Source organism: Streptomyces sporangiiformans (assembly GCF_005768555.2).
Classification (GTDB): domain Bacteria; phylum Actinomycetota; class Actinomycetes; order Streptomycetales; family Streptomycetaceae; genus Streptomyces; species Streptomyces sporangiiformans.
On record NZ_VCHX02000320.1, the window covers coordinates 1 to 115,343 of the forward strand.

Here is a 115,343-nt window from a genome sequence, read left to right on the forward strand (position 1 = left end):
CGGGGCACCGGCGTCGGTGCCCCGGCCCCCGTCGGCTCCGCGGCCTCAGGCCAGCGGCTTCGGCAGCGGCCGGGGATGCGCGGCGCCGGCGCGGCGCAGGGCACCCCACAGCCCCGCCGCGACAACCGCGGCAGCAGCGCCGAGCAGGCCCACCGCACCCGCGAGACCGCCGACCGCCGACTCCAGGGCGAGCAGCACCAGCGGGCAGACGAACGCACCGCCGAAGAAGGCCGACGTCCAAAGCCCCGTACCGCGGCCGCGGTCCTCGAACGCCAGGCGGGACATGGCACTGGTGAGGAGGGCGGGCAGCAACATGCCCGTGCCCAGGCAGTTGACCACCGCGCCGACGACCAGCAGGGGGACGCTGCCGGCGAGGAACATCACCCCGAAACCGGCGCCACAGATCGCGAAGACCGCGGGCAGCGCCACGTCCGGGGAGCGCTTCAGCCGGGCGAACACGAGTGCTCCGGCCACGGTGGCGGCACTCGCGATCGCCGTGGCCAGACCGATTACGCCGGGGTTCTCCACACCGAGGTCGTCGAGCAGGTACGCCATCTCCACCGGGACCGTGTAGAAGACCATCGCTCCGAAGAAGGTGAGGGCGCAGATCCCCGCCATCGGCCGCCAGGGGAACGGACGACGGGCCACGGCCACGGCCGGGGCCTCCTGGGTGGCCGCGCGGGCCGCCGGGTTGGGCAGAGCGGCGGCCATCAGCGGGGCGATCAGCAGGCTCACGGCGTAGATCCAGAAGGGCGCGCGCCAGCCGGCCGCGCCGACGGCGCCGCCGACCACGAAGAAGGCGGTGGCCGACGCGGAGGTGCACACGGCCTGCAGCGCCAGGTACTTCACCCGCTGCCGGCCGCTGTAGTAGTCGCCGATCAGTGTGGTGCAGCAGGTCATGATGGCGGCCTCGGCGACACCGACCAGGGCGCGGCTGCCGATGATCGCGCCCAGCGAGTCCAGCCAGAGCGGCGCCGTTCCGAACATGGCATACAGGACGGTAGCCACGATCAGCAGGCGCTTGCGGCCGAGCCGGTCCACGATCACCCCGGCGAACGGGGCCAGCAGTGCCAGCGACAGCGCCGGAACGGTCAGTGCGAGGGGCACCAGCGCCTTGGCCCCCGGAGTCGAGGCGAAGTGGTCCTGCATCCTCGGCAGCACCGGGGCGATCAGCACCGCCCCCAGGACCGGCAGACAGCTGCCCGCCATCAGCAAGGTCAGGCGCAGCAGATGCGCCGGGCCCGAGACGGCGACGGGTGACGGAGCGGGGTCGTCGACCGCGGTGGGAGACGGCGGCGGAACGGAACCGGGCATGGCGACTCCAGGGGACGGTGTACGGGAGCGGGCATGCCTTTCACGGGCGCCGACGGCGCACGGCATGCTGAGGACGGCCGCACGTTTGGCGGCTGATCCGACAGCGGCGTGCGGGTAGGGACGACTATGAGTGGTTCGGGGTCTTGTCGCCATCCTCTGCACGATCCGAATTCCGTATCCGGCCCATCCACACGGTGGATGGCCAGGCGGCTCTCCCAAGCCGAGGTTCAGTGACGGCTCGACGAGTCGTTTGAAATTTCAACCGCGAGCCGGTTAGGCTTGCGATCATGACCACGTCGCCACGTTGGCTCAACAGCGAGGAGCAGCGGGCCTGGCTGGCCTACATCGACTTCTCCACGCTGCTGGCCGACCATCTCAACCGGCAGCTCCGCCGGGACGCGGGGGTGACGCACTCGGACTACAGCCTGCTTGCCCACCTGTCCGCGGCCCCCGACCGCACACTGACCATGTCCGAGCTGGCCGAGCGCCTGAAAATCACGCGCAGTCGGCTCACTCATGCCGTGACCCGCCTCCAGCAGGCCGGTTACGTCGGCCGCCGCGACGACCCCGGCAACCGCCGCATTCAGCTCGCCGTCCTCACCGCGCGGGGGCAGACCCTTCTGGACCGGGCGGCCCCCGGCCACGTCGAGGCTGTACGCCGCGCCGTCTTCGACGCGCTCACCCCGGAGCAGGTGCGTCAGTTCGCGGAGATCGGCGAGAGGATCAACGGCGCACTTCAACGCATGGACGCCGGGGGCGACGTCCAGGAGGCACTACCTTGGCGCCGACGGTAGGGCGGCGTTCGCACGCGCTCCACCCCCTGCGCGAGGCTCGCCGAGATCGACGCCGCCACACGCGACGTCCCGATCCCGAAACCGGGCAGAGCGGCGACCCTGACGCCGCCATTGTCACGCTCCCCTTCCCTTGGCCGTCCTCCGTCGCCGTTCGTGGTCCTTCCCCGTGGCCGGGGGACGGGTTCAGCAATGCTGTCAACCGACGTCGAAGAGATTCGGCAGTCGGAGGAGGTAACGGGTGCGGTCGTGGCGTTTGATCCGCTCGAGCTCGGGGGCCCGGTACAGCGGGGTGACGGTGCAGCGTTCCGCGGCCGAACCGATCCGGTCCAGCAGGGCGTTGACGGCCTGCCGGGCCGAGGTGTTGGCGCCTTCCATGGTGGCCAGATCGATGGGCACGGCCACATAGTCGCCGGACAGGAAGAGGTTGGGGATCTTCGTGGCCGATCGCGGACGGTGGTGGAAGGTCCCTGTCGGATGGATGAGCAACTGCTCCTCGTTGACCGGGTTCGGAGTGCCGAGGCCGTCGACGGCCGGATCGAGGAACCAGGAGTGGAGCACGGAGTCCTTCAGGACCGTACGGCCGCTGTCGTTGAGCGCCGCCTTCAACTGCGCCCACACCTCGCGGGCGACTTCGGCGCGGGTGCACTGCTGGGCGGTCTTGCCGTACAGGATGCCCGGCTGGTCCCACTCGGAGACGTCCACGGAAAGACAGTCCGCGACAGTCCCGTCGCCGAAGTCGACAGGGAAGTCGTGGCCCGGCCAGTGCTGGGCCTGGGCGATCGCGGTCAGCGACCAGGGGGAGTCGATCAGGTCGAGATGGCCGTGCAGTATCGGCGTCCGTTCGGTCAGATAGAACTGGATGCCGGTCATCCAGTCCGTCTCCAGCCGGTCGCACTCGGCCAGTTGGGGATCGGCGGCGCGCACGGCGGAGTTCCAGGTGCGGCGGGCGTGCTCGACCGGCATGGCCGAGATGTAGTGGTCGGCGGTGACAGTCCGGCGGGCACCACCCGGGTCCTCCACGACGGCCCCGGCGATCCGGCCCGCGTCCAGGGTCAGGTCCCGTACGGTCCAGCCGATGCGGAACTCGACCCCGAGTGACTTCAGATATGTCACCCAGGGGTCGATCCAGGCCTCGTTGGTGGGCGCGTTGAGGATCCGGTCCAGCGATCCGTCCGCGCCCCGCCCGAGGAGGTTGAAGGCGAAGGCCTCCAGCAGGGTGGCGACGGTACGGGTGCTGGCCTCTTCCGCCTTGGTGGCCACGATGTTGCGGGTGATGCCGACGGCGAGGATCCGCTGGTAGTCGTACGACATCCGTCCGGCCCGTACGAACTCCCACCACGGCATCTGCTCCCAGGCCTCGTCGCGGCGTTCGTCGCAGCTGGTGAGGAAGACCAGGAAGCGGTTGGCGAAGTAGAGGGCCTCGTGGAGGGGGAGGTTGAAGGCGGTGTCCAGGACCGAGGTGAGGGCGCGGCGGATCTCGTCGGGGGTGAGTTCGGCAGGAGTGTTGCCGGGCCAGGGAAGCGGGATCCGGATGTCCTCGCGGCCCCCCGACCGGGCGAACAGCATCTCCTTGGGGGCGACGAGGTTGTCGTGGACACCGTTGGGGTTGCCGGGGAAGGGGATGCGCCGCATGGTGTCGGGCAGGTTGTGGTAGATGCCGGGGATGAAGCGGAAGCCGTGCTCCCCGGGCAGGGGCCCGCGGCCGCCCGTGCCGGTGCCCGGTACGTCCATGCTGCGGGCCTTGCCGCCCAGCGCCTTGCGTTCGTAGACCGTGACCCGGAAGCCGCGTTCGGCGAGTTCGTGGGCTGCCGTGAGCCCGGCGACGCCCCCGCCCAGGACGGCCACGGTCTGTGGGGCGGCGCCGTTCCGGGCCGCGGCCCGTTGGGAGGTCGCGAGGGCGACCCCGCCGCCGGCGGCCGCGGCCGAACCCAGGAACCCTCTGCGTGTGGTGCCGCCCATCGCTACCCCTTACCGTAGGTAACCACCGGCGCACGAGGATATGGGCGACGCACCGATCCCGGAAGACGACCAACGGAGCTTGGGCCTCTTTGGCTTGATGCCGCATCACCTCGGCGCACCCGACGGCGTGCGGCCAAGGCGTTCCAGATCCCACTGCGGCCAGCCGCATGCCGAAAGGCGGGGAAGTGTTGAGGTAGCGAATTTCATCCTGGAGCGGAGCAGCGACAGCGGACTCCGGTACGTGCTGGTCGAGACGATCACGCAGTCACGTGCAGGCGTACCTGCCAACAGGTGTCTGAGTCGGCAAAGGGCGCCGGAGGGGCAATTACTGTTTCAGGCGCCCGACTTGATGGTTCTAGAAGAAGCCCAGCTTCTTCGGCGAGTAGCTCACCAGCAGATTCTTCGTCTCCAAGCGGATGTGTTGGCCCGCCCAGTGCTACGGCGAGGTGGGCAGGTGCGGGGTGCGGAGCACGAGCAGGGTGATCTCGCTGGGGGCGAAGACGCGGAACGGCGGGCCCCAGAAGCCGGTGCCGCGGCTGGTGTAGAGGAGGGTGCGGGTGCCGTGGTGGCTAAGGCCGGCGAGGGCGGGCTGGTCGATGCGGACCAGGTGGTGGAAGGGCCAGATCTGGCCGCCGTGGGTGTGGCCGGAGAGTTGGAGGTCGATGCCGTCGGCTGCCGCCCGGTCGACGAACTTGGGCTGGTGTGCCAAGAGCAGGACGGGTAGGTCGGGGTCGGCGCCGTCCAAGGCTCCGGCGAGGTGGGCGCGGTGGCCTGCCAGGCCGGAGGACTCGGCGGTGACGTCATCCACGCCGGCGACCACGAGGGTGTCGCCTCCGCGTTCGAGCAGCAGATGACGGTTGCGCAGCGGCTCCCAGCCCAACTCGCCCATCAGGTCGACCCAGCCCTGGGCCTCGCTGTAGTACTCGTGGTTGCCGGTGACGTATACACGGGCCCGGGTGGCCCGCACGGTACCGAGTGGGACGGCCTGGGCGCGGCGGCGTTCGGCCGTGCCGTCCGCGATGTCGCCGGTGTGGCAGACCAGGTCGGCTTCCAGAGTGTTCACCGTCTCGCATACCCGCGCCGACCAGCGAGTGCGATCGAGCGGGCCGTAGTGGGTGTCGGTGATGAGGACGACGCGGATGCCGTCCAACCCGGCACCCAGCCGTGGGAGTTGCACGTCGAGTCGGCGCACGCGCGGCACGCGGCGGGCTTCGGCGTACCCCCAGGCGAGTAGTACGGCGGTTATGCCAAGGACGGCATAAGTGACGATTCGGGCCCGGTCCTGACTCTCGTCGACGCCGGCCACGGTCAGGGCGAGCCGCAATGGGACGCCGAGCAGAATGGACCAGGTGAACAGAACCCAGCTGGTGCCCAGCAGGGTGTCACCGACGATCGCCGCCCGGTCCTGCTGGCGCCGGCCGTGGCCGCGCACCATCGCGAGCGGCATACCAACGAGGCCGAGGGCGAACAGGGCCGTGCCGACCAGCGTGACGGGCATCGGCCAGTGCTGGCCGGTGTGCAGGAGCACCCAGCAGGGCACTGCCCACAGCAGGACGGGGGCGATCAGGGGGATGTAGCGCATCAGGTGGTGCAGTCGGCTCTGCCGCGGAGCTTGCGCTTCCCTGTCGGCGGGTCGGGTGTTGCTGGTGTCGGTCACGCTTCCCCTCCCTGACCAGGCTGCCGTCTCGCGCACTGTATCCGGTCGCCTCGGGCCGGCCGGACCGGCGTTCATGGGCGCGGCCCCTTGGAGCGAAGGGTTCTCTGCGGGATGGCAAGACTCCGCCGCAGACACCTCCCTTGGCATGAGCCGCGATCAGGGCGCTACTGCCCCGGCTTGGTATCGCCGCCAGTGGAGCGCGCGCCGGCGGGGGCCGGCGTCGGGAAAAACCGCATCGCCCGTGGGGTGGTCCGCGCGCTGGAGAGCCAGGTCGTCAACACCGCGCGGTACATGGGCCGGCCCGACCGAAGCCTGGCTCGTCCGAAGCAGCGCACCAGGCGACCCGCTGCGCCTGGGCCGCGCGCAAGCGCCACCGGCGGCGGCACCGCGTTACGGGATGGCCCTCGGGCTGGTGAGCGTCGCCCGACCCCGCGCTCCGTCGTCGTATGAGCGCTGACGTTGTCGCGTGACCCGGGCGGGCTCGGCCTTCCGCCGAGCCCGCCACGCCGGCTCCATACCGGAGCCGGACTCGTGTCACGCCGTCAGCGCTGCAGTGTCAGCAGACCCGGACGGTAGGGCAGGAGGCCGTAGTCACCGCCGGAGTTGGGGCTGCGCCCCTGGTAGAGCAACTGCAGCTTGCAGGGATCGACGGTCATGGTCTGATCGGCGCTGGTGCGGATCAGTTCGCCATGGCTGATGTCGTTGGTCCAGGTGGCGCCACTGTTGGCCTTGCCGGCGAAGGGATTGCCCTCGGTCGCGGCCTGGGGTGTCCATGAGCCGTTCAGACTGGTGGCCGTGAACGAGCGGAAGTAGCGGCCCTGCGAGCCGATCGCCTCGACGATCATGAGGTAGCGGTTCTGGCCCTGTAGCTTGTAGACCTGCGGGGCTTCGAACAGGTTGTTCGTCGTATCGCTCATGATCGTCGTGTACGACGAGCCGAAGCTGCCCGGGAAGTTCCCGATCGGCATACTGGCCCGGTAGATCTTGCCGTTGTCACCGGCGAAGAACAGGTACATGTTCGTCCCGTCACCGATGAGCGTCTGGTCGATGGGTCCTGTTCCGGAGTCGGGGATGCTTCCGGAGAAGAGCACCTGCGGGGATGACCAGCCATTCGGGTTGGTGGGGTCGCTCGACGTCCGGTAGGAGAAGGCGGTCCCGCCCCACTGGTAGGCGAGCACCCAGATGTTCTTCGGCGCGAAGTAGAAGAGCGTGGGCGCGACGGTGGAAGCTGACATCGTGTTCTGGCTGGCCGAGGCCATCTCCGACCAATTGGTGAACAGGCCGAAGTTCATCGAACCCCAACTCGTCCCCGTGTCGTGCGTCGTCGCATAGACGAGTTGCCTGCCGTTGTAGGGGACGACGGTGAAGTCCTTGAGCGAGACCCACCCCGGCTTGGGCTGTGCCAGCGCGCCCGTTGATGTCCAGCGGTATGTCGACGGAAGATCGCACGGGCCGGGATTGTCGCCGCCGACCTTGACGAGCTGCCACTGCTGGTTGGTGCCGCCCCAGTCGTCGTACTGGACGATGTTCGCGTTGTCGGCGGTGGAGGCGCCTTGTACTTCGAGGGCCTTGTTGCTGTGGCGCGAGATGAACCTCACGTAGCCATCCGAGCTGTCGGCCAGCCGCCACTGCTGGTTGGTGCCGTTCAGGTCGGCCCACTGGACGATCGAGCCGCCGTTCGCGGTGGACCAGTTGTGGACGTCCAGCACCTTGCCCGAGTGGCGGGACTTGATGCGGTAGTAGCCGCCCCCGGAATCGACGAACTGCCACTGCTGCTGGTTCTGATCGTTCCTGGTCCACTGGGTGATGCGGGCGCCGTCGTTGGTCGCCATGTTGTAGACATCCAGGGCCTTGCCGCTGTTGCGGTTGACCAGCACATACGAGGCGTTGGGGTCTACGGTCGCCGCGTCGGCGGGCTGGGCACCGAGGAAGGTGGCCACGAGCAGCAAGGGCGCAAGGACGGCGAGAAAGCGTCTCAGACGGACCGAGGACGGGTGGCGAAACCACATCAGAGAACCTCCTTTGGGGGCGGGGGTGAGGTGACCCCGATGAACCGCGGGGCGGAAGTGCCGGGGGAGGGCAGGGACAATCTCGAAACGTTTCGAAGAATTTCCGGATGCTTTGACGCCACAAGCTAGGAATGCGGGGCCCTTTGGTCAAGGTCTGTCGCCGATCTGTCCACAAACAGCGCCTCCCCTTTGGGTTTGACAGGCTGTCGCGCCGATGGGAAACACTCCGGAGTTTGCGATACGGCTCGCCAGTCCAAGGCGTCCGCGCGGAGGAGAGAAGTCGAGCAAGCGGCGTCCGCACACTCGTCCCGGCGCCGGCCCCGGCCCCGGCCCTACGGCATCCGCCGACGGCGGCGCCGGGGGTTCGCCGTCCGGCTCGCCGGGGTTCCGGAAATTTTCGGGCGAGGAACGGAAATTTTCTTCTGCGGGGAGTATTGACGATCCATCGTCAATACCTCAATCATCCCTGTCTGAGAAAGCGCGCATAGTTCGAGATATCGAACCGCGTCGGCCCTGAGCAACTGTGCTGCACGGCAGATCCACGCACAGCTGCACCGCAGATCCGCGCACCAAAGCACCTGCGCCACCCCGTTTCGTTCCGGTGAGGTTCGCACCAGCGCATCCTGGCTCTTCGCGCAGTTGGAGAGGTACGCGACGCCGCGTGGCGGTCCCCCGGCTGAGCCGCGATGGAGTACCCCCATGCCTGTGTCGAAACACCGCCGCCGCCCGCCGCCCGCCGCCCGCCGCCCNCGCCCGCCGCCCGCCGCCCGCCGCCCGCCGTACGTCACCCGGCGGCCGACCGGGTGCCGTCCGTGCCGGTTGAGATCGTCCCGGTCCCTTGACCGCGGTGTCCGGTGATTCCGTGCTGCCCGGGTTCCGGCCCGCCCCGTCCGTCTGCCGAGTGGGAGCGGACGACGCATCCCCCTGCGCTTCAGTCCTTCCGTGATTTCTACCTTGGAGGCACAGTCATGGGCTCGTATGCCCTTTCCAGACCCGTTGTCCGCCGGAAGATCCGCGGCCTGCTGTTGACTCTGGTCGTCGGCGTCCTCGGTGCGGTCGCCGCACTGGTCGCGCCGCCGACCGCACACGCCGCCGAGACCACGCTCGGCGCCGCGGCGGCGCAGAGCGGCCGCTACTTCGGCACCGCCATCGCCTCGGGCAGGCTGGGCGACTCGGCGTACACGACGATCGCCAGACGTGAGTTCAACTCGGTGACGGCCGAGAACGAGATGAAGATCGACGCCACCGAACCGCAGCGGGGCCAGTTCAACTTCACCGCCGGTGACCGCGTCTACAACTGGGCGGTGCAGAACGGCAAGCAGGTGCGCGGCCACACCCTGGCCTGGCACTCCCAGCAGCCCGGCTGGATGCAGAACCTCAGCGGCAGCACGCTGCGCCAGGCGATGATCGACCACATCAACGGCGTGATGGCTCACTACAAGGGCAAGATCGCCCAGTGGGACGTCGTGAACGAGGCCTTCGCCGACGGAACTTCGGGAGCCCGGCGCGACTCCAACCTGCAACGCACCGGCAACGACTGGATCGAGGTCGCCTTCCGCACCGCGCGCGCCGCCGACCCGGCCGCCAAGCTCTGCTACAACGACTACAACGTCGAGGACTGGACCTGGGCCAAGACCCAGGCCATGTACGCCATGGTCCGAGACTTCAAGCAGCGCGGCGTGCCGATCGACTGCGTCGGCTTCCAGTCGCACTTCAACAGCGGCAGCCCCTACAACAGCAACTTCCGCACCACCCTGCAGAACTTCGCCGCCCTCGGCGTCGACGTGGCCATCACCGAACTCGACATCCAGGGCGCCCCGGCCACGACCTACGCCAACGTGACCAACGACTGCCTGGCCGTCCCGCGCTGCCTCGGCATCACCGTCTGGGGTGTGCGCGACACCGACTCCTGGCGACCGGAGCACACGCCGCTGCTGTTCAACGGCGACGGCAGCAAGAAGCCCGCCTACACCGCCGTCCTCAACGCACTCAACGGCGGCTCCTCTACGCCCCCTTCGGATTCCGGACCGATCAAGGGCGTCGGTTCGGGCCGCTGCCTTGACGTGCCCGGCAGCAGTACCACCGACGGCACCCAGCTCCACCTGTGGGACTGCCACAACGGTACCAATCAGCAGTGGACGTACACCGCCGCCGGCGAGCTCAGGGTCTACGGCAACAAGTGCCTGGACGCCGCCGGCACCGGCAACGGCACCAAAGTCCAGATCTACAGCTGCTGGGGCGGGGACAACCAGAAATGGCGCCTCAACTCCGACGGATCCATCGTCGGCGTCCAGTCCGGCCTCTGCCTCGACGCCGTCGCAGGCGGCACCGCCAACGGCACCCTGATCCAGCTCTACTCCTGCTCGAACGGCAGCAACCAACGCTGGACCCGCACCTGAGGGGACCTGCCACAAACGAAAGGGTGAATCGATGAAGACCTACGGTGCGGTTTCTCCCGCCCCTCCACGATTACATCGCTGGTGGTCCCGGGTCGCCGCGGTGGTGGCGGCGACCCTCGCGATCGGCATGCTCGCCGCGGTGAATCCGGCGCCCGCCGAGGCAGCGACGGTGGACACCAATGCCTGGTATGTCCTGGTCAATCGCAACAGCGGCAAGGCGCTGGACGTCTCTGGCGCGTCCACCGCCGACGGCGCGCGGGTCAGCCAGTGGACGCGCAACGACGGAGTCAACCAGCAGTGGCAGTTCGTGGACTCCGGCGGCGGCTTCTACCGCCTCAAGGCCCGGCATTCGGGCAAGGTTCTCGACGTGGCCGGCGCCTCGAGCGCAGACGGTGCCGCGATCCAGCAGTGGGCCGACCACAACGGGGCCAACCAGCAGTTCCGCCTGGCCGACTCCGACGCGGGCCACGTCCGGCTGATCAACCGCACCAGCAGCAAGGCGGTGGAGGTGCAGGGCGCCTCCACCGCCGACGGAGGCAACGTCGTCCAGTACACCGACTGGGGCGGCGCCAACCAGCAATGGCAGATGATCAAGCTGTCGTCCGGTGGCGGTGGCGGATGCGGCAGCCCCCCGACTCTGGCGAGCGGTACGCACACGATTCAGAGCGGCGGTAAGAGCCGCAGCTTCATCCTCAGGGTTCCCGCCAACTACGACAACAACCACCGCTACCGGCTGATCTTCGCGTTCCACTGGCGGGGCGGAACCGCCGGCGACGTCGCCTCGGGCGGCACGAGCGGGAACGCCTGGTCCTACTACGGCCAACAGGAACAGTCGAACAACGGCGCGATCCTCGTCGCCCCCCAGGGCCTCGGCAACGGCTGGGCCAATTCGGGCGGTGAGGACATCACCTTCGTCGACGACATGATCCGGCGCATCGAGGGCAGCCTCTGTGTCAACCCGGCACAGCGTTTCGCCACGGGATTCAGCTGGGGCGGCGGTATGAGCTACGCACTCGCGTGCAGCCGGGCGAACGCCTTCAGGGCCGTCGCGGTCATCTCCGGCGCCCAGATCAGCGGGTGCAGCGGCGGCACCCAGCCCATCGCCTACTTCGGAATCCACGGCATCAGCGACTCCGTCCTCAACATCGGGCAAGGGCGGTCCCTGCGCGACAGATTCGTCAGCAACAACGGCTGCACCCCCCAGAGCCCGCGCGAGCCCGTGCCGGGCAGCCGAACGCACATCACCACCGCCTACTCGGGCTGCCGTGCCGGATACCCGGTCCAATGGGCCGCGTTCGACGGAGGCCACATGCCCGGTCCGGTCGACGGCTCCCCCGGCGAAAGCGGCGTCGCCACCTGGACCAAAGCAGAGATCTGGAGGTTCTTCGCACAGTTCCAGTGACACGCCCGCACCACGGAGTGGAGCCAGGATGATCCTGGCTCCACTCCGTCGACGTCTGCCAACGCAGCGGTGTCCGGTTCTCGCCAGTCCGCGGTAAATGCCTGGACTGAGAACCTCCCCTGACGGGAAACTTCCGACTTCCCAACCTCCGGGAGTGTGATGGGGACAACAGATACGCGAGGGCCGACGCCGGGCAGGAGCGCGGTCGTTCTGGCACTGCGCCGCTACGGCCGGGAACTGCTGCGACTACGACGGCTGGCCCTGCCCGCGCTGCTGCTGCCGGCCGTGGGCAACATCGGCATCCGCTACGTCGCTCCCCTGCTGATCGCCAAACTGGCAGGGCAGGCCGCCGACGACGGCGGTCTCACCCTCAGCTCGGCGCTGCCGTACGTGCTGGGCTTCGGCGTGACGCTGCTGCTCGCCGAGGCCGTGTGGCGGGTCGGGCAGCACTGCCTGAACCGCGTGGACGCCCTCGGCATGGAACACCTGTATGTGAGCGGCATGGACGAACTCCTCGCCAAGGACGCGGCATTCTTCCACGACAACTTCGCCGGCTCTCTGACCAAACGGGTGCTGAGCTTCGGCAAGCGCTTCGAGGACTTCGTCGACACGGTGACGTACCGGATCGTGGGCAGTCTCGTCCCCCTGGTGTTCGGTGCCGTGGTGCTGTGGAGCTACGAACCGATGCTCGTCGCCGGCCTTCTTGTGATGATCGCGCTGACCGTGGTAGCCGCGACACCTCTGATCCGTCGCCGGCAGAGGCTCGTCAACGACCGTGAGGCGGCGATCGCCCGGGTCTCCGGCCACGTCGCCGACAGCCTCATGAACATGGAGACCATTCGGGCGTTCGCGGCCGAGGGGCGGGAGGCCGACGAACACCGCAGCCGTGTCGCGGACTCCCGGCGCCTGACGCTGAGGTCGTGGGACTACGGCAATCTGCGCGTCGACACCCTGATCGCCCCCATGTCCGTGCTGACCAACGTGCTGGGCCTGTTGGTCGCCATCGCCTTCGGTGGCCCGGGCCAGGGAGTGGAGGAGGTCGTCGTCGCTTTCACCTACTACTCCAACGCGACCCAGATCATGTTCGAGTTCAACCAGATCTACCGGCGTCTGGAAAGCTCGATGACCGAGGCCGCGCAGTTCACGGAGCTGCTGCTGGATCCGCCCACCGTGCTCGACCCGACGGAACCCGAACCGCTCACACCGCGGGACACAGGCATCCGCTTCGAGGCGGTGACCTTCGCCCACGCGGGTGCGAAGCCGATTTTCCAGGGACTCGACCTGGACGTGCCGGCAGGCGCGCGGATCGGTCTGGTCGGCAGGTCCGGCGGCGGCAAGACCACACTCACCCGGCTCCTGCTGCGGATGTCGGACATCGACGACGGACGCGTCCTGATCGGTGGGCAGGACATCAGCCGGCTGCGTCAGACCGACCTGCGCTCACTGATCGCCTACGTCCCGCAGGAACCCGCCATGTTCCACCGCAGCCTGCGGGACAACATCGCCTTCGCCCGGCCCGGCGCCGCCGACGAGGAGATCCACGCGGCGGCCGCGGCCGCGCACGTCACGGAGTTCGCCGACCAACTCCCCGACGGCTTCGGCACTCTGGTGGGGGAGCGGGGAGTCAAACTCTCGGGCGGCCAGCGCCAGCGCGTGGCCCTCGCCAGGGCCATCCTGCGCGACGCCCCGATCCTGCTGCTCGACGAGGCGACCAGCGCGCTGGACTCGGAGAGCGAGCTCCTCGTTCAGGACGCCCTGTGGCGGTTGATGGACGGACGTACGGCCCTTGTGGTCGCCCACCGTCTGAGCACCGTCGCCGGCATGGACCGTCTCGTCGTCCTCGACCGCGGAAGCGTCGTCGAGCAGGGCACCCACGAGGAGCTGCTCGCGGCGAACGGTGCCTACGCCAAGCTGTGGCAGCACCAGTCGGGCGGCTTCCTCGGCGAGAGCACCGAGTCGGCCCCCGGACGCCCGGTCCCAGGAGCCGGTTCCAGCGGGCTGCCCGGACCGGCCGACCCAGCGCCGGACGGGGACCGCAGGACGTCGTCGCACGCTCGTACGAGCACCGGGTCCACGTGACCGAGTCGGTTTCCGGACATCCTCGACCGCAGGCCGCGTCACGCTGATACGTCCGTCGCATGCGGCAAACCGCGAAACGCCGAGGGCCCGGTCCGGGTATCCCGCCGCGGCCAGCCCCGGCCCACCTGTGCGAGGGCCAGGGCAAGGCCGGGCTCGTGGGCCGCCGGGTGCGCCACGGCCAGGCCTGGACGAGAGCGGCCGCCTCCTCGGCCGCGTGCAGGACGCGGTCGGGGCTTCGGCGTCGAAGATGTGCCGGCCCACTTGCTTCGCATCGCGGATACGCCTGGGGCCGTCGGCGCGGCGTAGCGCTCCAACTGGCCCGTGGCTGGTCCGGGAGCCGCGCAGATTCGCGGCGAATGGTGCTGGAAAGTTCCCGAGTGATCGCGGATAGTGACTGCGGGTCTGGGTTGCCTGGAGGGGCGAAGCTCCTCCAGGCAACCGCTTGAGGTTCTAGAAGAACCCAAGCTTCTTCGGGCTGTATGAACAAAGAATGTTCTTCGTCTGCTGGTAGTGGTCCAGCATCATCTTGTGGGTCTCGCGGCCTATGCCTGAGCCCTTGTAGCCGCCGAACGCCGCGTGCGCCGGGTAGGCGTGGTAGCAGTTCGTCCAGACGCGGCCTGCCTGGATCGAACGGCCCGCGCGGTAGGCCGTGTTGATGTCCCGCGTCCACACGCCGGCCCCGAGACCGTACAGCGTGTCGTTGGCGATCTTTATGGCGTCGTCGAAGTCGTTGAACGACGTCACCGACACGACCGGCCCGAAGATCTCCTCCTGGAAGATCCGCATGCGGTTGTCGCCTTCGAAGATCGTCGGCTGGACGTAGTAGCCGCCTTTCAACTCGCCGCCGTGCTCGATGCGTTCACCGCCGGTGAGGACCTTGGCGCCCTCCTGCCGGCCGATGTCCAGGTAGGAGAGGATCTTCTCCAGCTGGTCGTTGGAGGCCTGCGCGCCGATCATCGTGTCCGTGTCGAGCGGGTTGCCGGTCTTGATCTGCTCGGTGCGGGCGACCGCCGCCTCCATGAACTCGCTGTAGTGGCCGCGCTGGACGAGCGCCCGGGAAGGACAGGTGCACACCTCGCCCTGGTTCAACGCGAACATCGTGAAGCCCTCGAGCGCCTTGTCGCGGAAGTCGTCGTTCGCCGCCCAGACGTCCTCGAAGAAGATGTTGGGCGACTTGCCGCCGAGTTCGAGCGTCACCGGAGTGATGTTCTCCGAGGCGTACTGCATGATCAGCCGCCCGGTCGTGGTCTCGCCGGTGAAGGCTACCTTCGCCACGCGCGGACTGGACGCGAGCGGCTTGCCCGCCTCGACTCCGAAACCGTTGACGACGTTCACGACGCCCGCCGGCAGCAGATCCGCTATCAGGCTCAACCAGTAGTGAATGGACGCCGGGGTCTGCTCCGCGGGCTTGAGGACCACCGCGTTTCCCGCGGCCAGCGCCGGCGCGAGCTTCCACGTTGCCATCAGGATCGGGAAGTTCCACGGGATGATCTGCGCGACCACCCCGAGCGGCTCGTGGAAGTGGTAGGCCACCGTGTCGTCGTCCACCTCGCCGAGCGAGCCCTCCTGAGCGCGGATCGCCCCCGCGAAGTAGCGGAAGTGGTCGATGGCGAGTGGGATGTCGGCGGCGAGCGTCTCGCGGACCGGCTTGCCGTTCTCCCAGCTCTCGGCGACCGCGAGCTTCTCCAGATTCGCCTCCATCCGGTCGGCGATCTTGAGGAGGACGTCGGCACGGGCGGTCACCGAGGTGCGGCCCCACGCGGGAGCGGCGGCGTGTGCCGCGTCCAGCGCGCGCTCCACGTCCTCGGCGGTGCCCCGCGCGACCTCGGTGAACGGCTGCCCGTTCACCGGACTCGGGTTCTCGAAGTACTGCCCCCGCGCGGGCGGCACGTACTCCCCGCCGATGAAGTGGTCGTAACGCGCCTCGTAGGAGACGATCGCGTCTTCAGTGCCGGGCGCTGCGTAACGGGTCATGCGGCTCTGCCTCCCAGAGAAGCGCTGCCCGCCGTTGGGCAGCTCTGCGCGCGACGGTAGGCACCGGGAGGTTGCATGTACGTTGCGCGCCGGTGTGCCTGCTGGTGTGCCGGCGCTGGTCCGGGTGGCCAGTTCCGGTGCGAGGCGAGGCGCTGCCCGTCCGGATGCGCGCAAGCGTGCTCGAAACGTCAGCCCGGCGCCCGCGCGTGAAGTGCCGACTGCTCGTTCTCCAGCTCCTCCAGGCGTGCTCGTACGGTTGCCGTCGGCCGCGCCGCAGCGAGCGCCCGCCAGACGTCGAGGTCGTCCTCGCCCCACGGCGCGTGGGCCCAGTCCGCAAGCAGGTCCGGGTCGCGTCGGGCGACGAGCGCCGCGCGCAGCCCGTCGGCGAGCCTTCTGCGCAACCGCGCCACCGCCGGTGCCTGCGAACCGGGCAGCAGCGGACCCGCGTACGCCCTCACGGCCGCCGTGACCGCACCGGTGCCGAGCCTTCGCTCCACGACCGCGACGTCGGACTCGACCGGAACCGCCAGCCGATACGGCCGTGAGCCGAGCACCCCAGCACCGAGGAGACGCCGCAACCGGGCCAGTTCCGCGCGCAACGTCACCGGCGTCACCGACTCGTCCTCGTACAGCGCGCACAGCAGCTCGTCTCCGGTCAGCCCCTCCGGGTGCCTGGACAGGAGCACCAGGATCTCGCTGTGCCTGCGGCTCAGACGCAGCTTGCGGCCGCCCGCCAGGAGCAGTGCCTCGTCACGGCCCAGCGCCGTCAGTTCGAGCGCGTCGGTGGTGACCGGGGCCGGTGTGAGCAGCGCCAGCTGGGACTCCGCCGCACGTGCCACCGCCTGCACGAAACCCAGACTGTGCGGATGCGCGAGCCCGTCGCCGCCGGTGATGTCGACCGCGCCGAGCAGCCGTCCGGTGCGCGGATCGTGCACGGGAGCCGCCGCGCACGTCCATGGCTGCACGCGCCGGAAGAAGTGCTCGGCCGCGAAGACCTGCACCGGTCGATCGAGCGCCACGGCCGTACCCGGAGCATTCGTGCCGACCGCCGACTCCGCCCAGCGCGCCCCCGGCACGAAGTTCATCACGTCCGCCTTCTGCCGGGTCCCCGCGTGGCCCTCGACCCACAGCAGCCTGCCCTGCGCGTCGCACACCGCCAGGAGATGCTCGCCATCCGCCGCGAACGTGCCCATGAGTTCGCGGAACAGCGGCATCACCTGGGCCAGCGGGTGCTCAGCGCGGTACGAGCCGAGGTCACCGTCGGTGAGCTCCACGCACGCCGTGCCGTCCGGTCCGACGCCGGCCCGTGCAGATCGCCGCCACGACTCGGCCACCACGGAACGCACCGGCCGCGGCACCGTGCCCGCCTCCGTGAACGTCTCGTGGGCGGCGCGCAGCACCCGCACCCGCTGTGCGGGATCGGCCCCCGGCTCCAGGGCCACCCATGGATCGGTCAACTCGGCCTCCCCGGAATGCGATGCGGCTTTGGACATCGTCACCCCGGTGGCGAGTGCGGACAAGCTTCGTGACCGCGCTCCTGGCAGGGCCCTCCCCACGGCCCCGCCGGACCTGACCGACGGGGCCCGCCCGTCACGCGGAGCCGACGAGCCTCATGTAGCGCGTCCAGTCCCAGTTCGGCCCCGGATCGGTGTGATCCGAGCCCGGCACCTCGTAGTGCGCGATGATGTGCGCACGGTCCTTCGGGATGCCGTATCTGGTACAGATCGCCGCGGTGAGCTTCGCCGACTGCGCGTACATGGCGTCGGTGAAGTACGCGGGCTGATCCACCCACCCCTCGTGCTCGATGCCGATGCTGCGTGTGTTGTAGTCCCAGTTGCCCGCGTGCCAGGCGACGTCCCGCTCCCGCACCATCTGCGTGACATGTCCGTCGGCCGACCGCACGACATAGTGAGCGGACACCTGCTTCTTCGGGTTCTGGAAGATGCGCAGGGTGTTCGCGTAGGTCGCCTGCGTCATGTGGATGATCAGGAAGTCGACGGGATGGCTCGTCGGACGGTTGGACGCCGTGTAGTTGGCGGTGTGCGCGGGAGCCCACTCGGCAAGCGGGTAGTCGAACGCCTGGGTTTTCGCGTCGGCCCGTGTGCTGGGCAGTAACACGGTGGAGAGCGTGGCGAGGGCCGTGCTCTGCAGCAGGCGACGTCTGCTCGGGAGCGACTTGGGCACATAGCGGGTTCGGTTCAAGGAAGGAACTGCCTTTCGACGGGAGTCTGATGAGGGGTGGGACGAGCTCCGGGTGATACCGCCGCACGCAGTGGCCGCGTAGCCGGCGGTCGAGTACCTGAGCACGCCGCAGGGCGTGTTGTGGTCGGCGCGCAGAGCAAGGATGGGGAGCAAGGGACGAAACAGACCCGGAGCATGGAGGCGCGTAGACCATAGGACGCAGAACCGGGATGTGGCTTCGAGGTTCAGCGCCCCAGCGTCGTCGCCGTTTCACGCAACCGTGCGTGCAGCCCGCGATGTGTCTCGCGCTTGGGCAGCCACTCCTTACGGAGCTTGGCCACACACGTGTAGTTGGTGTCGCAGACGTTGGCGAGCGGCGACTCGACGGCCTGGGTCGCGAACTGGTAGGCGTCCAGCTCGCTGAACCCGTAGTCCCGCACCAGCCACCGCACCAGGTCGAGCTGGGATATTCGGAACGCGTCCTCCAGAGGACGAGCCGAACCGGTCGAGATGATGTGCGTGTCGGACTCGATGCGGGGCCAGGGCGTGGAGATCCCCTTGAGGAGCTCGACGATCACCACGGTGTTCATCGCACACTCGACGGCGACACCACAGGTCTCGCCCTCGCCCTGCCGCGCGTGCCCGTCACCGAGGCTGAGCAGCGCGCCGTCTACATTCACTCCGAGATAGCAGGTGACACCGGCCCGCATCTCCGGCGTGTCCATGTTCCCACCGTGCGCGTCGGGCACCAGTGCGGAGCGCACCTCCAGGTTGGCGGGCGCCACCCCGACGGTGCCGTGCATCGGATCCATGGGCAGCTCGACCTCGATGTCACTTTCCCGGGCACTGAACAACGCTGTCCGCCTGTCCCGGTCGAGCTGCCAGATCCACACGGTCTCCGGCAACGGCGGCTGCAGCGTGGCCGTGGTGTGCGTGGAGGTGAGCGCCCCGAACAGCGGGACCGTCGTCGACGCCGCCCAGTCGCGCGCCGGTTCGATCGACACAAAGTGCACCGCGACCGTGTCGCCCGGCTCCGCGCCCTCCACATGGAACGGGCCCGTCTGCGGATTGAGGAAGGGGAACTCACACACCTCGGACACCAAGTCCTTCTCGGACCGAACCCGACCCGCGAAGCAGTCCTCCGTATACAGTTCGAGGACGGTGCCCGGCATGATCCGAGCCACCGGCGGTGCGCCGCCGAACGTCCATGCGTACTCGCCCGGTTCCGGGCGCACGGTCAGGATCCGCGGGTCGCTCACGGCTGCACTGCTCCGTTCTGCCGAAGGCTGACGGCTACTGCGGTGGGGGCCATCGCCGTGACGTCCTGGAGCAGGACTTGGCGCCGGCCGACGGCCCCATGCCGCAGTCCCTGCATTGTCTTCCCCGACATATGAATCCCCCGAATTCCCCGACTCTTGAACACACTGGTCCTTGGCGCGCCGCCGTCGGTCGGATGGCGGTGTCTCGCGTGAATTACGGTACGGCGCCAGCCGGTTGGGGAGGAAGAATGCCGCCCTGCTCAGTGGACAACGTCGGAACTGTGGACAACTCAGTCACCCGTAAGGGGGAGTGAGGGGCCGTACGGTCGCCGCCACCGCGTGCTGGGTGAAGGGAGGCCCGCGGCCTACGCTCCGCTTGCCACCGCAGCCGGATCATCGAGCACCGCCCGCACCACGGAGTGTGCCGCGCCCAGCAGCGGTCCTTCGGGGCCGAGCCGGGATACGGTCACCGGGCATGCGGGGCCTGCCGAGCGCCTTGCCAACTCCCGCTCCAGCGACGGCAGCAGCCAGGGCGCGAGCTCGGACAGCGCCCCGCCCAGCACCACGGCCTCAGGGTCCAGCAGATTGACCGCGCCGGTCAGCGCGATGCCCAGCGCGGTCCCGGCGCCGCGCAGGGCGCGCCGTACGTCCTTGTCGTCCTGCGCGGCGCGTTCCGCCAGTAGTCCGACCCGGTCCGAGCCCGGCTCCAGACCAGCCGCACGCAGAACGGCCTCCTCGCCCGCGTACTGCTCGAGACAGCCCCGCCCGCCGCACGCACACGTCGGCCCGTCGGGACGTACCGGAACATGGCCCAACTCGCCCGCGAAGCCGTGCCGGCCGCGCAGCAGGCGACCGTCCACGACGACCGCCCCACCGATGCCGATCTCCGCGGAGACATGGAGGAAGTCGCGCGGCGCCGCCTCGTTGAGCCAGAGCTCGGCGAGCCCGCCGAAGTTCGCCTCGTTGTCCACTGTCAGCGGAAGTTCGCCGGGCAGCAGCGCACCGAGGTCCGTGTCGTGCCAATCCAGGTTGGGGGCGCGTACCACGGTCCGGGCGTCGCGGGCCACCAGACCGGGCACGGCGACGGCAAGGCCCGCGGGCCACAGGCCTTCCCGGTCCGCATCGGTGACAACCTGGCGTACCAACGCGGTCAGTTCTCGCAGCACCGGCTCGGGAGCGCGGCCTCGATTGGCGCCGTTCCGCACAACCCGTGCCCGCACCTTGCCGCGCAGATCCACCGCGCACACGGCGAGGTGGTCGACGCCTACTTCCGCGCCGATTCCGGCGGGGCCGCGTCCGCTGACGGCCAGCGCGGAGCCGGGCCGCCCCACCCGGCCGGGCCGCTCGGGGCCTAGCTCTTCGAGGAGCCCGGAGCGGATCAGCTCGTCCACGAGGGTCGAGACGGCCGCCCGGGTCAGCCCGATGCGGGAGGCGACGGCGGCACGGGACAGCGGCCCCTCGGCGTTGACGGTGTGCATCACACGGGAGAGGTTGCGGCGGCGCATGCCCTGCTGGGTGTCGGGCAGTTTGCGGCCGGGACTGCTGGGGTGGGCCTCGTGCAGCGGTGCGGTCATGCCTCCGTCAGTCCTCGTCCGGTCGGTCTCGTCAGGGCTGTCCTGGTCGGTACGGGCCTTGTTCCCGCGAGGGAGACCTCGTCAGTGCCGGTCCGGCTCGCGCTCCAGCAGCGGGGCCGCGTCGGAGAGTACCCCGGCGATTCGCGCGAGTGCCGCCTCGTCCCGCTCCACGGCCTCGAGCACCGGTCCCCGCGCGGTGTCCCACCTGCGGGCCACCGCCGCCGGGTCCTCGCCGGTCAGCACCCCCGCGGCCTGTGCGGCGGCGCCGAGCGCGACCAGTTCCTTGGCCTCGGGCACCTGAACGGGGCGTCCCGACAGACGGCGCACGGTCTGTTGCCAGGCCGTTCCGCGCGCGCCTCCTCCGATGAGCAGCAGCGGAGCCGACCGGTCCGCATCCGTGTCGAGCACCAGGTCGAGGGCACCGAGCAATGAGTGGACCGCACCGTCGTAGGCGGCCTGCAGCAACTGCCCGCGCGTCGTGTCGTGACGCAGTCCGTGCAGCAGCCCGGAGGCGTGCGGCAGATTCGGGGTGCGCTCGCCGTCCAGGTAGGGGAGCAGTGTCACGCCGGTGCCCGGCTCGACGGCTTCGCGGTCGATGTCCAGCAGGGTGGCTACGCGGTCCACGGCGAGCGTGCAGTTCAGGGTGCAGGCCAGCGGCAGCCAGTCGCCGCGCGCGTCGGCGAAACCGGCCACGGTCCCGGTCGGGTCGCCGGGCCGGTGCGTCGAGACGGTGTACACCGTGCCGGATGTGCCGAGGCTGAGGACGGGGGTGCCCGGACGCAGTCCGAGCCCGAGTGCCGCGGCGGCGTTGTCTCCGGTGCCCGGAGCGACCAGTGTGCCCTTGGAGAAGGGCAGGTCTCCGCTGTGGCGTACGGTCCCGACCACCTCGCCGGGCCGGACCACGCGGGGGAGCAGTGCCGGGTCGAGTCCCACGTGGCCGAGGATCTCCTCGTCGTACGTCTCGGTCCCGGACGCCCACCAGCCCGTGCCGGAGACATCGCCCCGGTCGGTCGTGCCCAGTCCCGTGAGGCGCTCGGTCAGGTAGTCGTGGGGCAGCCGTACGGCCGTTGTCGCGCGGACCGCCTCGGGCTCGTGCTCCGCGAGCCATGCCCACTTGGTGATCGTGAAGGAGGGGCCCGGCACGCTGCCGGTGCGCTCGGCCCACGCCTTCGGACCTCCCAGCTCCTCCACCAGGCGGCGGGCCTGCGGGGCCGACCGTACGTCGTTCCACAGCAGGGCAGGGCGCACCGGGGCGCCCTGCGCGTCGAGCGTGACGAGACCGTGCTGTTGACCGCCCACGGACACCGCAGCGGCCTCCCGCGCCGCGTCGCCGCACTGGTGCAGCGCCTCGCACAGCGCGTCCCACCACTGCCGCGGATCGCTTTCGCGGCCCGCCCCGGAGGAGACGGTGTGCGGTGCCTGCCCGCTTGCCACCACCTCTCCGGTGGCCGCGTCCACGACCAGCGCTTTGGTGGACTGGGTGGATGTGTCCACGCCGACGACGAGCGGACCCTCGGCTGCTGACATCGAGCTCTCCCTCTTTCCGCGGCTCCGCGGGATACGGCCTGTTCCGGGGCGCCCCGAACCGACTCGGTCCGGGTTTCGCATCTCGTCTCTTCCCAGAGATGTCTCCGCATACTAATTTGTTAAGCGCCATGACGAAATGGTCGGAGTCAACCCGGAGCGAACAAGGAGCCGCGGCATGAACTACCAGCCCACCCCCGAGGACAGGTTCACCTTCGGACTGTGGACCGTCGGCTGGCAGGGAAGGGACCCGTTCGGCGATGCCACCCGGCGAGCCCTGGACCCGGTTGAGACGGTGCAGCGCCTGGCGGAACTGGGTGCCTATGGAGTGACCTTCCATGACGACGACCTGATCCCCTTCGGGTCCTCGGACGCCGAGCGCGAGTCGCACATCAAGCGCTTCCGGCAGGCGCTCGACGCCACCGGTATGGCCGTGCCCATGGCCACCACGAACCTTTTCACGCACCCTGTCTTCAAGGACGGCGCGTTCACCGCCAACGACCGGGACGTGCGCCGCTACGCACTGCGCAAGACGATCCGCAACATCGACCTCGCGGTCGAGCTGGGCGCGCGGACCTACGTTGCCTGGGGTGGCCGGGAAGGCGCCGAGTCCGGAGGCGCCAAGGACGTACGGGTCGCGCTCGACCGCATGAAGGAGGCGTTCGATCTCCTCGGCGAGTATGTGACCTCGCAGGGGTACGACCTGCGCTTCGCGATCGAACCCAAGCCGAACGAGCCCCGTGGCGACATCCTCCTTCCGACGGTCGGCCACGCCCTGGCGTTCATCGAGCGCCTGGAACGGCCGGAGCTGTACGGCGTCAACCCCGAAGTGGGACACGAGCAGATGGCCGGGCTGAACTTCCCGCACGGCATCGCCCAGGCCCTGTGGGCGGACAAGCTCTTCCACATCGACCTCAACGGCCAGTCCGGCATCAAGTACGACCAGGACCTGCGCTTCGGCGCGGGTGATCTGCGAGCGGCCTTCTGGCTGGTGGATCTCCTGGAGAGCGCCGGTTACGCGGGGCCGAAGCACTTCGACTTCAAGCCGCCGCGCACCGAGGACCTGGACGGAGTGTGGGCGTCGGCCGCGGGCTGCATGCGCAACTACCTCATCCTGCGGGAGCGTTCGGCCGCCTTCCGGGCCGACCCGGAGGTTCAGGAGGCCCTGCGGGCCTCGCGTCTGGACGAACTGGCGCAGCCCACCGCCGCTGACGGTGTCCAGGCGCTGCTCGCCGACCGTGCGGCCTTCGAGGAGTTCGATGTGGAGGCGGCCGCCGCGCGCGGGATGGCGTTCGAGCACCTGGATCAGCTGGCCATGGACCATCTGCTGGGTGCCCGGGGCTGACTCCGCCTCTGGTGAGGCCCTGCGTGGAATTCCCCGGAATCGTGCGATCCGCGTTATGAGTCCGTATCAAGTTCCGCGCAGGGATCGCTTTATGACCGGTTCGAGGCGACTCTTGACGGTATGGCCATGCCGCCTTTACCGCCCCAGCCCCCTCGGCCGCCGGATGACACACCGCCTCCGGGCAACGGCGGCTTCGGCTCGCCGCCCGGAGGATTCGGCCCGCCTCCCGGGGGTTACGGACCTCCTCCTGGAGGCAATGGACCGCCGTGGCAGGGCGGCAGCGGTTGGCAGCCACCGCCACCGCCGCCGCCCGGCTCACCCGGCGGGCCGGGAGGGCGCCGCAACGCTCTCTTCATCCTGCTTGCCATCATCGTGGGGGTCGGGGTCGTGGCCGCCGTGGTGCTGGTAGCCACCAGCGACAACGGCTCTTCGGGTGAGAAGTCGCCCGCGGAGAGCAGTGGGGCGGCGGAGCGTACGCCCACACCGTCGCTGAGCATCCCCCCGGAGGTGCCCAGCCGACTGCCTTCCTTGCCCTCCCTGCCCTCCGATGTGCCGTCCGATCTGCTGCCGAGCGGCGCGCCGAGCGACTTGGAGTCGCTGTTGCCGTCTCCCGCGGGCGACGAAGTGCCGTACTACATGCTGAAGGCCGGTGACTGCTTCAACACCGACGACAGCAGGCCCGGCCAGGCCACGAAACGATCGTGCCGTACGGCGCATGACGCGGAAGTCGTGAAGATGGCCGAGCTGGAGGGCACTTACAAGACCGATGCCGCCCTCAAGAAGGCGGCATCGGCGCTCTGCGAGAAGCCGCTCCAGGCCAAGGCGGCCAAGCAACCGGCCGGGTCGGTGCGCGGCACCCTGGTGCAGTATCCGGATCCCACCGGCTTCGGCCTCGGCATAGACAGCGTCGCGTGCAGCCTGGCCGCGGACGTCGGCGGGAACCGCAAGCTCACCAAGCCGTTGGCGTGAGCCACGCGCGTGCCCCAGGAAAAACGCCGTTCGGCCGGATGCGCGCTCGGCGTCAACCACTCATCTGGCGGGTGGTGTCGGGGTCATTCGTGCCCTTCCGCGAGGGCGAGTGCCGTGGCCGGGTCCTGGGCCGGCGGACCCGCGGGTGCCCATAGCCCCCGTTCCTTGCGATAGGGCCACCAGCGGCCGTCGAGCCCCAGCCGCAATTGTGCCGACGTGCCGACGACGGTCCATCGGTTGCGGTACGCGCGCAGCGACGGCCGCTCGTCCTCCTCCCAGGCGGATTCGAGAGCGGCACGCGCGCGTGCGAGCGTTTCCGCCTCCACCACCCACTCGGTTTCGAGTACGTCGAGCGCGGCCGCACCCCCCAACTCCCAGGCACGGACAGCGAGCGCCAGCCCCTCGAGGTCGCGGCCCGATCCTTCGGCGAGCCGAGCGGTCGCCTGACTCTCAGGGTCGCCCGCGGCCAGCCGTACGGCGTCCTGCGAGAGGGTCAACTCCTCCTCCACAAGGCGCTGTTCGTGCCCGGACCCGAGCGCCTCGGCGAGCAGACGGTGTGCCTCGCGGGCGGTCTGCTTCGCCAGGAACTCCAGGGCGCCCGGATCGATCCCGGGCCCGGCTCCTGCCTCCGTGTCCAGCGAAGGCGGCTGTCCCGGTTCTCCGGGCAGGGGAGGAGCCGCGGGCAACGGCGGCAGGATGTCCGCCGCCGCGTACGCCTCGGCGGCGTCAACCCCCTGGTGCGGCTCATCCGATACGGGGGCCGCTTCGGGAAGGCGGACACTGCGCACCTGCAACTCATCGAGCAGTTCGCGCTCACCACGACCGCGCATCAGCAGCAGTACGAACGGGTCCTGGTCCAGCAGCCGCGCCATTTGGTAGCACAGCGCCGCGGTGTGGCCGCAGTGGTCCCACGCGCCGCAGCCGCACTCCGGCTCCAGATCCCCCAGACCCGGCAGGAGTTCGACACCGGCCGCCTCCGCGTCCTCGACCAGATGCGGCGGCATCTCGCGGTCGAGCAGCGCCGCGATGTGCCCGGCCTGTTCGACGGCCATGTCCAGGAACCGGTCCCACTGGTCCTCGGACAGTTGTTGGAGCAGGACATCGGCGCGGTACGGCGTGCGGTCCCGGTCCTGGACCACCGCTGTGATCCGCCCGGGGCGCACCGAGACGGCTCCCACGGTTCCCCCGCGCGCGAGCCTGCGGCCCGTCTTCACCTGCTCCGAGTCCAGTGCCGCGTCCTCCAGCGCCTTCAGCCAGGCCTGTCCCCACCACGTCTGTGCGAAGCCCTGCCCGCGCGCGGGCGGCAGCGCGTCGAAGGTGCGCTCCAGGTTGTCGTTGTGCGGGTCGCTCATCGGTCGCCTCCTCGCAGCTCCACCAGGTCGGCCAGCTCGGTGTCGGTCAGCTCGGTGAGCGCGGTCTCCCCGGATCCGAGCACCGAGTCCGCCAACTCCCGCTTGCGCAGCAGCATGTCCGCGATGCGGTCCTCGATCGTTCCCTCGGCGATCAGCCGGTGCACCTGCACGGGCCGCGTCTGGCCGATGCGGTACGCGCGGTCAGTGGCCTGAGCCTCGACGGCCGGGTTCCACCAGCGGTCGTAGTGCACGACGTGTTCGGCTCGTGTCAGGTTCAGGCCCGTGCCCGCGGCCTTCAACGACAGCAAGAAGACAGGCACTTCGCCTTCCTGGAAGCGTTGCACCATGGCCTCCCGCTCGGCGACGAGGGTGCCGCCGTGCAGGAACTGGGACGCCATGCCCCGTGCCGCCAGATGGCGCTCGATCAGCCGCGCCATCCGCACGTACTGGGTGAATACCAGAACACCCGCTCCCTCGGAGAGGATGGTGTCGAGGAGTTCGTCGAGCAGCTCCAGCTTTCCGGAGCGACCCGCGATCTTCGGACTGTCCTCCTTGAGGAACTGCGCCGGGTGGTTGCAGATCTGCTTCAATCCGGTCAGCAGCTTCACGATCAGGCCGCGCCGAGCCATGCTGTCGGCGCCCGAAATCTCCGCCAGAGTCTCGCGGACCACCGCCTCGTACAGACCTGCCTGCTCCTTGGTGAGCGACACCGCACGGTCGGTCTCCGTCTTCGGCGGCAGCTCGGGAGCGATGCCCGGGTCCGACTTGCGACGACGCAGCAGGAACGGTCGTACGAGCTGGGCGAGCCGATCCGCCGCGGCTGGATCCTGACCGCCCTCGACGGCCTGCGCGTACCGGGTGCGGAACGTGCCGAGCCTGCCCAGCAGTCCCGGAGTGGTCCAGTCGAGAATCGCCCACAATTCGGAGAGGTTGTTCTCCACCGGGGTTCCCGTGAGGGCCACGCGCGCGCGTGCGCCGATCGTCCGTAGCCGGCGTGCCGTGTCCGAGTACGGATTCTTCACATGCTGCGCCTCGTCCGCCACGACCATGCCCCATGACGCTCCGGCGAGCCGCTCTGCGTCGAGCCGCATCGTGCCGTACGTCGTGAGCACGAACTCATCGCCGGCCAGACCCTCCAGGCTTCGCCGGGAGCCGTGAAAACGGCGCACAGGGATGCCCGGAGCGAACCGCTCGATCTCGCGCTGCCAGTTGCCCATCAGCGATGTCGGGCAGACGACGAGCGTGGGACCCGCTGCCGACTCGTCGGTCTGCCGGTGCAGATGCAGGGCGATCAGTGTGATCGTCTTGCCCAGGCCCATGTCGTCGGCGAGGCATCCGCCCAACCCCAACGACGTCATCCGGGCCAGCCAGTTGAGGCCCCGCAGCTGGTAGTCCCGCAGCGTCGCGGCGAGCGCGGCGGGCTGCCCGACCGGCTCCTGAGCCTCCGGGTCCGAGAGCCGCTCACGCAGCGTCGCCAGCCACCCGGTGGGCTGAACGTCGACGCTGTGGCCGTCGACGTCCGTGGAACCCGTCAGAGCGGCGCTCAGCGCGTCGACGGGCGTGACCTTGCGATCCTGCTGTGCGCGGGCGCGGCGCACCTCCTGCGAGTCGACGAGCACCCACTGGTCGCGCAGGCGCACCACGGGGCGGCTCGCCTCGGCGAGCCGGTCCAGCTCCTGCCGCGTCAGCCGCTCGTCCCCCAGGGCGAACGACCAGTTGAATGCCAGCAGCGCGTCGGCCGACAGGAACGACGGTGTGTCCGACGACAGACTGCCCGTGACCTGCTGATCGTCCGGCGGACCGATGACCGCGCGGGCCGTCAGCTTGCGCGCCAGCTCCTTGGGCCAGTGCACCTCGACCCCCGCGGCAGTGAGCGTCCGCGCACCTTCGCCGAGAAGCTCGGTGACCTCCTCGTCGGCGAGTTCGATCGCGTCGGGCACGGCCGCCGACAACAGGGGCGAGAGCGGAGCCCACGCTCGTGCCGCGCGACGCAGCGCGAGCAGGGCGTCCATTCGCGCGCGCGGCCCGAAGGCCGGGCCCGGCGAGTCCGATCCGGCCCACACCTCGGCGGCGTCCGCGACCAGAGCAGGATCGTTCACGCTGTGCAGCTGGAGCACCGCACGAAAGGGCAGTCGTGTCTCGTCCGACACGGCCGAGGCGAGGCCCGGCACCTCGATGCGCAGCGAGATCCGTACGCCCGCGTCATGCCCCGCGGCGACGTCGGCTGCCCACGCGCGCTGCTCGGGGATGTGCTGCGGTGCGACTGCCGCGAAGGCCGGGCCGCCCGCTGCGAGCGTCGCCGCCGGGGACCGGGGGAGCGCGTCGGCGACCGCGTCGAGGAACGCACGCACCAGCCGCTCCGGGTCGGGCAGACGCAGGGGGTCGGTCTCGTCGGCCGGCACCGCATGCGCGTGGGGCGGCATCGCGGCGGCCAGTTCGCGGATCCGTTCCACCTCGTTCGCCCGGAGCGGTCCGGCACGCCACGCGTCGTGGTCGTCGGCGCTGAGACCGGGCAACAGCAGTCCGCGCGCGGCGAATTGCAGCGCGAGCACGGTTGCCGCACCCCAGAAGGCGGTGGCTCTGTGCGTGTGCGCGGCGGCACGCGCGCGCGTGAGGACCGGCAGTGCGGCTCGCACCGGGAGCAGTACCGCCGGGACGGTCATCAGCTCGACCCCGTCGTCGCCGGGCAGGGCGACGGTCAGTTCCTCGACGGTGCCGGATGCGACGACAGGAGTGCCGTCGCCGTCGGGATGCCAGAAGGCGACGCTGCCGGTGCGGGCCGGTTCGGCGGGTACGAACACGGCACAGCAGCGGGCCAGTTCGAAGATCGCTGAGGGCGTTACCACGGGACTTCTCTGCACAACGATAGCTTATTCCTCAAATTTGACTACTTGGCGGAGCCGCCGAGGATACACCACGTTTGCGATCTCGCGAGCACGGTGAAGCCGTGAGGCGGGTCACCTTGCTTGGGGTGTCGTCAGGTCCACCTGAGTGCGGGTGGGTTCCCCCGCATGTACACGGGTGGTGGCGCCATGGTCGCCCAGGGTCACCGATTCGTACGTTTCTTCACGTCAGCCCGTTCCTCGAGAGACCGGAGACCCGCCATGCCCCAGACCGCCGCAGCTCTCGTGGAAAGCCCTCCCGGGGCTTCCAAGGGCAGTGAGTTCGCGCCGCTCCTGCGCACCGTCAAAGGTCAAGGTCTCCTGGACCGCAGACACGGTTGGTACGCGGTCGCCATCGTGGGCAATGCCCTGGCCCTGGCCGCTGTCGTCGTCGGTGTGGTCCTGATCGGCCACTCCTGGTGGGTGCTGCTCTTGGCGCCGCTGCTCGCCGTCCTGTCCGCACGGACGGCCTTCATAGGGCACGACGCGGGCCACTCCCAGATCACCGGGAACCGGTCCATGAGTCGCGTGATCGGACTCATCCACGGCAATCTGCTGCTCGGAATGAGCAATTCCTGGTGGAACGAGAAGCACAGCCGCCACCATGCCAACCCCAACCACATCGACAAGGACCCTGACGTCGCCGCCGACATCCTGGTCTTCACCAGCGAGCAGGCCCGAGGGCGTGCCGGCTTTCGCCGCTGGCTCACCCGCAACCAGGCGTGGCTGTTCTTCCCGCTCACTCTCCTCGAAGGCATCGCCCTGAAGGTCTACGGATTCCAGGACCTGCGTCGACAGCCCCCTCGTGAGCGCATGGTGGAGGGCTTGCTGCTGGTGACCCATGTCGCCGCCTACGCGACGTTGCTGCTCACTTCGATGTCCCTCGGGCAGGCTCTCGCCTTCGCCGCACTTCACCAGGCGCTCTTCGGCCTGCACCTGGGCATGGCCTTCGCGCCGAACCACAAGGGCATGGACATGCCCGACCCCGAGGGGGACCGCTGGGGACATCTGCGCCGCCAGGTGCTCACGTCCCGCAACATCCGGGGCGGCATCGTCACCGACTGGTTCCTCGGCGGTCTCAACTACCAGATAGAGCATCATCTGTTCCCGAGCATGCCGCGCCCCCATCTGCGACTGGTCCAGCCTCTGGTGCGTGCCCACTGCCGAGAGTTGGGTATCCCTTACGCGGAGGCGGCGCTCGTGGACTCCTACCGGCAGGCCCTGCGCCACATGTACGAGGTCGGAGCGCCCCTCAGGGGCGAGTAGGGGTCGCGCATCAGGGTCGTATCAGGGTCGCGGTCCGGAACCGCCGAGGGCACGGACCCGTTCTCAAGGCAGAGAGCGGCAGTGGCCGCGAAGGAGGCGACACAAGATGTCGAAGAACGCGAAGATCGCCGCAGGAGGTGTGGCGGCCGGGCTCATCCTGCTCATCTGGCTGCCCTGGTGGGCCGCCCTGCTGATCGTTCTGGGAGTTCCCGCGGCAGCGTATCTGACGCTGGACCCCTCGCAGCGGCGCAGGCTGCGCCGCGTCACTCGCAAGGAGATCGGCCGCTGAGACACCCGCCGACCGAGTCAGCTCCCTTCCGGAGCGCAAGAGTTGACCACATCGCTGCTCGTGGGCCTGCCGACGGCACGGTCCGCGGGCGGCTGTGTGCGCCCCGGAGTGCGCAGTGCGGGAAGGCCGTACGGCCGGGCTCAGCTCGGGCGCACGGCCATCTTGTCGAGTGCGTCCAGCAGGCCCGGCAGCTCTGGTCCACGGCCCACGGGAAGGATTTCGCCGGGCTTCTCATCGAGAAGGACGAAGGCGATGTCGTCGGTTCTGGCCACCATCGACCAGCCCGGACCGTCGGCCCGAAGGGTCCGCGCGTCACCCGGTGCAAAGGACGAGCGCACGCGGCCGAGGGGCGGCGGCGTGTCCACATACGCCCGAGCCTCCGCCAGCACGCGCTGTATGCCGCTGCGCGGCTCGCTCCCGCCGTCGCCGCCCTTCGCCGGCTCGTCATCGACCTGTGAGGGCTTCTCGGTCGCCGCATCGCCGTCCGGACGCCTGAACTCCTCGTCGTCGATCTGCTCCCGCCAGGCCGCCCACTGAAGCGCGATCTCGTCGGCGCCGAGCCTTCGCTGGGCCGGGCCCCAAATGGAGGTGTCCGGTGGCGACAGCGGCTGCTGCTCGGCGATTTCGGGCGCGGGGTCGTGCGGGGCGGGCACCCCGGGTGCCGCGACGGCGACGGCCAGTGGCCACCCGGGCAGCGCCGCGACCATCGAGCGCTCGTCGGGCGACAGGTCGTACTCCATGCCGCAGTCCCAGGACGCGATGGCGACGGCGACCAGCGAGACGTCGTCGACGACGACCGTCCACCGCGCCCCGTCCCCGTCCTGCCCGAGTACCAGGCCGTACCCGTCGGCGAGCGGAGCCAGTCCGAGGGCCGCGCAGGCCTCCGGGTAGTCGTCGCCCAGCACACTGGGGAACTGCGCGGGCGTCAAGAGCACCGCCGTCAGCACATACAGTGCGTCATCGTCCCCGGCGGTGATGGTGTCGTCGTCCGGCCCGGCCATCCCAGCCTCCCCATCGCTACGTCCGTCGGCGCACACTAATGCGATCCGTCGGCGCTTGTCACGGGCCATGAGTGCACGCGGAGCTGCAGTTATCCGGCCGGACGGGGGCGAAACGGCCGTCCTCGACGCCTGCCGAGTGGGCCGTCCGCCATGCATCCGGTCCTCGTCCCGAACAAGCAGCCCCGCCGACGTCAGACGGCGGGCAGGCCGAGGAGCGTCCGCGCGACGGCCCCGGGCGACTCGTCACGTTCCCGCGCGAGAGCGATGACAGCCCGGCACGCCAGCTCGTTGACCCCGAACGACAACGCCTCGGGTGACACCCAGGTCGCGGCCTCGTCGATCCCGTCCTGGTCGTCCTCGGCGCACGCCGACACGTAGGCCGCGGCCGCCTCGAACAAGTTGTGAGTGCGCTTTTCCGGACGTTGCTTTTCCGGACGACTGTCTTTCTCGGACCCGGCCGTTGCCAGGCGTGAGAACAGCCTGCGGAGTCCAGCCAGCATGTCGGCCATTTCGGGCCACCTTCCCCCTGTGTGTCTGCCATCGCTGAGCGCCCATCTGTCGCTATTCAACGTAGAGTTGAAGCTCCGGCACCAGAAGGGGGGCGGTGCTGTGAAGAGCCGCGGCACGGCACCGAGTCCAGCCGTTACCTGCTCCGCTGCAGCGGGGCGCCCTGCGCGCCACCGCGCGGGCATTCAGGTGCCACTCCCGTCGAGCGAGTCGATCGTGGACCGCAGCCAGGCGAGTTCGGCACCGCTCGTGGCTCGCGCGATGGTGAGGATGCCGCTCCGGAACGGGTCGTCCAACTCCTCGGCCCGCAGCGGCCGGTCGCCTTCGTAGAAGAAGCTCGCGGGTTCCTCCAGGAATGCGAGCCGCCGCCGCAACACGGCCGCCTGAGCGGCGGCGTCATCGAGGTGCCGGAGAAAGGCGAGCACCGTGAACCAGCGGTTCTCGTCGGTGATGTCGCGCTGCATGGGATCCCTGAGCCTGCGGCGCAGTTCCTGCCTGCCGTCCTCGGTGAGCGTCAGGACGTGACGCGGAGCGGCTACGGCACCGGGCTCCGTCGCCCGGTCCAGTAGACCGGCCTTTTCCAGCCGCTTGATCGCCGGATACAGCGTGCTCTCGGCGACGGGCCGTACGTGCCCTGTCAGCGCCGTGATGCGCTTGCGCAGCTCGTAGCCGTGCAGCGGGGCGTCATACAGGAAGCCCAGGATGGCGAGTTCCAGCATGCCCCCATTTTGCCCTGCGGTCGTGGTACATCGCATCAGCTATACATCGGTTCCGAGGTATCATCCGGTGAGGCGCGAGGCGACGAGGGAGCGTGGCGATGAAGCAGGCCGAGTTCGACGGCAGGGGAAGCCTCATACGCTGGACGGAGACGTCGGGCGACGAACCCGCGCGGGTGTACGTGCACGGGCTGGGCGCGGCGTCGGCCGCCTACCATGCGCACATCGCGGCCCGGCCCGAACTGGCCGGCCGCCGCTCGCTGTTCGTCGATCTGCCCGGGCACGGCATCAGTGACCGGCCCGAACACTTCGCCTACACGCTGGAGGATCATGCCGACGCGCTGGCGGCGGCTCTCGACGAGGCACGTGTCACGAGAGCGGAGCTGATCGCGCACAGCATGGGCGGCGCCGTGGCGATCGTGCTCGCCCGCCGGCGGCCCGACCTTGTCTCACGGCTCGTCCTTACGGAAGCCAACCTTGATCCGTACCCGCCGGACACCGCGGGCAAGAGCGGCATCGCCTCCTACGAGGAGGACGCCTACGTCGACGGCGGCCACGCGCGCGTGCTGGACCGGGTCGGCCCTGTGTGGGCGGCGACCATGAGGCTCGCCGAGCCACGAGCCCTGCACCGGACGGCGACCGGCCTCGCCCGGGGATCGCGCCCCACGATGCGCCACATCCTGGAAGACCTGCCGATCGACCGTGTCTACCTTCAGGGTGCTCTCAGTGGCGAACTGCCGGGAAGGCAAGCCCTGGAGTCCGCCGGAGTGCGGGTGGTGACCGTGCCCGGTGCGGGGCACAACATCATGTTCGACAATCCGGACGCATTCGCCGAGGCGGTGGCCGGAGCGTCGTAGGACATGTCCTGAGCCTGGCGCACGTCCTCAGCTCTGGCGCGCGCGTCCTCAGCTCTGACGTACGGCCAGTGCGAGGAACCGGGCGTCCTCGTCGACGTACGAAGTCATACGCCAGCCGGAGCCGGCCAGGAGCGGGCCGAGGTTGTCCTCGGCGCGCAGGTCGTCAGGTGTGATCTGCCGTCCCTGGCGTGCCGCCAGGGCGGCCCGGCCGATCGGGTGGAAGAGCCCCAGCGTCCCGCCGAGCCGCACGACCCTTGCCAACTCCCGTAGATTTTCGGCGGGGTTCGGCAGGTGAGCGATGAGCCCTGCCGCGAAGACGGCGTCGAGTGACTCCGAACGCAACGGCAGCGCGGCCACATCGGTGAGCAGCAACTGTCCCGCTCGGTCCCGCCCCGCCCGTACCGCGGCCTCCAGCATGGCAGGGGTCAGGTCAGCGCCGACAACCACTCCGGAAGGCCCCACGGCTTCTCTCAGCGGCGGCAGTGCCCGTCCCGTGCCACAGCCCGCGTCGAGCACGCGGTTGCCCTTCCGCAGGCCGAGTTCGGCGACCGCCGCCGCGTACGCCGGATCGTCGTCGGGGAACCGGGCGTCCCATTCGGCCGCGCGGGCCGCGAAGAACTCCTGCACGTGTGTGTGGTCGTCGCTCATGCTTCGCATGATCTCGCACCCACACGGACCGGCATGACCGGCGCCGAGGCGGAACTCGACGCGGCGCACATGTTTGAGCATGGCGCGATCGTTCCGGTACAGCTCTGCGTCATATTCCAGCACCTTTCGAAACGCGCCCCCTTTGCGCGCCCCGGTCGGGACTAGCGTCCCGGAGCCATGGGACACCTGGACCACGCCACCTTCGGCTGGCTGACGCCCGTACTGTCGTACGTGATGGCCTGTATAGGCGCCGCCCTCGGGCTGCGCTGCACGGTCCGCGCCCTCGGCGCGTCGGGACGGTCGCGCCGCAACTGGCTGCTCACCGCGGCTTCCGCGATCGGCACCGGCATCTGGACGATGCACTTCGTGGCAATGCTCGGCTTCGGTGTCAGCGGCACCGACATCCGCTACAACGTGCCACTCACCGTCCTCAGCCTGCTCGTCGCCATGATCGTCGTCGGTGCGGGCGTCTTCGCCGTCGGCTATGGCCGGCACCGTGGCCGGGCGCTCGTGCTCGGTGGCCTCACCACCGGCCTGGGCGTCGCGAGCATGCACTACCTGGGAATGGCCGCGCTGCGGCTGCACGGCGACGTGAACTACGACCCGGTGCTCGTGGGCACCTCCGTCGTGATCGCCGTGGTCGCGGCGACAGCGGCCCTGTGGGCGGCGCTGAACATCAAGTCGCCGATCGCGGTCGCCGTCGCCTCCCTCGTCATGGGAGGGGCGGTGAGCAGCATGCACTACACCGGGATGATCGCGGTCAGCGTGCGTGTCTCCCCCTCCGGCTTGGCCCTGCCCGGGGCCACGGCGATGCAGTTCATCTTCCCCCTCGCCGTCGGCCTCGGGTCCTACCTCTTTCTGACATCGGCGTTCGTCGCGCTCTCCCCGACGGCTGGGGAACGCGAGGCATCCGCATCGGCCCAGCGACCCGTCGAGAGCGTCGCCCCCTGACGGGGGGCCGGCCTGGCGACAGGCACGCGCCCGCCGAACCACTCCGAGCGAGGAGGCCATGCGTACACCCCGTAGGACCCCCACAGACGGCTCCCGGCCATCGTCCCCGACTCCGGTTCGGGGCCGCCGCGCGCACGCCGGCCCACCAGCAGACGAAGGCTCCGCCCCGCAAGAGCCCACCGGCACGGCGCCCACCGATACACCCACGCGCGCGGGACTGTGGAGTCCTCGCCCCCGCACCGTACGGGCGAAGATCGTCTGCCTGTTGATGGTGCCCGTCATCTCCTTGCTCGCCCTTTGGGCGTACGCCACCGTCACCACTGCTCAGGACGTCTCACAATTGCGGCAGCTGCAACGGGTGGACTCCCAGGTGCGTGCCCCGGTGGCCGCCGCCGTGGCCGCCCTCCAGGCCGAGCGCACCGCCGCGGTGCGCCATGCGACCACCCCCGCCGCCGGGCGGGAGAGCGACCTCAGGGCACTGGCGTCGCGTACCGACCGGGCCGTGGGGAAGTTGCGGCTCGGGGACCGCAACACCGTCGCGGACAGCGAAGAGCTGCCCTCCGGAGTTGCGCAGCGGCTCGCTGTCTTCGTCACCCGAGCCGAACAACTGTCTTCCCTGCGTACCGCGGTGCTCGACCGGCGGACCGAGTGGAACGAGACATACGCGCAGTACACCGAGACCATTTCGACGGCCTTCGCAGTCGGCGGAGCGCTCACCGGAATCCAGGACGCGGATCTCGGCTCGGACGCGCGCGTGGTGCTCGAGTTCTCCCGCGCGGGGGAGGCGCTGGCACAGGAGGACGCGGTGCTCGCCGGCGCCCGGCTCGCCGGGGCCCTCGAGGGAGAGCGGCTGCGGCTGTTCACCGGTGCCGTCGACACACGCCGGTTGCTCACCGAGTCCGCTGTCGCGGATCTGCGAGGGCCGGAGCGGGCCGCCTGGGACGACCTCGCGGAGGGGAGCGCGTATGCCGGCATACGCGCCGTAGAGGACAAGGTGCTCGTGACCCAGCCCGGCCACAGGGCCATCGATGCCACGCGGGAAGCGGCCTGGAATGCCGCCCACGCGCGCGTGCAGGACGACATGCGGACGATCGAGGCGGGTGCGGGTCATGGTGTCGCGGACCGGGCCGACCCGCTCCGGCGCGGCCTGCTCTCACCGGCAGGTGCCGCGGTCCTCCTGGGCCTGGTCGCCGTGGCGGCGTCGCTCGTCATCTCCGTCCGCATCGGACGCGGCCTGGTCGTCGAGCTGGTCAGCCTGCGCAACGGCGCACTGGAGATCGCCCGCCGCAAACTCCCGCACGCCATGCGCAGGCTGCGGGCGGGAGAGGAGATCGACGTCCGTGCCGAAACCCCGCCCGGACCGCCCGCGGAGGACGAGATCGGACAGGTCGCGGAGGCCCTGAGCACCGTGCACCGGGCCGCCCTGCACGCCGCGGTCGAACGGGCGGAACTCGCCAGCGGCATCTCCGGAGTGTTCGTCAACCTCGCCCGCCGCAGCCAGGTTCTCGTGCATCGTCAGCTGAACCTGCTGGACAGCATGGAGCGCCGATCCGAGGACCCGAACGAACTGGGCGACCTGTTCCGCCTCGACCACCTGACCACGCGGATGCGCCGTCATGCGGAAAGCCTGATCATCCTTTCCGGAGCCGCTCCCGGCCGGGCCTGGCGCATGCCGGTGTCGCTCACCAACGTGGTCCGTGCGGCCGTCTCCGAAGTCGAGGACTACGCGCGCGTGGAGGTACGGCAACTCCCGGAGACGGCGGTCGTCGGAGCCGCGGTCGCCGACCTCACGCACCTCCTGGCCGAGATCGTCGAGAACGCCGCCCAGTTCTCACCGCCCCACACCAAAGTGCGGATAACCGGCGAGCCGGTCGGCAACGGCTACGTGGTGGAGATCGAGGACCGGGGCCTCGGCATGGGCAAGGAGACCCTGTCCGAGGCCAACCGCCGCATCGAGCGGTCCGAGGCGCTCGACCTGTTCGACAGCGACCGGCTGGGACTGTTCGTGGTGAGCAGGCTCGCCGCCCGGCACGACATCAAGGTGCACCTGCGGACCTCGCCCTACGGCGGCACCACCGCGGTCGTCCTGCTGCCCACAGCCCTGCTGCACACCGCTGCGGCGGAACGTTCCGGTGCCGACCGGGTGGACAGCACACAGCCCTCGGAACGTGAGCACGCGCGTGTGCCCGGCGCCGCCACGAAGCAGGACTCCGTAGAGGCCTTGGCCGAGCGGCCCGCCCTGGTCGCCCCGGCGCACGATCCCATGGGAGCCCCGGCGGACGGACCGCATGAAGCACCGCCGCCCGGCGTCACAACCCTGAGGTTGCACCGCCCGACTGACGAGCCCGAGCAGTCCGACGAGCTCCCGCGGCGCGTACGACAGGCGAGTCTCGCCCCGCAGTTGCGGGTGGAGCGACCTGCCGAGGCCACGGAATCGGCGCCCCCTCAGGGCGACCACGGACGCACCCCCGAACTGGTACGGGACCGCATGGCCGCCTATCGCGCCGGCTGGGCCCGCGGCGGCGGACGTTCACCCGGCCTCGGCGCAACCTCCGGCCCCGTAGCGGGCGGCGACAGCAGCGAAGGAGACCCCGCATGATCCAGGACCCGGGCATGGCGACCGCTCAGCGTGCCGGTGAACTCGACTGGCTGCTGGATGACTTGGTGCTGCGCGTCGGTGAAGTACGGCATGCCGTGGTGCTGTCGAACGACGGGCTGGCGGTGGGCGCGTCCAGCGACCTCCGACGGGAGGACGCAGAGCACCTCGCCGCGGTCGCCTCGGGCTTCAACAGCCTGGCCAAGGGCGCCGGCCGCCACTTCGGTGTGGGCGGCGTACGCCAGACCATGGTGGAGATGGACGACGGTTTCCTGTTTGTGGCGGCCGCAGGCGACGGCTCCTGCCTCGCCGTTCTCAGCGCCGTGACGGCCGACATCGGGCTGGTCGCCTACGAGATGGCTCGTCTGGTCAAGCGTGTGGGCGAGCATCTCCACGCAGCGCCACGTGGCGCCGTGCAACCGCCCGTGTCCGGGTGAGCGAAGGGGGTCGGCGCACATGAGCGAGGACAGAGCGGGCACTTCTGAGCAGTTGGGGAGTCAGTGGTACGACCACGAGGCCGGGCCGCTCGTCCGCCCGTACGCGATGACAGGCGGCCGCACCAAGCCCGGTCCCACGGGCGTGCGCTTCGACCTGATCGCGCTCGTTTCACTCGACGCGGGAGCCCCTGACGTCGGCGACGACAGCTCTCTGGGCCCGGAACACCTCGCCCTGACCGAACTCTGTCGGGTCGAGACCCAGTCCGTCGCGGAGTTGGCCGCGGGCGCCGACCTGCCCGTGGGCGTGGTCCGGGTGCTTCTCGGCGACCTCCTGGAGCTGGGATGCGTCACGGTCAGCCGCCCGGTGCCGCCCGCACAGCTGCCCGACGAGCGCATCCTGCGCGAGGTCATCGAGGGACTGCGAGCGCTGTGATGACGAACCAGAACCCCCGACGACCGTTCCCACACACTGGTGCGCACTCAACCGGGCACCGGATGTGCGCCGGACGGTCACAACGGTCAATTTGCGGTCCAACCACCCGAAGTCAAGCCGCAGTTGTCATGATGCTGACTTCGCGCGGACGCACTGTCGTCGGCCGTTGCCGTTACTCCCGAGAGAAGTGATCGATGGTCTCCGAGCACTCCGATGCCACGAACGCCGAGACGGCCGCCCTGGCGTTGAAGATTCTGGTCGCCGGCGGGTTCGGCGTGGGCAAGACCACGCTGGTGGGCGCCGTCAGTGAGATCAGGCCCCTGCGCACCGAGGAACTGCTGAGCGAGGCGGGTCAGTCGGTGGACGACACCGACGGCGTGGACGAGAAGGTCACGACGACCGTCGCCATGGACTTCGGGCGCATCACCATCAGGTCCGGCTTGTCGCTCTACCTGTTCGGCACGCCGGGACAGGACCGGTTCTGGTTCCTGTGGGACGAACTGTCACAGGGCGCGCTCGGCGCCGTCGTCCTCGCGGACACCCGGCGGCTCGAGGACTGCTTTCCCGCGGTGGACTACTTCGAGCACCGGCGCATCCCGTTCGTGGTGGCCGTCAACTGCTTCGTCGGCGCGCGTCCGTACGGCGGAGACGAGGTGTCACGCGCCCTCGACCTCGACCGAGGGACGCCCGTGGTGCTCTGCGACGCCCGTGACCGCGACTCGGGGAAGGAGGTGCTGATACGTCTCGTCGAGTACGCCGGGCGGATGCACACTGCCCGGCTGCTCGACTCCGTCAGCTGACACGCGGCTCGCTCAGTCCGCGACAGCTGCTTGGGCGAGGACCTTCTCGATCCTTACGCGAACGAGGAGTTCACCGGGCACGCCATTGCGGGCACCGAACTCCTCGGCCCGCTCCTCACCCATGTAGCGCGCTCCGATCCGCCCTGCCCAAAGCCGTATCTCGGCCAGATCCTCCGAAATTCGGGCTCGTCCCTGCAGGACCACGAAGGCATACGGAGGGCGGTCGTCGTCCACACACAGGGCGATTCGCCCGTCCCGTGCCAGATTCCGGCCCTTGACGCTGCTCTTTCCGGTATTGAAGACCACGTCGTCCCCGTCGAGCAGAAACCAGATCGGTGTCAGATGCGGGCTTCCGTCGGCCCTGACGGTCGACAATTTGCCAGTGCGGGTGCCCTCTGAGACGAAGGCCCGCCATTCCTCATCGGTCATCTTCTGTGCCATGCCCCCATCCTGCTTGCTCGCGCGGCGGCTGTGGGGAAGGGTGGCTGGTCAGATCCTCCGGCCAGGGGGGATCACAACACGGGGAGACGGAGTATGGCGCAGAACCAGGGACTTGGCTGGCTGTTGGACGACCTGACCGAGCGTGTGGAACATGTGCGGCACGCGCTGGTGCTGTCCAACGACGGGCTGGTGACCGCCGCGAGCACGGGACTCAGGCGCGAGGACGCCGAACACCTCGCCGCCGTCTCGTCGGGCCTGCACAGCCTGGCCAAGGGCTCCGGCCGGCACTTCGGCGCCGGCCAGGTACGCCAGACGATGATCGAGTTCGATGACGCGGTGCTCTTCGTCACGGCGGCGGGCGCCGGCAGCTGTCTGTGCGTACTCAGCGCGGCCGAGGCAGACATAGGCCAGGTCGCGTACGAGATGACGCTGCTCGTCAACCGCGTCGGCGAACATCTCCGCATCGATGCGCGACAGCCGGAACGCGCACCCGTCGTAGACCTCTGACCTGCATGGACGTCGACGCGCTCAGAGTTATCCACAGGCTCGGCGCGAGACGTTGCGAACCGGCTACGGTTTTTCCCGAAGCAAGCGCACGCAAGTCGGGCGCAAGCAGGGCAAGGGCACGCAAGTGCACGTCGCTGTACGGGGGAGAACCACCATGTCCGGAAACACCATCACGCAGGCCCGCCCATCGCTCGCACAGAGCCGCGCCGCGCGAGAACTGGGGCTCAAGCGGGGCGAGTTCGACCTCGCCGTCCGCCTCGGACGCATCCGGACGGTGCCGGACGAAGGGGGCGGGGGCCGGCGCGTGGCCCGTGCGGAGATCGACCGGGTGCGTTCCGAGGACGGCTTCCCCGACGCACTGCGGAAACATGTCAAGGTCGTGGGCACTTCGCAGGGCGCGGCTCTCATGGACGTGACAGCGGCCCGGTTCACACGGCTCGCCCGCCTGGGCTTGGTCGCTCCCGTGAAATTTTATTTGAACCGCTACCGGGCGGTGGTCTGGCTGTATCTGGCCGAGGAGGTACGGCAGTTCGCCGCGAGCAAGGAGAACGCCCCACTGCTGAGCGGCCGTACGCCCGAAGGGCTGCGCGACCAGCTGGACGCGGGTCTGGATCTGCGGGCCCGCAACTGGCGGGGACGGCATGTCGGATTTCTGCTGCGGCAGACCAAAGACCCCTGGGCGCGGGCCGCGGCCGTGGCCTCCCTGCTCGACCCCGTGCAGATCGGGGAGATCATCGACGATCCGTACGAACGCGCGTATCTGAACCGCTACCGGCCCGAACAGCCATCCCACGGTGCGCCCGGTTCGCCCGCCGCGCACATCGCCGCGCGGATCATGACAGCCGAGGACCCGGACGAGATCGACTGGCTCCGCAGCGACTTGGCGAACGCGATCGCGGAGGCCCGCGCGGAGCGTCCCGCGCCGCGTCCGACACCGAGGCCGGCGCCTCCGGCCCCACCACCACCGACGACCACCGGGCAACCGGAATGCTCGCGCGGCCTCATCGGATGGTTGCGCCGCAGAAACCTCTGACCCCTCAGGCCTCGAGCTTGCGGAAAAGTCCTTCCTGGACCACCGAGACGAGCAGGCGTCCTTCCCGGTCGTAGATGCGTCCGCGCGCCAGGCCGCGGCCACCCGTGGCGATCGGCGACTCCTGGTCGTACAGGAACCACTCGTCGGTGCGGAACGGCCGGTGGAACCACATGGCGTGGTCCAGCGAGGCCATGTCGAAGCCCCGCGGACCCCAGAGCGGCTCCACGGGGATGCGCACGGCATCCAGGAGGGTCATATCGCTCGCGTAGGTGAGCGCGCATGTGTGGACGAGCGGATCGTCGCCCAGCGGTCCGACGGCGCGCATCCATACGGCGCTGCGCGGTTCGGCACCCTCGACTTCCTCACGAGCCCAGCGCAGCCGGTCCACGTAGCGGATATCGAAGGGCTGGCGTCGGGCCATGCGCTCCAACGTCTCAGGGAGCACGCCCAGATGCTCCTTGATCTCCTGACTGACGGTCGGGAGCGACTCAGGATCGGGGACCTTGCGGGCCGGCGGCAGCTGGTGCTCGAAGCTCCCTTCCTCAGGCTTGTGAAAGGAGGCGGTCAGATTGAAGATCGTGCGGCCCTGCTGCACGGCGGTGACGCGACGCGTGGTGAACGACCGCCCGTCGCGGACCCGCTCGACCTGGTACACGATCGGCACGCCCGGCCGGCCCGGGCGCAGGAAGTACGCGTGCAGTGAGTGCACGGGCCGTTCCCCGTCCGTGGTGCGGCCGGCGGCGACCAGGGCCTGGCCCGCCACCTGCCCGCCGAAGACCCGCTGCAGGGACTCCTGCGGGCTGCGGCCACGGAAGATGTTGACCTCGATCTGCTCCAGGTCGAGCAGATCGACGAGTCGTTCGGCTGGGTTCGTCATCTGTCACGTTCTCCTGTGCTCACAACTGGCCGACGTCGGTGACCTTCACGACGGCACGTCCCTCGGCGTCGGAAGCCGACAGGTCGATCTCCGCGCTGATGCCCCAGTCATGGTCGCCGTTCGGATCGGCGAAGGTCTGCCGGACGCGCCACAGGCCGTTCTGCGGCTCCTCCTCGATGAGCAGCAGCTTGGGGCCGCGAGCGTCGGGACCGGTGCCGAGGTCGTCGTACTCGTCCCAGTACTTGTCCATGGCCTCGCCCCAGGCGTCGGCGTCCCAGCCGGACTCGGCGTCCAGCTCGCCGAGTTCCTCGACGTGGTCGAGTGCGGCGAGCTCGACACGGCGGAACATGGCGTTGCGAACGAGGACCCGGAAGGCTCGCGCGTTCGCGGTGACCGGCCTGACCTGGTCAGCCTTCTCCTGGGCTTCCTCCGCCGTCATCTCCTCCGGGTTGGCGAGCTGCTCCCACTCGTCGAGGAGACTGGAGTCGACCTGACGCACCATCTCGCCGAGCCAGGCGATCAGGTCCTCCAGATCGTCGGACTTGAGATCGTCCGGGACCGTGTGGTCGAGAGCCTTGTACGCGCTCGCGAGGTAACGCAGCACGATGCCCTCGGTGCGGGCGAGTTCGTAGAAGGAGACGAACTCGGTGAAGGACAGGGCCCGTTCGTACATGTCACGGATGACGGACTTCGGCGACAGCGGATGGTCACCGACCCAAGGGTGGCTCTTGCGGTAGGTGTTGTACGCGTGGAAGAGGAGCTCCTCCAACGGCTTGGGGTACGACACGTCCTGGAGCCGCTCCATCCGCTCCTCGTACTCGACGCCGTCGGCCTTCATCGCCGCCACGGCTTCGCCGCGGGCCTTGTTCTGCTGAGCGGCGAGGATCTGCCGGGGGTCGTCCAGCGTGGACTCGACGACGGACACCATGTCCAGCGCGTAGGAGGGGGACTCAGGCTCCAGCAGTTCGAACGCGGCGAGCGCGAAGGTGGACAGCGGCTGGTTGAGCGCGAAGTCGTGCTGGAGATCGACCGTCAGCCGCACGATGCGGCCCTCGGCGTCCGGTTCGTCGAGCTTCTCGACGATGCCGCCGTCAAGGAGCGAGCGGTAGATGGCGATCGCTCGGCGGATGTGCCGCAACTGCTGCTTGCGCGGCTCGTGGTTGTCCTCCAGGAGATGGCGCATCTCCTCGAAGGCGTTGCCGGGCCGGGCGATCACCGACAGAAGCATCGTGTGTGTGACCCGGAAGCGGGAGGTGAGGGGTTCCGGATCGGACGTGATGAGCTTCTCGAACGTGTTCTCCGTCCAGCCGACGAATCCCTCGGGCGCCTTCTTCCGGACCACCTTGCGGCGTTTCTTCGGATCGTCTCCCGCCTTGGCGAGGGCCTTCTCGTTCTCGACGACATGCTCGGGTGCCTGGGCGACGACGAAGCCCGCCGTGTCGAAGCCCGCCCGGCCGGCGCGGCCCGCGATCTGGTGGAACTCCCGCGCGCGCAGTGTGCGCACCCGATTGCCGTCGTACTTCGCCAGAGCCGTGAACAGCACGGTGCGGATCGGGACGTTGACGCCGACACCGAGGGTGTCCGTGCCGCAGATGACCTTCAACAGACCGGCCTGGGCCAGCTTCTCCACCAGACGCCGGTACTTGGGCAGCATGCCGGCGTGGTGCACGCCGATGCCGTGCCGTACGTAGCGGGAGAGATTGCGTCCGAACTTGGTGGTGAAGCGGAAGTTGCCGATCAGCTCGGCGATCTGGTCCTTCTCCGCACGCGAGCACATGTTGATGCTCATCAGTGCCTGTGCCCGCTCCACGGCCTGGGCCTGGGTGAAGTGGACGATGTAGACCGGAGCCTGCTTCGTCTCCAGGAGCTCGGTGAGCGTCTCCGTGAGCGGCGTCAGCTTGTACTCGTAGGAAAGGGGCACGGGCCGGGTGGCCGAGCGGACGACCGCGGTGGGCCGGCCGGTCCGCCGGGTGAGGTCCTTCTCGAACATCGAGACGTCGCCGAGCGTGGCCGACATCAGGATGAACTGGGCCTGAGGCAGTTCGAGGATCGGGATCTGCCAGGCCCAGCCGCGGTCGCCTTCGGCGTAGAAGTGGAACTCGTCCATGACGACCTGGCCGACGTCGGCGTTCCTGCCGTCGCGCAGCGCTATGGAGGCGAGCACCTCGGCAGTGCAGCAGATGACGGGCGCGTCGGCGTTGACGGAGGCGTCGCCGGTCAGCATGCCCACGTTTTCGGTGCCGAAGATCTTGCACAGCTCGAAAAACTTCTCCGAGACGAGCGCCTTGATCGGCGCCGTGTAGAAAGTGACCTCGTCACGGGCCAGCGCCGCGAAGTGCGCACCAGCGGCGATCATGCTCTTGCCCGAGCCGGTGGGCGTCGACACGATCACGTTCGCACCCGAGACCACCTCGATCAGCGCCTCCTCCTGGTGGGGATAGAGCGTGAGACCACGTTCCCCGGCCCACGACTCGAAGGCTTCGTAGAGGGCGTCGGGATCTGCGGTCTGCGGCAGCTGATCGATAAGGGTCACGCTCCCATCTTGCCTGTGATCCCCCGCAATGAGGGAATCGGTTGCCGACCCGAAGATCACGAACGCTACGCTGTGGCGCCGACGGGGCGTCAGTGCACGTATGCAACTGGACGCCGGTACACGAGGAATGGGGCGGGCCACGGCCATGATGGGACCAGCACACTCACTGTCGGGGGCCGCCGCCTGGCTGGGCGTCGGAGCCGCGGCCGCCGCCGCGGGTCACACGATGCCCTGGCCGGTCCTCCTGGTCGGCGCGCTGATCTGCGCCGGCGCCGCGCTCGCCCCGGACCTCGACCACAAAGCGGCCACCATTTCGCGCGCCTTCGGACCCCTCTCCCGGGGACTGTGCGAGATCGTCGACAAGCTCTCGTACGCCATCTACAAGGGGACGAAGAAGCAGGGCGATCCACGCCGCTCGGGTGGGCACCGCACGCTTACGCACACCTGGCTGTGGGCGGTGCTGATCGGCGCGGGCACCTCCGTCGTTGCGATCACTGGGGAGCGCTGGGCGGTCCTGGCGATTCTCTTCGTCCACATGGTGCTCGCCATCGAGGGTCTGCTGTGGCGGGCGACCCGCGGGTCCAGCAGCGATGTCCTGGTGTGGCTGCTCGCCGCGACCAGCGCCTGGATCCTCGCCGGAGTCCTGGACAAGCCGGGGAACGGCTCCGACTGGCTGTTCACGGCGCCGGGCCAGGAGTACCTGTGGCTCGGGCTCCCAGTCGTCCTCGGCGCGCTGGTGCACGACATCGGGGACGCGCTGACGGTGTCCGGCTGCCCGATCCTGTGGCCGATACCGGTCGGCCGCAAGCGCTGGTACCCGGTGGGGCCGCCCAAGGCGATGCGGTTCCGGGCGGGCAGCTGGGTCGAGCTGAAGGTACTGATGCCGGCGTTCATGCTGCTCGGCGGAGTGGGCTGCGCGGCCGCGCTCAACGTCATCTGAGCGACTCGGCCGACCGCACGGGCAGTGCCTCGGTCGCCCGGCCCGGCAGCCGCGCTCCCGCCACCGGCACCCGGGGCAGCGGCCTGGCAACCGGGCCGAGCGAAGCTTGCTCACGTGTCGCTGTCCGCGGTCGACGGGGCGTAGCCGTGGCCGGGGCCGCCGGCCAGGGCGCAGGCCTCGGCGGACGGAGAGCGACACGCGTCGCCGTCCCCGGCCGGATGGGTTTGATCCGTGGGGAGTCCGCGCGCGGGCAGGGTGCGGTGACGGTGGTGTCAGCCGGACAGGGCATCCCCGTCGACGATGTGCATGGCAGCCTCCTCCGCCGATGCCGCAGCGCCGTCGATGCCCACGTCGGTGGCGATCAGCCGGCTCTCCTCGTCCTCGTGCGCACCTTCGTCGGGGGCCACGAGACGTCCGGATCGTGCGGCGCCCACCTCGTCGTCCAGGGCCTCGCCATCGGAGTCCGGGCAGTCACCGATACCGTCTCCGTCAGCTGGTGCGACCTCCGGCAGTTCTTCTGCCAGGCGTTCCTCCAGCGTCTCGCCGCGCTGCCGTTCGGCCGCGGTCACATCTCTGCGCTCCACCGCCCACGGCCGCTCCGGTGGGGACCAACCCCGGTCCAGGGGGTCGCTCACGCCGTCGGATTCCAGGGTGTCTTCGGCGTCGAGCAGGCCGGCGTCGTCCTGAACCTCGGATTCGTCGGGCTGGTAGACGTCGTCTCCCCATCCGTCGGCGCTGTCCACGGGTACCTCCATGTGGTGCGGGCCGACCCGCTGTCGCCGCGTTCGCCGGGCGGGCGAGCGGGCCCCTGGGCTCGAGCTGCGCCCCCGCGGAACCGGGTGGCTTTTGGGCCTGCCCATGCCGGTGCCGACATCCAGCCTTCCACTCCTCTTCGACTCACCGCAACGCCACGGAGTCGGTACGCCGTCCCGGCCGCGCTCCTGTCGGCGGCCGCGAACCCTGGCCGGGGCCCACGCACAGCCCCGGAGCCGGTCCGCCCGCCCGAAGAACACAGGCGGACCGGACACCGGAGCTGCGGCTCACCCGTGCCAGGACCGCCACAGTGCCGCGTACGCGCCGTCGGCGGCGACCAGCTGGTCGTGGCTGCCGAGTTCGCTGATGCGGCCGCTCTCGACGACGGCGATGACGTCGGCGTCGTGGGCGGTGTGCAGCCGGTGGGCGATGGCGATCACGGTCCGGCCATCGAGGACGCGGGCCAGGGAGCGTTCCAGGTGGCGGGCCGCGCGCGGGTCGAGGAGCGAGGTGGCCTCGTCCAGGACCAGTGTGTGCGGGTCGGCCAGCACCAGCCGGGCGAGCGCGATCTGCTGGGCCTGGGCCGGGGTGAGCGTCAGTCCGCCCGAGCCGACCTCGGTGTCCAGGCCGTCCTCCAGCGCACGGGCCCACCCGTCGGCATCGACCGCGCCGAGGGCAGCCCACAGCTCGGCGTCTTCGGCACCTGTGCGGGCGAGCAGCAGGTTGTCGCGCAGGGACCCCACGAAAACATGGTGTTCCTGGTTGACCAGCGCCACATGGGCCCGGATCTCTTCGGCGGACATCTCGGAGAGCTCGGTGCCGCCCAGGGTGATGTGGCCGTCGCGGGGCGCGTAGATCCCGGCGAGCAGCCTGCCCAGCGTGGACTTGCCCGCGCCGGACGGGCCGACCAGGGCCAGGCGGGTGCCCGGCGCGACCTCCAGAGAGACCTTGCGCAGGACATCGACGCCGGCGCGGTAGCCGAAGTGCACCCGGTCGGCGTGGACGTCACGCCCGTCGGGGGCCGGCGACCCGTCACCGGCATCCGGCTCGATGTCGCGGACACCGACCAGCCGGGCCAGCGAGACATGGGCCACCTGCAGCTCGTCGTACCAGCGCAGGATCAGCCCCACCGGGTCGACGAGCATCTGGGCGATCAGCGCGCCCGTCGTCAGCTGGCCGATCCCGATCCACCCCTGGAGGACGAAGAATCCGCCGATCATCAGGACCGAGCCGAGGACCGTGACATGCGTGATGTTGATGACCGGGAACAGCACCGAGCGCAGCCACAGCGTGTACCGCTCCCATGCCGTCCACTCCCTGACACGGCGGTCCGACAGACCGATGCGGCGCGCGCCCAGGCGGTGGGCCTCGACGGTGCGCCCGGCGTCCACGGTCTCGGCGAGCACGCCGGCCACGGCGGCGTAGCCGGCGGCCTCGGAGCGGTAGGCCGACGGCGCGCGCTTGAAGTACCAGCGGCAACCGGCGACGAGGAGCGGGACGGCGACCAGTACGGCGGGGGCGAGCGGCGGCGCGGTCACGGCGAGCCCTCCGAGCAGCAGGACCACCCACACCACACCGATGGCCAGCTGCGGCACGGCCTCGCGCATGGCGTTGGCGAGCCGGTCGATGTCCGTGGTGATCCGGGACAGCAGGTCGCCGGTCCCGGCCCGCTCGAGGACACCCGGCGGCAGTCCGACCGACCGGACAAGGAAGTCCTCGCGCAGGTCGGCCAGCATCCGTTCGCCGAGCATGGCGCCACGCAGCCGGACCTGGCGTACGAACACCGCCTGGACGGCCAGGGCGATGACGAAGAACGCGGCGGTGCGCTCCAGATGCACCTCGCGTGCCGAGGCCGCGCCGTCGGAGACGCGTTCGACGAGGGATCCCAGCAGATAGGGGCCCACCATCGAGGCGACGACGGCGGCTGTGTTGACGGTGATGAGCAGCAGGAAGGCCCGGCGGTGCCGTTGGAACAGTTCGGCCACGTAGGCGCGTACGGTCTCCGGGGCGCCGACCGGCAGAGTGTTCGCCGTCGTCGGGGCCGCCGGGTCGTAGGCCGGTGGCGCCACGCCGATCATGCGGTCTCCTCGATTTCTTCCAGGTCGTCCAGTTCATTGAGCTGCTTCACATGGCCCCTGTCGTGCGCTGAGGCCTCGTCGTCGGTCTCGCGGGTCACCACGGCTCGGTACCGGGCTTCGCTGTGCACCAGTTCACGGTGCACGCCGACCGCCGCGACCTCGCCCTCGTGGACGAGCGCGACCCGGTCCGCGTGGTCCAGGAGGAGGGGGGACGAGGTGAACACCACCGTCGTACGCCCCTGCCGCAGGGACCGGATCCCGTCGGCGATCCGCGCCTCGGTGTGGGAGTCGACGGCGGACGTCGGCTCGTCCAGGACGAGCACCTCGGGGTCGGTGACCAGGGACCGGGCCAGCGCGAGACGCTGGCGCTGGCCGCCCGACAGGGAGCGCCCGCGTTCGGTGATCCGGGCGTCCATCGGGTCCTCGGCGTCCAGCGACCCCTGGGCAAGGGCGTCCAGGACGTCGCCGCACTGGGCGGCGGCCAGCGCGTCCTCGGCACTCACATCGCCCGAGGCCGGCACGTCGAGGAGTTCGCGAAGGCTGCCGGACAGCAGCACAGGGTCCTTGTCCTGGACGAGGACGGCGCCGCGGGCGGAGTCGAGCGGCAGCTCGTCCAGCGGTACGCCGCCGAGGAGCGCGGACGGCAGGTCCGACGAGGCCGCCGCATGCCCGCCGAGCCGCTCGGCCAGCACGCCCGCCGCGTCCGGGTCGCCGCACACCACGGCGGTGAGCCGCCCGGCCGGAGCGAGCAGACCCGTCGACGGGTCGTACAGATCGCCGGTCGGCGCTTCGGCCTCGCGCGACCCCTCGCTGTCCGTCGCCCGCTCCAGCGCCAGCACCCCGGCCGCGCGCTTCGCGGACGGCCGGGAGAAGGAGTACGCCATCGCGATCTCCTCGAAGTGGTGGAGCGGATACGTGAGGATCATGACGGCGCTGTACACGGTGACCATCTCGCCGACGGTGATGCGTCCCTCCCGAGCCAGATGCACGCCGTGCCAGACGACCGCGATCAGCAGGAGTCCGGGCAGCAGCACCTGGATCGCGGAGATCATCGACCACATACGGGCGCTGCGGACGGCGGCCCGGCGGACCTCCTGGGAGGCCCGGCGGTAGCGGTCCAGGAACAGTTCCTCGCCACCGATGCCGCGCAGCACGCGCAGACCCGCGACGGTGTCCGAGGCCAGCTCCGTGGCACGTCCCGCCTTCTCCCGCTGGAAGTCGGCACGCCGGGTCGCGCGGGGCAGCAGCGGCAGCACCGCCAGCGCCAGGACGGGCACGCCCACGGCGACGACGATCCCCAGCTCGGGCTCGTACACGACCAGGGCGACGCAGACGAAGACGACGGTCAGGGCCGCCGCGGTGAACCGCGACACGGCCTCCACGAACCAGCCGATCTTCTCCACGTCACCCGTGGAGACCGCGACGACCTCGCCCGCCGCGACCCGCCGCGTCAGCGCGGAACCCAGCTGGGCGGTCCGGCGGGCCAGCAACTGCTGGACACGCGCGGCAGCGGTGATCCAGTTGGTGACAGCGGTGCGGTGCAGCATGGTGTCGCCCACCGCGATACCGAGCCCGCACAGCGCGATCAGCCCGCCCGCGAGGGTGAGCCGCGCACCGGAGCGGTCCACGACGGCCTGGACGGAGAAGCCGACGCAGAAGGGCAGTCCGGACACGGAAAGGAAGTGCAGCAGCCCCCAGGCCAGGGACTTCAGTTGTCCGCCGAGTTGATTGAGACCGAGCCACAGCAGGAATCGAGGACCCGAGCGTGCGTCCGGCACACCCGGGTCGCGATACGGAAGATCTTGAATCTGCATGACGTCCCAGAGGCTCGTAGAACGGGGTGGGGGGAGGCAGCAAGCCGTGAAAGGTTCGCGTCACAGAGTGTCCGCAGGCAAACGGTTTTCCGCCGCCTGGCAAAGATTCGGCCCGGACTGTCCTTATATGGCCGGTATACCGAGGGCCGGGACGTAATCGTCCGGAACACGGTGCGACGATGGACGGCATGCGAATAGGCGGTGCGATGCGCACGACGGCAGCCGCGGCGGTCTGCGGTGCTCTTCTGGTGTCCCTGACGGCCTGCGGTGGTTCGGACGGTGAGGACGGTCGCAGGGACGACGCCCGGTCGAGTGACAAGCCAGGGCAGGCACAGGCGCGCACCGTCGACCTCAAACGCATCCCCGACGTCGGCGACCGGCTGCAGAAGCAGATCCCCGTCAACTCCCGCCAGGTGGTGGCGGTCTACGGCGAGGGCAAGGACTCGGCGGACTCCAGGATCGTCCTCTACACCAAGTCGGGTGCCACCTGGGACCAGACCCGCAGCTGGCAGGGGCACAACGGCAAGAAGGGCTGGACCACCGACCACCGCGAGGGCGACAAACGCAGCCCCGTGGGTGTGTTCACGCTCAGCGACGCGGGCGGCGTCCTCGACGATCCGGGCGCCAAGCTCCCGTACACCCAGTCCGCGGGCTTCCAGGCCCCGCGCTACTGGGCCAAGTCGCACTGGAACGACTTCGACTACGTCATCGCCATCGACTACAACCGCGTCAAGGGCACCTCGCCGAACGACCCGACCCGCCCGCAGGGCCAGTCCAAGGGCGGCAGCATCTGGCTGCACATGGACCACGGCAGCGGCACGTCGGCCTGTGTGAGCCTGCCCAAGCGGGGCATGGAGTACCTGCTGCGCACGCTCGACCCGGCCAAGCACCCGGTCGTGGTGATGGGCGACAAGGCGGACCTCAAGTCCTGACGTCTCATTGCGGGAAGGGCCAACTCCCCGTAGAACACCGCCATGAGAAGACGGATCGTCATGTCCATGCTCGCCGGAGTGACCTTCATGGCGAGCACACTCCTCGCAGCGGTTCCCGCCCCGGCCGCCGAATTAGACCAACCATCCGCTCCATCCCCCGCTCAAGCCGGCGAACCCGCCCAACCGCCCGCCGAGTTCGGTACCGACTGGCACGACCCCCTGACGGCGGGCCCGCCCGTCACCAGGCCCGACGCGAAGTCCTGCGAAGTGACGGTCGCCGAGGCGCAGTTCCGGGACTTCACGCCCTACAAGGGCACGTACACGCCCCCACGAGGCTGCGGCGACCGCTGGAGCAAGGTCGTGCTGCGCATGGACGGCAAGGTCAAGGGACGGCAGTTCGACCGGCTCGGCTATCTGCACATCGGCGGGGTCGAGGTCTTCCGTACGTCCACTCCGCAGCCCTCGCCGGACGGGATCGCGTGGTCGGTGGAGAAGGACGTCACGCGATACACCGACACGTTCCGGCACAGCCGCGACGTCGAGATGCTCATCGGGAACGTCGTCGACGACACGTACACGGGCGTCATCGACGTCAAGGTCACGCTGACCTTCTACGAAGGGAAGGCCCCAGCCGTACCCGACCGCGTCCTCACCCTCCAGGACGGCACCCTCACCACGCCCCGCAACAGTGAAAGCATCGTCGCCGAGGTCTATGCGACGGGATCGGGTGGCGGCTGCGAGGAGTACTGGTATCTCACGGTCCCCGACGCCGCTCCGTACTCCTGCAAAGCGGAACACGGGCCTTACCGCGAGGTGCAGATCAAGGTCGACGGCCAACTGGCGGGCATCGCCACGCCGTTCCCGACGGTGTGGACCGGAGGCTGGTCCAACCCCTTCCTCTGGTACGTGATTCCAGGGCCGCGCGCCTTCGACATCAAGCCCGTCGAGTACGATCTGACGCCGTTCGCGGGGCTGCTCAACGATGGCCGTCCGCACCGGATCGAGGTCTCCGTAGCCGGCGTTCCACAAGGGCAGACCGGCTGGAGCACCCCGGTGAACGTCCTCGTCCGGCAGGACGCCAAGAGCAGGCAGGTCACAGGCAAGCTGACCGTTCACCGGGCGAGCGACCTCGCCAACTCCTCGACGTACACGCCCGGTGCGGAGCACCGGCTGGACACCGAGGCCGGTCACCGGCTGACCGTCTCCGGGTACGTCGACACCTCGCACGGCCGTGTGACGACAACCGTCAGCCGGAAGCTGGCCAACACCTCCGCGCACCGGTGGACCGACGGCGAGAACACAGATGCCCTGAAGGCGACCTGGCGTGACGACGAGACGGTCACCGTCGACGGGCGCGGGCCGGCCAAGGCGGCCCGCACGCACCGCACGTACACCATGGACGGCACCACGACGCTCGGCGCAGGGGACCGGTTGCGGACGATCATGTCGCTGGCGGACCGAGCCGCGGCCGTCGAGACGCGGGGAGACCGGCGCACGGCGTGGTCCCGGCTCGACGACACCTACACGGGCGACGCGACCTACACGGCGAACGTGCCGCGCGATCAGCGACACGCGGTCGGCACGACCACAGAGCATTACCGTCTGTACGGCTCGGGCGGGTGCTACGACCGGCTCCTGGCCACGGTGCAGGGCGTGGTGACCAAGGATCGCGGCGGCTGCTGAGCCGGATCATCTGCGACGGCGGTTTCACAGAAATCTTTTACACGGACGTGACACGGGCGTTGTCAGCGGTAGCAAACACCCCCGATAGTGAGCAGCGCGGAATTTATTTTCCGCATACCAGAAGTCTCTTCGGAGGAGTACCACCGTGCCGCCGTCTGTACCGTCCCTGCCGCGACGCGTCGCACGCATGCTGCGCACCTCACTGTTCGCGCAGGTCGCCTGCGCGCTTGTCCTCGGAATCGTCGTCGGACGGCTGTGGCCCGATGTGGGCACAGCCGTCCAGCCGCTCGGCGACGGTTTCATCCGGCTCATCAAGACGATGATCTCCCCGCTCGTGTTCCTGGTGGTCGTCGCCGGTATCACCAAGGCCGGTGACCTCAAGGCCTTCGGCCGGATCGGCCTCAAGGCGCTGATCTGGTTCGAGGTCGCGACCACGGCCGCGCTGCTCATCGGTCTGATCGCCGCCAACGTCTTCAGCCCCGGCAGCGGCATGAACGTCGACCCGTCGCAGCTCGACGCCTCAGCCGTCGACGACAAGACCGAGGGTGGCTCGCTTCCCTCGACCAGCGAGTTCATCCTGCACGCGCTGCCCGAAAGCGCGTTCGGGGCGTTCACCGAGAACGCGCTGCTCCAAGTCCTCGTTCTGGCCTGCCTGGTGGGAGCCGCACTGCTGCACCTGGGCAAGACCAAGGTGCCCGCCATCCTGCCCGCCATCGAGCAGGCCCAGGAAGTCGTCTTCGCGGTCGTCGGGTTCATCATGAAGCTCGCGCCTCTCGCGGTGTTCGGCGCGATGGCCCACCTGGTGGGGGAGTACGGGCTCGGCGTCATCACGACGTACGGCAAGCTCATAGCTCTCTGCTACGCAGTCGCGTTGGGCTTCCTCGTTCTGCTCGCCGTCGCCCTGAAGGTGGTCACCGGGCTCAACCTCTGGCAGTTCGTCCGTTACACGCGTGAGGAGATGTTGCTCGCGCTCGGTACGGCCTCCAGCGAGTCCGTCATGCCGCGCATGATGCAGAAGCTGCGTCAGGCGGGCTGCCGGGACGACGCGGTGGGCCTGGTGCTGCCCACCGGGTACTCCTTCAACCTCGACGGCGCCTCGATCTATCTCTCCATCGGCACGCTGTTCATCGCGCAGGCCGTGGGCGTCGACCTCAGCCTGGGGCAGCAGATCACCGTGATCCTTGTGCTCATGCTGACGAGCAAGGGCATGGCCGGCGTGCCCGGTTCGGCCTTCCTCGCGCTGTCGGCGACCGCCTCCGCGCTCGGGGTCATCCCGGCGGGCGCGGTGGCGCTGCTGCTCGGTGTGGACCGCATCATGGACTCGATGCGTGTGGCCACCAACCTGCTCGGCAACTGTGTGGCCGTCTTCGCGGTCTCGCGCTGGGAGGGCGCGCTGGACCTGCCGCGGGCCAAGAAGATGCTCGCCGGTGAGATCGCGTTCGTGGAGGACGGCGACGACAGTGCGCCGAAAACAGCCACTGCCGAGGGCTCCGAGGGCTCCGAGAGCTCCGACGGCTCCGGGGCCGCCGAGGCCTCTGGAACCGCCGAGGGATCCGACGTCTCCGAGACCAAGGTGACGGCCAAGGAACCCGCGGGCGAGGCGAGTTGAGAGAGGGGCCCGGCGTACCGCTCACCGCCGGGCCCCCGACCGGCCCGACGGCCGTTCGTCAGTCCTCGGGTTTCTCCGAATCGACTCCCCGCCGGGCCTTCTTCCACGACCCGCGTGTGAAGTCCGGAATCGCCTGCGGTGCTCCGTGCGCCTTGATCGAGGCGTGACTCAGCGGCACCGGCGAGGTCCATGTGGCGGCGTCGTACACGTCGAAGTCCGGAACGAGCCCCAGCCGCATGCACTGCATCAGCCGGAACACCATGATGTAGTCCATCCCGCCGTGCCCGCCGGGCGGGTTGGCGTGCTCCTTCCACAGCCAGTGGTCCCAGTCGGCATACGCCGAGAAGTCGCCCCAGACGTCGTCCGTGTGATCCGGCTCCAGGTAGATGCGCTCCGGATAGTCCTCGAAGACTCCCTTCGTGCCGCCGAGGCTGTTGATGCGCGAGTAGGGATGCGGCGTCGACACATCGTGCTCGAGCCGGATCACCCGTCCCTTCGCGGTCTGTACGAGGCTGATGGTCCGGTCGCTCTCGACGTACGTCTCCTTCCAACTCGGGTCGCCCGGCGGCATGTGCGCGGCTCGGTACTCGGCCAGGCCGAGCGCGGGCGTGCCGAAGCTGGAGATGTGCGTGACGCGGTCACCGCGGTTGATGTCCATGTAGTTGGCGACGGGACCGAATCCGTGGTTGGGGTAGAGATCGCCGTGCAGCCGGGTGTGCCACAGCCGCCTCCACGGCCCCTCGTAGTACTCCGGGTCGAACATCAGGCCGCGTAAGTCGTGGTTGTAGGCGCCGGCGCCGTGCAACAGCCTGCCGAACTTCCCGGCGTGCGCCATACGCAGCACCCGCGTCTCGTTCCTGCCGTAGCAGCAGTTCTCCAACTGCATGCAGTGTCTGCGGGTGCGCTCGGACAGGTCGACGAGTTCCCACAGCTGATCGAGCCGCATCGCGACCGGACACTCCACGCCGACGTGCTTGCCGCTGAGCATCGCCGTCCTCGCCATCTCGAAGTGCCGGTCCCAGGGCGTTGCCACGTACACGAAGTCGAGGTCGCCGCGCTCGCACAGATCGGCGAAGTCGTGATCGCCCTTCGTGTACGTCGCAGGGGCAGGCTGTCCCGCGGAGACCACCTTGGCCGCGGCTCTCGCGGTCTTGTCCTTGACCGGATCGCACAGCGCGACCACACGCACCCCGTCGAGGGCCAGGAACAGGTCGATCATGCCGCCGCCCCGGTTTCCGAGGCCGATGATCCCCACGCGTATCGTGGCGCGCCCTTCGAAGGGCACGCCGATCATGGTCTTTCCCTTCGCGGTCGGCGGGGCGGCCTCCGTCGCTGCCCGCGCCGTGCCCCCGCCCGTGAAGGCACCGATGCCCAGACCCGCTCCGGCGATGCCGGCGCTGCGCAGCACCGAGCGCCGGGAGTGGCCCTCGGGGTTCTCGTCAGGTTCCGGTGTCGCGTACTCGTCGTGCATCGGACCTCCTCGGTGGGTGAGCGCCGGTTCGGCGCGCAGTCACCCTCCTCGGGGGCGGAACGGGACGCAAGGGGCGAAAGTGGCCAGGGAGTTGGATCTTCTGTGCAGGGGGTTCTGTGCGGCGTTTCCGGACCTGCGACGCCGCGTCCGCGTCAGCAGCGGTCCTTCGGCTCCTCGACCGCACCGACACCGTCGACCAGGGTGTTCAGCAGTCCGCCGAGCACCTTGCGCTGGTCGTCCGTCAGGGGGGCGAGGATGTCCTCGGCCGCGGCCCGGCGCGCGCCGCGCAGCTCCCGCAGTGCCTGGCGCCCGTCGTCCGTCAGCTCGATCCGGATCACCCGGCGATTGGTCGGGTCGGGCACGCGGCGCACCCTGCCGCTCGCCTCCAGACCGTCGACCAGCGTCGTCACGGCCCGGGGAACCACCTCCAGGCGCTCCGCCAGATCGGCCATGCGCGGCGGCGAGCTGTAGTGCGCGAGGGTGCGCAGCAGCCGGGACTGGGCCGGAGTGATGGCGAGCCCGCACAGTTCCAGTTGACGCTTCTGGATGCGGTGCACGCGGCGGGTCAGCCGCAGCAGCTGCTCGGCGAGCAGGCCGTCGGCGTCGGGGGTGTTCATAGCAGGAACAATATCAGGACTTCGTTCATTGTGAGTATAGGTAACAATGAGCTATGCTCCACCAGTGATCGTCGTCCCACAATCCAGCCTTATGTCCCATCGTCGTCCCCACATCCCGTAGGAGCCCATGCGTCCCGACGAACCCACCTGGACACCACCGCCCTTCGACACCGAACAGCCGCGGCAGGTGCGCCGCATCCTGAAGCTCTTCCGTCCGTACCGCGGCCGGCTCGCCGTCGTCGGTCTGCTCGTCGGCGCCGCGTCGCTGGTCTCGGTCGCCACACCCTTCCTGCTGAAGGAGATACTCGACACCGCGATCCCGCAGGCGCGCACCGGTCTGCTGAGCCTGCTCGCGCTCGGCATGATCCTCAGTGCCGTCCTCACCAGCGTCTTCGGTGTGCTGCAGACCCTCATCTCCACGACGGTCGGCCAGCGCGTCATGCACGACCTGCGCACCGCCGTCTACGGCCGGCTGCAGCGCATGTCGCTCGCCTTCTTCACCAGAACCCGCACCGGCGAGGTCCAGTCGCGGATCGCGAACGACATCGGCGGCATGCAGGCCACGGTCACCTCGACCGCCACCTCGCTGGTCTCCAACCTCACCAGTGTGGTCGCCACGATCGTCGCGATGATCGCCCTGGACTGGCGGCTGACCGTGGTCTCGCTGCTCCTGCTGCCGGTGTTCGTGTGGATCAGCCGCAGGGTCGGCAAGGAGCGCAAGAGGATCACCACCCAGCGCCAGAAGCAGATGGCCGTGATGGCCGCCACCGTCACCGAGTCCCTCTCCGTCGGCGGCATCCTGCTCGGCCGCACCATGGGCCGCGCCGACTCTCTCACGCGGTCCTTCGCGGAGGAGTCCGAAGGCCTCGTCGACCTCGAAGTGCGGTCGAACATGGCGGGCCGCTGGCGCATGGCCGTCATCTCGATCGTCATGGCCGCGATGCCGGCCGTCATCTACTGGACCGCGGGCATCGCCCTCCAGTTCGGCGGACCCGCGGTCTCCATCGGCACGCTCGTCGCCTTCGTCTCGCTGCAGCAGGGCCTGTTCCGGCCGACCGTCAGCCTGCTGTCCACCGGCGTGCAGATCCAGACCTCGCTCGCCCTGTTCCAGCGCATCTTCGAGTACCTCGACCTGCCCATCGACATCACTGAGCCGGAGCGCCCGATCCACCTCGACCAGATCAAGGGCGAAGTCCGTTTCGAGGACGTCGAGTTCCGCTACGACGACAAGAGCGGCCCGATACTCGACGGCATCGACATCACCGTCCCCGCGGGCGGCAGCCTCGCCGTCGTCGGCCCGACCGGCGCCGGCAAGTCCACGCTCAGCTACCTCGTGCCGCGGCTGTACGACGTCACGGGCGGCCGCGTGACGATCGACGGGGTCGACGTACGCGACCTGGACTTCGACACGCTCGCGCGCGCGGTCGGCGTCGTCTCCCAGGAGACGTACCTCTTCCATGCCTCCGTCGCCGACAACCTGCGGTTCGCCAAGCCGGACGCCACCGACGAGGAACTGCACGCGGCCGCGAAGGCCGCCCAGATCCACGACCACATCGCGTCCCTGCCCGAGGGATACGACACGATCGTGGGCGAGCGCGGCCACCGGTTCTCGGGTGGCGAGAAGCAGCGCCTGGCCGTCGCCCGCACAGTTTTGCGCGACCCACCGGTGCTGATCCTCGACGAGGCGACCAGTGCCCTGGACACCCGCACCGAACGTGCCGTGCAGGAAGCCATCGACGCGCTGTCGGCCAACCGCACCACGCTGACCATCGCGCACCGGCTGTCCACCATTCGAGGCGCCGACCAGATCGTGGTCCTCGACTCCGGACGCACAGCCGAACGCGGCACGCACGAGGAGCTGTTGGGGCGCGGAGGGCATTACGCCGCCCTGGTCCGTCGAGACGCCCAACTGGAGCCAACCACATGAAGATATGCCGGATTTGTCCGTTTGTGCGGGTTACCGTGCCCGCATGCAGACCCACACTCCGCCACGGAGCAAGATTCGACTGACGCGCCGGGGCCGGATCGCCCTCATCGCGACCGGAGCCGTCGTCGCGGCCACCGCCGTGGCGGTGCCGCTGCTGAGCACGGAGGAGGACGCCGGGCCCGCGACCCTGGTGATCCCGGAGGGCTGGCGTGCCCGCCAGGTGTACCAGGCCGTCGATCAGGCCCTCGCCCTTCCTGCGGGCACTACCAAGAAGTCCCTGAGCAAGGCCAATCTCAAGCTCCCCAATGACGCGAACGGCAACCCCGAGGGCTATCTCTTCCCGGCCACGTATCCGATCGACAAACAGTCGACCCCGGCGTCTCTGCTCTCGTTCATGGTCAATACGGCGAACCAGAAGTTCACCGGCGGGGCGGTCACGGCAGGAGCCCAGCGGAACGCGATGAACGTGTATCAGACCGTGACCGTCGCCAGCATGGTCCAGGCCGAGGCGGCCACCAAAGCGGACATGGGCAAGGTGGCCCGCGTCATCTACAACCGCCTCGACCGGGGCATGCCGCTGCAGATGGACTCCAGCATCAACTACGCGCTGAACCGCAGCACACTCCGCACCAGCCAGAGCGACACACAGCTCAACAGCCCGTACAACACGTACCAGCGGATGGGGCTGCCGCCCACGCCGATCGCCAACCCCGGCGAGGAAGCGATGCGCGCGGCGGTCAGTCCCGCGCGGGGCGACTGGCTGTACTTCGTCACCGTCAAGCCGGGGGACACCCGCTTCACGGCCAACTTCGAGGAGCACGAAAGAAACGTCGCGGAGTTCAACCGGAATCGCAGGAGTGCATCCGCATCAGCATCCCGCTGACTCAAGCGGCGGCCGGAATCCCCGACAACAGCTGCCTGATGTCCCGTACCGCCGCGCGTCCGGCACGGTTGGCACCGATCGTGCTGGCTGACGGCCCGTAACCGACCAGATGGATCCGCGGATCGGTGACCGCGCGGGATCCCTCGACACGAATGCCACCGCCCGGCTCACGCAGCCTGAGGGGTGCCAGATGGTCGATGGCCGCGCGGAATCCGGTCGCCCACAGGATGACGTCGGCGTCCGTGCGACGCCCGTCGTCCCACTCCACGCCGTCCGGGGTGATCCGGTCGAACATCGGCAGGCGGTCCAGGACGCCGTCCTCGATTCCTTGCCGCACCGCGTCGTTGAGCGGCAACCCCGTCACCGACACGACACTCCTGGGCGCAAGCCCCTGACGAACCCGTTCCTCCACGAGCGCGACAGCCGCCCGCCCGGCGCCCTCGTCGAAGGGCCCCTCGCGGAAGACCGGCGGCCGCCGGGTTACCCAGGTGGTCTCGGCCGCGTACGGCGCGATCTCCAGCAGATGCTGCGTACCGGAGGCGCCACCGCCCACGACAACCACCCGCTGACCGGCGAACTCCTCCGGGCCGGGGTACTGCGCCGTGTGCAACTGCCGCCCCCGGAAGGTCTCCTGACCGGGATAGCGGGGCCAGAACGGACGGTCCCAGGTGCCCGTCGCGTTGATCAGTGCCCGTGTCGACCATGTCCCCGCCGAGGTCTCGACGAGCAGCCGCCCCCCGTCGCCCTCGCGCACCGTCCGCACGTCCACGGGGCGCCGCACGCTCAGGCCGAAGGCACGCTCGTAGGCGTCGAAGTACTCCGCGATGACCTCGGAGGACGGCCGGACCGGATCCGCGTCCGTGAGCTCCATGCCCGGCAGCGAGTGCATCCCGTGCACCTTGCCGTACGTGAGCGACGGCCACCTGAACTGCCAGGCGCCGCCGGGCCGCGGCGCGTGATCCAGGATCACGAAGTCCCGCTCCGGCTCGAAGCCGGAGCGCCGAAGGTGGTAGGCGCTGGACAGTCCGGCCTGTCCAGCGCCTGCGACGATCACGTCGACTTCTTGTGCCGCGTCCTGCGCTCCGGTTTCGTTCACGCTTCTACTAACTCGACCGGAAGCCCGGATCTTCCCGCCGGCGCCGTCCGCGTCCACTCGCGACGAAGTGGGGTGTCTGCCGGGCGCGCGACCTCGATGCGGGAGGATTGACGCATGTCCGATGCCTTCACCACCCGCGTCCTGAACGTCGCCACCGGATCCTCGGAAACGGTCGTCGACCTCACCCATGAATGCGAGGCCTTCCTCAGGGAGGCGGCGGGCGACCGCGACGGCCTGCTGAACGTTTTCGTGCCCCACGCGACCGCCGGAGTCGCGGTCATCGAAACCGGCGCCGGCAGCGACGACGATCTCCTCGCCGCTCTGCACTCCCTGCTCCCCGCCGACGACCGCTGGCAGCACCGCCACGGCAGTCCCGGCCACGGCCGCGACCACGTACTCCCGGCGATCGTGCCTCCGCATGCCACTCTGCCGGTCCTGGGCGGCCGCCTGGAGTTGGGGACCTGGCAGTCGGTGTGTCTGGTCGACACGAACAAGGACAATCCGAGCCGTCAGGTGCGCTTGAGCTTCCTCGCGGGTTCGTGATCAGTGCCCGCCACACGGGGCCAACGCCTGCGCGTCGTTGAGGGGCGCTGACCGTCACCCGGGCGCCGGCTCGCCGCCGAAGGGCAGAATCAGGAGCGCGGCGGGTGGGGCTGATCGGCGCGTTCGGCGTTCTTCTTCTTGATGCGAGCCGCTTCCTTGCGGACTTCGGCCTGGGTGGCTCGCTCCTTCTCCAGCCACTCGGGCCGGTCTTCCTTCAACGCCTCGATCTGCTCGGTGGTGAGGGGTTCGGTGACCCCGCCGCGTGCGAGACCCGCGATGGAGACGCCCAGCTTCGCCGCGACCACCGGGCGCGGGTGCGGCCCGTTGCGTCGCAGCTCCCGCAGCCACTCCGGCGGATCGGCCTGGAGCGCGTTCAGCTCGGCGCGTGAGACGACACCCTCCCGGAACTCGTCGGGGGTGGCCTCGAGGTACACACCCAGTTTCTTGGCCGCGGTGGCGGGCTTCATCGTCTGGGCGTTCTGGTGCGACTTCATGGGGTCCAGACTATCGACCGTGTACGGGACGTCCGACCACGCCCGGTAACCTGGCGGAGTGACAGGCTCGGAGGAATCCCCATCGTTCCGGCTCGCGTATGTCCCGGGGGTGACGCCCGGCAAGTGGGTGCGGACCTGGAACGAGCGCCTGCCAAATGTCCCACTGCACCTCGTCGCGGTGTCGGCGGCCGAAGCATCCGATGCGCTGCGCGACGGCGGAGCCGACGCCGGGTTGGTACGGCTGCCGGTCGACCGTACGGTGTTCAGCGCGATCCCCCTCTACACCGAGACCTCGGTGGTCGTGGCGCCCAAAGATCACGTCGTGACGGCCGCGGAGGAGGTGTCCGCCGAGGATCTCGCCGACGACATCGTGCTGCACCCCCTCGACGACGTCCTCGACTGGGAGCGGCGGCCGGGACGGCCCGCCATCGAGCGACCCGCCACGACGGCGGACGCCATCGAACTCGTGGCGGCAGGCGTGGGCCTCCTCGTCGTTCCCCAGTCGCTGGCCCGCCTGCACCACCGCAGGGATCTCACGTACCGGCCGGTCGTGGACGCACCCCAGTCGAGCGTCGCGCTGTCGTGGCCCGAGGACGCGACCACCGACCTGGTCGAGGACTTCATCGGGATCGTCCGGGGGCGGACGGTCAACAGCACACGCGGGCGCACACCGCAGCAGGCGCAGGCCCAGCGCAAGCGACCCGATGCCGTCGGCGCGCGGCGGAAGCCCACGGCGGGGCAGCCGTCGCGCAAGAACCCGCGGAGTGGTTCCGCCGCCCCCAAGAGCGGCAAGCGCGGCAAACCCCGCCGCCGGTCGTAGGCAGCCGCTGGTACCGCTTCCTCGGAGCCCCGCCCTGGGCTCCGAGGAAGCGGGCCCGCGTCATGCGGCCGCGTGCTCCCCGGGCGCACTGGTCTCGCGCCCGCTCGTGTCATGGTGAATCGGCGTCGCCGAGCCGGTCAGCGGAACGCCCGAGCCGCCGTGTCGCGCCGCGACGATCTCCGCGGCGATGGACAGGGCGGTCTCCTCGGGCGTACGGGCGCCGAGGTCGAGGCCGATCGGGGAGCGCAGTCGGGCCAACTCCCGCTCGGTGAGGCCGGTTTCACGCAGCCTCCGGTCACGGTCCTCATGGGTGCGGCGCGAGCCCATCGCGCCGACGAAGGCGACCGGCAACCGGAGGGCCACCTCCAGCAGGGGGATGTCGAACTTGACGTCGTGGGTGAGCACGCACAGGACCGTGCGGCCGTCGGTCGCGGTCTGCTGGAGGTAACGGTGCGGCCAGTCGACGACGATGTCATCGGCCTCCGGGAAGCGGACGCGCGTGGCGAAGACCGGCCGCGCGTCGCACACCGTCACGTGGTAGCCGAGGAACTTGCCCGCCCGCACCAGCGCCGCCGCGAAGTCGACGGCACCGAAGACGATCATGCGAGGCGGCGGCAGGCGCGACTCGACGAACAGCGTCAGGGCGGCTCCGCAGCGCGATCCACTCTCCGAGACGACGAACTCCTCGCTGCGCCCCGCCTCCAACAGGGCGCGGCTCTCCGCCACCGCTGTGCGGTCCAGCCGCGGATGCCCGCCGAGACCGCCCTCGTACGGTCCGCCGGGGTGGACGAGCAGCGCTCTGCCCAGCAGTTCGACCGGCCCCCGGGTCACTCGGGCGAGCCCCACGGCCCGGCCCTCGGCGGCAGCCGACAGCGCCGCCTCGAACACCTTCCTTCCCGGCGCGTCGGCACGGACGGGGGTGACCAGCACCTCGATCACCCCGCCGCAGGTCAGCCCCACCGCGAAGGCGTCCTCGTCGCTGTAGCCGAACCGCTCGCGCACCGTCTCGCCGCCGTGGAGCGCCTGGACGCACAGGTCGTACACCGCCCCTTCCACACAGCCGCCGGAGACCGAACCGATGGCCGTGCCCTCGCTGTCGACGGCGAGAGCGGCGCCGGGGCCGCGCGGCGCGCTGCCGCTCACGGCCACGACGGTGGCGACGGCGAAGTCCCGGCCCTGCTCGATCCAGCGGTTCAGCTCGTCGGCGATGTCAAGCATCGCGCTCGCCCTCTGCCGCGGCTCCGGCCGGCAGGACGCGGTCGGGCCGGATGGGCAGGTGCCGGTGGCGCACACCGGTCGCGTGCCAGACCGCGTTGGCGATCGCCGCCGCGGCGCCCACGATGCCGACCTCGCCGATGCCCTTGATGCCGACCGGGTCGTCGGGGTCGGGGTCGTCCACCCAGTCCGCCTCGATGTGCGGGACGTCGGCGTGCGCGGCGACGTGGTAACCCGCGAGGTCGGCGCCGTAGTGACCGCCCGAGGCCTGGTCCCTGACCGCCTCCTCGTGCAGGGCCATGGAGATGCCCCAGGTCATCCCGCCGACGAACTGGCTGCGGGCCGTGAGCGGGTTGACGATCCGGCCCGCCGCGAAGATGCCGAGCATGCGCCGCACGCGCACCTCGCCGGTGGTGACGTCCACGGCGACCTCGGCGAACTGCGCGCCGAAGGAGTGCCGTTCCTTCTGGGCGAGGGCGCCGATGGCCGCGGAGGTGTCCGACCGTACCGTGATCCCCTCCGGCGGAATGCCGGTGCCCAGGGTGAGCCGCTCCCGCAACTCGGCGGCAGCGGCCGTGACCGCCCACGCCCAGGACCGGGTGCCCATCGAGCCTCCGGCGATCATCGCCGGGCCGAAGTCGCTGTCCCCGATGCGCACATGGACGCGGTCCGGTGTCACCTCGAGCGCGTCGGCGGCGACCAGGGTGAGCGCGGTCCGGGCCCCGGTTCCGATGTCCGCCGCCGCGATCCGCACGGTGAAGGTGCCGTCCGCCTCCGCCGTCACGACCGCCGTGGACGGCATCGCTCCCGCGCCGAAGGAGGCGGCCGCCGTGCCGGTGCCGAGCAGCCAGCGCCCGTTCCGGCGCAGGCCGGGACGCGGGTCCCGGTCCGCCCAGCCGAACCTGCGGGCACCCTCCTGGAAGCAGGCGAGCAGGTTGTGGGTGCTGAACGGCAGCCCGGAAACGGGCCCCCGCTCGGGCTTGTTGCGTGCACGCAGTTCGATCGGGTCGATGCCGCACTTCTCGGCGAGCTCGTCGAGCGCCGCCTCCAGCGCGAACGACCCAGGCGCCTCGCCCGGTGCGCGCATCCACGTCGGGGTCGGCACGTCGAGCCGTACGAGCCGGTTGGCCGTGTGGTGGGCGTCGGCGTCGTACATCACCCGTGCCACCCCGGCGCTCGGCTCGACGAACTCGTGCACGGTCGAGGTGAGGCTCAGGGAGCGGTGCTCCAGCGCGCGCAGCCGCCCGTCGGCATCGGCGCCGAGCCTGATGCGCTGGGTCGTGGGGCTGCGGTAGCCGGTGAGCGAGAACATCTGGCGACGGGTCAGGACGACGCGCACCGGGCGCTGGAGGGCGGTCGCGGCCATCACGGCAGCCACCTGGTGCGCTCGCAGCCCCTTGCTGCCGAAGCCGCCGCCCACGTGTTCGGACCGCACCCGCACCGAGTCCGGGTCGAGTGAGAACATTTTCGCGAGCTCGCCCTGGACCCAGGTGGTGCCCTGGTTGGAGTCGAGGACCTCGAGCCGGCCGCCGTCCCAGCGGGCCGTCGCCGCATGGGGCTCCATCGGGCTGTGGTGCTCTTCCGGCGTGGTGTACTCCGCGTCCACGACGACGGCGGACGCGGCGAGTTCGGAGTCCAGGTCCCCCTTCTCGGTCACCGCCGGCATGTGGCCTTCCGCCGCGTACGCGTCCGGGCGTTCGCCGGAGAACGCGACGTCGTGCGGCTCCTCCTCGTACCGCACCACGAGCGCTTCGGCGGCCTCCCTGGCCTGCTCGGGCGTCTCGGCGACGACCAGCGCCACCGGCCAGCCCATGTGCGGCACGCGGTCGTGCTGGAAAACGGCCGCGGTCGGGTCCGGGGTGCCCAGCATCCCGACGTAGTCGGAGTCGACACGCGGGGCGTTGTGGTGGTGCAGGACGGTGAGCACGCCCGTCATCTCGAGGACGGGCGCGGTCTCCAGCGAGCGGATGCGGCCCCGGGCGATGGTGGACACCACCAGCCAGCCGTGCGCGAGCTCGTCAAAGGGGATCTCCGCCGCGTAGCGGGCCGCGCCGGTGACCTTGTCGCGGCCCTCCACACGGGTGTGCGCGGTACCGACGGAGCCGTTCACCGTGCTGGTCCCGGTCGTTGTGGTGGTCATCGGGCGGCCTCCTCGGTGAGTTCGGTGAGCACGGCCACCACGAGGTTGCGTATCAGCGTCACCTTGTATCCGTTGTGCGGCAGTGGCTCGGCGGCCGCCAGTTCGGCGTCCGCGGCGGCGGCGAAGCTCTCGGCGTCGGCCGGTGCGCCCCTCAGCGCGTGTTCGGCGGCCGTGGCCCGCCACGGCCGGGACGACACCGCGCCGAAGGCGAGGCGCACATCACGTACGACCCCGTCCCGGACGTCGAGGGCGGCGGCTATCGAACCGATCGCGAACGCGTAGGACGCGCGCTCGCGCACCTTCCGGTAGCGGGAGAGAGTGGCGACCGGGGCCGGGGGCAGTGTGATGCCGGTGATCAGGGCGCCGGACGGCAGGGCGGTCTCCAGGTGCGGGGTGTCACCCACGGGGAGATAGAAGTCCGCGAGGGGCAACTCGCCCGGCCCGTGGGCGGTTTCGTACGAGACGACGGCGTCGAAGGCGGCGAGCGCCACCGCCATGTCCGAGGGATGGGTCGCCACGCAGTGCTCGGAGGCGCCGAGGATCGCGTGGTTGTGGTGCTCGCCCTCGATGGCGGGGCAACCGCTGCCCGGGAGACGCTTGTTGCACGGTGCGGTCACGTCGGTGAAGTAGCCGCAGCGGGTGCGCTGGAGCAGATTTCCGCCGACCGTGGCCATGTTGCGCAGCTGCCCTGATGCGCCGGCCAGGACGGCCTGCGCCAACGCCGGGTAACGGCGGCGCACTTCGGGATGGGCGGCGAGATCGCTGTTCGTGACGGTCGCGCCGATGAGGAGACCGCCGTCCGGCGCCGACTCGATCCGGTCGAGGGGGAGTTCACGTACGTCGACGAGCCGCGCGGGACGTTCCACGCCGGCCTTCATCAGGTCGACGAGATTGGTGCCGCCGCCGAGGAAGCGCGCGTCGGGGTCGGTGTCGAGCAGCGTGACCGCGCCGGAGACGTCGACGGCACGCTCATAGCCGAACTCCCTCATGCCGTCGCCTCCTTGGCCTCGGCCGAGCGGTCTTCGGCCGTCCCGGTCCGTGTCGTGTGGGTCTCCGGCGTGTGGGTCTCCGGCGTGTGGCTCTGCGCCGTGTGAGCCTCGGCCGCCTGGGCGACTGCCTGGACGATGGACACGTACGCGCCGCAGCGGCACAGGTTGCCGCTCATGCGCTCCCGGATCTCTTCGGCGCTCAGGGACGGCGTACCCGCCTCGGGGCGTACGTCGGCGGTGACCGCGCTCGGCCAGCCCGCCGCATGCTCCTCGATCACCCCGAGGGCCGAACATATCTGGCCCGGTGTGCAGTAGCCGCACTGGTAGCCGTCGAGGTCGAGGAACGCCTGCTGCACGGGATGCAGCCGCTCACCGTCCGCGACGCCCTCGATGGTGGTGATCGCGCGCCCTTCGGCGGCCACCGCGAGCTGGAGACAGGAGACGGCCCGCCGGCCGTCGAGCAGCACCGTGCAAGCGCCGCACTGGCCCTGGTCACAGCCCTTCTTGGACCCGGTGAGATCGAGATGCTCGCGCAGCGCGTCGAGCAGGGTGGTGCGGTGGTCGACGGGCAGTGTGTACTTCTCGCCGTTGACGTTCAAGGTGATGACGCTGTACGTCGATGGCGCTGGGGCCATGATCAGCCTTCTTTCGCGTGGGGTGGTGCGCGTCGAAGTCGAACGGGACGAACTCGGCCGGGATCGTGAGGAGATGGTGCTGTAAGCGGCGGTGGGAGCTTGGGATTCTGGAGGTGTCCGGTGCCCGCCCCCGCTGGTCGTCGATCGGTTCCGATCGCCCGTACCGGTTGGTCTGCCGCTAGGGTGGGCCTAATCGGACAGCTGTCCGCTCACCGGAAAACCTATCGGACAGTTGTCCGCTTAGCAAGGTCGATCGCTGCCGCGATTCCCGGAAGGAGGACGAGTGCAGGCCAACGAGGACAGACGGGACGCGCCGCTGCGCTCGGACGCGCAGCGCAATCGCGAGCGCATCCTGGAAGTGGCGCTGGCGGAGCTGACCCGATCGGCAGACGTCCCGCTGAGCTCGATCGCGAAGAAGGCGGGCGTCGGGCAGGGGACTTTCTATCGCAACTTCCCCAGCCGCGAAGCCCTCGTGCTGGAGGTCTACCGCTACGAGATGCAGCAGGTCGCCGATGCCGCGGCCCAGTTGCTGCGGACCCGCGCACCGGACCGGGCGCTGCGTGAATGGATGGACCGCCTGGCCCAGTACGCCATGGCCAAGGCCGGCCTGGCCGACGCGATGCGGCAGGCGACCAGCGCGCCCGGCAGCCCGGCCAAACCGGGGCACGGTCCGGTGAGCGAAGCCATCGCGCTTCTGCTGAGGGCGAACGAAGAAGTCGGCACCATCCGCCCCGGCATGACCCCCGACGACTTCCTCCTCGCCATCGCCGGCCTGTGGCACATCGACCCCCACGGGGACTGGCAGACCCGCGCGGGACGGCTCCTGGACCTCGTCATGGACGGCCTGCGCGTCGGCGCTCCGGGGCGCTGACCAGCAGCCGGCGGTGTTGACCAGTGGTCGGCCGTCGCCCCGGAAACACCGGGTGGCCATGCTTCACAGCGTCCGCGATGGCTGGATGTCGGGTCCAGAGAGTTCTGTCGGCGGGACGAGGGCCTGGGCCGCCACCTGTTCGAGCGCCCCGTCCGGGAAACGGATCCGCACGCTCCCGTCCGCTGCCACGCGGGCCCGGGTACCCGAGCGCAGGGCATCAAGGTCGCGGTACACGGCCGGATCGGCGGTGAGGACCACCAGGGTCACCAGCAGGCGCGTACCGCCGACATGCTGAGGCAACGTGAGCACAGGTGTCGTCGAGTAGCGGCCGTAGGCGTTGCGGTCGCGCGCGTGCACAACACCGCCGGGGACCGGCACGTCGCGGTCGTCCCACCCGAGCAGGCCCACGAGCACGCTGGTCAATCCGTCATCTCGGCGGGCCAGAGCCCAGCCCGCACCGGTCTCCTCGGCGGGCGGAGCGTTGTCGCAGGCCACCGCCCAGCCGCCTTCGCGGATGCCGACGCCCGTCGGGGCCTGTACACGTTGGACTCGCACCTCCCAGGGGCCGTGCACCGTGCTGGCCGTCGTCATGCGGACGCCTGGATCGTCCTCATGCGCTTCGAGAGGGGTGTGCCACGACGCCGCCTGACGCCCGCGGACATACAGCCGATGGATGCGGCCCCTGCGGGAGGAACCGGAGAGGCCCACCAGGGCGATGTGGTTGTCGGGGCCGGGCGGCTCGTCGGCGGACGGCGTCTCGGGCGCGGCGGCACTCGAGTACGCGAGCTTTGTGTAGTGGGGGCTGTCCTGGGATGCGGCGGGCGGGGGCGGCAGCCGGTCGCTGCCGTGGTTGACCAGTCGTACGATCCCGTCGGCGGCAGTGGAGTGCAGCAGCCATCCCGGAGCGGGCAGGGCCAGACATCGGTCCGCGGTGTCGACAGGGCCGGGCTCCTCGGCCGCCGTCCACACCGGGTGGTCGGCGGGCAGCAGCAGGCCGAGGAACGCCTTGCTCGCCCAGTACGGGGAGGCGGGGCCCGAGTAGCGCTGGGTGACCGGGAGGAAGGGCCGGTACCAGCCCAGGCTCAACAGGCCCTGCTCGTCGGGCGCTCCGCGGCCGGCGAAGTGCTTCAGAGCGCCGGAGGCCAGACGGCGGGTGCGGCCGGGCGGCAGAGGCGTGGCGTCGGCGAGGGCACCTGCCCACAGGGGAGCGGTGGTGGCGAACCGGTAGGTCAGGGACCGGCCCTGGTGCACGGGCGCGCCGTCGGAGCCGAAGAAGTACTGGTGCGTGCCGAGGAACTCACGCAGGCGGGCACGGTGCGTCGCCACCAGGCCGCTGTCGGCCCGGGGTCCCGCGATGCGCGCCCACAGCACCGGATACAGGTGCAGCGCCCAGGCGTTGTAGTAGTCGAATTTCTGACCGTCACCGTCCGTGTACCAGCCGCCGCCCCGGTACCAGTCCTCCAGGCGGGCGAGCCCCGCGTCGATCTCGGCGCGGTCGTGCGGGGCGCCGACAGAGGCCAGGAACTCCTCCGTGATGACCTGGAAGAGCCGCCAGTTGGAGTCGTTCGTCCGCGCGCCGACGAATCCGCCGAGCCAGTCGGCGACCCGCTGGCGTACGCGGTCGTCGAGCCGGTCCCAGATCCACGGCCGGGTCTCGTGCAGGGCGATCGCGACGGACGCGGCCTCCACCATGGGCTGGGCGCGGTCGGTGACGGGCGGCCAGCGCTCGTCACCATACGGATCGGTGCCCGCGGCGAGCCCGGACGCGTACCGCTCGATCAGGCCGGGACCGGCCTGCCCGTCGGAGCCGGCGATACGGAACGCGGCGAGCAGGAAGGAGCGGGCGTACCCCTCCAGCCCGTCGGACCAAGGGCCGGAGTGGCTGGCCGGGCCGGGAAGACGGTATTGGGCCAACCCGGGTGAGGCGTAAGGGAGCAGGCCGGCCAGCAGGCGGTCGGCCGCTGCTTCCCAGTGGGCGCGGGTGTAGCCGGTGAGGGGGGAGATCGAGGGGGCGGGGAGCGGCAGTTGGCTGGAGTCGGCCGAGAGATGCGGCGCGGTCATGCGGGGGTGGGCCCTCCGTCCGTCAGAAGGTGTCGCGCCCTGGTGGGGGCGCGGCGACGCTGTCGCGTACGACGATGTGAGTGCCGAGCAAGTGGTGGGCGCCCGCGGCCTGTTCGGGGTCACGCAGGGCGATGCGCACGGCGGCCCGTCCCAGTTCCTCGGACGGGGTCCGGACCGTGGTCAGCGGTGGGTTGAAGTCCTCGGCGAGCGGGATGTCGTTGTAGCCGACGACCGAGACGTCGCCCGGGACGGTCAGGCCGGCGTCGGCGAGGGCGCGGATCGCCCCGGCCGCGACCATGTCGTCACCGGCGAAGACCGCGGTGAAGTCGTGGTCGCCCTTGAGCAGTTCGGTCATCGCCCGGTGTCCGGCGCCGCGGCCGAGTCCGCAGTCGATGACCTGGGCGGCCTCGGGCGGCAAGCCGTGTTCGGCGAGCGCGGCCCGGTATCCGCAGACGCGCGCGTCGAGGGCCGTATTGCCGGGCAGCCCTCCGAGGAAGACGATTCTGCGGTGTCCCGCGGAGAGGAGATGGCTGGTGATGGCGTGGGCCCCGGCCTCGTTGTCGAACTCGACGACCAGCGCGGGGATGTCGGGATCGGGGGCGGGGCGTCCGCAGAGCACGAGCCGGGCGCCGGCGGCATCGAGTGCCTGCGCGTAGTGGGTGACGCGCTCGCGGTAGGCGTCGTCCTCGACGACCCCGCCGACGAGGATCACCACACGGGCGCCTTCCTCGCGCATGAGCTGGACGAAGTCCATCTCCCGCTGCGGGTCCCCGCCCGTGGTGCCCACCAGGCACAGCCAACCGCGCTCGGCCGCCTCCGCCTCGACGCCCTCGGCGACATGGGCGTAGAAGGGGCTGGTGACCTGGCGCAGGACGACGGCGACCATCTTGCGGCCGCCGCCGACCAGGGCGCGGGCGTGGGCGTTGGCCACGTAGTCGAGGGCCCGGGCCGCGCGCAGCACCCTGGTGCGGGTGGCCGGCGGTACCGGATAGTTGCCGCTGAGCACGCGCGAGACCGTGGCCACGGACACGCCCGCTCGCTCCGCCACCTCGCGGATCGTGACCCGCCCCTTTGCCGCCATGCCGTTCCCCGTTTCTCTCTCGCCTGTGCCGTGGCTGCCTGCGCCGATGACGCCCTTGGACAGGGCCGCCGCGTCACGCGTTGGCGGCGTAGTCCTTGGCGTATTCCTCGGCCATTCTGTCGCCGCCGCGGGAGAGCCATGTCTTCACCGCGGCGTCGAACTCGGACATGGGGGAACGGCCGGCGATCACGGCGGTGACGGCGTCCTCCACCAAGGCTCTGAGGGTGGTGCCCTGAGCGGTGTAGGTGCTGGACTGCAGCCCGTACGACGCGTCGCGGAGGGCGAGCGGCACCACCTTCTGCTGCCAGGCGTGCAGGGCGCGTACGGCCTCGGGCCTCCCCGGCACGAAGAGCACCTGGGGTCCTTCGGCCAGGTACTTGAAGGGCAGATTGGTGATGTTCTCGACCTCACCGAGCTTGGTCGGCTGCGGCGAGCCGTCCTTGCCCCGGCTGAAGTGGGGGCCCTCCAGTCCGTAGTGCAGGAGTTCCCATTCCTTCGTGCCGAACGGGGCGGCCAGGTAGTCGAGGATGCGCAGCAGGAGTTCGATGCGCTCCTTCTTGGCCTTCTTGAGGATGGTGTAGCCGAAGGAGCGGCGGGCGGCGACGATTCCGCCGGGGGTGCCGTCCACGCTGTAGGGGAGCGAGGGCGTCGGCGTCAGCAGGCCTTCGGAGTCGGGATACAGGGCCTGGTAGGCGCCGAAGCCGTTCTGCATGGAGCCGGCTGTCCCGTTGAGGAACAGCGTGCTCAGGTCCGCCGACGACAGCGAGGTGGCATCGGGGTGGTAGGAGCCGTTCTTGCGCAGCTGGGCCTGGAAGGCGATGGCGGCCTTGTAGCGGTCGTCGGTGTAGTTGGCGTGGAATGTGCCTTTCTTGTCCACCGCCCAGCCCGTCGGCGCCCTGTGGGCCGCCGAGTGCACGGCGTTTCCGAACAGGGAGCCCGTCGCGGCGCCCAGTGCGTAGGTCTTGCCGTGGGTGGCCCTCTTGGCGACGGCGGCGAAATCCTGGGAGGTCCAGCCCTCCTTCATCCCGGCGTCGGTGAACGAGCCCTGGTTGAGCCACAACGTGGAGCCGGGCAGCGGGCGTTCGAGGGGAATGCCGTAGACGCGCCCGCCGATGCGCCCCATGTCGCGCCACGCGTGGGTGGGGATGCCGGCCAGGTTGGGGTAGTCCTTGACGGCTTCGCCTGACAGGAAAGGTGTCAGGTCCTCGGCGCGCTTCTGCACGAACTGCGCTTCGCGGGGCAGGGCGAATCCGGAGAAGACGTTGATGATGTCGGGCAGTGACTCGGGGTCGCCGGCCGTCACCGTGGCCATCTTCTTCTGGTAGTCGGCCTGCGAGATGACGGTGAACTCGATCTTGACGCCGAGAGCCTTCTCGACGGCTCTCCAGTACTGGTTCTGAGCCGCTCCCTTCGGGGGAACGCCGAAGCTGACGGACATGACCTTGACGGTGGAGCCGTCGCCCGGGGTCCGTGCGACCGAGGTGACCAGGTCGGAGGGGTAGGAGGTGTAGCCGGCCTGGACCCCGGCATCGGTGGGGGCGAGGTCCGGCTTCGGTCCGGCGGCTGCGGTGTAGGCGGGCCACGGGGCGAGCTTCTTGCCCGCGTTGGAGACGTCGCCGTCACCGGATCCGGTGGAGCAGGCGGTCAGCAGGCCGGGGACGGAGATCGCGGCACCACCCGCGGCCATGGAACGCAGGAGGACGCGTCGGGACATGCTGGACATGAGCGAACGACCTTTCGCTTACGGCTCGTGATGGTGTGTCAGCTCTTGATGGCGCCGGTGAGCACGCCCTTGGTGAAGTACTTCTGCAGGAAGGGGTAGACGAGCAGGATCGGTACGGTGGCGATCACCAGGACCGCCATCTGGATCGTCTGCGGCGCGTTGACGGCGGCCTCTCCGGTCGTCGTGTCGGTGAGCCCGGAACCGGCCACGACATAGGTGCGCAGCACCTGCTGCAGGGGCCAGTGGTCGCTCTCCAGATAGAGCGAGGCGTAGAACCAGGAGTTCCAGTACGCCACCGCGTAGAAGAGCCCCACGACCGCGAGCGCCGCCTTCGACAGCGGAAGCACGATCGACCACAGCACTCGCCAGTCTCCCGCGCCGTCGAGCCGTGCGGCCTCGTACAGCTCCTCGGGAATGCCCTGGAAGAAGCCGCGCAGGACGACCAGGTTGAAGACGTTGACGAGTACGGGCAGGACCAGTGAGGCGTAGGAGTCGAGCAGGCCGAGTTCCTTGACCACCAGGAAGCTGGGGATCATGCCCGGCGGGAAGAGGAAGGTGAACAGCACCAGCAGCAGAACCGGCTTGCCGCCGAAGACGCCGGGGCGGGACAGGGCATAGGCGAGGGTCACCGTGCAGGCGAGGCTCAGCAGCGTGCCGATGACGGTCACTCCCGCACTCACGCCGAGGGCGTGGGTGACGACGCCGCCGGCGAGGATGTCCTCGTACGCCTTGAAGGTCGGGTCCTGTGGCCACAGCACCCAGCCGCCGCCCGCGACCACCTCGCGCTGCGAGGCGAGCGAGGTCGACAGGATGACCAGGAACGGCACACAGACCAGCAGGACGACCGCGACGAGAGCCACCGCCTTGGCGGCCTGTGTGACGGGCTTCGGCTTCTCCATCCAGCCTGGCCGTACCTGGGCGCTCACTTGTAGACCCCCTGTTCGCCGAGGCGGTGGGCGACCTTGTTGGCCGCGTAGACGAGGAGGGCGCCGATGACGCCCTTGAACAGGCCCGCCGCGGCCGCGAATCCGTAGTCGCCGCCGACGATGCCCTGGTAGTAGACGAAGGTGTCGATGATCTCGGCGGCCTCGGGTCCCACCGCGTCGCGCTGGAGCAGCATCTGCTCGAAGCCGACGGAGAGGATTTCGCCCAGGCGCATGATGAGCAGCAGGACGACCACCGGGCGGATCGCGGGCAGCGTGACGTGCCAGAAGCGCCGCCAGGGTCCCGCGCCGTCGATCGCGGCGGCCTCGTACTGCTGCTCGTCGACCTGCGCCAGCGCGGCGAGGAAGATGATCGTGCCCCAGCCGGCGTCCTTCCAGATCACCTGGGCGACGACCAGCGGCTTGAAGGCGTCGGGGTTGCCGATGATGTCGACGGTGCTCAGCCCCGCGTCACCGAGATAACTGTTCACCATGCCGGTGTCGCCGAGGACTTGCTGGAACAGGGCGACGACGATCACCCACGAGATGAAGTGCGGCAGATACGCCACCGACTGCACGAAGCGGCGGACGGTGCTCCACGTGAGGCTGTGCAGCAGCAGGGCCAGGGCGAGCGGGACGGGGAAGTAGAAGACGAGCTGGAGGACCGCGATCCAGAGGGTGTTGAGGACCGCGTCCCAGAACGCGCCGTCCTCGAACATCCGTTGGAAGTTGCCGGTGCCGACCCAGGGGCTGCCCCAGATGCCGTCGAAGGGCACGTAGTCCTTTAAGGCGATGAGGTTGCCGAGCAGCGCTCCGTAGTGGAACACCAGGAAGTACACGAGCCCGGGCACCATCAGCAGGAACAGCGTCCGGCTGCGGCGTCGGTGAAAACCTTTTCGCTTCACTGGAGCGCCTAACGGGCGACGGGAAGAGCGGCTCACCGTCGATTTCCCAGGGCGCTCGCGCAGCAGCGCTGCCACGGAGCCTCCTCGGCTGCGGGTATGGAGTGAAGGGAAGTTAAAACGTTTTCAGAACCAGGGTCAACACTTCTGGCACACATTCGTGGGGCCCGGGCCGGGCCGTGCCCAGCACGGAGACGGGAGTTGCCGGCCGGGAAGGGAAGGCGGATACCACGGACGTGGGGCTGTCGCTCACATGCGGAGCCCCCGCCTTCAACTATCGTCACGTCCGCAACTGTTCGCCCCATGCTTGGAGCTGGCTCCCCCGATGATCCAACGCCAGAGGTGCCTGCCCGACTATGTGGATTTCCGTCCGCTGGGGCGCTGCAATCTCGACTGCCTCTTCTGTTACGGCCCTCGCCACGACCTTCCGACCATGGGGGAGGACGACGCCTTCCGCGTGGTCGAGATCCTGCGGGCCGAACGCGTCAAGGGCGTGGTGATCTCCGGGGGAGAGCCGACGCTGTTGCCGTACCTGGCGCGACTGGCGGCCGCACTCGGAGCGCCGTACGCGCCGGGCGAACCGGGACCGAAGATCGTGCTGTCCACGAATGGACTGGCGCCGATTCCCACCATGGAGAAGATCCTCCCGCACCTCTCCTGGATCGCTCTGCCCCTGGAGTCGGCCGATCCCGGAGAGCACGCCGCGATGCGCATCGGGCACGCACGTCACCGCGAGCGAGTGATCGCCCTGCTCGGACAGGCCCGCAGATCACATCCGTCGGTGGGGATCAAACTCGGCACGGTGGTGACCCGACTGAACGCACGGGGCGCCGACCGAGTCCTCGACCTGATCGAGGACGACCCCTTCCTGCCGGACATCTGGAAGGTCTACGAGATGTCGGAGACCAACTACGGAGCCGACAACCGTCACCTACTGGCGCTCGGGCCGGGGGAGTTCGAGGAGGTCGTGCAGCGGTGCTCCAAGGCGGCCGCCGACCGTGGTGTGGAGCTTCGCGTCTATCGCAACTCCACAAGGAGCGGGAACTACTTCTTCGTCGACCCGGACGGTGGCGCGGTGGTCATCGACGACGGCGAGGAGCGGCGCCTCGGATCCTTCTTCGAGCTCTACGAGCGCGGGGAGGGGTGGTTGCGGGACTGTGTCGAGGGCGACGCGAACGCCGCCAACTTCACTTCGACCTACCCGACATGGTCGCCCACAGGATCTCCAGACGCCGTCGCAGCAGCCACTTGAAGTCCTCCTCCGCCGTCTCGTACTCGTCCACCGTGTGCGAGATGGTCCAGTACTCGTCGAACGCCCGGTCGTCGACGTCGTAGAAGTGGCTGATCTGGCCGAACTCGATCTCGAATGTCTTCAGACCCCGGCGTGTACGGTGCCTCGGGTCAGCGGTCATGTAGGGCTCGAAGAAGCCCACTTCGGAGGTGAGCAGACTCGTGCCCGGGATGTCCATGGGCGCGATGCGCAGCTCGATGAGGTCCCCGTACGTCTCGCGCAGGCGCCGGTAACTGGTGATGACGGGGCGGAACGTCTGCATGTAGTCGCCGTCCTGGATATGGCGCATGGCGACGTCCGGGCTGTTCACCGTCGTGGCCTCGCCGGGCTCCTCCGTCTCGCCGACCAGGAAGTACGACGCGATGCTGTTCCAGGGATTGCTGATGATCACCTTGACCTTCGTGCCCCGGGTCAGTCTCTCCTCGATGTCGGGTTTGTAGCGGTCCAGTGGTCCCATGAAGTAGGAGGCGCCGCCGAACGCGATGATGCGGATCAGGTCCTTCTCCCGCCTGATGGCCTCGGACTTGGCGAAGTTGCGGCGCTCGTTGTCGCGGGGGCGGTAGAAGTGAGCGAGGTTCTCCCTGAGGCCCACCACGGCCTTCGCGTCGTCCCGGGCCGTTGCCAGGTTGTCCGCCGCTGCGATGCTCTGAGGGTGGTGCTCTCCCAGCGCCGTGAACGTCAACTGGACGACGGAGTCGAGGGATTCCACGGCGCTCTTGATGTGAGCGTCGGCGTCTCTCGACCGAGAGAACCGCGCGAGCTCGAATCTGGCCCGTGCCAGGTTCGCCTGGGTGGAGAGGGCGAGCGGGCTCTCCGCGCTGAACAACACCATGGTCTTCTGGGCGACCCGCTCCAGGACGCCGAGTGCCGTGTGAATGTCGTTCAGGGACCCGGCGGTGCGCGCGAGGGTGAGTTTCGCGTCGGCGAGAGTGGCGAGGGCGCTCAGCACTTCGGGCTGCCCCTCGCCACCCTCTGCGAGGAGCCGCAGCGCGGACGCGCCCAGTTCCCGTGCCGCGTCTTCGAGCCGGTCCGGGTCACCCCACTCTTTCGCGATGTCCACGACCACCGACGCCAGGGTGACGTCGAGCCTCCCGGCCTGTGGGTGATCGGGGTGGGCGCGCAGCGCGGCCCGTGCGCGCTCGGCCCAGCTCTCCGCGTACTCGGTGTTGTCGGAGCGCAGGCTGATGACGCTCAGGTTGGTGAGGATGATGACGTCCTGCGACGCGTCCTGAGGCGAGGAGGAAGGGTCGCGGGCCCTGCTGAGCGCGTAGTTCAGGACGAGCCTGGCCTCGTCCAGTTCGCCGTGCAGCGCGAGTTGGACGGCTATCTGGTTCCAGGCGGAGGGCGGAAAGATGGTCTGGTCCGCCTCGACCAGCTCCATGTGCCGCAGCGCCCGCTGAATGACGACCCGGGCGTTCTCACGCATGCCGAGACGGCTGAGCAGCCGGGAGAGGCGCGTGATGCCTTCGGCGAGTTGCTGAGGAGGCTCGGAGGCGGGATCGAGGAGCCTGAGGCGCCGCGAGAACGCGTCCGCCTCTTCTCTGGGAAGGACGTGTTCGTCCTCGTCGGACAGCATCCTCTCCGCGTACGCGACGGCGTCAGAGATGGTTTTGATCATCGTCGGTTTCCCGATGCTCGTCCATCCAGGCTCGGATGCTCTGGATCTGGTGCGCGTCCAGGAGGTCGGCCTTTCCCCACATGTCGAGGAGGAGGTCGGCGTGCTCCATGGGCACGGAGGAATTCCGGCGCTTTTTCTGGTCCGGGCCGTCCTTGCCCTCCTTTCCGTCCTCGCCTTCCGCGGCACCAGCAATGGGCTGCTGTTGCCATGACTCCGCGATCAGGCATTCCAGTAGATGACGATCGCTCAGGCTCTCGAATCTGGTGACGGCTTCCTGGACGGGAACCGCGTACAAAGTGTCCGAGCTCTCCTGGGGCTTCGCCCGGTTCGGCTGCTGCTGCAAGAGGATTCCCAGGATGGCACCACGCGGAAGTGCGCTGCTCGGTTCCAGTTCGACCGGACTGCCGGAATAACCTCGGTGGCTGCCAAGATTTCCGGGACAGAGCAGTTGGATGACCTCGATGACTTCGCCGTCCCTCGCCTTTTTAGGGAGGGACGGGACGGAGACCGTTCCGGTGAGTGCCCCGAGCTCCAGCGTCGGTCGGTACGTGGCACGCCAGGGATCGTCGCGCGTGGCCCTGGCGGTGGTCGGGGGAATGTGCCCGCCCGGACCGCGCGGGAGATGCATCTCGATCAGTGCGATGTCGCCACGTGGGAGTTCCACCACGGTCCCGTCGAACATCTCCTCGTCGCTGCCGTCGACCACCGCCTTCGCGGTATACAGCCGTAAGGTGTCACCTCGCCGGGGGTTGCGTCCCAGACAGTGCGCCGCCGTGATGACGAGATCGTGCGTGAACCGGAGGCCTCCGCCGAGCAGGCGATCGTTCCGGTACATGGCCACCCAGCATGAGTCGCACATGAGAGGTCACCCCGTCCGCTCTATGGAGAGAGTCACCTCGAACGAAGCCTCTCCCGACGCCTTGGAGATGATGACCCCGGCCTCCACGGCCAAAGTCAGCCCGAATGTGATCTGAAGGCCGGAAACTCTCCACCCGGAGCGGTCCGGAAGGCTCTCCAGGGAGTCCTGTGCGATCGCCGACGCCTCTCTGATCGCCTCCTGTACTTCCGTGCTTCGCTCCGCCAGTTGAGCGGTGAGCCGGGATCCCTCGCTGATTTCTCGATTTCCGAGGTCGTCCAGCTCGACCACTTCTACTCGAACATCTGCATCATTCATGCCGCCCCCGGCCCCCGTGTGAATCGATCTCCGGCTCGCAGTGCACAAGTAGGGGGAATTATAGGGAGGTTGACTTCCCGGCGGCAGACAGTCCGGGTTTCTCTCGCGGGCCGATTCTTCACTGGAGCCGCAGCGTCAACTCACGTGTGCGCTCAACGCCGTCGGCGTGCTGTGGGACGCGTTCGCGGAACCGGTCGCGGGTGGCCCCGGTCTTACCGCGCACAAGTAGTTCAGCAAACCTCTGTTCCATCCACGCCGTCTGGCTTGCGCAGGGTGCGGTGCCGTCGCGGACTGGGAACCCGAGGTGCGGGGTGCCGGGCTGGTCGGTGCGGTGCGGTGCTGGGCGGTAGTGAGGATCCGTTCTTCCGGCGGCCGCTGTGGCTGCAGGCCCGTTGCGCCGGCCAGGTCCTGTGGGCCTGCAACGAGGAGCACGTCGACGCACTGTCGGCCTATGTGGGCGCCCAGTTGCGCGAGCGTGGCGGTATGCGGCCGACACGGGCAATGTTGGCGCGGCTGCCACCGTGGATGAAGAAGTCGTCCCATCGTGGGCGCCGGGGCGCCCACGATGGGACGTGCCCTACTGGTGGGAGGTACTCGCCAACCGACCGGCAGCCGCACTTGGACGTGGCGTACGCCGGGATTCCCGGCTACGGTCACCTCGACACGTTCCTCGGCCGGGGCGCCGCCCTCGACGTGTCCGGGCACATCCTCGACTTCCTCGGCAAGCGGCGATGACGGCCACCGGGGCGCTCGGCGACCGTGCCCGGCCCGTTTGCGCACCGCACTTCCCGTACCCGGACCGCACTTCCCGTACCCGGACCGCACTCCAGGAGGGCACGACTGATGCCGCAGCTCGCTGTCGACGGCGCAGGACTGACGTACGACGACGAGGGCCCCCGCGACGGCGACGGCGCGCCCCTGGTGTTCATCCACGGCTGGACGGCCAACCGGCACCGCTGGGACCACCAGATGGCGCACTTCGCCCAGCGGCGGCGGGTGATCCGGCTCGACCTGCGTGGCCACGGCGAGAGCGACGGGGCGCCGGGCACGATCCTGGAGCTGGGCGGGGACGTGCTCGCCCTCCTCGACCATCTGGAGGTCGACCGGTTCATCCCCGTCGGCCACTCCATGGGCGGGATGATCGCGCAGACCCTCGCGCTCGGTCATCCCGAGCGGATCGAGCGGCTGGTGCTGGTGAACTCGATCAGCCGGATGACCTACAGCCGGGGGAGGGGCCTGCTGATGGCGGCGTCGACACTCGTGCCGTTCAAGCTGTTCGTCGCAGCCAACATCCAGCGGGCCTTCGCCCCCGGCTACCCCCGCGAAGAGATCCGGGAGTACATCCGGGCCTCCGCGGCCACGCCGCGGGACGTGGTCATGACCTACTACGCGGCCATGCGGGCCTTCGACGTCCTCGACCGGGTCGGCGAGATCCAGGTCCCCACGCTGCTGGTGCACGGCTACCACGACATCCAGTTGCCGGTCTCGCAGATGCTGCGGATGGCCAAGGACTACCCGGACGCGGTGGTCCGGATCGTGGACGCCGGCCATGAACTGCCCGTGGAGAAACCCGCGGAGCTCACCTCGGCGCTCGACCGGTTCGTGAGCGGCAAGGTATGAACAGTGGGCGGGACGAGGCGGCCGGCCCACGCTTTTAAACCGTTTTAAGAAGCTGGTACCATCGGTCCGGCTTACCGGGCGTGATCAGGGGTGTTTGTGCCGGGAGCCCCGGACAGGAGGATCAGTGGACGAAGCAGCCTCCGCCGCCCCTCGTACGGGCCAGGGCGCGAATTCCCGCCCCCGGCTCGAGGACGTGGCCGCGCGGGTTGGCCTGTCCACGGCCTCGGTCTCCCTGGTGCTCCGAGGGGTGCCCGGCCCCAGCGAGCGCACCCGGCAGCGCGTGCTGCAGGCGGCCGCCGAGCTCGGCTACAAGGCGGACCGCAACGCCAGCCTCCTGGCCAGCCGACGCAGCCGGCTGCTCGGCGTCATGGTCGACATCCACAGCCCCTTCCACGCCGAACTGGTCGAGCACCTGCACACGGCCGCCGAGGAGGTCGGCTACGACCTCGTCCTCAGTACCCTGACCCGCACCCGAGACGAGCAGACCGCCGTGGAGACCCTGCTCGCCTTCCGCAGCGAGGCGCTGATCCTCCTCGGCCCGGTCGCCCCCGCCGACACGCTCATGGCCCTGCACCACAAGGTCCCCGTGGTCGCGGTGGGCCGCCGGATCACGGGCGCCGAACTGGACGTCGTCCGTACCGCGGACGAAGACGGAGTCGGCCAGATCGTCGACCACCTGGCGGGGCTCGGCCATCGGTCGATCGCTTACGTCGACGGCGGCAAGGGCGTCATCGCCACCGACCGGCGCCGCGGCTACCGCACCGCCATGCGCCGCCACGCCCTCGACGAGCACATCAGGATCCTGCACGGCGACAACACCGAGGCGGCGGGTGAGCGGGCCGCCCGCCATCTCCTCGACGGCGCCGAACTGCCCACCGCCGTCGTGGCGTTCAACGACCAGTGCGCCATCGGTGTCCTCACGGCGCTCACCCGGGCAGGTGTCACCGTCCCCGGCGAGGTCTCCGTCGCCGGCTACGACGACGACGCACTGTCCAGGCTGAGCTGCTTCAACCTGACGACGGTCAGCCAGAGCGCCGAGGAACAGGCCCGGCACGCGGTGGCCGCCGGCGTCGAACGCCTCGACGCGGGCCGCACCGAACCCCAAGAAGTCGTGCTCCCCCCGCGTCTAGTGGTGCGGGCCTCCACGGCGGCGCCCTCCTAGCGAGCCGGTGGCGCACGGTCGGCCGACCGTCGCGAAAGGGACAGCCGTACCCGTCACGCGAAGTGGTTCTCCGGTGGCCGCACCACCGTGATGTCGATCTTTCGGGCGGCGTTCTGTGCGGTCCGCCGGCTCTGGTGGCGGGTCCTGCCGGATGCGAGCACGTAGCACAACCGGTCGGTGTTCGAGCCCGTGGCGGTGACGGTTTCCCCGACGGCGACGCGGCACACGACGTCATGGACGCCGGCCGACTGCCGGGCGGCTTCGACTCCGTCGATGGTGTCGACACGGCCGCTGAAGGGCGCCGTGATGTGGGCGAGACACACCGCGCCGTCGGCATGCGGGTCCAGGAACGGCAGGCCGAGACAGCCGCGTAGCACCTGTTCCGCGCAGGAGACGCCGGTGGCGAGATCGATGGCCCGGTGGATCCCCGCGCCCACGAGACGCGTGTTGATCTCGACGAGAACCGGGCCGGTGTCGGTCAGCACGGCTTCGAAGTGGAAGGGGCCGTTGCGGTAGCCGAGTGCCTTGCACACGGCCGCGGCGTAGTCGTCCAGATCGGGGTGGAGGGGCTCCGTGGAGAAGGCGACACTGGTTTCGATGTAGTGGGGAGGCCTGCTGAGTGTGCGGTCGGTGTGACCCCATATCTCGAGCCGGCCGTCGACGGCCATGCCCTCGGCGCTGACCAGGGGACCGTGCAGCTCCTGCTCGCAGATCAGCCGTCCCGCCGGGGTCACCGCGTCGCCGTAGCTGGAACGGCGTCGGTGGTCGGCGACCGCGCCCCGCAATTCCACCGGCGTGGTGGCTCGTACGGTGTCGACGCTGGAGAAGCCGTCCACCGGCTTGACCACGGCCGGTGCCGGTACGGGCATGGCCGTGACGGGGTCGTGGGCGTTGACGACCGCCCATCGGGCGTTGTTCAGGCCATGGTCGTCCAGACGGGCACGCACAGCGGCTTTGTCGTTCCAGCCGCCGCTCGGCCAGTCCGGGTTGGCCGTGTCGAGACCGAGTCGGGTCGCCACCTCCTGGGCGATACCGGCATACGGATCGACCCAGCTGATCAGCGCGTCGAACCGTTGCCCCGCCACCGCATCGGTCACGAGGTCGGCGCTCGTGGTGTCGCAGCCGATCCATGTGTCGACGAGTTCACCGACCGCCGGTTCCAGGCGATGCCGGTGCGCCGTCACGACGACCGTCTCGCAGCCGAGCCTGCGCGCGGCGCGCAGCCCGGCGACGCCGTTGCTGTGCGGACTCGGCATGGCGCCGGGCGGCAGGAGTTCGACGAACCCGATGCGTCCGCCAGGGTGTGGGAGGCGGTCAGCCATCAGAATTCTCCTCCATGGAGGGCAGCCGGCGCATGTTCCGGATCTCCCTGCGCAGCAGGAACGGCAGTCCGCTGATGCTGATCAGCCCCGCGATGGCCAGGGCGGCGCCCAGTCCGGCGCGTTCGCCCCACAGCGCGGAGGCCCAGCCGGCCAGCAGGCCGCCGAGCACCGCTCCCAGCGGGATGGTGCACAGATTGATCGTGCGGGCGGTGGCGTGCACCCGGCCCAGCAGATGCGGTGGGGTGATCAGCTGACGCAGTGTGGTGACGGTGACGTTCCAGACCGGCAGCCACACCGCGGAGACGAAGGCGATGGCGATGACGACCGCACTCGATCCGGTCGCCAGGGCAAGCGGCGCCCCGGCCCAGACGACCCCCTCGGTCACGGTGGCGAGCAGTGCGGGGCCGACTCCCACCCGGTCCACGAGAGCCCGGCTGACGACGGCACCGAGCACGGCCGCCAGCGCTCCGGCTGCCAGGACGAGGGCTGCCGGAGCCGGTGAGAGGCCCATGGCCCGGTAGAGGAACAGCAGCAGGACGGTCTCGACCATGGCCATGCTCAGGTTGCGCAGTGCGGCAGCGGCCGACAGCCAGCGCAGAACGGGGGTGCGCCACATGTGCCGTGCCCCGTCCAGAATCTGTTTCCGCCACGGCGTGTCCGCCGGGACCGGCATGGTGTGCTCGGGGGTACGGATGGTGAGCAGGCCCGTCGCGGAGGCCAGGAAACTCGCCGCGTTGGCCGCGACCGCGAGCGCCGGTCCCAGCACCTGGGTGACCGCGCCGGCGACGACCGGTCCTCCCGCGCGCGCCACACTGCTGGACATTTCCAGGCGTGCGTTGCCCACGGGCAGGAAGTCTCGGCTGACCAGGCGGGGCAGGTGCGTCTGGTATCCGACGTCGAACACGACGGTGCACACACTCGCCAGCGCGGCCGCGACGTACAGGTGCCAAAGGCCGAGGACGTCCGCCAGTGCCAGGACCGCGACCGACAGGAACAGCAACAGCCGCAGCACATCGGCGGCGATCATGAAGGGGCGGCACCGTACGCGGTCCATGAAGGCGCCGACGAACAGTCCCAGCGCGGGGAAGGCGATCGTCGCCATCGCGTGCAGTACCCCGACCTGGGGGCCGCTGGCTTCCAGCACCAGAATGGCGAGGCTGGGCAGGGCGAACAGGGAGACCTGATCGCCGATCAGGCTGATGCTCTGCCCCAGCCACATGCGGCCGAAGTCCCGGCGGCCCGTATCCGGTGTCGCGATGTCGGGACCGGCGGCGGCCGGCCTCACAGTGGTCCCGGGCCGGGCTCGGCCGGCTCGCACATACCGAACGGGCCCTCCATACGGGTGACGAGCACCTTGGCCACCGGCACACCGAGCTCCTGGCGAGTCAGATCGACCGCGACCACGGCATGCCGTGTGCCGGAGGTGACCGCCCGCACCACCGCCCGGAGATCGTCGGCCCACGAACCGGTGGACAACGACGGCCGGTCCTGGAGACTCATGTCGCAGGGCTCGGCGGCGAGTTCGTCCCACACCGCTTCGACCAGCTCCGGGGAGCGGACGCGTTCGACCTCTTCACGGCTCAGGTCGTCCCGGCTGCCGGCGATGTAGGTGAGGCGCTTCTGGAGCGCTTCCTTGATCGCTCCGGCGAAGGCGGTGGCCGGGGACGGGTGGCAGCTGAAGCCGTCGTGCACACCCGCGTCGAGGACTGAGTCGCACTGCGGCGGGGCCAGCACGACGCAGCCGTAACACGGCACCGTCGTGTGCGAGGTGACGTCCCAGACCGCGAGATGCAGACCTGCTGAGCGCACCATCCCCATCAGCCGACGGCAGAGCGGGTCCTCCACCGTGTCCAGACGCACCCGGTGCGACTCCGAGGCCGCACGCCAGCGGGATTCGGCGTCCCGTTCGACGACTTCGCACAGAGCGTGCAGCATCGCCTGCTCGAGCGAGTTACCGGAGGCGAGGCCGTTGGAGTTCCTGGCAAGGCCGGGCTCGCCGAGCTGGTCGGCCACGAAGTTCATCGACACGGACTCTTCGGGGACCCAGGTGACGGCCTGGGTGGTGAGGTCAACTCCTCGTACCCAGGACCGCTTCTGATGAGGATCGAGCATCCCGCCGATGGCGCGGGGAAGTTCGGCCACATCCAAGGCGCCTTCGCCGTCGGCGGTGATGTCGGCGTGACGTGCGGTCCGGGTGGGCAGGTGCAGGTGCTCCGCGTGCCAGGTCTCGACGCTCTCGAGCAAGGCGCCGACCTTGGCCGCGGCCGGGGTGAGGCCCTTTCCGATGCTCGTCACCAGAGAACGGGCCGTAGGACGGATCGCGAGATAAACCGGCAGGCCGACACGGTCGAGTCCGGTCACATCGGCCAGCCGGGTTATCCCCACTTGTTTTCCCACGGGGCCGAAACGCCGCAGTGTGGCTTCCGGCGGTATTCCGGGAGATGTGTGGCCGTGCCGTCTCCGGGGAGATTCGGCCCTGCGGTAATCGGGCAACGCTTAACGGACAGCGTTCGCCGCGCCTGCACTGGACACTGACGACTTCACGGCGTTGGCGGCGCCGGAGGAACTGACTCGACGCTTCACCGAGTTTGCCGCCCCGGCACTGTGGACTGAAGTCTTGACAGCATTGGCGGCGCCCGTGCTGGCGACCTGTTGCCGAACTACCTGCGACATGCATCCTCCATAGTTGGATGACGATCAGCCACGCTGATGCTAGTCATGATCACAATTGCCGTCAATGTGTCCTGCGGGTACGGCTAATTCGTTCCCTCGGCTGCCCTGAGTAAAAGGAAACTATGGGTCTCCTCAAACGTGAAGTTCTCGGCCACTCCACTACGTTCGATTTCTCCGTTTGCAGTTCGCCATAGCGTCTCGACCGCATCGGCGCGCTTGAGGTCGGAGTCCGTCTCCCGCAGGAACCGGCGCAGGTGCGCGGCCTCGGCCTCGCTGCCCGTGATGCTCGAAACATCCTCCACCACCCTGGACCAGTGTCTGTCCCCATAGAACAACTCCTGAGCACGCTGGATGAGTTGCCCCTGAAGGTCCGCGGAGATCACGCCGGAGCGGCGGGCCAGGGCGAGGCCGTGGCGGATGTTGACCAGCGGCTGGGACACCGAGCGGTAGCCGGACTCCTCGTCGCCGTGCATCAGGGCGACCTCATCGTCGCTTTCGTAAATTCCATCGCGGTAGGCCGCGAAGATCCGGCCACATCCCGCCATTCCGTACGGCCATAATTCCGCCGCTCGCAGCGCCCCCATGCTCGAGCATCCGACAACGGTGACATGGCGGGACAATGCGTACATGATTTCCTTGTGCCACACCGACGGCACGCCATGAAAATAACCGTCGATCAACACCAAGGTCTCATATCCGGCCTCTACCGCTCTGAGAACATCACCCACTGCGACAGGTGGAAAGAAATCGGCCATCGCCAGTATCTTTTTGGCCTCTGTCGCAGGGATGGTCGGACCCACGAACACACACGTCCTCATAAAGCGCACCCCGCTGGACAGATCTGGGCAGAATCACAGTCTGGGAAAGGCAGGACAGAAACAGAGAGAAGCCTGGCAAGGTAGCATCGAACGCTCGATGTCGAAACGTCTCGACGCGGAGGTGGCTGTGGGTGAGTCCGTGTGGCTGCTGGACAGGATCCAGAGCGACTGGGAGGTCGACACGCTCTGCACCGCATTGACCGATCAGGGGATTGGGTCGGAGCGCGTCGACTGGGGAGAAATCCTGCCGCACGGTTCCCCGCCCGGATTCTCCGGCCCTCAAGGCATACGCGATGCGCCAGAACTCGCCGTCGTCACGGCGCGCGTGCTCACCCGGCACGTCGAGGGCGACATGGCATTGCTCTACGACTGGCTCAGCATGCTTGAGCGGTGCGGCACCCGGCTGGTCAACGCGGTCGATGCCCTTCGCGTCTGCCAGAACAAGATCTGGCAGGCGGCCGCGCTCGCCGAAGCCGGAGTTCCGGTACCGCCGACGCGTGCCGTGCGCAGCGCCGACGACGTCGAGCAATGCCTCGCGGACTGGCGCGACGTCATCGTCAAACCCATCACGGGGCACGCCTCGGTGGATGTGATCCGACTCCTGGCCGCGGGCAAGGGAGGACAGCCCGGCAGTCTTCTCGGGCTCCGCGAGGACATCGTGCTGTGGCACTGGCTGAGGCGCCATGCCGTGCTCTGTGCCCAGAAGTTCGTGGAAAATCCGGGGCGCGATCTGCGCGCGGTCGTCATCGGTGATCAGGTCGCCTCCTGCCACTACCACATCAGCACCGCGCCGGACGGAAGTGTGCGGAGCCTGCTCCACCCGCTGCGCTGGGCTCCCGCTCCGCTCACCGGGGATCTCGAAGACCTGCTGGTGCGAAGCGTCCGAGCGCTCGGGCTCGACATGGCGACCATCGATGTCGTCGAAGGCCCCGACGGCCCGGTCGTCATCGAGGTGAACCCCACCGTCAGCCGCTGGGAACCCGTCGAGGGAACCGAGTTGGACCTCACGCCACGCGGCATCACCGCGGCCCAGGTCGAGTTGATCGCCCGGCTGCTCCAGCGCTCCCCGGGATGAACTGGCCGGGCGGCCGCTCCCAGGGGCGGCCGCCCAAGACGTCCGACACCGGTTCGAGTTGGGACCACCAGATGGCTCGTGGATCGAACCGGGCGAGAAACGGCCGTCCCACCCACGACGGTTGGCGCGCCTGCAGGTATCGGAGCACGAAGACCTTGTCCTCGCCGATCGTCAACGTACCGTCCACGCAGACCTTGCCCTCGTCGGCGGACATCACCGGCCCTCGGGCCGTGCGGCCGAGCCCCGACACCTGTGCGTAGGCATCCCGGAAAATCTCCCAGGCGCGTACGAGGGGAACGGCGAAGTAGTCCTGCGGGCCCGTGTCCCGCTCGACGAACATGTAGTACGGCACCATGCCGAGCCGCACCGACGACGACCACAACTGGGTCCACAGCCCGGCCTCGTCGTTGACACCGCGGATGACCGGAGCCTGCACCCGGATGGTCGCGCCCGTCTCGCGCACACGCCGCACTGCTTCGACGGCCATGTCGGTCGACAGTTCCCGTGGGTGGGAGTAGTGAGCCACGATCACCAGATGCCGTCCGGCCCGGACGACGCGACGGAAGAGTGCGAGCAGTTCTTCGGCGTCCGGGTCGGTCAGGAAGCGATGCGGCCAGTAGCTGAGTGACTTGGTGCCGATCCGGATCGTCGACACATGCTCGAGCGCACCGTCGAGGAGCGGCTCGACGTACTGGGCGAGCACGCCCGCCGACATGATCAGGGGGTCGCCGCCGGTCACCAGCACATCGGTGACCTCGGGATGGTCCCGCAGATACCGAACCAGTGGCTCCGCTTCACCGGCGAACTTCAGATCCGCGTCGCCCACGAACTGCGCCCACCGGAAGCAGTAAGTGCAGTAGGCGTGGCAGGTCTGGCCACGGCGCGGGAAGAACAGGACCGTCTCGCGATACTTGTGCTGGACTCCCGGGGTTCTCTGCCCCCCGGCCATCGGCACGTTCCGCTCACGCTGGCCCGCGGGATGGGGGTTGAGCCGTCGCCGTATCCCCTGGACCACTTCATTGATTCGCCGGCGCGGGGCAGCTGAGGCGACGAGCTCCGCCACACGGAGCCGGTCCTCGCGGGGCAGCATGTCGGGCTGCGGAAAGGTCAGTCGGAACATCGGGTCGTCCGGAACGGCCGACCAGTCGATGAGATGGTCGACCACGTACGAGTTCGTGCGGAACGGCAGTACTTCGGCGACCGCCCGCGCCTCGCGCCGATAGCGCTCGCTCAGCGACGACCGGCGTAACAACGTGTCCAGTTCCCTGCTTCCGTACGGCCGGAAGACGTCGGCCGGCGCTTCCCGGACAGGCAAGCTGAGCCCCCTCGTCGCATGCCACACCCCCTACTGTCAGTTCTGCTCCACTCACTTCTAGCAAACACCACACGCCACAGCCAGTACGCCTCCGAGGGAAGCGGAACGCAGGATTGTTCCTCTCAGCGGTCTCTTCCCGCGGTGAGGCTGGTGGGGCGGGTGCGGAGGATGACCTCGACCGATGAGAGCGCGAACCGGACCGCGCCGGAGACCACCGCCTCGTCCCCGAGGGCGGACAGCTGCCATCGCGGCGGGTCGACGAGGAGGCCCTCGGCGTGCCGTTGGGCGGCGTCGAGGAGATGGGTCGCGGCCGGCTGGAGATCAGGGGAAGGGAAGAGACTGGTGCCGAGGACGACCAGCGCCGGGTCGAGGGCCAGCAGGACCGGGGTGATTCCTTCGGCGAGCCGCTGCCCGTACGCCTCGACTGCTTGCGCCGCGTCCTGATCGCCGGCCGCCGCCTGCCGGACGACTTCGGAGGCGGGCGGTACCAGACCGGGGCGCGGCGGCTTGTGGCCGGGGAAGCGGATGAAGCCGATCTCTCCCGCCGCGCCGCGGTGCCCCCGCAGCAGCCGCCCCCCGGTGATGACCCCGGCGCCCAGACGTTCGCCCAGCAGCACGAAGACCATCTCGTCCGCGTCCTTGCCCACGCCGAGCCACTGCTCGCCCAGGGCAGCGAGGTTGGCGTCGTTCTCCACGGCCACCGGGCAGCCGAGTTCGTCGCGCAGCACACCGACGATGTCCACCTGGGCCCAGTCCTTGAGGTTGTCGGCCTGCCGGATACGGGTGTTGTCCCGGTCCACCAGACCGGGTGTGCCCACTGTGGCGGCCCACACCCGCCGGCTGTGGACACCGGCGCCGTCAACGGCGGCGCGCGCCACGGCGGTTACGGCTCCGGCACGGGCCCGCCCGGTGAGGTCGGCGCGCACCGTCCTGCGTTCCACCGCGACGGTCCGGCCGTCGAGATCGGCCAGGCAGGCGGTCACCGAGCGGGGCCGTACGTCGATGCCGATGACGAAACCGGCGTGCGGACGGAAGCGGAAGCGGCGGGCGGGCCGGCCGGGGGAGCGCTGGCCGCGAGCGGAGGGGGAGGGGGCGACCTCGATGAGGCCGCAGTCGGCGAGTTCCTCGACGATCGCCTCCACCGTGGGGCGGGAGAGCCGGGTGGCCTTGACCAGCTCGGACAGCCTCAGGTGACGGTCGGCCGAGCGGACGGCGGCGAGGATGGCGGCAGCGTTCGCGGTGCGCAGGTCGGCGACACCGACCACCGGCAGACCCTGGCTCGGAGGGATGGTCTCCGTGACCCCGCTGAGGGGCCAGAGCGTCTCCGGTGCGGCGGCCGCGGCCGGCTCCGGGAGCTGGTCTCCGGGGGTCCCGGGGGCCCTGGACGTGGTCAAGATCAACCTCCTGTGGGGCGTCTCGAGCGTCGCACACGGCCGCGGGCAACAACTCGGGACCATAACAATCAAGCCATCGACTCTTGACGCTGCCCATGCCCATCATGATTATGAAACGCAACTGCTTTATTAAATCACTCCGCGGCGACCGGCTCCACCCCCACGTGTCGCCACTGCCGAGCTGCTCGCCGACGCGCTCCCCACCACGTGGCCGCCGCTCGCCGCCGCGGCCTCATGCACCACGTCTCCGCACCGCCCCGTACTCCGGTAACCCGCGTACACCCACGTGCGACACCCTCCGGCATTCCCTCTCCCTCCCCGCCGCCCCAGGAGACCCCATGAGCCCGACCCCGTCCTCGGCCCTTCCGTCCGCCCTGTCCAGACGCACCTTTCTCGCCGTCACCGGCGCGGCCGGCGCCTCCGTACTCACGGCGTGCACCAGCCTGACTCCCGGGGCCTCGCCGGCCGAGAAGAGCAGCAGCGGCGGCCCGGTCTCCACGGCGGTGCCGACCGACAAGAAGATCACCCTGATGCTCGCCGACGCGGACGACACCACGATGACCCCCGGGCTCGTCGCGGCCTTCCGCGAGAAGTACCCCAACATCACCGTCAAACGGCAGTACACGGGCTGGGACGACTACCTCAAGAGCATCAACACCACCATGTCGGCCGACAGCGCCCCCGACATCGCCCAGTTCGTCTCCGGTATGCAGAACCTGATCCGCGGCCGTCTGCTGCTCGACGTCGGCAGCTACGGCAAGGCGTACGGCTGGGCGGACAAGTTCCCCGGCCTGGACCAGATCACCCTCACCGCGGACGGCAAGACGGTCGGCGAGGGGGCCCTGTACGGCGTGCCCGGCGGGCTGTCCTTCGAGGCCGTCTACTACAACAAGTCCAAGGCGAAGAAGCTCGGTCTGACCGTCCCGCCGACCACCGTGGAGGAGCTCGAGGCCCTGTTCGCCAAGGCCAAGGCGGCCGGTGAGACGGCTCTCGTCGAAGGCAATCTGGACGGCGGCCTGAACCATGTCTTCAACGTCCTGCTCTCCGTCTACATGAAGCCCGAGGACCGCGAGGCTTGGGCCTTCGGTCACAAGGGCGCCACGCTCACGGGCCCCGAGGCCGTGACCGCGGCCACCACCCTCAAGCGCTGGGTCGACAAGGGCTATGTCTCCCCGAAGGTCAACGGCATCTCCGACAACGACGCCACCGCCGCGTTCGCCAAGGGCGAGGGCGTCTTCCGGATCAGCGGCAACTGGGCCGCGGCGGCGGTCGCCAAGGGGCTGGGGGACCGGGCGGGCCTCTTCAACGTTCCCCCCGCCGCCGCGGACGGGAAGCTGCGCACCACCGGCGCCGGGGTGTACTACTGCGTGTCCAGCAAGTGCAAGAACCCGGCCGCCGCGGCCGCGTTCCTCGACTTCGTCGCGAGCGAGCAGGCCGCCGGCATCACCGCCGAGGCGGGCTTCATGGCCCCCGACGCGAGCGCGATGCCCCAGCAGAGCGGGCTGCTGGGCGATGTGAGCACGAGCTGGCAGGGAATCGTCAAGGACACCGGCCTGCAGCCGTTCATCCAGAACGCCTCCACCCCGACGATGCCGGACACCCTCACCACCCAGCTGCAGCTGCTGGCCGGGGGCAAGGTCACCGTGGAGAAGTTCCTGGCGGGCTTCCAGGCCGACTACGACAACTACCACAAGTGACCGCCACCGACCGGCTTCCCGGCCCTGGTCAGGGCTCCGGCTCCGAGTCCGCCGGGGCCGCCACCGACGCCGGGGCCGCGACGGACGCCGGGGCCGGCCCCGGTCTTGGCCTCGGAGCCGACTCGCGCCCCGGCCGTCGCACGGCGACCCGCGCGCCGGCGCCCGTGGGTAGCGTACGGGCAGCGCGGGCGAGCAGACGGCGACGGCGGGCCATGGCGCTGCTGTACGTCCTGCCGGCCCTGCTGCCGTACACACTGTTCGCCGTACTTCCGGCGCTGCACACCGCGTATCTGTCGCTCTTCGACTGGGACGGCGTGACCCTGCCGTCCTTCGTCGGACTGGACAACTACCGCCGCATCGGCGCCGATCCGCAACTGCGCGCGGCGGCCTGGCACGCGGGTGCGCTCATCGTCTTCTTCTCCCTCCTGCCCATCTGCGTCGGCCTGGTCGCGGCGGCGATCGTCTCCCGCCGCTCCGGGCGCCGGGGCACGGTGCTGGTCCGTACGGTGCTGTTCCTCCCGCAGGTCATTCCCCTGGTCGCGGTCGCCATCATCTGGCGCTGGGTGTACGCCGACGACGGCACCCTCAACCAGGGGCTGCGGGCGGTGGGCCTCGGCCGGCTGGCGGACTCCTGGCTGGGCAGCTTCACCTGGGCCCTGCCCGCCGTGGGGCTGATCGGCAGCTGGGTCGTGTCGGGCCTGTGCATGGTGCTCTTCCTGTCCGGAACGCAGCGCATCGACCAGGAGATCTACGAGGCCGCCCGGATGGACGGCGCGGGCCCGGTGCGCGAGTTCCGGTCCATCACCGTGCCGCTGCTGCGGCCGGAGATCGCCGTGGCCCTGTCGATCACGGTGATCGCCGCGCTGTCCAGTTTCGACCTGATCTACATGACCACGGGTGGCGGCCCCGGCACGAGCACCGTCGTTCCCGGGATCCTCGTCTACCGCCTGGCCTTCGGGGGCGGCGCGGTCGGGCTGGCGAGCGCCCTGGCGGTCGTGCTGACCGCGGTCATCGCCGTGGTCGTCCTCGTCATCAACCGCCTGGCGAGGGAGAAGTCATGACGGCCCGTCCACTCTCGTCACGGATCGCGGCGCCCGCCGTCATCGTCCTGTTCCTGGCGATCGTCCTCGTCCCGTTCCTCTCCCTGCTCCTGGCGGCGCTCCAGCCCGCCGGCACTCCGCTGACCGGCCTCGCCCTGCCCCGCGGCATCCACCTGGAGAACTTCGCCCACGCCTGGTCCGCGGCCGGCTTCGGCGTACTGCTGCGCTCCAGCGCGGTGATCGCGGTGAGCGTCGTGCCCGCCGCCGTGCTGTGCGCGACGCTGGCCGGTTACGCCCTGGCGACCATGGACGTCCCCGGCCGGGGCAAGGTCTACGGCTATCTGCTCCTCGGACTGTCCATCCCCACCGAGGGCACCGTCATCGCGCTCTACTACGACATGCGGGCGGTGGGGCTGACGAACACGGTGCCGGGCCTGGCCCTCGCCGAGATCGGCGCGTTCATGCCGTTCGGCGTCTTCTGGATGAGGGCACACTTCGCGGCGATGCCACGCAGCCTCATCGAGGCCGCACGACTGGACGGGGCTTCTTCGTGGACGACCCTCTGGCGCGTTCTGATGCCGAGCTCCCGCCCGGCGGTCGTCACGCTCGGCGTCCTGTACTTCGTCTGGAGCTGGAACCAGTTCCTGCTCCCGCTCATCCTGATCCAGGACCCCGACCGGCGTACCGCACCCGCCGGACTCGGCTTCTTCACGGGGCAGTACGGCGTCGACGTGCCGCTGCTCGCCGCCGCGACGCTTATCGTGATCGCCCCGGTCGTCCTCGTTTATCTGTTCTTCCAGCGGCACTTCATCAACGGCGTGCTCAGCGGCGCCCTCAAGGGCTAGGAGACCGTGCGTCCCATGGCAGAACTCGACATAGCGGTGATCGGCGCGGGCGGCATAGCGCGCGTCCATCTGCCGGCGTGGACCGCGCTCGGTGCGCGGGTACGCCTCTACGCGCCCGACGAGCGCGCACCCGAACTGGCCGGCGCCCATGGCGCGACGCTGCACAGCTCGCTGCACGAGGCCATCAGCGGGGCCACCGTCGTGGATGTGTGCACCCCCACCGACACGCACCGCGGGATCACGCTGGCGGCCGTCGCCGCCGGGGCCCACGTCCTGTGCGAGAAACCGCTGGCTCTGCGGACCGCCGACGCCCAGGAGATGGCCGATGCCGCGGACGCCGCCGGAGTGCGGCTCTATCCCGGCCACGTCGTGCGCTGGTTCCCCGCCTACGACCGGCTGCGTGCGGTCGTCGCCGGGGGCGGGCTGGGCAGGATCGCGGTCGCCCGGTTCACCCGCACCGGCTGCTACCCCGCCTGGAGCCCGTGGTTCGCCGATCCGGCGCGCTCCGGCGGGATCCTGACGGACCAGATGATCCACGACATGGACATCGCCCGCTGGCTGTTCGGCGAGGTCGTACGCGTCCACGCGCACCAGCGCGGCCATCTCGCCGCCCCGGTGCCACCGGCCCCGGTCGCGACCGGGACCGCCGTGCTCACCCACGCAAGCGGCGTCATCACTCAGGTCGTGGGTGTCTGGGGACCTCCGGCGACCCCGTTCCGTACGACCTTCCATGTCTCCGGCACCGACGGGACCGTACGGCACGACTCGCTGGCCTCGCCCGCGCTGCGCGTCACGGGCACCGCGGGGGACCCCGAGGGCATCCCGTCCGGGGACTTCGGCCAGTCGCCCTACCTGGCCCAGATACGGGAGTTCGCGGACGCGTTCGCGGGCGGCGTGCAGGAACCCCGGGTGACCGCCGCAGACGGGGTGGCGGCCGTCCGGATCGCCGAAGCCGCCGTGGAGTCCGCCCGCACGGGCCGGGCCGTCGAACTGTCCACCTCGGTCGAACAGTCCACCTCGATGGAGGGAATCGTCACGTGAGGGTCGCCGTCCTGTCCTTCGCCCATGTCCACGCCACGGCGTATATCGAGCTGCTGCGCGACCGGGACGACATCGACCTGATCACCGCCGATCCCGACGCCCCGCCCGGCGACCCCGAACGGGGCCACGCCCTCGCCGAACGGCTGGGTGTGCCGTACGCCGACAGCTGGGACGCGGTGTTCGCGCTGCGACCCGACGCGGTCGTGGTCACCAGCGAGAACGCCCGGCATCGGCGGCTGGTGGAGCGGGCCGCCGCGTCGGGGGCCCATGTCCTGTGCGAGAAGCCCCTCGCCACGACGGAGGCGGACGCCCAGGCCATGATCGAGGCCTGTGCCCGAGCCGGTGTCGGCCTGATGACCGCCTACCCCGTACGGTTCAGCCCCGCCTTCGCCGCCCTCGACCGCTCCCTCGCCGACGGTTCGCTCGGCGCGCTGGTGAGCGTCCACGGAACCAACAACGGGGCGAATCCGGCCCGTTCCCGGTCGTGGTTCGGCGACCCCGAACTGGCGGGCGGCGGCGCGGTGATGGACCACACCGTGCACCTCGCCGACCTGATGGACGTCCTCCTCGGCGGTGAAGAGGCGGCGGAGGTGTACGCCCAGGCCAACTCCGTTCTCGACGCGGACCTGGCGGGCCCGGGGGTCGAGACCGCGGGGCTGGTCACCGTCCGGTACCCGGGCGGAGTCGTCGCCGCCATCGACTGCAGCTGGAGCCACCCCGCGGACCATCCGACCTGGGGCGGACTCACCCTGACCTGCGTGGGGGAGCGGGCCATGGTCGAGTTCGACGCCTTCCCCCGGCTGCTCGGCGGCTTCGACTCCACGACCGGCCGCGGCCGCTGGGAGCCGGGCGGCACCGATATGGACGCGGCCATGCTCGACGAGTTCCTCGACGCCGCACGCACCGGCCGCCGCCCCCGTCCGGACGGGGAGGCAGGCCTGCGCACCCTGCGGATCGTCCTCGCCGCCTACGCGTCCCTGCGCACCGGCCGGCCATGCGTCCTGGCCGACGTACAGCGAGTCGCTTCATGATGCCTGCGGGCGCAGGGCGTCGGAGACGGACTTGGCGCCGCCGTGAGCCGTGAGACCGCCGTCGACCGGCATCTCGGCACCGGTGATGAAGGAGGCGTCGCCGGAGAGGAGGAAGACGACGAGCGGGGCGACCTCCGCGACCGTGCCGGTGCGGCCGAGCGGGGTCTCGCCGATGTTCGCCTCACGAAAGGCGGGATGGGCTGAGGCGGTCATGTCGGTCTCGATGAAGCCGGGGTGGATGGTGTGCACGCGGATGCCGCGCGGGCCCGGTTCCGTCGCCGCGGTCTTCGACAGGCCGCGCAGCGCCCACTTGCTGGGCCGCCGGGCGTGTCCACACGAGGTCGACGTGCCGGAGGTGGGTGAGCAGGCGCATGGTGTCAGTCCTTACGGAGGAGGGCGGACGCGTTGCCGCCTCGTGCGGCGTGGAAGTCGGCGTCGGGCAGCCGCGCGGCGCGCAGCGCGCCGTCGGGTCCTCGGTGCCCATGTCGAACGGGAAGTCGGTTGCCCAGCAGGACCCGGTCGGCACCCGTGGCGGTGATCAACGACCGTTCATCTGCCCGCTCGTGCTGATCGGGCCCGAGTCCGCCGTGGGCAGCCCGGCCAGCGCCGTCGGCATCCTCGGCCTCGCCTCCGGAACGGTGGCGGCCGGACTGCTCCTGGCCCGTCGCCGGGTGACGGTCGCGGAGGACGGCCCGCGAGCCTGAGTCCTGCCGGGGCTTCGGGTCCACCAACAGGACACCGGTGCGGCCGGGATGGTAGAAGCGGGCATGACCAACTCTCCCGCCTTCTCCCCTACGGTCGCTGTCCGATGACCGCGGGCATCGACACCCCGGACCGTCGCGGCCGCACCGGACTCGACCGTGTCGGCCGGGACCTGACCGGGAACCCCCGCGTCAGGGTGCGCGACGTGAAACTGCTGTCCAGCCACTGGTACGTCGAGCGCACCACGACCTTCGACTTCCAGCACGCCGACGGCACCTGGAGCACCCAGGAGCGCGAGACGCACGACCGTGGCAACGGCGCCACCATGCTGCTCTACGACACCGAGCGTGAAACCGTGCTGCTCACCCGGCAGTTCCGCTTCCCGGTGTACGTCAACGGACATCGCGACGGGATGCTGATCGAGACGCCGGGCGGGCTGCTCGACGACGATGACGAGCACCCGGAGATCGCCGTGCGCCGCGAGGTGGTGGAGGAGACCGGGCACACCATCGGCACTGTTCACCACGTCTTCGACGTCTACATGAGCCCGGGCTCGGTCACCGAGCGCGTCAGCTTCTACGCCGCCGCCTACGGCCCGTCGACCCGCACCCACACAGGCGGTGGCCTGGACGAGGAGGGCGAGGACATCGAGATCGTCGAACTGCCCTTCCGCAGAGCCCTGGAGATGATCCGCACCGGCGAGATCGCCGACGCGAAGACGATCATGCTGCTCCAGTGGGCGGCGTTGGAGGGACCGTTCGCTCCCGCTCGGTGACAACGCTCGATGACCGCGTCGGCTCACCCTGTCGTCGACGTCCTGCCGTGGGACGGTGGAGGAATACCCGAAGAGTCACGTCCTGGAGCAGCCGAAGGAGAGCGGTCATGAGTGCATTCCCTACCGCGCGAGGCGTCCGGACCACCCCGGAAGGCCTGCTGTGGGAGCCCAGCGAACGCTGGGTACGCGGCCGTAAGGGAGACGTCACAGTCGTCGACAGCCGGCACCCCGTCCTCGTCTGGGAGCCCGACCTGCCTGTTCCGCAGTACGCCTTCCCCCGCGCGGAGGTCCGCGAGGACCTGCTTCGCCCGGCGAAGAACCCTCCGACAGGCAGGCACGCCGGATCACGGGTCTTCTACGACCTCGCCATCGGCGACGAGCTGCTGGCGAGCGTGGCCTGGACGTTCCCCGCCGACGACCTGGCCGGCCATATCGCGTTCGAGTGGTTCTGGCACCGCGGCAAGGGACTCGACCACTGGTACGAAGAGGAGGAAGAGATCTTCGTCCACCCCCGTGACCCGCACAAACGGGTGGACGCGCTGCCGAGCAGCCGCCACGTCCGGGTCGAGATAGACGGCACGGTGGTCGCGGACACCCACCGTCCGGTCCTGCTTTTCGAGACCGGCCTCCCGGTGCGGTACTACATCCCGCGCGAGGATGTCCGCCTCGACCTGCTCGTCGCCACCGACCACAGCAGCCAGTGCCCCTACAAGGGCACCGCCGCGTACTGGTCGTGGCGGGGCGAAGCCGACGTCCCGCCGAACCTCGTCTGGACCTATCCCGACCCGCTGCCCGCGGTGGCCGCCGTCGAAGGACTCGTCGCTTTCTACAACGAGGCGGTCGACATCACCGTGGACGGCGAACGCGTGGAGCGCCCCGTCACTCCGTTCACCAAGATGCTCTCGATCTGACGGGGCCCGGGCCCTGCTGGCAGAGGGCTGGGCTGGGCTCGGGAGGCCTCGGGGCGCTGTCCCGGAACGTTTGCCTCCTGTTCAGGGGGAACGCGTCAGGGTGATGGGCCAGGAACGTGACCCCGGCGGGGCGAACCTCCTGAGAGGAGCCGATCATGAGCAACGCAGCCGGAATGCGGGTCGTCGTCACCGGTGCGACCGGAAACGTCGGCACCAGCCTGGTGCGCCTCCTGAGCGAGGACCCGAGGGTGGACTCCCTGGTCGGTATGGCACGCAGGCTGCCCGACGAGCCACCGGCGCAGGCCGAGTGGGTCGCGGTGGACCTGACGGCCGGGTCCGACCTGACCAAGCACTTCGAGGGAGCCGACGCGGTCGTCCACCTCGCCTGGAAGCTCCAGCCCGCCCGGGACCCGGCCCTGACCTGGCGCACCAACGTGCTCGGCAGCGTCCGCGTCTTCGAGTCGGTGGCCGCCGCCAAGGTGCCGACCCTGGTGTACGCCTCCTCGGTCGGCGCTTATTCGCCGGGCCCCGACGACCGCGCCGTGGACGAGTCCTGGCCGACGCACGGCTGGCCGGAGGCCGCGTACTGCCGTGAAAAGGCTTATCTGGAACGCGTGTTGGACACCTTCGAGCACGAGCAACCGGACATCCGGGTCGTCCGTCTGAGGCCCGCCTTCCTCTTCAAGGAGGAGTCGGCAAGCCAGCAACGCCGTATGTTCGCCGGGCGTTTCAAGCCCGGCCCTCTGGCCAGGCCCGAACTCCTGCCCTTCGTCCCGGACGTCCCCGGGCTGCGCGTACAGGCGCTGCACACCGATGACGCGGCGGAGGCGTACCGGCTCGCCCTGCTGAGCGAGGCGCGCGGCGCGTTCAACCTGGCGGCCGAACCACCGCTGGACGCCGAGGTACTGGGCGAGCTGTTCCACTCCCGGCCGGTGCGGATGCCCCGCAGGGCGGCACGCTCCGCCGTCGCCGCGGCCTGGGGCCTGCACCTGGTACCCGCCTCGCCGCAGCTGTTCGACGCGGTGCTGCGGCTTCCCCTCATGGACTGCACCCGGGCCCGCCACGAACTGGGCTGGCGGCCGCGGTACACCGCCGTCGAGGCGGTCGAGGAGGTCCTGCGGGGCATGCGTGAGGGCGCCGGCGAGGAGACCGCTCCGCTGGCGGGACACAAGGTCGGCTGACCAGACCCCTCCGGTGGGTGAGCGACGCGGACCCGGGTACTCGGCGAGCGCCTCCGGCAGCGAGGACAGGAGCGAGCGAGCAGCGGCGAAGGGAGCGTGCGATGAGGGCCGTGACCTGGCAGGGCAAGCGTGATGTGCGGGTGGAGACCGTGCCCGACCCGGAGATCGAGGACCCGACGGACGCGATCGTACGCGTCACCTCCAGCGGGCTGTGCGGTTCCGACCTGCACCTGTACGAGGTGCTCACCGCCTTCATGACGCCCGGGGACATCCTCGGGCACGAGCCCATCGGCGTGGTCGAGGAGACGGGCTCCGAGGTGACCGGGCTGAAAACCGGCGACCGGGTCGTGGTGCCCTTCCAGATCGCCTGCGGACACTGCTGGATGTGCGCGGCCGGGCTGACGACGCAGTGCGAGACCACCCAGGTGACCGACGCGGGCATGGGCGCGGCACTGTTCGGCTACACCAGGCTCTACGGCGGCGTGCCGGGGGCACAGGCCGAGTACCTGCGGGTCCCGCAGGCCCAGTTCGGGCCCATCAAGGTGCCGGAAGGGCCGTCGGACGACCGCTACATCTACCTCTCGGACGTGCTGCCGACGGCCTGGCAGGCCGTCCAGTACGCCGACATTCCGCCCGGAGGCTCCGTCGCCGTCCTCGGCCTGGGGCCGATCGGCGACATGTGCTGCCGGGTCGCCCGGCTTCAGCAGGCCGAGGTCGTCATCGGGGTCGACCTGGTGACGGAGCGGCTGCGCCGGGCGCGTGAGCAGGGCGTGGAGACCTACGACCTGCGGCGTTTCGACGGGCGGAAGGACCTCGTGGAGACGATCCGCGACCGGACCGGCGGCCGTGGCCCCGACGCCGTGATCGACGCCGTGGGCACCGAGGCCCACGGCAGCCCCGTCGGGCGGACCGCCCAGCAGATGTCCTCGATCCTGCCCCGCGCCTGGGCCTCCCGGCTCGCCGAGAAGGCCGGCGCCGACCGGCTGGCCGCACTCCTCACCGCCATCGAGCTGGTGCGGCGCGGCGGCACCGTCTCGCTGAGCGGTGTCTACGGCGGCATGGCCTCGCCGCTGCCTCTGATGACGATGTTCGACAAGCAGATCCAGTTGCGGATGGGCCAGGCGAACGTACGGCGCTGGGTCGACGACATCCTGCCGCTGCTCACGGACGAGGACCCGCTCGGCGTCGACGGCTTCGCCAGCCATCGGCTCTCGCTGGACGAGGCACCGCACGCCTACGAGATCTTCCAGCGCAAGGAGGAGGAAGCGGTGAAGATCCTCTTCGAGCCCTGAGCCGCAGGGCTCGAACCCGGCGTTCACCGCCTTGCCGTGCTCGTACGGCTCGGCGACGCCAGGCCCGTACCGTTCCGTCGGCCGCCGCGACCTCGGCGTTGACGCGCGCCTGCGGCAGCGTTCCGCTCGTCAGGAGGACGGAGCCGAGCGCACGAGCCAGTCGTACGCGGCCCGCGCCGTGAACTCGGCCTGGCCGCCCCGCAGCAGCAGCCCCGCCGTGGCGAACGCCGGGTCGTCGGCCTGCGCGGCGACGTAGGGGATCGCGATGCAGCGCATCCCGGCCGCGTGCGCCGCCGCCGCACCCGGAGCGGCGTCTTCCAGGACCACGCAGTCGGCCGGGGCCGCTCCCAGCCGGCGTGCCGCTTCCAGGAAGACATCGGGGGCGGGCTTGCCCCGGGCCACCTCGTCGGCCGAGACGACGGTCCGCAGACTGCTGTCCAGACCCGTGCCCGCCAGGATCGACTCGATGGCTTCCAGCGAGGAACCCGAGGCCACGGCCATGGGTACACCTTCGGCGGCCAGCAGTTCGACGAACTTCCGCATCGCCGGGTAGACATGCGTGGCGGTACGGGCCAGCGCCAGATAGCGGCGGTTCTTCTCCGCGAGCAGTACGTCGGACGGGGCCTGGATCGCGTGCCGCTCCTTCAGGAGCGCGATCGTCTCCGCGGCGCTGATGCCGACGTACCCCTCGTGGTCCGCCCAGGTGTAGTCGGTGACACCGTGCTCGGCGAGCGCCTGCCGTCCCGCCTCGTAGTAATTCGGTTCGCTGTCCACGAGCGTTCCATCGAGATCGAAGATGACCGATGTGTTGCCGAGAGTGCTCATGCTGTCCAGGGTGCCAGGGAGCGGTGCCCCCCCCTTCTGGGTGGGTTGGCAGGCCCTCCGCCTCTGATCAGGCCGATCAGTTGCCGGCCGCGCGGCCGATCGACTCCACGAGCGGCAGCATCCGGTGCGGCACGCGCTCGCGCAGGGCCACCTCGGTACGGGTGCGGACGACGCCCGGCAGGCTGATCAGTACCTGGATCACGTCCTCCAGGTGGGCGTTGTCGCGCGCCACGACCCGCGTCAGCAGGTCGCCGCCGCCGGTGATCGAGAACGCCTCGACGATCTCCGGCACGGCGGCGAGCGCGTCGCCCACGTCGTCGAGATGCCCCTGGGTGACTTCGATGTGCACGAAGGCGAGCACGGGGTGGCCGAGCGCGGCGGGCGAGAGCGAGGGGCCCGTCCCCGTGATCACGCCGTCGCGCTCCATGCGGTCGAGCCGGGCCTGGAGGGTGCCGCGGGCCACGCCGAGCACTCGGGCGTACTCGCGCACGCTGGTGCGCGGCTGTTCCAGGAGGATGCGCAGGATGCGGGAGTCGAGTTCGTCCACGGCCATGGTCCGTTGGCCTCCTCGCGGTCTGGATTGATCGCTCCCGACTGTACCAATGGCTCAGTGAAAAACGTGCCTGTTGAGCCACTGCCTCACTGTTGCTTACCTTGTTCCCATCGATGGCGCCGCGCAGCGCCGGACGGCGAAGACGCCGGATCCGTGCCGCGGCGCCATTCCCATGTCCTGAAGACGCCTTTGTCTTGAAGATTCCCTGTTCCTGAAGATGCTCTCGACGCGAAGTGGAGGCGGGCTGCCGACGGTGAAGAAGATGTTCATGGCTCCGGATCCGGGTCTGGCCCGGCTGCGGGTCTCGTTGCGCGCGGTGCTCGGCATCGGCCTCGCGGTGACCGCGTCGGAGCTCGCCGGGCTCTCCCTGACCGCCTCGATCACGGGCGGGCTCGCCGCGCTCCTCGCGCTGTTCACGGTCGGCGACCCGACCGTGCGCCGCCAGGCGGTCACCACCGCTCTGCTGCCCGTCGTCGGTTTCCCCGTGCTCGCCCTCGCGACCGCGCTGCACTCGGTGCCGATCGTGCGCGACGCGACGTGGCTCGCCGTGATCTTCTGCGGGGTGTACGCCCGCCGTTGGGGACCGCGTGGTCACGCGCTCGGCATCTTCGCGTTCATGACCTTCTTCATCACCCAGTTCCTGCACGCCGTGCCCGGTCAACTCCCGCAGCTGTACGCCGCGATGGCGCTGTCGCTGGCCGCGTCCTCGGCCGTCCGCTTCGGCGCGTGGTGCATCGAGCGGCGCACTCCGCCGCCCGCGGCGCCCGCCCCGCCGGCCGGTCGTGGTCTCTCCCGCCCGACCACCCGGCAGGCCTTCCAGGCGACGGCCGCCTGCGCCTTCGCGATCGCCGCGGGCCAGTTCCTGTCGCACGAGCGCTGGTACTGGGCCGTCGGCACCGCCTGGTGGATCTTCGTCAACACGGCCTCGCGCGGCGAGACGCTGGTACGCGGCTTCCGGCGCGTCGTCGGCACGGTCACCGGCATCGCGGCCGGCCTGCTCGTCGCCGTACCGCTGCACGGCGCACCGGCGCCCACCGCGGCCCTCGTAGGGGCATGCGTCTTCGGGATCTTCTACACGGCCGCGCTGTCCTATTCGTGGATGATGTTCTTCGTCACCGTCATGGCGGGCCTGCTGTACGGGCTCCTCGGTGTGCTGCATCCGGGACTGCTGGGGCTGCGGCTGGCGGAGACGGGCGCCGGAGCCCTCGGCGCCGCGCTGGCCGTCGCGCTGATCCTGCCGGTCACCACGCACGCGGTGACCGATCGCTGGGTGGGCCAGGCCGTGCGCGCGGTGCACGGCTGCACCTCGGCGGCGGCCCGGCGACTGGCCGGTGACTGCGACGCCGATCCCGCACCGCGGGCCGCGGAACTGGAGGCACTGCTCGGCCGGGTCCGGTTCGCGCTCGCGCCCCTGGTCCACCCGCTGAACCCGTTGCGGGCGCGCAAGACGCGGGCCCGCCAGGTGCTCGCCCTTCTCGACGACTGCGCCCGCGAGGCCCGCGGCCTCGCGACCGTCGCCGCGGACCCGTACGCCTCGCACGACGCCCGCCTCACCGCTGCCTGCCTGCGGGTCGAGGCAGCGGTCGAGGTCCTGGTCGGCGCGCTGCCGGAGCGCGCATCAGCGGTGGCCGCGGGCGTGCCGGGCCACCATCCGGGAGCGGAGCAGGCCCTCGCCCACCTCCATGGCCTGGAGCGGGCGCTCGCCGCGCTGGCCACGCCGCTGCGCGGCTCCTCGGCCGTGGGGGCATGAACCCCGCCGCTGACACAGGGCACCTGAGCCCGCGATTTGGTCTAGGCCTTTAGCGTTTGACTGCTAACGTCGCCCCGAACAGCGCGGCACCGGAAGGGGACGGCAGTGGCAGACGGCGGCAGACGGCAGCAGAGGGCGTTCATCGGATCGTTCACGGCCGCGGGAGGCCTGGGCATCCTCACCGCGGCCGTGGACGACGAAAGCGGCGCGCTGACGGTCCTGAGTACCGTGGACGGCGTCCCCGACCCGTCGTACCTCGCGCTGTCGCCCGCCGGGGACATGCTCTACGCGGTCAGCGAGACGGCCGACGGCGCGGTGGCCGCGTACCGGGTGAAGGGCGACAAGCCGGAGCTCGCGGGTCCGCCGGTCCCGGTCGACGGCAGCGGGCCCACGCACCTGAGTGTGCACGCCGGACACGTCCTGACCGCCAACTACGGTTCCGGCAGCGTCACCGCCCTACCCGTCGTCGCCGACGGCAGCCTCGAGGCTGCGGCGTCCGGCGTGCTCCAGCACTCCGGCTCGGGCCCGCACACGCCGCGCCAGCAGGGCCCGCACGCCCACCAGGTGCAGCCCGACCCGAGCGGGCGCTGGGTCGTGAGCGTCGACCTCGGCACGGACTCCGTGCGCGTGTGCGCGCTGCGGGACGGGGCGCTCACGGTGCACCGCGAGATCGCGCTGCGCCCCGGATCCGGGCCCCGCCACCTCGCGTTCCACCCGGACGGCGAACACGCGTACGTGCTCAACGAACTCGCGCCCACCGTCACCGTCTGCCGCTGGGACGCCGTCGACGGCATGCTACGGCCCGTCGACGAGACGCCGGTGCTGCCGATCGCCCCGGACGGCGACGCGTACCCGTCGGGCGTCGTCGTGTCGCCCGACGGCCGCTTCGTGTGGACCGCCACACGCGGCCAGAACGTCCTCTCCGTGCTCGCGGTCGACGCGGAGGCGCTTCGCCTGGTCGTCACGGTGCCGTGCGGCGGCACTTGGCCGCGCGGGCTCGCCCTCGACCCCTCGGGACGCTTCCTGTACGCGGCGAACGAGCGCTCCGGGGACGTGACCTGGTTCGCGGTCGACCCGGACACGGGCATCCCGCGCCGTGGCGGCTCCGTCGAAGCACCGGCGGCGTCCTGCGTGGTGTTCGGCTAGAAGACATACCGAAGGGCCCGCTCCTGCGTGAGGAGCGGGCCCTTCGCGTACCGGGTGGTACGGGCCGTCCGGCGTGGTGCCTGGCCGCGTACGAGGGGCACCGGGCGTACGGGGTGGTGCGTTGCGTCAGCGCACCGGCGCGCCCTGCGGCTGCTGCGGGGCGATACCCAGCGCCGTCGTGTACTTGGCGAGCGCGAGCTTGCCGATCGCCGGGTACGCGCCGAGCGCCTCGGCTGTGGAGCAGCCGGCTTCCTTCGCGGCCGCGTCGAGCAGACCCGGTTCGAGCTCGGGTCCGATCAGATACGGGGCGAGCGCGAGCTGCTGGGAGCCCGAGGAACGCAGCTGCTCGGCGGTGGCCGCGATCGCGCCCTCCTCGTCGAGCGCGGCGGCCATCACCGGCACGGCGAGACGGGCGGCGAGCAGCATGCCGGTGATCCCGGCCGCCTGCACGGCCTCGTCGCCGCCCACGGACGCCAGGATGATGCCGTCCGCGGCGGTCGCCACGGTGAACAGGCGGGCGCGGTCGGCACGCGCCAGACCCGCCTCCGAGAGGCGCACGTGCAGCGCCTCGGCGAGCAGCGGGTGCGGGCCGAGTACATCGGTCAGCTCGGCCGCGACGCGGCTGTCCATGACGGCCTGGCGGACCCGGCGCAGCAGCGCGCTGTCCGGACCGGCGAGCAGCGGCACCACGACTGCCACGGGGCCGTCCGGCTCCCGCACGTCCATACCGGCGGCGCGGGCCTGCTCGAAGCGGGCGGTGCGCTCCTCGGCGGCACGCGTGAGCACCGACTGGAGCGTGGGGAATTCCGCATCGTCCCCGTCGAGGTACCCGATCCGGGCGTCCATGCCGGGCAGTTCGGAGCGGGCGATGCTCACGACCTCTTCGGCGAGGCTGCGGACGACGGCGCTGGGCGTGCCGGGGACCGCGAGGACGAACGCGGGCGCGCCCTCGGGAGCCGCCAGCGGTTCCGGACGGCGGTGCCGCCCGGGCTGGCGGGGTCGCGGCATTCGTACTGGCAGGCCGGACACGGGCCCAGTGGGGGAGCTCATGGCGCCGCATGTTACTGGTTTCTTGGGCTCCCCTGTTCGGGGAGGGTGCAGGTGAGCGGTATACGTCCGGTTTTGTCTGACGAGTTACGTACCGATTGATCTTACTGGTCACGTTCTGCTACGAGTAGACGCACAGCATGTCCTCCTCACGGGGGAGCGTCAGACGGCCGTCGGCCAGGTCGACGGCGATGCGTACGGCACCGGCGAGCGGGTCGCCCGCGGCCGGGTCGTGTCGCGCGTACGGCAGTCGGTCCGTCAGGGCGGCCCGCAGAGGTCTGAGGAGGGCATCGCCCATCTTGAACAGCCCACCCGTGAAAGCGACTCGGATCTCTCCGGACGAGGCCTCCTCCTCGGCGGGGCAGACCGCGGCGGCGGAGTCGGCGATGTGCCGGGCGGCTTCGGCCAGGATGCCCGCCGCCACCGGGTCGGCGTCGGCGCAGGCGGCCACCTCGGGTGCGAAGGACGCGAGTACGGCGGGGCGGTCGCTGCGCGGGTAGAGCTGCCCCGGCCATGTCGAGGCCGTGCCGAACCTCTCCTCGGCGCGCGCCAGGAGGCGGGCCGAGCCGTCGGGCCGGCCGTCGTGCGAGCGCAGGGCCGCTTCGAGTCCGGCCCTGCCGATCCACGCCCCGCTTCCGCTGTCGCCGAGCAGATGGCCCCAGCCGTCCGCTCTGCGCCAGCTCGTCAGATCCGTACCGATGGCGATCAGACCGGTGCCGGCCGCGACCACCGCCCCCGATCGCTGCCCGAGCGCGCCTACATACGCGGTGACGCCGTCGGCGACCAACGCGAGTCGGCGCACGCCGAGTTCGCGGGCCAGCGCCGACGGCAGCTCGGCGCGCAGCGCCGCACCCAATGTGGTGAAGCCCGCGGCCCCGATGGTGACGGCCCGGAGCGAGGCGACCCCCGCGTCCGCCATCAACTGCCGGGCCATCGGTACCAGTTGCTCCACCAGATGCCCGGGGTCGATGCCGCGCGGGCCGGTGCGCACCGGCTCCTTTGAGCTCAGCGGAGCCGTGCCGGGGCTTTCGCCGGCCGCCAGCACGGCACGCAGCCCCGAACCCCCGGAGTCCACACCCAGCACGCCCGACCGCGCGCCGGGACCGGTCACGGCAGCCGCCAGTCCACGGGTTGGCCGCCTTGACGGGTGAGCAGTTCATTGGCGCGGCTGAACGGACGCGAACCGAAGAAGCCCCGGTCCGCCGACATGGGCGACGGGTGTGCGGACTCGACCGACGGCAGATCGCCGAGCAGCGGCCGGAGGTTGCGGGCGTCGCGTCCCCACAGGATGGATACCAGCGGTCGTCCGCGCGTGGCCAGTGCCCGTATGGCCTGCTCGGTGACCTCCTCCCAGCCCTTGCCCCGGTGCGCGGCGGGACGGCGCGGGGCCGTGGTGAGCGCCCTGTTCAGCAACAGCACGCCCTGCTTGGTCCACGGCGTCAGATCCCCGTTGGACGGCTGGGGCATCCCTAAGTCGCTGTTCAGTTCCCGGTAGATGTTGATGAGGCTGCCGGGCAGGGGCCGCACCTCGGGCGCGACCGAGAACGACAGCCCCACCGCGTGTCCCGGTGTCGGATACGGGTCCTGTCCGACGATGAGTACTCGGACGTCGTCGAAGGGTTGCTGGAAGGCGCGGAGCACATTCGCTCCCGCCGGGAGATAGGTGCGTCCCGCGGCGATCTCCGCGCGCAGGAAGTCACCCATCTCGGCGATCCGTCCGGCCACGGGTTCCAGGGCCTTGGCCCAGCCCGGTTCGACAATTTCATGCAACGGTCGTGGTGCCACGGCGTCACCCTACTGTCCGGTGGCGGCGAGACGCGCCGCGGTTCAGTCGACGGCCGCCGCGCGCACGCACAGCACATCCGGCAGATGGGACGCCAACTGCTGCCAGCTGTCTCCGTCGTCGGCTGATGCGAACACCTCCCCGTTGCGGTTGCCGAAGTACACGCCCGCCGGGTCCGCGCCGTCCGTGCACAACGCGTCGCGCAGCACCGTGCCGTAGTGGTCCTCCTGCGGCAGTCCCGCGCAGAGCGGCTCCCAGGACTTGCCCGCGTCAGCCGTGCGGAAGACGCGACATCTGCGGTCGGCGGGGACCCGGTCGGCGTCGGCGTTGATCGGGAACACGTATGCCGTGCCCCCGCGGTGCGGATGAGCGGCCGCGGCGAAGCCGAACGTGGACGGCAGGCCCTCTCCGATGTCCTTCCAGTGCGCGCCCGCGTCGTCGCTCCGGTAGACACCCCAGTGGTTCTGCAGGTACAGCCGGTCAGGCGTCTCCGCGTCCTGCGCGATCTTGTGCACGCACTGGCCGAACTCCGGGTTCGGATCGGGCAGGAACACCGCGGAGACACCGGAGTTGGAGGGCTGCCAGCTCTTCCCGCGGTCCTTGGTGCGGAAGACGCCGGCCGTGGAGACGGCGACCGTCACCGCGCTCGGGTCGCGCTCGTCGGTGAGGACGGTGTGCAGGCCCTCACCGCCGCCGCCCGGCATCCACTGCGAGCGCGTCGGGTGCTCCCACAGGGGGCGGACGATCTCGAAGGTCTCGCCGCGGTCCTCGGAGCGGTACAACGCGGCCGGCTCCGTGCCCGCGTACACCACGTCCGGCTCGGCCGCCGCCGGGTGCAGCTGCCACACCCGCTCCAGCGAAGCCCCCGTGTCCTGGGGGAACTTGACCGCGGGCTTGGCCGGTTCGGTCCAGGTGCGGCCCAGGTCGTCGGAGTGGAACACGGACGGGCCCCAGTGCGCACTGTCCCCGCCGACGAGGAGCCGCGGGACCTCGCCGCGGGTGTCGATGGCGACCGAGTAGACGGCCTGTGCGTTGAAGTACGGACTGTCGTCGAACTCCCAGCGGCCGCCGCGCCGCCGGCCGATGAACAAGCCTTTGCGCGTGCCTACCGTGAGCAGAACCTCGGTCATGCCAACCACCTCCGGACGCGTTGTCTCAGCCATGTGTCTCAGCCATGGCTCAGTCTGCACCCAGGCACTGACAATCTCCCCTGGACGCGCTCTCCGGGCAGGTCGGAGCGTTTCCGGCGGTCGATGGCGGTGTGGGAAACGTCTCCCTGTGAGCACCCGGGCGACCTCTGCCGTATGGGAGGGAGGAGTGGTGTGTCGGGTGAGTAGGAGGGGCGTTCGATGGCGGCATTCCGTGGTCCGAGGGTGTGGCTGTGGCGATGGCGGCGCAACCCGCTGCGGCGCCGCAGCGACGAACTGGAGTCCTGGCTCGTGCTCGCCGCCTGGACCCTGGCCCTGATCGCCGGGTTGCTCGCCGGTCTGGTGAGCGCGCGATCCGTCGAGCACAGCCTCGCCCGGCAACGCGCCGAGTGGCACCCCGTCCCCGCGTTGCTCAGCGAGAAGGCGCCCGGCTCTCGCGCGGCGTCCGCCGCGAGTACCGAACGGGTGTGGGCGGAGGTGCACTGGACGGCGGCGGACGGTTCGCCCCACAGCGGCCAGGCGCGGGTCGAGCCCGGCAGCAGGCCGGGCACGCCGGTCAAGGTCTGGACGGACCGCGAAGGCCGCCTAGTGACCAAGCCCGCCGGTGAGTCCCAGGCCGGCCTGCGGGCCGGCCTGGCCGGGGCCCTCGTGGGCGCGAGCGCCGCCGTCGTGCCCCTCGGCGGCGGCCGGCTCCTCCGCAGGCGCCTGGACCAACGGCGCATGGAGCAGTGGGACGCGGACTGGGCGCGGGTCGGCCCTCAGTGGGGGTGGAAGACAGGCTGAGGGGTGGTCGTGACGTCCTGCCGTAAGGGGCCGGGTGGCCAGAGGGACCGGTGGTCAGAGGGACCGGTGGTCAGACGGACCGGTGTCATGGGGACTCTGGGGCGGACGGACCGGTGGTCAGACGGACCGGTGGTACTGGTCCGGCACATGGACCTCGCTCCCGAGTTCGCGGGCCGCGTGCCGGGCCCACGAAGGGTTGCGCAGTAGTTCCCGGCCCAAGAGCACCGCGTCCGCCTCACCGTTGGCGAGGATCTTCTCCGCCTGCTCGGTCTCGGTGATCAGGCCGACGGCGGCGACGGCCATCGGCGTCTCGTTCTTCACGCGTGCGGCGAAGGGGACCTGGTAGCCCGGCCCGGCAGGAATGCGGACGCCGGACGCGTTGCCTCCGCTGGAGACATCGAGGAGGTCGACGCCGTGGGCCGTCAGCTCATGGGCGAAGCGGACCGTGTCGTCGGCCGTCCAGCCGTCCTCCTCCAGCCAGTCGGTGGCCGAGATACGGAAGAAGAGCGGCTTGTCGTCCGGCCACACGGCCCGTACGGCGTCGACGACTTCGAGGGCGAGGCGCGTGCGGTTCTCGTACGAGCCGCCGTACGCGTCCGTGCGCCGATTGGAGTGCGGGGAGAGGAACTCGCCGATCAAGTAGCCGTGCGCGCCGTGGATTTCGGCGATCTCGAAGCCGGCGGCGAGAGCACGACGCGCGGCGTCCGCGAACTGGCCGACGATCTCCCGGATCCCCTCCACGGTGAGTTCGGTCGGGACCGGGTGGTCCGCGTCGAAGGCGAGCGGGCTGGGTCCGAGCGGCTGCCAGCCGTGGGCGTCGGGACCGACGGGGGCGCCGCCCTTCCAGGGGCGGTCGGTGGACGCCTTGCGCCCAGCATGTGCGAGCTGCAGCGCGGGAACGGTGCCCTGCTCCTTGAGGAAGCGGGTGATCCGGCGGAACGCCTCGGCCTGCGTGTCGTTCCAGATGCCCAGGTCGTACGGCGAGATCCGGCCCTCAGGGCTGACCGCCGTGGCCTCGACGATGATCAGCCCGGTGCCGCCGGCGGCGCGCGCCGCGTAGTGGGCGAAGTGCCAGTCGTTCGGGGCGCCGGTCTCCGGGCCCTCCGGCGCTGCCGAGTACTGGCACATCGGGGGCATCCAGACGCGGTTCGGGATGGTCAGATCGCGCAGGGCGAGAGGTTCGAAGAGCGCGCTCACGGCGGACTCCCTTCGTCACGGGGACGGCGGACGCTCGTACGATAGGCATCGTAGTACGGAGGATGTCAAACTACGAGAGGTCTCGTACTATGGAGTCCTCCGGAGCTCAGCCCGAGGGAGTTCTCCGGAGACGTCCTGGCCACAAGGCCGGTGTCGAAGGACTGGAGCCCGCCGTGACCACCGCCGCCCCGACCAGCAGCAGCCGAGATCTTCCGCACCCCGCGCGGGAGGAGATCCGCCTGGAATCCGTGCTGCACGCGCTCTCCGACCCGATGCGGCTCCAGGTCGTGCGAGAGCTCGCCGCCGACGGCGGCGAGCTCTCGTGTTCGCACTTCGACCTGCCCGTCACCAAGTCCACGACCACGCACCACTTCCGGGTGCTGCGCGAGAGCGGAGTGATCCGGCAGGTCTACCGGGGCACCGCCAAGATGAACGGGCTGCGCCGAAGCGACCTAGACGGCCTCTTCCCGGGACTTCTCGACAGCGTCCTGGCCGCTGCCGCCGGTCAGGCCGCCCGTCCCGTCGACGGGTGACGCCCCGGCCGAAGCGTCCTTCGGAGAATCCTTCGACGGAAGGTGGTTGAACAGGAGGTTCAGCGCGATCGCCGTCAGGCACCCCGCGCTGATGCCGCTGTGCATGACCGTCTGGAACCAGTCCGGGAACTTGTCGTAGACCGTGGGCACGCCGACCGGCAGCGTGCCCATGGCCACCGAGACGGCCACCACCGTCAGGTTGTTGTTGCCCTTGAAGTCCACCTGCGCCAGCGTCCTGAGGCCGCTCGCGGCGACCGTCCCGAACATCACCAGGCCCGCTCCGCCCAGCACGGGCGCCGGAATCGCGGCGACCACCGCGCCCAGCTTGGGCAGCAGTCCGAGAAGGACCAGCATGCCGCCCGCGGCGGCGACCACCCAGCGGCTGCGCACCCGGGTCATGCCGACAAGACCCACGTTCTGGGCGTAGGCCGTGTACGGGAAGGTGTTGAGCACACCGCCGAGGACCGTGGACAGACCGTCCGCGCGTAGCCCGTCCGCGAGCGCGCGCGGCTCCACCTTCCGGTCGGTCATCTCACCGACCGCGATGAAGTCACCGGTCGTCTCGGTCATCGCGACCAGCGCCACCACCAGCATCGACACGATCGCCGATGCCTCGAACGTGGGCGCGCCGAAGTGGAAGGGCGTGCTGATGCCGAGCCAGCCGGCGTCCGCCACGCCGCCGAAGTCCGTGAATCCGAACGGCACCGCGACCACCAGCCCCACCACGATGCCGATCAGCACCGCGATCCGGCTCAGGAAGGCGGGCGCGAACCGCTGCACGCCCAGTACGACCAGCAGGACGAAGCCCGCGAGGGCCAGGTTCTTCGGCTCACCGAAGTCCTTCGCGCCCACGCCGCCGGCCGCCCAGTTGCCCGCCACCGGCAGCAGCGAGATTCCGATGATCAGAATGACCGTGCCCGTGACCAGCGGCGGGAAGAAGCGGAGCAGCTTCCCGAAGACCGGGGCCAGGAGCACGATCGCCAGGCCCGCGACGATCACCGAACCGTAGATCGCGGGCAGTCCGCCGCCCGTCGTGCCGATGAGCACCATCGGCGACACGGCGGCGAAGGTGCACCCCTGCATGATCGGCAGCCGCACCCCGAACCGCCAGAAGCCCACGCACTGGATCAGCGTGGCTATCCCGCACACCAGCAGATCCGCGGTGATCAGATACGCGAGATCCGCGGCCGACAGCTTCATGGCACTGCCCACGATCAGCGGCACCGCCACCGCGCCGGCGTACATCGCGAGCACGTGCTGCAGCCCGAAGGCGGCCAGTTGGCGGACGGATGGGACTTCGTCCACCGGATGCACGGGAGGAGCGGGATGCACGGGTTCGGTCGTTGTCATGGGTGCTCCAGGAGGGGGATGAGCGGGGGAGTGGCGCAACAGCGGGCCGCGTGCTGACGAGCGGCACGCGGCAGAGACCGTACGCGAATTGAACAGTTTGTTGATTTCGGCCGCGTTACCGCGCGTTGCTGTGCCCGCCGAAGACCGCCCGGCGCCGCCGCGTTCCGTGCGTCACGATGCCCTGGCCCGCGCCGCCGCCAGCAGCGAGTCCCAGTCCGGCAGCTTCACCACACCACGCCCCAGCGAGGCGCCCAGCTCCAACTCCGCCTGCTCGATCGCCCGCCAGCCGGCCCACTCGACCGGTCGCAGCCCTTCCGCGCGCAGTGCGGCGAGCGGATCGTCCGGCAGCTCACGCCGTGCGAGCACGGGCGCGTCCTCCAGCAGCGAGGACACCGTCTCCTTCGCGCACGGCCGGTTGGTGCCGATGACGCCCGTCGGCCCCCGCTTGATCCACCCCGCCACGTACTCGCCCGGCGCCACCGAGTTGTCGCGCAGGACCCGCCCCGCCAGATGCGGCACCGTGCCGTGCTCCGCGTCGAACGGCAGCCCGTCGATCGGCACTCCGCGGTACCCGACCGAGCGCAGCACCAGCTGCGCGTCGATGTCCTCGTACCGCCCCGTGCCCGTCACACCGCCGTGTCCGTCCGGAGCCGTTCGCTCGAAGCGCACGGCGCCAACGCTCCCTTGGTCGGCGAGGAATTCGACCGGGCGCAGGAAGAAGCGCAGCCGGATCCTCCGGGAGCCGCCGCGCGGTGGCTGCGTGGCCCAGCCGCGCAACACCTCGACGTTCCGGCGCTGGGCGGCGGGCAGGCCCGACGGATCGGTGTACGCCGGATCGAGCGCCAACTCCTCCGGATCCACCACCACTTCGGTGTCGGGCAGGGCGCCCAGTTCCCGCAGCTCCTTGGTGGTGAAGCGGGCCTGCGAGGGGCCGCGTCGGCCCACCATCTGAATCTCCCGCACCTGGCTGTGACTCAGCGCGGCGAGCGCCGCCTGCGGCATGTCCGTCGGGCTCAGCTCCGCGGCACCACGGGCCAGCATCCGGGTCACGTCCACCGCGACGTTCCCGACTCCTATGACGACCGCCGCCCGCGCGCCGAGCACGAAACCGTCCGGGGCGGCGTCCGGGTGCGCGCTGTACCAGGAGACGAACTCGGTCGCCGACCAGCTGCCCGGCAGCTCCTCGCCCGGCACCCCGAGACGCCGGTCGGTGGCGGCGCCCACGCAGTACACGACCGCGTGGTACAGCTCCCGCAGCCGGGAGGTGGGCACCCCGTCCGGGCCGACCTGGACGCCGCCCAGGAACCGCACCCGCTCATGCTCCAGCACCGTACGCAGGTTGTTCTGCAGGGACTTGATCTTCTCGTGGTCGGGTGCCACGCCGTAACGCACCAGACCGTACGGGCACGGCAGCCGGTCGAGGACATCCACCCGGACCCCGGGCACCTGGCTCTGCTGGACGAGACCCTGCGCGGCATAGACCCCGCTCGGCCCCGAGCCGACCACGGCGACGTGCAGCACGGCGGGACTCCTTCCCCGAGAAGAACGAGGGGATCGCTGATGGTTTCCAGGATCGCACCACGCCGCACACCATGGGAGGGGACGCGCCGCACACGACGGGAGGGGACGGCGGCGCACAGCGCACCAGGGGGGCGCGCGGAGCTGCGCCGACGGAGTGCCGTGGCGTCGGCCCGCATGCGTGCCTGAGCGGAGTGAATGTGATGATGCGGTTACGTTGCGTGTGTGCTGGAAGCATCGTTTCTTGATCTTTCCGATCGCCATCGGCTGGATGGCGCGGTGTCCGTGTGGCCCGCATGGGAGGTGCGGGACCACCACACCGCCACGACGTGGTGCAACGTCCGGCTGGCCTTCGACGACGGCGCCCAGGTCGACGTACTCGCCGTGCTGTGCGAGGGAGCGGTCTCCATCGAGGACGTACGCGCCCGGCCGCCCCTCTCGCTCGATGACTTGGCGGTGCTTTCCGACTGGATCGAGGGCCCGCTCCAGGAGGCGTACGGAGTCGCGGTCGAGCCGGCGGGCGCCGCCGTCGGTGACGACGCCCCGGAGAAGCGGCACGCGCGCCCCGGGTGGCCGCGAGGGGTCGAGGGACGGCGCGCGGTCGCCGAGGTGTACCTGGCGGCCCAGGAAGTCGGTCACGATGCGGTGCTGGCGGTGATGTGCGCGACCGGCCGCAGCCGCCGCGGCGCGCTCAGGCTGATCGCCGCGGCGCGCGACGCGGGCTTCCTGACCCCGCGCCACGCCCGCCGGTGAGGAGCGCGTGACGGCCGGGGCCGTCTCCGCGTCAGGCCATGTCGCGCATCTTGCTGATCTCGGTCGTCTGCTGCGCGATCACGTCGTCGGCCATCTCGCCGACCTGGATGTTGTTGCCCTGCGCGAGTACATCCGTGGCCATGGTGATCGCCCCTTCGTGATGGGTGATCATCAGCGTCAGGAACAGTTCGTCGAAGGCCTCGCCCTTCGCCGCG

Annotated in this window: 98 protein-coding genes and 2 pseudogenes (1 of these 100 running past the window's edge); 44 read left to right on the plus strand and 56 right to left on the minus strand. The window is 70.1% G+C overall.

What is annotated here, in order from left to right; genetic code table 11:
• Positions 1-45: 45 nt before the first annotated feature.
• Positions 46-1,314, minus strand: a complete 1,269-nt coding sequence (locus FGD71_RS39470; RefSeq protein ID WP_119105371.1) for an MFS transporter — start codon at positions 1,312-1,314, stop codon at positions 46-48.
• A 287-nt stretch (positions 1,315-1,601) separates the two neighbouring features.
• On the opposite strand from FGD71_RS39470, the gene FGD71_RS39475 reads away from it, so the two are divergent.
• A complete protein-coding gene (locus FGD71_RS39475; RefSeq protein WP_119105372.1) occupies positions 1,602-2,108 on the plus strand; it encodes a MarR family winged helix-turn-helix transcriptional regulator in 507 nt (168 codons plus the stop codon).
• Between the two features lie 195 nt (positions 2,109-2,303).
• Here the strand turns inward: FGD71_RS39475 and FGD71_RS39480 are convergent, their stop codons facing one another.
• The 3 genes from FGD71_RS39480 to FGD71_RS39495 form a co-directional block, all read right to left on the minus strand.
• Positions 2,304-4,067: a hydroxysqualene dehydroxylase gene (locus tag FGD71_RS39480; protein WP_119105373.1), complete on the minus strand. Its 1,764-nt coding sequence runs from the start codon at positions 4,065-4,067 to the stop codon at positions 2,304-2,306.
• Between the two features lie 436 nt (positions 4,068-4,503).
• Complete coding sequence (locus FGD71_RS39485) at positions 4,504-5,724, minus strand: metallophosphoesterase (protein WP_119105374.1); 1,221 nt, start codon at positions 5,722-5,724, stop codon at positions 4,504-4,506.
• A 542-nt stretch (positions 5,725-6,266) separates the two neighbouring features.
• Positions 6,267-7,733: a non-reducing end alpha-L-arabinofuranosidase family hydrolase gene (locus FGD71_RS39495; protein ID WP_119105375.1), complete on the minus strand. Its 1,467-nt coding sequence runs from the start codon at positions 7,731-7,733 to the stop codon at positions 6,267-6,269.
• Positions 7,734-8,701: 968 nt separating this feature from the next.
• Here FGD71_RS39495 and FGD71_RS39505 point away from each other — a divergent pair.
• The 3 genes from FGD71_RS39505 to FGD71_RS39515 all read left to right on the plus strand — a co-directional run bounded on the left by FGD71_RS39505 (position 8,702) and on the right by FGD71_RS39515 (position 13,613).
• Entirely contained in the window at positions 8,702-10,132 is a 1,431-nt protein-coding gene (locus FGD71_RS39505) for an endo-1,4-beta-xylanase (protein ID WP_119105376.1), read from the plus strand.
• 31 nt (positions 10,133-10,163) lie between these two features.
• Complete coding sequence (locus FGD71_RS39510) at positions 10,164-11,534, plus strand: RICIN domain-containing protein (protein WP_420878391.1); 1,371 nt, start codon at positions 10,164-10,166, stop codon at positions 11,532-11,534.
• Positions 11,535-11,693: 159 nt separating this feature from the next.
• Positions 11,694-13,613, plus strand: coding sequence for an ABC transporter ATP-binding protein (locus FGD71_RS39515; RefSeq protein WP_119105378.1), 1,920 nt, complete (start codon positions 11,694-11,696; stop codon positions 13,611-13,613).
• 450 nt (positions 13,614-14,063) lie between these two features.
• Here FGD71_RS39515 and exaC read toward each other — a convergent pair whose 3' ends face one another.
• The 6 genes from exaC to xylB all read right to left on the minus strand — a co-directional run bounded on the left by exaC (position 14,064) and on the right by xylB (position 22,128).
• Complete coding sequence (gene exaC / locus FGD71_RS39520) at positions 14,064-15,587, minus strand: acetaldehyde dehydrogenase ExaC (protein ID WP_119105379.1); 1,524 nt, start codon at positions 15,585-15,587, stop codon at positions 14,064-14,066.
• Between the two features lie 188 nt (positions 15,588-15,775).
• Entirely contained in the window at positions 15,776-17,080 is a 1,305-nt protein-coding gene (locus FGD71_RS39525; RefSeq protein WP_119105529.1) for a GAF domain-containing protein, read from the minus strand.
• Positions 17,081-17,177: 97 nt separating this feature from the next.
• Positions 17,178-17,789 (minus strand): N-acetylmuramoyl-L-alanine amidase, encoded by a 612-nt coding sequence (locus FGD71_RS39530; protein WP_240436999.1) that lies wholly within the window; start codon positions 17,787-17,789, stop codon positions 17,178-17,180.
• Positions 17,790-18,013: 224 nt separating this feature from the next.
• Complete coding sequence (locus tag FGD71_RS39535) at positions 18,014-19,027, minus strand: acetamidase/formamidase family protein (protein WP_119105381.1); 1,014 nt, start codon at positions 19,025-19,027, stop codon at positions 18,014-18,016.
• Positions 19,028-19,392: 365 nt separating this feature from the next.
• The gene (locus FGD71_RS39540) at positions 19,393-20,601 is read right to left on the minus strand and encodes an ROK family transcriptional regulator (RefSeq protein WP_119105382.1); all 1,209 of its coding nucleotides are present in this window, start codon (positions 20,599-20,601) and stop codon (positions 19,393-19,395) included.
• Between the two features lie 81 nt (positions 20,602-20,682).
• Complete coding sequence (gene xylB / locus FGD71_RS39545; protein ID WP_119105383.1) at positions 20,683-22,128, minus strand: xylulokinase; 1,446 nt, start codon at positions 22,126-22,128, stop codon at positions 20,683-20,685.
• A gap of 175 nt (positions 22,129-22,303) precedes the next feature.
• On the opposite strand from xylB, the gene xylA reads away from it, so the two are divergent.
• The gene (gene xylA / locus FGD71_RS39550) at positions 22,304-23,470 is read left to right on the plus strand and encodes a xylose isomerase (protein WP_119105384.1); all 1,167 of its coding nucleotides are present in this window, start codon (positions 22,304-22,306) and stop codon (positions 23,468-23,470) included.
• 387 nt (positions 23,471-23,857) lie between these two features.
• A complete protein-coding gene (locus tag FGD71_RS47735) occupies positions 23,858-24,439 on the plus strand; it encodes a hypothetical protein (protein WP_205571193.1) in 582 nt (193 codons plus the stop codon).
• Between the two features lie 83 nt (positions 24,440-24,522).
• Here the strand turns inward: FGD71_RS47735 and FGD71_RS39560 are convergent, their stop codons facing one another.
• A complete protein-coding gene (locus tag FGD71_RS39560) occupies positions 24,523-25,791 on the minus strand; it encodes an SWIM zinc finger family protein (protein WP_119105385.1) in 1,269 nt (422 codons plus the stop codon).
• Positions 25,788-28,652 carry a DEAD/DEAH box helicase gene (locus FGD71_RS39565; RefSeq protein WP_119105386.1) on the minus strand — a complete coding sequence of 955 codons (2,865 nt, stop codon included), beginning with the start codon at positions 28,650-28,652 and terminating at the stop codon, positions 25,788-25,790. The genes FGD71_RS39560 and FGD71_RS39565 overlap by 4 nt, the downstream gene beginning before the upstream one ends.
• Positions 28,653-28,895: 243 nt before the next feature.
• Between FGD71_RS39565 and FGD71_RS39570 the strand changes: the two genes are divergently transcribed.
• Positions 28,896-29,939 (plus strand): acyl-CoA desaturase, encoded by a 1,044-nt coding sequence (locus tag FGD71_RS39570; RefSeq protein WP_119105387.1) that lies wholly within the window; start codon positions 28,896-28,898, stop codon positions 29,937-29,939.
• 106 nt (positions 29,940-30,045) lie between these two features.
• Positions 30,046-30,228, plus strand: coding sequence for a hypothetical protein (locus FGD71_RS39575; protein ID WP_119105388.1), 183 nt, complete (start codon positions 30,046-30,048; stop codon positions 30,226-30,228).
• 140 nt (positions 30,229-30,368) lie between these two features.
• On the opposite strand, the gene FGD71_RS39580 is transcribed toward FGD71_RS39575, so the two are convergent.
• The 3 genes from FGD71_RS39580 to FGD71_RS39590 form a co-directional block, all read right to left on the minus strand.
• A complete protein-coding gene (locus FGD71_RS39580; RefSeq protein ID WP_119105389.1) occupies positions 30,369-31,229 on the minus strand; it encodes a hypothetical protein in 861 nt (286 codons plus the stop codon).
• Positions 31,230-31,420: 191 nt separating this feature from the next.
• Positions 31,421-31,729 (minus strand): hypothetical protein, encoded by a 309-nt coding sequence (locus FGD71_RS39585; protein WP_181359371.1) that lies wholly within the window; start codon positions 31,727-31,729, stop codon positions 31,421-31,423.
• Between the two features lie 192 nt (positions 31,730-31,921).
• On the minus strand, positions 31,922-32,455 hold the full coding sequence (locus tag FGD71_RS39590) for a PadR family transcriptional regulator (protein ID WP_119105390.1): 534 nt from the start codon (positions 32,453-32,455) through the stop codon (positions 31,922-31,924).
• A 98-nt stretch (positions 32,456-32,553) separates the two neighbouring features.
• Between FGD71_RS39590 and FGD71_RS39595 the strand changes: the two genes are divergently transcribed.
• Positions 32,554-33,309 (plus strand): alpha/beta fold hydrolase, encoded by a 756-nt coding sequence (locus FGD71_RS39595; RefSeq protein ID WP_119105391.1) that lies wholly within the window; start codon positions 32,554-32,556, stop codon positions 33,307-33,309.
• Between the two features lie 48 nt (positions 33,310-33,357).
• Here FGD71_RS39595 and FGD71_RS39600 read toward each other — a convergent pair whose 3' ends face one another.
• A complete protein-coding gene (locus tag FGD71_RS39600; RefSeq protein ID WP_240437000.1) occupies positions 33,358-33,966 on the minus strand; it encodes a class I SAM-dependent methyltransferase in 609 nt (202 codons plus the stop codon).
• 168 nt (positions 33,967-34,134) lie between these two features.
• Between FGD71_RS39600 and FGD71_RS39605 the strand changes: the two genes are divergently transcribed.
• The 5 genes from FGD71_RS39605 (at position 34,135) to FGD71_RS39625 (ending at position 39,174) form a co-directional block, all read left to right on the plus strand.
• Complete coding sequence (locus FGD71_RS39605; protein ID WP_119105392.1) at positions 34,135-34,908, plus strand: MHYT domain-containing protein; 774 nt, start codon at positions 34,135-34,137, stop codon at positions 34,906-34,908.
• Between the two features lie 58 nt (positions 34,909-34,966).
• Complete coding sequence (locus FGD71_RS39610) at positions 34,967-37,507, plus strand: nitrate- and nitrite sensing domain-containing protein (protein ID WP_119105393.1); 2,541 nt, start codon at positions 34,967-34,969, stop codon at positions 37,505-37,507.
• Complete coding sequence (locus FGD71_RS39615) at positions 37,504-37,941, plus strand: roadblock/LC7 domain-containing protein (protein WP_119105394.1); 438 nt, start codon at positions 37,504-37,506, stop codon at positions 37,939-37,941. Before FGD71_RS39610 ends, FGD71_RS39615 begins: the two co-directional genes overlap by 4 nt.
• A gap of 19 nt (positions 37,942-37,960) precedes the next feature.
• Positions 37,961-38,374 carry a DUF742 domain-containing protein gene (locus FGD71_RS39620; RefSeq protein WP_119105395.1) on the plus strand — a complete coding sequence of 138 codons (414 nt, stop codon included), beginning with the start codon at positions 37,961-37,963 and terminating at the stop codon, positions 38,372-38,374.
• Between the two features lie 194 nt (positions 38,375-38,568).
• Positions 38,569-39,174, plus strand: coding sequence for a GTP-binding protein (locus FGD71_RS39625; protein ID WP_119105396.1), 606 nt, complete (start codon positions 38,569-38,571; stop codon positions 39,172-39,174).
• A gap of 12 nt (positions 39,175-39,186) precedes the next feature.
• Here the strand turns inward: FGD71_RS39625 and FGD71_RS39630 are convergent, their stop codons facing one another.
• On the minus strand, positions 39,187-39,615 hold the full coding sequence (locus tag FGD71_RS39630; protein ID WP_119105397.1) for a PPOX class F420-dependent oxidoreductase: 429 nt from the start codon (positions 39,613-39,615) through the stop codon (positions 39,187-39,189).
• A gap of 93 nt (positions 39,616-39,708) precedes the next feature.
• Between FGD71_RS39630 and FGD71_RS39635 the strand changes: the two genes are divergently transcribed.
• Both FGD71_RS39635 and FGD71_RS39640 read left to right on the plus strand, forming a co-directional pair.
• Positions 39,709-40,122 carry a roadblock/LC7 domain-containing protein gene (locus FGD71_RS39635; RefSeq protein WP_119105398.1) on the plus strand — a complete coding sequence of 138 codons (414 nt, stop codon included), beginning with the start codon at positions 39,709-39,711 and terminating at the stop codon, positions 40,120-40,122.
• A gap of 154 nt (positions 40,123-40,276) precedes the next feature.
• Positions 40,277-41,155 carry a DUF6397 family protein gene (locus FGD71_RS39640; protein ID WP_119105399.1) on the plus strand — a complete coding sequence of 293 codons (879 nt, stop codon included), beginning with the start codon at positions 40,277-40,279 and terminating at the stop codon, positions 41,153-41,155.
• 4 nt (positions 41,156-41,159) lie between these two features.
• Here FGD71_RS39640 and FGD71_RS39645 read toward each other — a convergent pair whose 3' ends face one another.
• Both FGD71_RS39645 and FGD71_RS39650 read right to left on the minus strand, forming a co-directional pair.
• On the minus strand, positions 41,160-42,032 hold the full coding sequence (locus FGD71_RS39645; RefSeq protein ID WP_119105400.1) for an acyl-CoA thioesterase: 873 nt from the start codon (positions 42,030-42,032) through the stop codon (positions 41,160-41,162).
• 19 nt (positions 42,033-42,051) lie between these two features.
• Positions 42,052-44,565, minus strand: coding sequence for a DEAD/DEAH box helicase (locus FGD71_RS39650; RefSeq protein WP_119105401.1), 2,514 nt, complete (start codon positions 44,563-44,565; stop codon positions 42,052-42,054).
• A 145-nt stretch (positions 44,566-44,710) separates the two neighbouring features.
• On the opposite strand from FGD71_RS39650, the gene FGD71_RS39655 reads away from it, so the two are divergent.
• On the plus strand, positions 44,711-45,505 hold the full coding sequence (locus FGD71_RS39655; protein WP_119105402.1) for a metal-dependent hydrolase: 795 nt from the start codon (positions 44,711-44,713) through the stop codon (positions 45,503-45,505).
• A 272-nt stretch (positions 45,506-45,777) separates the two neighbouring features.
• Here FGD71_RS39655 and FGD71_RS39660 read toward each other — a convergent pair whose 3' ends face one another.
• From FGD71_RS39660 to FGD71_RS39670, 3 genes are all read right to left on the minus strand, one after another.
• Positions 45,778-46,248, minus strand: a complete 471-nt coding sequence (locus FGD71_RS39660; protein ID WP_119105403.1) for a DUF5709 domain-containing protein — start codon at positions 46,246-46,248, stop codon at positions 45,778-45,780.
• A gap of 297 nt (positions 46,249-46,545) precedes the next feature.
• Complete coding sequence (locus tag FGD71_RS39665; RefSeq protein ID WP_119105404.1) at positions 46,546-48,336, minus strand: ABC transporter ATP-binding protein; 1,791 nt, start codon at positions 48,334-48,336, stop codon at positions 46,546-46,548.
• Positions 48,333-50,150 carry an ABC transporter transmembrane domain-containing protein gene (locus tag FGD71_RS39670; protein ID WP_119105405.1) on the minus strand — a complete coding sequence of 606 codons (1,818 nt, stop codon included), beginning with the start codon at positions 50,148-50,150 and terminating at the stop codon, positions 48,333-48,335. The genes FGD71_RS39665 and FGD71_RS39670 overlap by 4 nt, the downstream gene beginning before the upstream one ends.
• Before the next feature lie 188 nt (positions 50,151-50,338).
• On the opposite strand from FGD71_RS39670, the gene FGD71_RS39675 reads away from it, so the two are divergent.
• From FGD71_RS39675 to FGD71_RS39685, 3 genes are all read left to right on the plus strand, one after another.
• Positions 50,339-51,082 (plus strand): hypothetical protein, encoded by a 744-nt coding sequence (locus tag FGD71_RS39675; protein WP_181359372.1) that lies wholly within the window; start codon positions 50,339-50,341, stop codon positions 51,080-51,082.
• A 42-nt stretch (positions 51,083-51,124) separates the two neighbouring features.
• Positions 51,125-52,765 carry a peptide-N4-asparagine amidase gene (locus tag FGD71_RS39680; protein ID WP_119105407.1) on the plus strand — a complete coding sequence of 547 codons (1,641 nt, stop codon included), beginning with the start codon at positions 51,125-51,127 and terminating at the stop codon, positions 52,763-52,765.
• A gap of 145 nt (positions 52,766-52,910) precedes the next feature.
• The gene (locus FGD71_RS39685; RefSeq protein WP_420878392.1) at positions 52,911-54,374 is read left to right on the plus strand and encodes a cation:dicarboxylate symporter family transporter; all 1,464 of its coding nucleotides are present in this window, start codon (positions 52,911-52,913) and stop codon (positions 54,372-54,374) included.
• Positions 54,375-54,432: 58 nt separating this feature from the next.
• On the opposite strand, the gene FGD71_RS39690 is transcribed toward FGD71_RS39685, so the two are convergent.
• Complete coding sequence (locus tag FGD71_RS39690) at positions 54,433-55,845, minus strand: Gfo/Idh/MocA family protein (RefSeq protein ID WP_119105408.1); 1,413 nt, start codon at positions 55,843-55,845, stop codon at positions 54,433-54,435.
• 152 nt (positions 55,846-55,997) lie between these two features.
• Positions 55,998-56,462: a MarR family winged helix-turn-helix transcriptional regulator gene (locus FGD71_RS39695; RefSeq protein WP_119105409.1), complete on the minus strand. Its 465-nt coding sequence runs from the start codon at positions 56,460-56,462 to the stop codon at positions 55,998-56,000.
• Between the two features lie 127 nt (positions 56,463-56,589).
• Here FGD71_RS39695 and FGD71_RS39700 point away from each other — a divergent pair, with 127 nt between their 5' ends.
• Positions 56,590-58,389: an ABC transporter ATP-binding protein gene (locus FGD71_RS39700; protein WP_119105410.1), complete on the plus strand. Its 1,800-nt coding sequence runs from the start codon at positions 56,590-56,592 to the stop codon at positions 58,387-58,389.
• A 43-nt stretch (positions 58,390-58,432) separates the two neighbouring features.
• A complete protein-coding gene (mltG, locus tag FGD71_RS39705) occupies positions 58,433-59,272 on the plus strand; it encodes an endolytic transglycosylase MltG (protein WP_119105411.1) in 840 nt (279 codons plus the stop codon).
• Position 59,273: 1 nt separating this feature from the next.
• Here the strand turns inward: mltG and FGD71_RS39710 are convergent, their stop codons facing one another.
• The gene (locus FGD71_RS39710; protein WP_119105412.1) at positions 59,274-60,368 is read right to left on the minus strand and encodes an NAD(P)-binding domain-containing protein; all 1,095 of its coding nucleotides are present in this window, start codon (positions 60,366-60,368) and stop codon (positions 59,274-59,276) included.
• Positions 60,369-60,482: 114 nt separating this feature from the next.
• Between FGD71_RS39710 and FGD71_RS39715 the strand changes: the two genes are divergently transcribed.
• A complete protein-coding gene (locus FGD71_RS39715) occupies positions 60,483-60,911 on the plus strand; it encodes a YjbQ family protein (protein WP_119105413.1) in 429 nt (142 codons plus the stop codon).
• 89 nt (positions 60,912-61,000) lie between these two features.
• Here FGD71_RS39715 and FGD71_RS39720 read toward each other — a convergent pair whose 3' ends face one another.
• Positions 61,001-61,405 (minus strand): DUF5997 family protein, encoded by a 405-nt coding sequence (locus tag FGD71_RS39720; protein WP_119105414.1) that lies wholly within the window; start codon positions 61,403-61,405, stop codon positions 61,001-61,003.
• 58 nt (positions 61,406-61,463) lie between these two features.
• On the opposite strand from FGD71_RS39720, the gene FGD71_RS39725 reads away from it, so the two are divergent.
• The gene (locus FGD71_RS39725) at positions 61,464-62,225 is read left to right on the plus strand and encodes a LysR family substrate-binding domain-containing protein (RefSeq protein ID WP_119105415.1); all 762 of its coding nucleotides are present in this window, start codon (positions 61,464-61,466) and stop codon (positions 62,223-62,225) included.
• A 60-nt stretch (positions 62,226-62,285) separates the two neighbouring features.
• Here the strand turns inward: FGD71_RS39725 and FGD71_RS39730 are convergent, their stop codons facing one another.
• From FGD71_RS39730 to FGD71_RS39745, 4 genes are read right to left on the minus strand one after another with little or no spacing between them, the layout of a single operon-like run.
• A complete protein-coding gene (locus tag FGD71_RS39730; RefSeq protein WP_119105416.1) occupies positions 62,286-63,443 on the minus strand; it encodes an XdhC family protein in 1,158 nt (385 codons plus the stop codon).
• Entirely contained in the window at positions 63,436-65,580 is a 2,145-nt protein-coding gene (locus FGD71_RS39735; protein ID WP_119105417.1) for a xanthine dehydrogenase family protein molybdopterin-binding subunit, read from the minus strand. The genes FGD71_RS39730 and FGD71_RS39735 overlap by 8 nt, the downstream gene beginning before the upstream one ends.
• Positions 65,577-66,569, minus strand: coding sequence for an FAD binding domain-containing protein (locus FGD71_RS39740; RefSeq protein ID WP_119105418.1), 993 nt, complete (start codon positions 66,567-66,569; stop codon positions 65,577-65,579). Before FGD71_RS39740 ends, FGD71_RS39735 begins: the two co-directional genes overlap by 4 nt.
• Entirely contained in the window at positions 66,566-67,204 is a 639-nt protein-coding gene (locus tag FGD71_RS39745) for a (2Fe-2S)-binding protein (RefSeq protein ID WP_240437001.1), read from the minus strand. Before FGD71_RS39745 ends, FGD71_RS39740 begins: the two co-directional genes overlap by 4 nt.
• A gap of 283 nt (positions 67,205-67,487) precedes the next feature.
• Between FGD71_RS39745 and FGD71_RS39750 the strand changes: the two genes are divergently transcribed.
• Positions 67,488-68,075, plus strand: coding sequence for a TetR/AcrR family transcriptional regulator (locus tag FGD71_RS39750; protein WP_119105419.1), 588 nt, complete (start codon positions 67,488-67,490; stop codon positions 68,073-68,075).
• Between the two features lie 63 nt (positions 68,076-68,138).
• Here FGD71_RS39750 and FGD71_RS39755 read toward each other — a convergent pair whose 3' ends face one another.
• The 5 genes from FGD71_RS39755 to FGD71_RS39775 all read right to left on the minus strand — a co-directional run bounded on the left by FGD71_RS39755 (position 68,139) and on the right by FGD71_RS39775 (position 74,717).
• Complete coding sequence (locus FGD71_RS39755; protein ID WP_119105420.1) at positions 68,139-70,136, minus strand: DUF2264 domain-containing protein; 1,998 nt, start codon at positions 70,134-70,136, stop codon at positions 68,139-68,141.
• Positions 70,137-70,158: 22 nt separating this feature from the next.
• The gene (locus tag FGD71_RS39760; protein ID WP_119105421.1) at positions 70,159-71,217 is read right to left on the minus strand and encodes a LacI family DNA-binding transcriptional regulator; all 1,059 of its coding nucleotides are present in this window, start codon (positions 71,215-71,217) and stop codon (positions 70,159-70,161) included.
• Positions 71,218-71,290: 73 nt separating this feature from the next.
• Complete coding sequence (locus FGD71_RS39765; RefSeq protein WP_119105422.1) at positions 71,291-72,940, minus strand: type 2 periplasmic-binding domain-containing protein; 1,650 nt, start codon at positions 72,938-72,940, stop codon at positions 71,291-71,293.
• Between the two features lie 38 nt (positions 72,941-72,978).
• The gene (locus FGD71_RS39770; RefSeq protein WP_119105423.1) at positions 72,979-73,866 is read right to left on the minus strand and encodes a carbohydrate ABC transporter permease; all 888 of its coding nucleotides are present in this window, start codon (positions 73,864-73,866) and stop codon (positions 72,979-72,981) included.
• The gene (locus FGD71_RS39775) at positions 73,863-74,717 is read right to left on the minus strand and encodes an ABC transporter permease (RefSeq protein WP_119105424.1); all 855 of its coding nucleotides are present in this window, start codon (positions 74,715-74,717) and stop codon (positions 73,863-73,865) included. The genes FGD71_RS39770 and FGD71_RS39775 overlap by 4 nt, the downstream gene beginning before the upstream one ends.
• 373 nt (positions 74,718-75,090) lie before the next feature.
• Here FGD71_RS39775 and FGD71_RS39780 point away from each other — a divergent pair, with 373 nt between their 5' ends.
• Complete coding sequence (locus FGD71_RS39780) at positions 75,091-76,017, plus strand: radical SAM protein (RefSeq protein WP_162931349.1); 927 nt, start codon at positions 75,091-75,093, stop codon at positions 76,015-76,017.
• Here the strand turns inward: FGD71_RS39780 and FGD71_RS39785 are convergent.
• From FGD71_RS39785 to FGD71_RS39795, 3 genes are all read right to left on the minus strand, one after another.
• On the minus strand, positions 75,953-77,674 hold the full coding sequence (locus FGD71_RS39785; RefSeq protein WP_119105426.1) for a hypothetical protein: 1,722 nt from the start codon (positions 77,672-77,674) through the stop codon (positions 75,953-75,955). The genes FGD71_RS39780 and FGD71_RS39785 overlap by 65 nt on opposite strands.
• Complete coding sequence (locus FGD71_RS39790; protein ID WP_140936052.1) at positions 77,655-78,380, minus strand: hypothetical protein; 726 nt, start codon at positions 78,378-78,380, stop codon at positions 77,655-77,657. The genes FGD71_RS39785 and FGD71_RS39790 overlap by 20 nt, the downstream gene beginning before the upstream one ends.
• A gap of 159 nt (positions 78,381-78,539) precedes the next feature.
• Entirely contained in the window at positions 78,540-78,848 is a 309-nt protein-coding gene (locus tag FGD71_RS39795) for a CU044_2847 family protein (protein ID WP_119105428.1), read from the minus strand.
• 336 nt (positions 78,849-79,184) lie between these two features.
• On the opposite strand from FGD71_RS39795, the gene FGD71_RS49435 reads away from it, so the two are divergent.
• The 3 genes from FGD71_RS49435 (at position 79,185) to FGD71_RS39815 (ending at position 81,630) form a co-directional block, all read left to right on the plus strand.
• Positions 79,185-79,583, plus strand: a complete 399-nt coding sequence (locus tag FGD71_RS49435; protein WP_240437003.1) for a hypothetical protein — start codon at positions 79,185-79,187, stop codon at positions 79,581-79,583.
• Between the two features lie 108 nt (positions 79,584-79,691).
• Positions 79,692-80,468, plus strand: a complete 777-nt coding sequence (locus FGD71_RS39810; RefSeq protein ID WP_119105429.1) for an alpha/beta fold hydrolase — start codon at positions 79,692-79,694, stop codon at positions 80,466-80,468.
• A 124-nt stretch (positions 80,469-80,592) separates the two neighbouring features.
• A complete protein-coding gene (locus tag FGD71_RS39815; RefSeq protein WP_240437004.1) occupies positions 80,593-81,630 on the plus strand; it encodes a LacI family DNA-binding transcriptional regulator in 1,038 nt (345 codons plus the stop codon).
• Positions 81,631-81,683: 53 nt separating this feature from the next.
• On the opposite strand, the gene FGD71_RS39820 is transcribed toward FGD71_RS39815, so the two are convergent.
• From FGD71_RS39820 to FGD71_RS39835, 4 genes are all read right to left on the minus strand, one after another.
• Complete coding sequence (locus tag FGD71_RS39820) at positions 81,684-82,952, minus strand: ATP-grasp domain-containing protein (protein ID WP_119105430.1); 1,269 nt, start codon at positions 82,950-82,952, stop codon at positions 81,684-81,686.
• Positions 82,945-84,237 (minus strand): MFS transporter, encoded by a 1,293-nt coding sequence (locus tag FGD71_RS39825; RefSeq protein ID WP_140936053.1) that lies wholly within the window; start codon positions 84,235-84,237, stop codon positions 82,945-82,947. Before FGD71_RS39825 ends, FGD71_RS39820 begins: the two co-directional genes overlap by 8 nt.
• Positions 84,234-85,445 carry a YcaO-like family protein gene (locus FGD71_RS39830; RefSeq protein WP_119105432.1) on the minus strand — a complete coding sequence of 404 codons (1,212 nt, stop codon included), beginning with the start codon at positions 85,443-85,445 and terminating at the stop codon, positions 84,234-84,236. The genes FGD71_RS39825 and FGD71_RS39830 overlap by 4 nt, the downstream gene beginning before the upstream one ends.
• Positions 85,446-85,708: 263 nt before the next feature.
• Entirely contained in the window at positions 85,709-86,425 is a 717-nt protein-coding gene (locus FGD71_RS39835) for a TfuA-like protein (protein WP_162931351.1), read from the minus strand.
• 115 nt (positions 86,426-86,540) lie between these two features.
• Between FGD71_RS39835 and FGD71_RS39840 the strand changes: the two genes are divergently transcribed.
• Positions 86,541-87,518, plus strand: coding sequence for an ATP-grasp domain-containing protein (locus tag FGD71_RS39840; protein ID WP_162931352.1), 978 nt, complete (start codon positions 86,541-86,543; stop codon positions 87,516-87,518).
• Here FGD71_RS39840 and FGD71_RS39845 read toward each other — a convergent pair.
• Together FGD71_RS39845 and FGD71_RS39850 are read right to left on the minus strand one after the other, a co-directional pair.
• Entirely contained in the window at positions 87,463-88,833 is a 1,371-nt protein-coding gene (locus FGD71_RS39845; RefSeq protein ID WP_205571194.1) for a KamA family radical SAM protein, read from the minus strand. The two genes, FGD71_RS39840 and FGD71_RS39845, sit on opposite strands and share 56 nt — an antisense overlap.
• Positions 88,834-88,955: 122 nt before the next feature.
• Entirely contained in the window at positions 88,956-90,227 is a 1,272-nt protein-coding gene (locus FGD71_RS39850) for an ROK family protein (RefSeq protein WP_162931353.1), read from the minus strand.
• Positions 90,228-90,565: 338 nt separating this feature from the next.
• On the opposite strand from FGD71_RS39850, the gene FGD71_RS39855 reads away from it, so the two are divergent.
• Genes FGD71_RS39855 through FGD71_RS39875 form a run of 5 tightly spaced genes read left to right on the plus strand, consistent with a single transcriptional unit; the run spans position 90,566 to position 95,881 of the window.
• Positions 90,566-91,924 carry an ABC transporter substrate-binding protein gene (locus tag FGD71_RS39855; RefSeq protein WP_162931354.1) on the plus strand — a complete coding sequence of 453 codons (1,359 nt, stop codon included), beginning with the start codon at positions 90,566-90,568 and terminating at the stop codon, positions 91,922-91,924.
• Entirely contained in the window at positions 91,921-92,985 is a 1,065-nt protein-coding gene (locus tag FGD71_RS39860) for a carbohydrate ABC transporter permease (RefSeq protein WP_240437006.1), read from the plus strand. The genes FGD71_RS39855 and FGD71_RS39860 overlap by 4 nt, the downstream gene beginning before the upstream one ends.
• On the plus strand, positions 92,982-93,809 hold the full coding sequence (locus FGD71_RS39865; RefSeq protein ID WP_119105438.1) for a carbohydrate ABC transporter permease: 828 nt from the start codon (positions 92,982-92,984) through the stop codon (positions 93,807-93,809). The genes FGD71_RS39860 and FGD71_RS39865 overlap by 4 nt, the downstream gene beginning before the upstream one ends.
• A gap of 15 nt (positions 93,810-93,824) precedes the next feature.
• Positions 93,825-94,850, plus strand: a complete 1,026-nt coding sequence (locus tag FGD71_RS39870) for a Gfo/Idh/MocA family protein (protein WP_119105439.1) — start codon at positions 93,825-93,827, stop codon at positions 94,848-94,850.
• Entirely contained in the window at positions 94,847-95,881 is a 1,035-nt protein-coding gene (locus FGD71_RS39875) for a Gfo/Idh/MocA family protein (RefSeq protein WP_119105440.1), read from the plus strand. The genes FGD71_RS39870 and FGD71_RS39875 overlap by 4 nt, the downstream gene beginning before the upstream one ends.
• Here FGD71_RS39875 and FGD71_RS39880 read toward each other — a convergent pair.
• Together FGD71_RS39880 and FGD71_RS49440 are read right to left on the minus strand one after the other, a co-directional pair.
• Positions 95,876-96,196: pseudogene (locus tag FGD71_RS39880) on the minus strand (SDR family NAD(P)-dependent oxidoreductase); the annotation flags it as partial. The gene FGD71_RS39875 and the pseudogene FGD71_RS39880 overlap by 6 nt on opposite strands.
• 62 nt (positions 96,197-96,258) lie before the next feature.
• Positions 96,259-96,429: pseudogene (locus FGD71_RS49440) on the minus strand (amidohydrolase family protein); the annotation flags it as partial.
• A gap of 260 nt (positions 96,430-96,689) precedes the next feature.
• Between FGD71_RS49440 and FGD71_RS39895 the strand changes: the two are divergent.
• The 4 genes from FGD71_RS39895 to FGD71_RS39910 all read left to right on the plus strand — a co-directional run bounded on the left by FGD71_RS39895 (position 96,690) and on the right by FGD71_RS39910 (position 100,742).
• The gene (locus FGD71_RS39895; protein WP_119105441.1) at positions 96,690-97,358 is read left to right on the plus strand and encodes an NUDIX domain-containing protein; all 669 of its coding nucleotides are present in this window, start codon (positions 96,690-96,692) and stop codon (positions 97,356-97,358) included.
• Between the two features lie 107 nt (positions 97,359-97,465).
• On the plus strand, positions 97,466-98,269 hold the full coding sequence (locus tag FGD71_RS39900; RefSeq protein ID WP_119105442.1) for a DUF427 domain-containing protein: 804 nt from the start codon (positions 97,466-97,468) through the stop codon (positions 98,267-98,269).
• Positions 98,270-98,424: 155 nt separating this feature from the next.
• Complete coding sequence (locus FGD71_RS39905; RefSeq protein WP_119105443.1) at positions 98,425-99,450, plus strand: SDR family oxidoreductase; 1,026 nt, start codon at positions 98,425-98,427, stop codon at positions 99,448-99,450.
• A 101-nt stretch (positions 99,451-99,551) separates the two neighbouring features.
• Positions 99,552-100,742, plus strand: a complete 1,191-nt coding sequence (locus FGD71_RS39910) for a zinc-dependent alcohol dehydrogenase (RefSeq protein ID WP_119105444.1) — start codon at positions 99,552-99,554, stop codon at positions 100,740-100,742.
• 129 nt (positions 100,743-100,871) lie between these two features.
• Here the strand turns inward: FGD71_RS39910 and FGD71_RS39915 are convergent, their stop codons facing one another.
• Together FGD71_RS39915 and FGD71_RS39920 are read right to left on the minus strand one after the other, a co-directional pair.
• Positions 100,872-101,567, minus strand: coding sequence for an HAD family hydrolase (locus tag FGD71_RS39915; protein ID WP_119105445.1), 696 nt, complete (start codon positions 101,565-101,567; stop codon positions 100,872-100,874).
• A gap of 76 nt (positions 101,568-101,643) precedes the next feature.
• Positions 101,644-102,120 carry an Lrp/AsnC family transcriptional regulator gene (locus FGD71_RS39920; RefSeq protein WP_119105446.1) on the minus strand — a complete coding sequence of 159 codons (477 nt, stop codon included), beginning with the start codon at positions 102,118-102,120 and terminating at the stop codon, positions 101,644-101,646.
• Between the two features lie 262 nt (positions 102,121-102,382).
• Between FGD71_RS39920 and FGD71_RS39925 the strand changes: the two genes are divergently transcribed.
• Complete coding sequence (locus FGD71_RS39925; RefSeq protein ID WP_119105535.1) at positions 102,383-103,870, plus strand: FUSC family protein; 1,488 nt, start codon at positions 102,383-102,385, stop codon at positions 103,868-103,870.
• Between the two features lie 105 nt (positions 103,871-103,975).
• Positions 103,976-105,016: a lactonase family protein gene (locus FGD71_RS39930; RefSeq protein WP_119105447.1), complete on the plus strand. Its 1,041-nt coding sequence runs from the start codon at positions 103,976-103,978 to the stop codon at positions 105,014-105,016.
• A gap of 126 nt (positions 105,017-105,142) precedes the next feature.
• Here the strand turns inward: FGD71_RS39930 and FGD71_RS39935 are convergent, their stop codons facing one another.
• From FGD71_RS39935 to FGD71_RS39950, 4 genes are all read right to left on the minus strand, one after another.
• Entirely contained in the window at positions 105,143-106,066 is a 924-nt protein-coding gene (locus tag FGD71_RS39935) for a sirohydrochlorin chelatase (RefSeq protein WP_119105448.1), read from the minus strand.
• A gap of 118 nt (positions 106,067-106,184) precedes the next feature.
• On the minus strand, positions 106,185-107,174 hold the full coding sequence (locus tag FGD71_RS39940; RefSeq protein WP_119105449.1) for an N-acetylglucosamine kinase: 990 nt from the start codon (positions 107,172-107,174) through the stop codon (positions 106,185-106,187).
• A complete protein-coding gene (locus tag FGD71_RS39945; protein WP_119105450.1) occupies positions 107,171-107,848 on the minus strand; it encodes a uracil-DNA glycosylase in 678 nt (225 codons plus the stop codon). Before FGD71_RS39945 ends, FGD71_RS39940 begins: the two co-directional genes overlap by 4 nt.
• 42 nt (positions 107,849-107,890) lie before the next feature.
• Positions 107,891-108,976, minus strand: a complete 1,086-nt coding sequence (locus FGD71_RS39950) for a WD40/YVTN/BNR-like repeat-containing protein (protein WP_162931355.1) — start codon at positions 108,974-108,976, stop codon at positions 107,891-107,893.
• A gap of 219 nt (positions 108,977-109,195) precedes the next feature.
• Here FGD71_RS39950 and FGD71_RS39955 point away from each other — a divergent pair, with 219 nt between their 5' ends.
• Positions 109,196-109,777: an Rv1733c family protein gene (locus tag FGD71_RS39955; RefSeq protein WP_119105452.1), complete on the plus strand. Its 582-nt coding sequence runs from the start codon at positions 109,196-109,198 to the stop codon at positions 109,775-109,777.
• 117 nt (positions 109,778-109,894) lie between these two features.
• Here FGD71_RS39955 and FGD71_RS39960 read toward each other — a convergent pair whose 3' ends face one another.
• Positions 109,895-110,974: an NADH:flavin oxidoreductase/NADH oxidase gene (locus FGD71_RS39960; protein ID WP_119105453.1), complete on the minus strand. Its 1,080-nt coding sequence runs from the start codon at positions 110,972-110,974 to the stop codon at positions 109,895-109,897.
• Between the two features lie 173 nt (positions 110,975-111,147).
• Between FGD71_RS39960 and FGD71_RS39965 the strand changes: the two genes are divergently transcribed.
• A complete protein-coding gene (locus tag FGD71_RS39965; RefSeq protein WP_240437007.1) occupies positions 111,148-111,507 on the plus strand; it encodes an ArsR/SmtB family transcription factor in 360 nt (119 codons plus the stop codon).
• On the opposite strand, the gene FGD71_RS39970 is transcribed toward FGD71_RS39965, so the two are convergent.
• Both FGD71_RS39970 and FGD71_RS39975 read right to left on the minus strand, forming a co-directional pair.
• Positions 111,427-112,857: a nucleobase:cation symporter-2 family protein gene (locus FGD71_RS39970; protein ID WP_119105455.1), complete on the minus strand. Its 1,431-nt coding sequence runs from the start codon at positions 112,855-112,857 to the stop codon at positions 111,427-111,429. The genes FGD71_RS39965 and FGD71_RS39970 overlap by 81 nt on opposite strands.
• A gap of 171 nt (positions 112,858-113,028) precedes the next feature.
• Positions 113,029-114,378, minus strand: a complete 1,350-nt coding sequence (locus FGD71_RS39975) for an FAD-dependent oxidoreductase (protein ID WP_119105456.1) — start codon at positions 114,376-114,378, stop codon at positions 113,029-113,031.
• Positions 114,379-114,654: 276 nt separating this feature from the next.
• Here FGD71_RS39975 and FGD71_RS39980 point away from each other — a divergent pair, with 276 nt between their 5' ends.
• Positions 114,655-115,128: a DUF6214 family protein gene (locus tag FGD71_RS39980; RefSeq protein WP_119105457.1), complete on the plus strand. Its 474-nt coding sequence runs from the start codon at positions 114,655-114,657 to the stop codon at positions 115,126-115,128.
• Positions 115,129-115,159: 31 nt separating this feature from the next.
• Here FGD71_RS39980 and FGD71_RS39985 read toward each other — a convergent pair whose 3' ends face one another.
• Positions 115,160-115,343: the end of a DUF305 domain-containing protein gene (locus tag FGD71_RS39985; RefSeq protein ID WP_119105458.1), read on the minus strand. The gene runs 467 nt beyond the window's last position; the window shows 184 of its 651 coding nt (coding positions 468-651); its start codon lies beyond the right edge, outside the window; its stop codon occupies positions 115,160-115,162.

Coding starts and splice junctions, on each gene's coding strand:
- FGD71_RS39470 (WP_119105371.1), bottom strand. CDS start 1,314: ATGCCCGGTTCCGTTCCGCCGCCGTCTCCCACCGCGGTCGACGACCCC.
- FGD71_RS39475 (WP_119105372.1), top strand. CDS start 1,602: ATGACCACGTCGCCACGTTGGCTCAACAGCGAGGAGCAGCGGGCCTGG.
- FGD71_RS39480 (WP_119105373.1), bottom strand. CDS start 4,067: ATGGGCGGCACCACACGCAGAGGGTTCCTGGGTTCGGCCGCGGCCGCC.
- FGD71_RS39495 (WP_119105375.1), bottom strand. CDS start 7,733: ATGTGGTTTCGCCACCCGTCCTCGGTCCGTCTGAGACGCTTTCTCGCC.
- FGD71_RS39505 (WP_119105376.1), top strand. CDS start 8,702: ATGGGCTCGTATGCCCTTTCCAGACCCGTTGTCCGCCGGAAGATCCGC.
- FGD71_RS39510 (WP_420878391.1), top strand. CDS start 10,164: ATGAAGACCTACGGTGCGGTTTCTCCCGCCCCTCCACGATTACATCGC.
- FGD71_RS39515 (WP_119105378.1), top strand. CDS start 11,694: ATGGGGACAACAGATACGCGAGGGCCGACGCCGGGCAGGAGCGCGGTC.
- exaC (WP_119105379.1), bottom strand. CDS start 15,587: ATGACCCGTTACGCAGCGCCCGGCACTGAAGACGCGATCGTCTCCTAC.
- FGD71_RS39525 (WP_119105529.1), bottom strand. CDS start 17,080: ATGTCCAAAGCCGCATCGCATTCCGGGGAGGCCGAGTTGACCGATCCA.
- FGD71_RS39540 (WP_119105382.1), bottom strand. CDS start 20,601: ATGACCGCACCGCTGCACGAGGCCCACCCCAGCAGTCCCGGCCGCAAA.
- xylB (WP_119105383.1), bottom strand. CDS start 22,128: ATGTCAGCAGCCGAGGGTCCGCTCGTCGTCGGCGTGGACACATCCACC.
- xylA (WP_119105384.1), top strand. CDS start 22,304: ATGAACTACCAGCCCACCCCCGAGGACAGGTTCACCTTCGGACTGTGG.
- FGD71_RS39560 (WP_119105385.1), bottom strand. CDS start 25,791: ATGAGCGACCCGCACAACGACAACCTGGAGCGCACCTTCGACGCGCTG.
- FGD71_RS39570 (WP_119105387.1), top strand. CDS start 28,896: ATGCCCCAGACCGCCGCAGCTCTCGTGGAAAGCCCTCCCGGGGCTTCC.
- FGD71_RS39575 (WP_119105388.1), top strand. CDS start 30,046: ATGTCGAAGAACGCGAAGATCGCCGCAGGAGGTGTGGCGGCCGGGCTC.
- FGD71_RS39580 (WP_119105389.1), bottom strand. CDS start 31,229: ATGGCCGGGCCGGACGACGACACCATCACCGCCGGGGACGATGACGCA.
- FGD71_RS39585 (WP_181359371.1), bottom strand. CDS start 31,729: ATGCTGGCTGGACTCCGCAGGCTGTTCTCACGCCTGGCAACGGCCGGG.
- FGD71_RS39590 (WP_119105390.1), bottom strand. CDS start 32,455: ATGCTGGAACTCGCCATCCTGGGCTTCCTGTATGACGCCCCGCTGCAC.
- FGD71_RS39595 (WP_119105391.1), top strand. CDS start 32,554: ATGAAGCAGGCCGAGTTCGACGGCAGGGGAAGCCTCATACGCTGGACG.
- FGD71_RS39600 (WP_240437000.1), bottom strand. CDS start 33,966: ATGCGAAGCATGAGCGACGACCACACACACGTGCAGGAGTTCTTCGCG.
- FGD71_RS39605 (WP_119105392.1), top strand. CDS start 34,135: ATGGGACACCTGGACCACGCCACCTTCGGCTGGCTGACGCCCGTACTG.
- FGD71_RS39610 (WP_119105393.1), top strand. CDS start 34,967: ATGCGTACACCCCGTAGGACCCCCACAGACGGCTCCCGGCCATCGTCC.
- FGD71_RS39615 (WP_119105394.1), top strand. CDS start 37,504: ATGATCCAGGACCCGGGCATGGCGACCGCTCAGCGTGCCGGTGAACTC.
- FGD71_RS39620 (WP_119105395.1), top strand. CDS start 37,961: ATGAGCGAGGACAGAGCGGGCACTTCTGAGCAGTTGGGGAGTCAGTGG.
- FGD71_RS39625 (WP_119105396.1), top strand. CDS start 38,569: ATGGTCTCCGAGCACTCCGATGCCACGAACGCCGAGACGGCCGCCCTG.
- FGD71_RS39630 (WP_119105397.1), bottom strand. CDS start 39,615: ATGGCACAGAAGATGACCGATGAGGAATGGCGGGCCTTCGTCTCAGAG.
- FGD71_RS39635 (WP_119105398.1), top strand. CDS start 39,709: ATGGCGCAGAACCAGGGACTTGGCTGGCTGTTGGACGACCTGACCGAG.
- FGD71_RS39640 (WP_119105399.1), top strand. CDS start 40,277: ATGTCCGGAAACACCATCACGCAGGCCCGCCCATCGCTCGCACAGAGC.
- FGD71_RS39645 (WP_119105400.1), bottom strand. CDS start 42,032: ATGACGAACCCAGCCGAACGACTCGTCGATCTGCTCGACCTGGAGCAG.
- FGD71_RS39655 (WP_119105402.1), top strand. CDS start 44,711: ATGATGGGACCAGCACACTCACTGTCGGGGGCCGCCGCCTGGCTGGGC.
- FGD71_RS39665 (WP_119105404.1), bottom strand. CDS start 48,336: ATGATCGGCGTGGCGCCACCGGCCTACGACCCGGCGGCCCCGACGACG.
- FGD71_RS39670 (WP_119105405.1), bottom strand. CDS start 50,150: ATGCAGATTCAAGATCTTCCGTATCGCGACCCGGGTGTGCCGGACGCA.
- FGD71_RS39675 (WP_181359372.1), top strand. CDS start 50,339: ATGCGAATAGGCGGTGCGATGCGCACGACGGCAGCCGCGGCGGTCTGC.
- FGD71_RS39680 (WP_119105407.1), top strand. CDS start 51,125: ATGAGAAGACGGATCGTCATGTCCATGCTCGCCGGAGTGACCTTCATG.
- FGD71_RS39690 (WP_119105408.1), bottom strand. CDS start 55,845: ATGCACGACGAGTACGCGACACCGGAACCTGACGAGAACCCCGAGGGC.
- FGD71_RS39695 (WP_119105409.1), bottom strand. CDS start 56,462: ATGAACACCCCCGACGCCGACGGCCTGCTCGCCGAGCAGCTGCTGCGG.
- FGD71_RS39700 (WP_119105410.1), top strand. CDS start 56,590: ATGCGTCCCGACGAACCCACCTGGACACCACCGCCCTTCGACACCGAA.
- mltG (WP_119105411.1), top strand. CDS start 58,433: ATGCAGACCCACACTCCGCCACGGAGCAAGATTCGACTGACGCGCCGG.
- FGD71_RS39715 (WP_119105413.1), top strand. CDS start 60,483: ATGTCCGATGCCTTCACCACCCGCGTCCTGAACGTCGCCACCGGATCC.
- FGD71_RS39720 (WP_119105414.1), bottom strand. CDS start 61,405: ATGAAGTCGCACCAGAACGCCCAGACGATGAAGCCCGCCACCGCGGCC.
- FGD71_RS39730 (WP_119105416.1), bottom strand. CDS start 63,443: ATGCTTGACATCGCCGACGAGCTGAACCGCTGGATCGAGCAGGGCCGG.
- FGD71_RS39735 (WP_119105417.1), bottom strand. CDS start 65,580: ATGACCACCACAACGACCGGGACCAGCACGGTGAACGGCTCCGTCGGT.
- FGD71_RS39740 (WP_119105418.1), bottom strand. CDS start 66,569: ATGAGGGAGTTCGGCTATGAGCGTGCCGTCGACGTCTCCGGCGCGGTC.
- FGD71_RS39745 (WP_240437001.1), bottom strand. CDS start 67,204: ATGGCCCCAGCGCCATCGACGTACAGCGTCATCACCTTGAACGTCAAC.
- FGD71_RS39755 (WP_119105420.1), bottom strand. CDS start 70,136: ATGACCGCGCCGCATCTCTCGGCCGACTCCAGCCAACTGCCGCTCCCC.
- FGD71_RS39760 (WP_119105421.1), bottom strand. CDS start 71,217: ATGGCGGCAAAGGGGCGGGTCACGATCCGCGAGGTGGCGGAGCGAGCG.
- FGD71_RS39765 (WP_119105422.1), bottom strand. CDS start 72,940: ATGTCCAGCATGTCCCGACGCGTCCTCCTGCGTTCCATGGCCGCGGGT.
- FGD71_RS39775 (WP_119105424.1), bottom strand. CDS start 74,717: ATGGTGCCCGGGCTCGTGTACTTCCTGGTGTTCCACTACGGAGCGCTG.
- FGD71_RS39780 (WP_162931349.1), top strand. CDS start 75,091: ATGATCCAACGCCAGAGGTGCCTGCCCGACTATGTGGATTTCCGTCCG.
- FGD71_RS39785 (WP_119105426.1), bottom strand. CDS start 77,674: ATGATCAAAACCATCTCTGACGCCGTCGCGTACGCGGAGAGGATGCTG.
- FGD71_RS39795 (WP_119105428.1), bottom strand. CDS start 78,848: ATGAATGATGCAGATGTTCGAGTAGAAGTGGTCGAGCTGGACGACCTC.
- FGD71_RS39810 (WP_119105429.1), top strand. CDS start 79,692: ATGCCGCAGCTCGCTGTCGACGGCGCAGGACTGACGTACGACGACGAG.
- FGD71_RS39820 (WP_119105430.1), bottom strand. CDS start 82,952: ATGGCTGACCGCCTCCCACACCCTGGCGGACGCATCGGGTTCGTCGAA.
- FGD71_RS39840 (WP_162931352.1), top strand. CDS start 86,541: ATGTCGAAACGTCTCGACGCGGAGGTGGCTGTGGGTGAGTCCGTGTGG.
- FGD71_RS39855 (WP_162931354.1), top strand. CDS start 90,566: ATGAGCCCGACCCCGTCCTCGGCCCTTCCGTCCGCCCTGTCCAGACGC.
- FGD71_RS39865 (WP_119105438.1), top strand. CDS start 92,982: ATGACGGCCCGTCCACTCTCGTCACGGATCGCGGCGCCCGCCGTCATC.
- FGD71_RS39870 (WP_119105439.1), top strand. CDS start 93,825: ATGGCAGAACTCGACATAGCGGTGATCGGCGCGGGCGGCATAGCGCGC.
- FGD71_RS39895 (WP_119105441.1), top strand. CDS start 96,690: ATGACCGCGGGCATCGACACCCCGGACCGTCGCGGCCGCACCGGACTC.
- FGD71_RS39900 (WP_119105442.1), top strand. CDS start 97,466: ATGAGTGCATTCCCTACCGCGCGAGGCGTCCGGACCACCCCGGAAGGC.
- FGD71_RS39905 (WP_119105443.1), top strand. CDS start 98,425: ATGAGCAACGCAGCCGGAATGCGGGTCGTCGTCACCGGTGCGACCGGA.
- FGD71_RS39910 (WP_119105444.1), top strand. CDS start 99,552: ATGAGGGCCGTGACCTGGCAGGGCAAGCGTGATGTGCGGGTGGAGACC.
- FGD71_RS39915 (WP_119105445.1), bottom strand. CDS start 101,567: ATGAGCACTCTCGGCAACACATCGGTCATCTTCGATCTCGATGGAACG.
- FGD71_RS39920 (WP_119105446.1), bottom strand. CDS start 102,120: ATGGCCGTGGACGAACTCGACTCCCGCATCCTGCGCATCCTCCTGGAA.
- FGD71_RS39925 (WP_119105535.1), top strand. CDS start 102,383: ATGTTCATGGCTCCGGATCCGGGTCTGGCCCGGCTGCGGGTCTCGTTG.
- FGD71_RS39935 (WP_119105448.1), bottom strand. CDS start 106,066: ATGAGCTCCCCCACTGGGCCCGTGTCCGGCCTGCCAGTACGAATGCCG.
- FGD71_RS39950 (WP_162931355.1), bottom strand. CDS start 108,976: ATGACCGAGGTTCTGCTCACGGTAGGCACGCGCAAAGGCTTGTTCATC.
- FGD71_RS39955 (WP_119105452.1), top strand. CDS start 109,196: ATGGCGGCATTCCGTGGTCCGAGGGTGTGGCTGTGGCGATGGCGGCGC.
- FGD71_RS39970 (WP_119105455.1), bottom strand. CDS start 112,857: ATGACAACGACCGAACCCGTGCATCCCGCTCCTCCCGTGCATCCGGTG.